93 protein-coding genes, 3 tRNA genes, 1 other RNA gene and 3 pseudogenes (2 of these 100 running past the window's edge) are annotated in these 115,343 nt (G+C 57.0%); 36 read left to right on the plus strand and 64 right to left on the minus strand.

Features of this window, described 5'->3' with window-relative positions; translation table 11 throughout:
- Positions 1-971 carry the 5' portion of a murein transglycosylase A gene (gene mltA, locus ABFX35_RS11025; RefSeq protein WP_279029009.1) on the minus strand. Its footprint begins 169 nt before the window's first position, so 971 of the gene's 1,140 nt are visible here — the first part of the coding sequence; it begins with the start codon at positions 969-971; the stop codon falls past the left edge of the window.
- Positions 972-1,182: 211 nt separating this feature from the next.
- Here mltA and ABFX35_RS11030 point away from each other — a divergent pair.
- Both ABFX35_RS11030 and ABFX35_RS11035 read left to right on the plus strand, forming a co-directional pair.
- Positions 1,183-1,259, plus strand: a tRNA-Met gene (locus ABFX35_RS11030).
- 65 nt (positions 1,260-1,324) lie between these two features.
- Positions 1,325-1,401 (plus strand) — tRNA-Met (locus ABFX35_RS11035).
- Positions 1,402-1,492: 91 nt separating this feature from the next.
- Here ABFX35_RS11035 and amiC read toward each other — a convergent pair.
- The gene (gene amiC / locus ABFX35_RS11040; RefSeq protein ID WP_279024946.1) at positions 1,493-2,749 is read right to left on the minus strand and encodes an N-acetylmuramoyl-L-alanine amidase AmiC; all 1,257 of its coding nucleotides are present in this window, start codon (positions 2,747-2,749) and stop codon (positions 1,493-1,495) included.
- Positions 2,750-2,975: 226 nt separating this feature from the next.
- Here amiC and argA point away from each other — a divergent pair, with 226 nt between their 5' ends.
- Positions 2,976-4,301 carry an amino-acid N-acetyltransferase gene (gene argA / locus ABFX35_RS11045; RefSeq protein ID WP_346081029.1) on the plus strand — a complete coding sequence of 442 codons (1,326 nt, stop codon included), beginning with the start codon at positions 2,976-2,978 and terminating at the stop codon, positions 4,299-4,301.
- A gap of 24 nt (positions 4,302-4,325) precedes the next feature.
- Here argA and recD read toward each other — a convergent pair whose 3' ends face one another.
- The 12 genes from recD to rppH form a co-directional block, all read right to left on the minus strand.
- Positions 4,326-6,182, minus strand: a complete 1,857-nt coding sequence (gene recD / locus ABFX35_RS11050) for an exodeoxyribonuclease V subunit alpha (RefSeq protein ID WP_346081031.1) — start codon at positions 6,180-6,182, stop codon at positions 4,326-4,328.
- Entirely contained in the window at positions 6,179-9,727 is a 3,549-nt protein-coding gene (recB, locus tag ABFX35_RS11055) for an exodeoxyribonuclease V subunit beta (RefSeq protein WP_279024952.1), read from the minus strand. Before recB ends, recD begins: the two co-directional genes overlap by 4 nt.
- The gene (gene ptrA, locus ABFX35_RS11060; protein WP_279024983.1) at positions 9,724-12,612 is read right to left on the minus strand and encodes a pitrilysin; all 2,889 of its coding nucleotides are present in this window, start codon (positions 12,610-12,612) and stop codon (positions 9,724-9,726) included. The genes recB and ptrA overlap by 4 nt, the downstream gene beginning before the upstream one ends.
- A gap of 201 nt (positions 12,613-12,813) precedes the next feature.
- Positions 12,814-16,194 carry an exodeoxyribonuclease V subunit gamma gene (recC, locus tag ABFX35_RS11065; RefSeq protein WP_346081034.1) on the minus strand — a complete coding sequence of 1,127 codons (3,381 nt, stop codon included), beginning with the start codon at positions 16,192-16,194 and terminating at the stop codon, positions 12,814-12,816.
- 27 nt (positions 16,195-16,221) lie between these two features.
- A complete protein-coding gene (locus ABFX35_RS11070) occupies positions 16,222-16,608 on the minus strand; it encodes a prepilin-type N-terminal cleavage/methylation domain-containing protein (protein ID WP_346081036.1) in 387 nt (128 codons plus the stop codon).
- On the minus strand, positions 16,586-17,029 hold the full coding sequence (locus ABFX35_RS11075; protein ID WP_346081038.1) for a YgdB family protein: 444 nt from the start codon (positions 17,027-17,029) through the stop codon (positions 16,586-16,588). The genes ABFX35_RS11070 and ABFX35_RS11075 overlap by 23 nt, the downstream gene beginning before the upstream one ends.
- Positions 17,026-17,604: a prepilin peptidase-dependent protein gene (locus ABFX35_RS11080; protein ID WP_279024960.1), complete on the minus strand. Its 579-nt coding sequence runs from the start codon at positions 17,602-17,604 to the stop codon at positions 17,026-17,028. The genes ABFX35_RS11075 and ABFX35_RS11080 overlap by 4 nt, the downstream gene beginning before the upstream one ends.
- A complete protein-coding gene (locus tag ABFX35_RS11085) occupies positions 17,598-18,098 on the minus strand; it encodes a prepilin peptidase-dependent protein (protein WP_346081041.1) in 501 nt (166 codons plus the stop codon). The genes ABFX35_RS11080 and ABFX35_RS11085 overlap by 7 nt, the downstream gene beginning before the upstream one ends.
- 212 nt (positions 18,099-18,310) lie before the next feature.
- The gene (gene thyA, locus ABFX35_RS11090) at positions 18,311-19,105 is read right to left on the minus strand and encodes a thymidylate synthase (RefSeq protein WP_095847416.1); all 795 of its coding nucleotides are present in this window, start codon (positions 19,103-19,105) and stop codon (positions 18,311-18,313) included.
- A 16-nt stretch (positions 19,106-19,121) separates the two neighbouring features.
- Entirely contained in the window at positions 19,122-19,985 is an 864-nt protein-coding gene (gene lgt, locus ABFX35_RS11095; protein WP_121525541.1) for a prolipoprotein diacylglyceryl transferase, read from the minus strand.
- 233 nt (positions 19,986-20,218) lie between these two features.
- Complete coding sequence (gene ptsP / locus ABFX35_RS11100; RefSeq protein ID WP_121525540.1) at positions 20,219-22,465, minus strand: phosphoenolpyruvate--protein phosphotransferase; 2,247 nt, start codon at positions 22,463-22,465, stop codon at positions 20,219-20,221.
- Positions 22,466-22,477: 12 nt separating this feature from the next.
- On the minus strand, positions 22,478-23,005 hold the full coding sequence (gene rppH / locus ABFX35_RS11105; protein WP_346081043.1) for an RNA pyrophosphohydrolase: 528 nt from the start codon (positions 23,003-23,005) through the stop codon (positions 22,478-22,480).
- A gap of 697 nt (positions 23,006-23,702) precedes the next feature.
- Between rppH and mutH the strand changes: the two genes are divergently transcribed.
- From mutH to ABFX35_RS11125, 4 genes are all read left to right on the plus strand, one after another.
- The gene (gene mutH, locus ABFX35_RS11110) at positions 23,703-24,389 is read left to right on the plus strand and encodes a DNA mismatch repair endonuclease MutH (protein WP_279024965.1); all 687 of its coding nucleotides are present in this window, start codon (positions 23,703-23,705) and stop codon (positions 24,387-24,389) included.
- 95 nt (positions 24,390-24,484) lie between these two features.
- Positions 24,485-25,201 carry a TerC family protein gene (locus ABFX35_RS11115; protein ID WP_279024967.1) on the plus strand — a complete coding sequence of 239 codons (717 nt, stop codon included), beginning with the start codon at positions 24,485-24,487 and terminating at the stop codon, positions 25,199-25,201.
- A gap of 128 nt (positions 25,202-25,329) precedes the next feature.
- Positions 25,330-25,548 (plus strand): YgdI/YgdR family lipoprotein, encoded by a 219-nt coding sequence (locus tag ABFX35_RS11120; protein WP_279024968.1) that lies wholly within the window; start codon positions 25,330-25,332, stop codon positions 25,546-25,548.
- A 187-nt stretch (positions 25,549-25,735) separates the two neighbouring features.
- Complete coding sequence (locus ABFX35_RS11125) at positions 25,736-26,776, plus strand: NADP(H)-dependent aldo-keto reductase (RefSeq protein WP_095847408.1); 1,041 nt, start codon at positions 25,736-25,738, stop codon at positions 26,774-26,776.
- Between the two features lie 24 nt (positions 26,777-26,800).
- Here ABFX35_RS11125 and lplT read toward each other — a convergent pair whose 3' ends face one another.
- Both lplT and aas read right to left on the minus strand, forming a co-directional pair.
- Positions 26,801-28,000 (minus strand): lysophospholipid transporter LplT, encoded by a 1,200-nt coding sequence (gene lplT / locus ABFX35_RS11130; protein WP_346081046.1) that lies wholly within the window; start codon positions 27,998-28,000, stop codon positions 26,801-26,803.
- The gene (aas, locus tag ABFX35_RS11135) at positions 27,997-30,153 is read right to left on the minus strand and encodes a bifunctional acyl-ACP--phospholipid O-acyltransferase/long-chain-fatty-acid--ACP ligase (protein WP_346081048.1); all 2,157 of its coding nucleotides are present in this window, start codon (positions 30,151-30,153) and stop codon (positions 27,997-27,999) included. Before aas ends, lplT begins: the two co-directional genes overlap by 4 nt.
- 588 nt (positions 30,154-30,741) lie before the next feature.
- On the opposite strand from aas, the gene galR reads away from it, so the two are divergent.
- Together galR and ABFX35_RS11145 are read left to right on the plus strand one after the other, a co-directional pair.
- The gene (galR, locus tag ABFX35_RS11140) at positions 30,742-31,755 is read left to right on the plus strand and encodes an HTH-type transcriptional regulator GalR (protein WP_095847402.1); all 1,014 of its coding nucleotides are present in this window, start codon (positions 30,742-30,744) and stop codon (positions 31,753-31,755) included.
- A 61-nt stretch (positions 31,756-31,816) separates the two neighbouring features.
- Positions 31,817-32,830, plus strand: a complete 1,014-nt coding sequence (locus ABFX35_RS11145) for a LacI family DNA-binding transcriptional regulator (protein WP_346081050.1) — start codon at positions 31,817-31,819, stop codon at positions 32,828-32,830.
- A gap of 49 nt (positions 32,831-32,879) precedes the next feature.
- On the opposite strand, the gene lysA is transcribed toward ABFX35_RS11145, so the two are convergent.
- Positions 32,880-34,136, minus strand: coding sequence for a diaminopimelate decarboxylase (gene lysA / locus ABFX35_RS11150; RefSeq protein ID WP_346081052.1), 1,257 nt, complete (start codon positions 34,134-34,136; stop codon positions 32,880-32,882).
- Between the two features lie 121 nt (positions 34,137-34,257).
- Between lysA and ABFX35_RS11155 the strand changes: the two genes are divergently transcribed.
- A complete protein-coding gene (locus tag ABFX35_RS11155) occupies positions 34,258-35,181 on the plus strand; it encodes a LysR family transcriptional regulator (protein WP_346081054.1) in 924 nt (307 codons plus the stop codon).
- Here the strand turns inward: ABFX35_RS11155 and ABFX35_RS11160 are convergent.
- Complete coding sequence (locus ABFX35_RS11160) at positions 35,178-36,341, minus strand: MFS transporter (RefSeq protein ID WP_346081056.1); 1,164 nt, start codon at positions 36,339-36,341, stop codon at positions 35,178-35,180. The genes ABFX35_RS11155 and ABFX35_RS11160 overlap by 4 nt on opposite strands.
- A 313-nt stretch (positions 36,342-36,654) precedes the next feature.
- Positions 36,655-37,563: a LysR family transcriptional regulator gene (locus tag ABFX35_RS11165; RefSeq protein WP_346081058.1), complete on the minus strand. Its 909-nt coding sequence runs from the start codon at positions 37,561-37,563 to the stop codon at positions 36,655-36,657.
- 106 nt (positions 37,564-37,669) lie between these two features.
- Between ABFX35_RS11165 and ABFX35_RS11170 the strand changes: the two genes are divergently transcribed.
- From ABFX35_RS11170 to lldD, 4 genes are all read left to right on the plus strand, one after another.
- A complete protein-coding gene (locus ABFX35_RS11170) occupies positions 37,670-38,551 on the plus strand; it encodes an MBL fold metallo-hydrolase (RefSeq protein ID WP_346081060.1) in 882 nt (293 codons plus the stop codon).
- Between the two features lie 219 nt (positions 38,552-38,770).
- Entirely contained in the window at positions 38,771-40,513 is a 1,743-nt protein-coding gene (locus ABFX35_RS11175) for an ABC transporter ATP-binding protein/permease (protein WP_279025789.1), read from the plus strand.
- Positions 40,514-40,930: 417 nt separating this feature from the next.
- The gene (locus ABFX35_RS11180) at positions 40,931-41,851 is read left to right on the plus strand and encodes a LysR family transcriptional regulator (protein WP_346081063.1); all 921 of its coding nucleotides are present in this window, start codon (positions 40,931-40,933) and stop codon (positions 41,849-41,851) included.
- A gap of 525 nt (positions 41,852-42,376) precedes the next feature.
- A complete protein-coding gene (lldD, locus tag ABFX35_RS11185) occupies positions 42,377-43,519 on the plus strand; it encodes an FMN-dependent L-lactate dehydrogenase LldD (protein WP_346081065.1) in 1,143 nt (380 codons plus the stop codon).
- 51 nt (positions 43,520-43,570) lie between these two features.
- Here the strand turns inward: lldD and actS are convergent, their stop codons facing one another.
- The 3 genes from actS to ABFX35_RS11200 form a co-directional block, all read right to left on the minus strand.
- Complete coding sequence (actS, locus tag ABFX35_RS11190) at positions 43,571-44,323, minus strand: amidase activator ActS (RefSeq protein WP_346081694.1); 753 nt, start codon at positions 44,321-44,323, stop codon at positions 43,571-43,573.
- A gap of 195 nt (positions 44,324-44,518) precedes the next feature.
- Positions 44,519-45,529 carry an ABC transporter substrate-binding protein gene (locus ABFX35_RS11195; protein WP_346081067.1) on the minus strand — a complete coding sequence of 337 codons (1,011 nt, stop codon included), beginning with the start codon at positions 45,527-45,529 and terminating at the stop codon, positions 44,519-44,521.
- 63 nt (positions 45,530-45,592) lie between these two features.
- Positions 45,593-47,674, minus strand: a complete 2,082-nt coding sequence (locus tag ABFX35_RS11200) for a TonB-dependent receptor (RefSeq protein ID WP_428832186.1) — start codon at positions 47,672-47,674, stop codon at positions 45,593-45,595.
- A 439-nt stretch (positions 47,675-48,113) separates the two neighbouring features.
- Between ABFX35_RS11200 and ABFX35_RS11205 the strand changes: the two genes are divergently transcribed.
- From ABFX35_RS11205 to ABFX35_RS11220, 4 genes are all read left to right on the plus strand, one after another.
- Positions 48,114-49,043, plus strand: a complete 930-nt coding sequence (locus ABFX35_RS11205) for a LysR family transcriptional regulator (protein ID WP_346081071.1) — start codon at positions 48,114-48,116, stop codon at positions 49,041-49,043.
- 90 nt (positions 49,044-49,133) lie between these two features.
- The gene (locus ABFX35_RS11210) at positions 49,134-49,541 is read left to right on the plus strand and encodes a DoxX family protein (protein WP_095847390.1); all 408 of its coding nucleotides are present in this window, start codon (positions 49,134-49,136) and stop codon (positions 49,539-49,541) included.
- Positions 49,542-49,611: 70 nt separating this feature from the next.
- Entirely contained in the window at positions 49,612-50,562 is a 951-nt protein-coding gene (locus tag ABFX35_RS11215) for a glutathione S-transferase family protein (protein ID WP_346081074.1), read from the plus strand.
- An 18-nt stretch (positions 50,563-50,580) separates the two neighbouring features.
- Positions 50,581-51,183 carry an alpha/beta hydrolase gene (locus ABFX35_RS11220; RefSeq protein WP_346081075.1) on the plus strand — a complete coding sequence of 201 codons (603 nt, stop codon included), beginning with the start codon at positions 50,581-50,583 and terminating at the stop codon, positions 51,181-51,183.
- Between the two features lie 40 nt (positions 51,184-51,223).
- Here ABFX35_RS11220 and lpxL read toward each other — a convergent pair whose 3' ends face one another.
- On the minus strand, positions 51,224-52,147 hold the full coding sequence (lpxL, locus tag ABFX35_RS11225) for an LpxL/LpxP family Kdo(2)-lipid IV(A) lauroyl/palmitoleoyl acyltransferase (protein WP_121525526.1): 924 nt from the start codon (positions 52,145-52,147) through the stop codon (positions 51,224-51,226).
- Between the two features lie 518 nt (positions 52,148-52,665).
- On the opposite strand from lpxL, the gene ABFX35_RS11230 reads away from it, so the two are divergent.
- The gene (locus ABFX35_RS11230; protein ID WP_346081077.1) at positions 52,666-54,219 is read left to right on the plus strand and encodes a sensor domain-containing diguanylate cyclase; all 1,554 of its coding nucleotides are present in this window, start codon (positions 52,666-52,668) and stop codon (positions 54,217-54,219) included.
- A 49-nt stretch (positions 54,220-54,268) separates the two neighbouring features.
- Here the strand turns inward: ABFX35_RS11230 and ABFX35_RS11235 are convergent, their stop codons facing one another.
- Together ABFX35_RS11235 and ABFX35_RS11240 are read right to left on the minus strand one after the other, a co-directional pair.
- Positions 54,269-56,038, minus strand: coding sequence for an EAL domain-containing protein (locus ABFX35_RS11235; protein WP_279025771.1), 1,770 nt, complete (start codon positions 56,036-56,038; stop codon positions 54,269-54,271).
- A gap of 220 nt (positions 56,039-56,258) precedes the next feature.
- Positions 56,259-57,380, minus strand: a complete 1,122-nt coding sequence (locus ABFX35_RS11240; RefSeq protein WP_279025770.1) for an aminotransferase class V-fold PLP-dependent enzyme — start codon at positions 57,378-57,380, stop codon at positions 56,259-56,261.
- A 751-nt stretch (positions 57,381-58,131) separates the two neighbouring features.
- Here ABFX35_RS11240 and ABFX35_RS11245 point away from each other — a divergent pair.
- The 4 genes from ABFX35_RS11245 to ABFX35_RS11260 all read left to right on the plus strand — a co-directional run bounded on the left by ABFX35_RS11245 (position 58,132) and on the right by ABFX35_RS11260 (position 66,134).
- Complete coding sequence (locus ABFX35_RS11245) at positions 58,132-58,959, plus strand: TonB family protein (protein ID WP_279025768.1); 828 nt, start codon at positions 58,132-58,134, stop codon at positions 58,957-58,959.
- A 44-nt stretch (positions 58,960-59,003) separates the two neighbouring features.
- Positions 59,004-61,586 (plus strand): TonB-dependent receptor plug domain-containing protein, encoded by a 2,583-nt coding sequence (locus tag ABFX35_RS11250; RefSeq protein ID WP_279025766.1) that lies wholly within the window; start codon positions 59,004-59,006, stop codon positions 61,584-61,586.
- A 97-nt stretch (positions 61,587-61,683) separates the two neighbouring features.
- Positions 61,684-64,470 carry a M16 family metallopeptidase gene (locus ABFX35_RS11255; RefSeq protein ID WP_346081080.1) on the plus strand — a complete coding sequence of 929 codons (2,787 nt, stop codon included), beginning with the start codon at positions 61,684-61,686 and terminating at the stop codon, positions 64,468-64,470.
- Positions 64,467-66,134 (plus strand): ABC transporter ATP-binding protein/permease, encoded by a 1,668-nt coding sequence (locus ABFX35_RS11260; protein WP_346081082.1) that lies wholly within the window; start codon positions 64,467-64,469, stop codon positions 66,132-66,134. Before ABFX35_RS11255 ends, ABFX35_RS11260 begins: the two co-directional genes overlap by 4 nt.
- 217 nt (positions 66,135-66,351) lie before the next feature.
- Here ABFX35_RS11260 and ABFX35_RS11265 read toward each other — a convergent pair whose 3' ends face one another.
- From ABFX35_RS11265 to ABFX35_RS11285, 5 genes are read right to left on the minus strand one after another with little or no spacing between them, the layout of a single operon-like run.
- Positions 66,352-67,296, minus strand: a complete 945-nt coding sequence (locus tag ABFX35_RS11265; protein ID WP_346081084.1) for an arginase family protein — start codon at positions 67,294-67,296, stop codon at positions 66,352-66,354.
- A gap of 13 nt (positions 67,297-67,309) precedes the next feature.
- A complete protein-coding gene (locus tag ABFX35_RS11270; RefSeq protein WP_095847379.1) occupies positions 67,310-68,059 on the minus strand; it encodes an amino acid ABC transporter ATP-binding protein in 750 nt (249 codons plus the stop codon).
- Positions 68,056-68,727 (minus strand): amino acid ABC transporter permease, encoded by a 672-nt coding sequence (locus ABFX35_RS11275; protein WP_095847378.1) that lies wholly within the window; start codon positions 68,725-68,727, stop codon positions 68,056-68,058. The genes ABFX35_RS11270 and ABFX35_RS11275 overlap by 4 nt, the downstream gene beginning before the upstream one ends.
- 15 nt (positions 68,728-68,742) lie before the next feature.
- On the minus strand, positions 68,743-69,483 hold the full coding sequence (locus ABFX35_RS11280; RefSeq protein ID WP_346081087.1) for a transporter substrate-binding domain-containing protein: 741 nt from the start codon (positions 69,481-69,483) through the stop codon (positions 68,743-68,745).
- Positions 69,484-69,501: 18 nt separating this feature from the next.
- Positions 69,502-70,467 (minus strand): agmatinase, encoded by a 966-nt coding sequence (locus ABFX35_RS11285; protein WP_346081089.1) that lies wholly within the window; start codon positions 70,465-70,467, stop codon positions 69,502-69,504.
- Between the two features lie 105 nt (positions 70,468-70,572).
- Here ABFX35_RS11285 and ABFX35_RS11290 point away from each other — a divergent pair, with 105 nt between their 5' ends.
- Entirely contained in the window at positions 70,573-71,463 is an 891-nt protein-coding gene (locus ABFX35_RS11290; protein ID WP_095847376.1) for a LysR family transcriptional regulator, read from the plus strand.
- Positions 71,464-71,635: 172 nt separating this feature from the next.
- On the opposite strand, the gene mgtU is transcribed toward ABFX35_RS11290, so the two are convergent.
- The 4 genes and pseudogenes from mgtU to ABFX35_RS11310 form a co-directional block, all read right to left on the minus strand.
- Positions 71,636-71,722: a magnesium transporter protection protein MgtU gene (gene mgtU, locus ABFX35_RS11295; protein WP_252997359.1), complete on the minus strand. Its 87-nt coding sequence runs from the start codon at positions 71,720-71,722 to the stop codon at positions 71,636-71,638.
- Positions 71,723-71,734: 12 nt separating this feature from the next.
- A complete protein-coding gene (mgtR, locus tag ABFX35_RS11300; protein ID WP_095847375.1) occupies positions 71,735-71,827 on the minus strand; it encodes a protein MgtR in 93 nt (30 codons plus the stop codon).
- 18 nt (positions 71,828-71,845) lie between these two features.
- Complete coding sequence (mgtA, locus tag ABFX35_RS11305; protein ID WP_346081092.1) at positions 71,846-74,578, minus strand: magnesium-translocating P-type ATPase; 2,733 nt, start codon at positions 74,576-74,578, stop codon at positions 71,846-71,848.
- A gap of 155 nt (positions 74,579-74,733) precedes the next feature.
- Positions 74,734-75,430, minus strand: a pseudogene (locus tag ABFX35_RS11310) (MgtC family protein).
- 692 nt (positions 75,431-76,122) lie between these two features.
- Between ABFX35_RS11310 and ABFX35_RS11315 the strand changes: the two are divergent.
- A pseudogene (locus ABFX35_RS11315) lies at positions 76,123-76,461 on the plus strand (integrase); the annotation flags it as partial.
- Positions 76,462-76,475: 14 nt separating this feature from the next.
- Here the strand turns inward: ABFX35_RS11315 and ABFX35_RS11320 are convergent.
- Together ABFX35_RS11320 and ABFX35_RS11325 are read right to left on the minus strand one after the other, a co-directional pair.
- Positions 76,476-76,796, minus strand: a complete 321-nt coding sequence (locus ABFX35_RS11320; RefSeq protein ID WP_413541350.1) for a DUF1493 family protein — start codon at positions 76,794-76,796, stop codon at positions 76,476-76,478.
- Positions 76,790-77,248 carry an STM2901 family protein gene (locus ABFX35_RS11325; protein ID WP_346081094.1) on the minus strand — a complete coding sequence of 153 codons (459 nt, stop codon included), beginning with the start codon at positions 77,246-77,248 and terminating at the stop codon, positions 76,790-76,792. Before ABFX35_RS11325 ends, ABFX35_RS11320 begins: the two co-directional genes overlap by 7 nt.
- A 454-nt stretch (positions 77,249-77,702) precedes the next feature.
- On the opposite strand from ABFX35_RS11325, the gene ABFX35_RS24185 reads away from it, so the two are divergent.
- Positions 77,703-78,026: a transposase gene (locus tag ABFX35_RS24185; protein ID WP_428832187.1), complete on the plus strand. Its 324-nt coding sequence runs from the start codon at positions 77,703-77,705 to the stop codon at positions 78,024-78,026.
- On the opposite strand, the gene ABFX35_RS11335 is transcribed toward ABFX35_RS24185, so the two are convergent.
- The 8 genes and pseudogenes from ABFX35_RS11335 to xerD all read right to left on the minus strand — a co-directional run bounded on the left by ABFX35_RS11335 (position 77,916) and on the right by xerD (position 85,556).
- A complete protein-coding gene (locus ABFX35_RS11335) occupies positions 77,916-78,248 on the minus strand; it encodes a DUF1493 family protein (RefSeq protein ID WP_279024119.1) in 333 nt (110 codons plus the stop codon). The two genes, ABFX35_RS24185 and ABFX35_RS11335, sit on opposite strands and share 111 nt — an antisense overlap.
- Positions 78,239-78,580 (minus strand): annotated as a pseudogene (locus ABFX35_RS11340) (STM2901 family protein); the annotation flags it as partial. The gene ABFX35_RS11335 and the pseudogene ABFX35_RS11340, both read right to left, overlap by 10 nt.
- Positions 78,581-78,866: 286 nt before the next feature.
- Positions 78,867-78,940 (minus strand) — tRNA-Gly (locus tag ABFX35_RS11345).
- Between the two features lie 165 nt (positions 78,941-79,105).
- Positions 79,106-80,623, minus strand: a complete 1,518-nt coding sequence (lysS, locus tag ABFX35_RS11350; protein ID WP_346081097.1) for a lysine--tRNA ligase — start codon at positions 80,621-80,623, stop codon at positions 79,106-79,108.
- Positions 80,624-80,632: 9 nt separating this feature from the next.
- Positions 80,633-81,731, minus strand: a protein-coding gene (gene prfB, locus ABFX35_RS11355; protein WP_279024113.1) for a peptide chain release factor 2 whose coding sequence is annotated in 2 segments (ribosomal slippage) — positions 80,633-81,655 and positions 81,657-81,731 — 1,098 coding nt in all. Because the reading frame shifts where the segments join, the coding sequence is not laid out codon by codon here.
- A gap of 391 nt (positions 81,732-82,122) precedes the next feature.
- Positions 82,123-83,856 (minus strand): single-stranded-DNA-specific exonuclease RecJ, encoded by a 1,734-nt coding sequence (recJ, locus tag ABFX35_RS11360; RefSeq protein ID WP_346081099.1) that lies wholly within the window; start codon positions 83,854-83,856, stop codon positions 82,123-82,125.
- Between the two features lie 6 nt (positions 83,857-83,862).
- Positions 83,863-84,579, minus strand: a complete 717-nt coding sequence (gene dsbC, locus ABFX35_RS11365; RefSeq protein ID WP_095847354.1) for a bifunctional protein-disulfide isomerase/oxidoreductase DsbC — start codon at positions 84,577-84,579, stop codon at positions 83,863-83,865.
- Between the two features lie 26 nt (positions 84,580-84,605).
- The gene (gene xerD, locus ABFX35_RS11370; RefSeq protein WP_279024109.1) at positions 84,606-85,556 is read right to left on the minus strand and encodes a site-specific tyrosine recombinase XerD; all 951 of its coding nucleotides are present in this window, start codon (positions 85,554-85,556) and stop codon (positions 84,606-84,608) included.
- Positions 85,557-85,624: 68 nt separating this feature from the next.
- On the opposite strand from xerD, the gene fldB reads away from it, so the two are divergent.
- Positions 85,625-86,143 carry a flavodoxin FldB gene (fldB, locus tag ABFX35_RS11375; RefSeq protein WP_279024107.1) on the plus strand — a complete coding sequence of 173 codons (519 nt, stop codon included), beginning with the start codon at positions 85,625-85,627 and terminating at the stop codon, positions 86,141-86,143.
- Positions 86,144-86,164: 21 nt separating this feature from the next.
- Here fldB and ABFX35_RS11380 read toward each other — a convergent pair whose 3' ends face one another.
- Complete coding sequence (locus tag ABFX35_RS11380) at positions 86,165-86,596, minus strand: protein YgfX (protein ID WP_279024105.1); 432 nt, start codon at positions 86,594-86,596, stop codon at positions 86,165-86,167.
- A complete protein-coding gene (sdhE, locus tag ABFX35_RS11385; protein WP_095849067.1) occupies positions 86,577-86,843 on the minus strand; it encodes an FAD assembly factor SdhE in 267 nt (88 codons plus the stop codon). The genes ABFX35_RS11380 and sdhE overlap by 20 nt, the downstream gene beginning before the upstream one ends.
- A gap of 288 nt (positions 86,844-87,131) precedes the next feature.
- On the opposite strand from sdhE, the gene ygfZ reads away from it, so the two are divergent.
- Positions 87,132-88,121 carry a tRNA-modifying protein YgfZ gene (ygfZ, locus tag ABFX35_RS11390; RefSeq protein ID WP_095847350.1) on the plus strand — a complete coding sequence of 330 codons (990 nt, stop codon included), beginning with the start codon at positions 87,132-87,134 and terminating at the stop codon, positions 88,119-88,121.
- Positions 88,122-88,164: 43 nt separating this feature from the next.
- On the opposite strand, the gene trhA is transcribed toward ygfZ, so the two are convergent.
- Positions 88,165-88,839, minus strand: coding sequence for a PAQR family membrane homeostasis protein TrhA (trhA, locus tag ABFX35_RS11395; RefSeq protein ID WP_346081697.1), 675 nt, complete (start codon positions 88,837-88,839; stop codon positions 88,165-88,167).
- 194 nt (positions 88,840-89,033) lie between these two features.
- Here trhA and ABFX35_RS11400 point away from each other — a divergent pair, with 194 nt between their 5' ends.
- Positions 89,034-89,642: an HD domain-containing protein gene (locus ABFX35_RS11400; RefSeq protein ID WP_346081104.1), complete on the plus strand. Its 609-nt coding sequence runs from the start codon at positions 89,034-89,036 to the stop codon at positions 89,640-89,642.
- Between the two features lie 58 nt (positions 89,643-89,700).
- On the opposite strand, the gene gcvP is transcribed toward ABFX35_RS11400, so the two are convergent.
- The 7 genes from gcvP to ABFX35_RS11435 form a co-directional block, all read right to left on the minus strand.
- Positions 89,701-92,577, minus strand: a complete 2,877-nt coding sequence (gcvP, locus tag ABFX35_RS11405) for an aminomethyl-transferring glycine dehydrogenase (RefSeq protein ID WP_346081106.1) — start codon at positions 92,575-92,577, stop codon at positions 89,701-89,703.
- Between the two features lie 95 nt (positions 92,578-92,672).
- Complete coding sequence (gcvH, locus tag ABFX35_RS11410; protein ID WP_121555189.1) at positions 92,673-93,059, minus strand: glycine cleavage system protein GcvH; 387 nt, start codon at positions 93,057-93,059, stop codon at positions 92,673-92,675.
- Between the two features lie 84 nt (positions 93,060-93,143).
- Complete coding sequence (gcvT, locus tag ABFX35_RS11415; protein ID WP_346081108.1) at positions 93,144-94,241, minus strand: glycine cleavage system aminomethyltransferase GcvT; 1,098 nt, start codon at positions 94,239-94,241, stop codon at positions 93,144-93,146.
- 519 nt (positions 94,242-94,760) lie between these two features.
- Complete coding sequence (gene ubiI, locus ABFX35_RS11420; RefSeq protein ID WP_279024097.1) at positions 94,761-95,963, minus strand: FAD-dependent 2-octaprenylphenol hydroxylase; 1,203 nt, start codon at positions 95,961-95,963, stop codon at positions 94,761-94,763.
- Positions 95,964-96,059: 96 nt separating this feature from the next.
- Positions 96,060-97,238: a 2-octaprenyl-6-methoxyphenyl hydroxylase gene (gene ubiH, locus ABFX35_RS11425; protein WP_346081111.1), complete on the minus strand. Its 1,179-nt coding sequence runs from the start codon at positions 97,236-97,238 to the stop codon at positions 96,060-96,062.
- A gap of 1 nt (position 97,239) precedes the next feature.
- The gene (gene pepP / locus ABFX35_RS11430; protein WP_346081113.1) at positions 97,240-98,562 is read right to left on the minus strand and encodes a Xaa-Pro aminopeptidase; all 1,323 of its coding nucleotides are present in this window, start codon (positions 98,560-98,562) and stop codon (positions 97,240-97,242) included.
- 95 nt (positions 98,563-98,657) lie between these two features.
- Complete coding sequence (locus tag ABFX35_RS11435) at positions 98,658-99,236, minus strand: YecA/YgfB family protein (RefSeq protein WP_346081114.1); 579 nt, start codon at positions 99,234-99,236, stop codon at positions 98,658-98,660.
- Positions 99,237-99,587: 351 nt separating this feature from the next.
- Here ABFX35_RS11435 and zapA point away from each other — a divergent pair, with 351 nt between their 5' ends.
- The 3 genes from zapA to ABFX35_RS11450 all read left to right on the plus strand — a co-directional run bounded on the left by zapA (position 99,588) and on the right by ABFX35_RS11450 (position 100,801).
- Positions 99,588-99,917, plus strand: coding sequence for a cell division protein ZapA (gene zapA / locus ABFX35_RS11440; RefSeq protein WP_095847340.1), 330 nt, complete (start codon positions 99,588-99,590; stop codon positions 99,915-99,917).
- Positions 99,918-99,958: 41 nt separating this feature from the next.
- Positions 99,959-100,140: non-coding RNA, 6S RNA (ssrS, locus tag ABFX35_RS11445), on the plus strand.
- 46 nt (positions 100,141-100,186) lie between these two features.
- Positions 100,187-100,801 (plus strand): 5-formyltetrahydrofolate cyclo-ligase, encoded by a 615-nt coding sequence (locus ABFX35_RS11450; RefSeq protein ID WP_346081116.1) that lies wholly within the window; start codon positions 100,187-100,189, stop codon positions 100,799-100,801.
- Between the two features lie 113 nt (positions 100,802-100,914).
- Here the strand turns inward: ABFX35_RS11450 and serA are convergent, their stop codons facing one another.
- Together serA and rpiA are read right to left on the minus strand one after the other, a co-directional pair.
- Positions 100,915-102,153 carry a phosphoglycerate dehydrogenase gene (serA, locus tag ABFX35_RS11455; RefSeq protein ID WP_279024087.1) on the minus strand — a complete coding sequence of 413 codons (1,239 nt, stop codon included), beginning with the start codon at positions 102,151-102,153 and terminating at the stop codon, positions 100,915-100,917.
- 340 nt (positions 102,154-102,493) lie between these two features.
- On the minus strand, positions 102,494-103,150 hold the full coding sequence (gene rpiA, locus ABFX35_RS11460; protein WP_279024085.1) for a ribose-5-phosphate isomerase RpiA: 657 nt from the start codon (positions 103,148-103,150) through the stop codon (positions 102,494-102,496).
- Positions 103,151-103,358: 208 nt separating this feature from the next.
- On the opposite strand from rpiA, the gene ABFX35_RS11465 reads away from it, so the two are divergent.
- Positions 103,359-104,252: a LysR family transcriptional regulator ArgP gene (locus ABFX35_RS11465; protein ID WP_095847336.1), complete on the plus strand. Its 894-nt coding sequence runs from the start codon at positions 103,359-103,361 to the stop codon at positions 104,250-104,252.
- A 94-nt stretch (positions 104,253-104,346) separates the two neighbouring features.
- Here ABFX35_RS11465 and ABFX35_RS11470 read toward each other — a convergent pair whose 3' ends face one another.
- The 3 genes from ABFX35_RS11470 to mscS all read right to left on the minus strand — a co-directional run bounded on the left by ABFX35_RS11470 (position 104,347) and on the right by mscS (position 106,993).
- Complete coding sequence (locus ABFX35_RS11470; protein ID WP_279024083.1) at positions 104,347-105,075, minus strand: oxidative stress defense protein; 729 nt, start codon at positions 105,073-105,075, stop codon at positions 104,347-104,349.
- A gap of 232 nt (positions 105,076-105,307) precedes the next feature.
- The gene (argO, locus tag ABFX35_RS11475) at positions 105,308-105,925 is read right to left on the minus strand and encodes an arginine exporter ArgO (RefSeq protein ID WP_279024081.1); all 618 of its coding nucleotides are present in this window, start codon (positions 105,923-105,925) and stop codon (positions 105,308-105,310) included.
- 201 nt (positions 105,926-106,126) lie between these two features.
- Positions 106,127-106,993: a small-conductance mechanosensitive channel MscS gene (gene mscS / locus ABFX35_RS11480; RefSeq protein WP_279024079.1), complete on the minus strand. Its 867-nt coding sequence runs from the start codon at positions 106,991-106,993 to the stop codon at positions 106,127-106,129.
- Between the two features lie 206 nt (positions 106,994-107,199).
- Between mscS and ABFX35_RS11485 the strand changes: the two genes are divergently transcribed.
- Positions 107,200-107,868: a DUF1345 domain-containing protein gene (locus ABFX35_RS11485; protein ID WP_279024078.1), complete on the plus strand. Its 669-nt coding sequence runs from the start codon at positions 107,200-107,202 to the stop codon at positions 107,866-107,868.
- A gap of 52 nt (positions 107,869-107,920) precedes the next feature.
- On the opposite strand, the gene fbaA is transcribed toward ABFX35_RS11485, so the two are convergent.
- The 3 genes from fbaA to epd all read right to left on the minus strand — a co-directional run bounded on the left by fbaA (position 107,921) and on the right by epd (position 111,365).
- Positions 107,921-109,000 (minus strand): class II fructose-bisphosphate aldolase, encoded by a 1,080-nt coding sequence (gene fbaA, locus ABFX35_RS11490; RefSeq protein ID WP_279024077.1) that lies wholly within the window; start codon positions 108,998-109,000, stop codon positions 107,921-107,923.
- Between the two features lie 114 nt (positions 109,001-109,114).
- On the minus strand, positions 109,115-110,278 hold the full coding sequence (pgk, locus tag ABFX35_RS11495) for a phosphoglycerate kinase (protein ID WP_279024075.1): 1,164 nt from the start codon (positions 110,276-110,278) through the stop codon (positions 109,115-109,117).
- 70 nt (positions 110,279-110,348) lie between these two features.
- The gene (gene epd / locus ABFX35_RS11500) at positions 110,349-111,365 is read right to left on the minus strand and encodes an erythrose-4-phosphate dehydrogenase (protein WP_279024073.1); all 1,017 of its coding nucleotides are present in this window, start codon (positions 111,363-111,365) and stop codon (positions 110,349-110,351) included.
- A 371-nt stretch (positions 111,366-111,736) separates the two neighbouring features.
- Here epd and ABFX35_RS11505 point away from each other — a divergent pair, with 371 nt between their 5' ends.
- Positions 111,737-112,024 carry a putative quinol monooxygenase gene (locus tag ABFX35_RS11505; protein ID WP_095847328.1) on the plus strand — a complete coding sequence of 96 codons (288 nt, stop codon included), beginning with the start codon at positions 111,737-111,739 and terminating at the stop codon, positions 112,022-112,024.
- A 39-nt stretch (positions 112,025-112,063) separates the two neighbouring features.
- Here ABFX35_RS11505 and ABFX35_RS11510 read toward each other — a convergent pair whose 3' ends face one another.
- On the minus strand, positions 112,064-113,002 hold the full coding sequence (locus ABFX35_RS11510) for a LysR substrate-binding domain-containing protein (protein WP_279024071.1): 939 nt from the start codon (positions 113,000-113,002) through the stop codon (positions 112,064-112,066).
- A 101-nt stretch (positions 113,003-113,103) separates the two neighbouring features.
- Between ABFX35_RS11510 and ABFX35_RS11515 the strand changes: the two genes are divergently transcribed.
- Positions 113,104-114,216 carry a tartrate dehydrogenase gene (locus ABFX35_RS11515; RefSeq protein WP_279024069.1) on the plus strand — a complete coding sequence of 371 codons (1,113 nt, stop codon included), beginning with the start codon at positions 113,104-113,106 and terminating at the stop codon, positions 114,214-114,216.
- Positions 114,217-114,326: 110 nt separating this feature from the next.
- On the opposite strand, the gene tkt is transcribed toward ABFX35_RS11515, so the two are convergent.
- A protein-coding gene (gene tkt, locus ABFX35_RS11520) for a transketolase (protein WP_346081123.1) crosses the window boundary here: on the minus strand, positions 114,327-115,343 show its 3' portion. The gene runs 978 nt beyond the window's last position; only the last 1,017 of its 1,995 coding nucleotides appear in the window; the start codon falls outside the window, past its right edge; the stop codon is at positions 114,327-114,329.

A 115,343-nucleotide genomic window follows, 5' to 3' on the forward strand; every position in this document is an offset into this window, starting at 1 on the left:
TTAATGGCGCCGCCGACGTCCAGCGCCACCATCAGGCGCATCTCATATTTTCCCGTGAATTTCCCCTGGTTGTCCAGCAAGGGTACTTCCGCCAGCAGCGTGGTGCCAGCGGGGATCAGGGAACGATCGGAAGCAACGGAAGCCTTGGCGATCAGCGGAACAGCGCTTGCCCCTTTCACCGGCGCAAACGCCTCTGGGCGGAAGAAGACAAAGGAAGGATTCTGCTCCAGCAGTTCACGCACTTCCGCTTCACTGTGGGTTTCCGCCCAATGGCGAATCGCCTGCATGGACATATCTGCCCTGGCGACTTCGCCGCGATCAATCAGCACTTTGCCGATGCTGCGGTAGGCGTGGCCGTTTTTGCCGGCGTAGCCGAAGAACATCAGTGGTTGGCCGTCGCCAAAGTCCACATAGCCGCTGCCCTGGACTTCCATCATAAAGTTGTCCATCAGCGAGTTGGTGTAGGCGATAACGTAGCGATCATCGAGAGCGCCTGAATAGATACCGGCGCGATCGGGCAGGCGGCTACGGCCTTTTGGCGGCATACGGTACAGCGGATAACGGAACTCACCCTGCCGGGTATAGCGCGCCTGCACCACCGGCGTGTAGTAACCGGTAAACTGCACGTTGCCATAGTTGTCCACGCCTTCCATCTGGAAAGCGCTCAGCCCAAACTGGCCCAGTTGGCGCGTATCGCCGCCGGCGGCGACCCAGCGCTGCACCGCCTCATAGGTTGGCGTATTACGGTTAAACAAAGCAGGAGACGCATACTGGATCTCCATCAATTGATTCGAATAATCTTTGGCATTTGCCGGCATGCCCTGCGCATTGGGGCTATTGACCAACTCCAACGACTGATCAAAATGGCCGTCCTTATACTGCTGCCCCCGGTCCGTCGGCTTGGACGAACAGCCCGCCAACACCGCTATTACCAATCCGCCCAGCAGATATTTGCCCCAACGTCCTTTCATTACGCTTGCTCTCATACTGAATTAACCCACCGGCGAACGATAACAAACCCCTATAGATAAAGGAATCGCTGCAAATAAAAAAACCACGCGTATAACGATGAAAAAGAACGCGAATTGGGGAGAAATTCAACAAAAAAACGGCTTACGTTCAATTAATTGCAAAAAGGAGTTGCAAGATAATCCATGCAGCGTATAGTGCGCATCCATCGGACGCGGGGTGGAGCAGCCTGGTAGCTCGTCGGGCTCATAACCCGAAGGTCGTCGGTTCAAATCCGGCCCCCGCAACCAACCGATGCTGTACCAGCAGCATCACAGTAAAAAGTTGGTTTCGATAACATAAGCATTAAGACGGACGCGGGGTGGAGCAGCCTGGTAGCTCGTCGGGCTCATAACCCGAAGGTCGTCGGTTCAAATCCGGCCCCCGCAACCATTTTAATGAATGACATCAAACACCTTAACGGGTGTTTTTTTGTATCTGCCGCCCGTGAAATGGCCCTTCCCACGGGCACATGCGCCGGTGCTTACTGTGCCCGCGCGCCGCCGTTCGCGAAGTATGCCTTGATCCCTGCCAGAATCGATTCGGCCACCTGCTGTTGAAAATGGCTGGTCTTCAATTTACGCTCTTCTTCCAGATTGCTGATAAAGGCCGTTTCCACCAGAATGGACGGAATATCCGGCGCTTTCAAGACGGCAAAACCGGCCTGTTCAACGCGGTTTTTATGCAAGCGATTGATTTTCCCCATCCGGCCCAGCACTTCCTTGCCAAACTTCAGGCTGTCGTTGATGGTGGCGGTCTGCAATAAATCCAACATGGTGTGATCCAAATAGCGATCGCCGCTTTTACTGACGCCGCCAATCAGATCCGATTCGTTCTGGGTTTGCGCCAGGAATTTTGCCGCCGAGCTGGTGGCACCTTTGGTCGACAGGGCAAACACCGAGGATCCGCGCGCCGCGCGGCTAGTAAAGGCATCGGCATGAATCGAGATAAACAGATCGGCACGCTGTTTACGCGCTTTGGCGACCCGCACCCGTAACGGAATAAACACGTCTTCGTTGCGCGTCATGTACACCCGCATGTTAGGTTCACGCTTGATCAGGCTGCTCAGGCGGCGGGCAATCTGCAGCACGATGTCTTTTTCGCGGGTTTTATATTTGCCAATCGCCCCCGGATCCTCCCCGCCATGGCCGGGATCGAGCATAATGACAATCGGCCGATCGCGCCCGGCCTTACCGGCCTGGGTGGCCTGCGCCCGCGCCGGTAGCGTGCGCTCAAGATCTCCTTTATTGTAATCTTCCAGCAACGCCAGCAGCGGATCATATTCTTCACCCTGCGCCGTCCCACCGCTGGGGTACAGATCCATCACCAGGCGGTTGCGGTATTCCGCCACCGGCGGCAAGGTAAAGATATTGGGCGCCACAGGCTGTTTCAGATCCAACACCAGCCGCACCGTATTTTTATCGAACTGCCCTACGCGAGCCTGCTGCAGGTAAGGATCGTTGGCATTCACCTGCCCGGCAATGCCCTTCAGGACGCTGTTAAGGTGCACGCCTTCAATATCAACCACAATGCGATCGGGGTTGGTGAGCGCAAACTGTTTATAGTTAAGCGCAATATTGGATTCAAGCGTGATACGGGTATAGGTGGAAGAAGGCCAGACGCGCACGGCGACGATATGCGATACAGCAGCCAAACCAACGCGACTCACACTCAGCAACCAGGTTGCAGTTACGCCCTGCAGAAAACGGCGACGACCCAGATTGTGATTAGCGTTTGGCATGCGGCTCCGACATAAAAATAGGCTAAAAAAACATCAATGGTTACAATGCCCAAAACTTTAACTAATCCGCCATACGCTGTCATCAGAAAATATATCGATGTTTTTTCAGTTTATTAATGAGTTAGCATTCATGATTCGGCAATCCAAGATAATTCCCACTTGCCATTGCGCCAAGAAAGAATAAAAATACAAAAATATCGTATAAATATGCAAAAGAGGTTTTGCCGTGAAGGAACGTAGTACAGAGCTGGTTCAAGGATTCCGTCACTCAGTTCCCTATATCAATGCACACCGTGGCAAGACGTTTGTCATCATGCTGGGCGGTGAAGCCATTGAACATGAAAACTTTTCCAATATCGTCAACGATATTGGCCTATTGCATAGTCTGGGTATCCGCCTGGTCGTGGTGTATGGCGCGCGCCCACAGATCGACAGTAACCTGGCGGAACATCACCTTGAGCCGGTTTACCACAAATATACCCGGGTAACCGATGCCCAAACGCTGGAATTGGTAAAGCAGGCCGCCGGCCTGCTGCAGTTGGACATCACCGCGCGGCTTTCCATGAGCCTGAACAATACGCCGCTGCAAGGCGCGCATATAAATGTGGTGAGCGGCAACTTTGTGATCGCTCAGCCGCTCGGCGTGGATGACGGCGTGGACTACTGCCACAGCGGCCGCATCCGCCGTATTGATGAAGACTCCATCCATCGCCAGCTCGACAGCAACGCCATCGTGTTGATTGGCCCGGTCGCGGTTTCCGTTACCGGCGAAAGCTTCAACCTGACCTCGGAAGAAGTGGCCACCCAGTTGGCGATCAAGCTGAAAGCAGAGAAAATGATCGGCTTTTGTTCTTCGCAAGGCGTGACCGATGCCGATGGCAACATCGTTTCAGAGCTTTTCCCGAACGACGCGCAAAAACGCATTGAAGAGCAGGAAGAAAGCGGCGATTACCTGTCCGGCACCGTCCGGTTCCTGCGCGGCGCGGTAAAAGCCTGCCGCAGCGGCGTGCGCCGCAGCCACCTGATCAGCTACCAGGAAGACGGTGCGCTGGTGCAGGAACTGTTCTCACGCGATGGTATCGGCACCCAGATCGTCATGGAAAGCGCCGAGCAGGTGCGGCGCGCGACCATCAACGATATCGGCGGTATTCTGGAATTGATCCGCCCGCTGGAGCAACAGGGGATCCTGGTGCGCCGCTCACGCGAACAGTTGGAAATGGAGATCGACAAGTTCACGATTATCGAGCGCGATAATCTGACCATTGCCTGTGCCGCCCTCTACCCGTTCCCGGAAGAAAAGATCGGCGAGATGGCCTGCGTGGCAGTGCACCCTGATTATCGCAGCTCGTCGCGCGGTGAGCTCCTGCTGCAGCGGGTGGCGAGCCAGGCGCGGCAAATGGGGCTAAGAAAGCTGTTCGTGCTGACCACCCGCAGCATCCACTGGTTCCAGGAGCGCGGCTTTACCCCGGCGGATGTCGATGTGCTGCCGATGCGTAAGCAGGCGCTGTACAACTATCAGCGGCGTTCAAAAATCCTGCTGGTCGATTTGTAATCCTCAAGGGGCGCCATTGCGCCCCTACCCTTCCGCCGTCAGCAGGCGCTCGGCCAATCCGCTGCGGCGCTGGGTCGGCGTATTGATGGCGCTCAGCAAAACCTTGTCCACCGCATAGAGAGAAAGCTGGCTGCGCGCGCGCGTGATAGCGGTATACACCAACTCGCGCGTTAATACCGGCAGCATATGGTTCGGCAACACCAACAAGGTGTGATCAAACTCCGAGCCTTGCGATTTATGCACCGTCATCGCGTAGGCGGTTTCATGCGCCGGCAGGCGGCTTGGCTGCACCGATTTGATACTGCCGTCCGGCAGTTGAAAGTGCACGCGCAGCTCGCCACTGCCCGGTTCTGACAACGCAATGCCGATATCACCGTTAAACAACCCCAGCGCGCTGTCGTTGCGGCCAATCATGATCGGGCGGCCCGGATACCAACGACCCAGGCTGCCGCTGGGCCGGTTAATCGCCCCCGTGCGCTGCAGCCCGGCTTCAATCCGCTCATTTAACCCCACAACGCCAAACGGCCCTTCACGCAATGCGCACAGCACTTGAAAACGGCCAAAGGCTTCCAGGGTTTGCCCGGCATCCGCCCCGGCGGCCATCTGCGCCAGATAGTCACGGTAGCCCGCCACGCAGGCGGCCAACAGCGCCTGATAATCGGCGGTTTCCGCCAGCGGATAGCCGTGAAGATCGCCAAAGCGGCCATCCAGCGCCGCCAATGCCGCTTTGCCGTCGCCGGCGTTGACGGCAAACGCCAGTTGCCCGATACCCGAACCGGCATCAAAGCGGTAGCTTTTGCGCAGCAGGCACAGGCTATCGCGCACCGCCGCGCTGCCTGCGTTATCCTGCCCAGGCACCACATAACCGGTCAACCGGGCCAGTTGGCTCGCCCGTGCCGTGCTGTAGCCCTGTTCGGTAAAGCGGCAAATATCGCCCAACACCGCCCCCGCCTCCACCGACGCCAACTGATCGCGATCGCCGAGAAAAATCACCTGCGCATGGGCGGGCAAGGCGGCGATCAGGCGCGCCATCATCGGCAAATCCACCATTGAGGCTTCATCCACCACCAGCACGTCCAGGTGCAGCGGATTGCCGCGGTGGTAACGCATCCGCTGGCTGTTCGGCTGCGCGCCCAGTAAACGGTGCAAGGTGGCGGCCTCCTGCGGGAACAGCGCCTGCTGCGCCGGCGTCAGGGCCAGCTTACGGCTGGCCCGGCCCAGCGATTCGGTTAACCGCGCCGCCGCTTTACCGGTCGGCGCAGCCAGTTGAATGCGCAAGCGCGCCTCGCCGGCCAACTGCACCAGCGCCGCCAGCAGTTTGGCGACGGTGGTGGTTTTGCCGGTGCCCGGCCCGCCGGATATCACCGCAATCCGGCGCGTGGCGGCCACCGCCGCGGCGATTTTCTGCCAATCCGGCTCCCCAGCGGCGGGGCCAAACAGACGATCGAGAATGTCACGCAGGCGTTGTTCATCCACCGCCGCCGGCACGCTTTCACTGCCGATAAACGCCGCCACCTCGCCTTCGCTCTGCCACATGCGCTGCAAATACAGGCGCTGACGTTGCAACACCAGCGGCGTAGCCTGGCTGCCGTCACTGACCGCCGCCCAGGCACCCAGGCTTTGCTGCCAGCCTGCAGCCCCCGGCTGCCCGGCTGCCGCCCACAAAGCCTGCGCCAGCGCCGGGAAACGCCCTTCAAACAACAGCGCCGGCTGCAACTGATCCAGCGCCAGGCAAACATGGCCAGCGCCAGCCTCTGCGCTCAGGCAAGCAGCGGCCAGCAGGCGATCCGGCTCATCTTCCCCCGCCACAACGCGGGCAAACTGCACGTCCAACGGGCGCAGTGCCCCCAGTTCCACCGCCTGTTCCAGCAGATCAATCATGATTCATTTTCCTCTGCGGCCGGGGCAGCGCCAAACAGGCTATCCATCCCCTCGACCAGTTCCTGCGCCGGGCAGCAGGTAAAAATGCCATTGCCGGGATGCTCAACATCCACACCGCGCAAAAACAGGTAAATAACCCCGCCAAAGTGGCGCTGGTAGCTATAGCCCGGCAGACGGTGGCGCAGATAGCGGTGCAGCGCCAGCGTATAGAGCTGGTATTGCAGATCGTAGCGGTGTTCCGCCATCGCCTGTTCCATGGCCGGCCGCGTATAGGCCGCGCTGCTTTCGCCCAGCCAGTTGGATTTGTAATCCAGCAGATAAAACTTGCCCTGCCAGCAGAACACCAGATCGATAAAGCCCTTCAGCATCCCCTGCACCTGTTGGAAATCCAACGGCGGGCAGTTGGCGGATAGCGGATCATGGCGTTTTGCCAGCGCGTCCAGATCGTGCGCCTGCAACATGCGGCTAATGGGCAGATAAAACTGCAGCTCAGCCTGTTTATGCTGCGGTGCCAGCGCCGCCAGCACAATCCCGGCGTCATTCAGCGGGGTGTTCAGCAACGCCTGCATCCATTGCGCCAGCACCGGCAGCCACTGTTCGTCGATACCGTTCTGCTGTAGTTGTTCTTGTAGCCAGCTTTCATCCAACGGCTGGCTGAAATCCAGAGTTTCAAACAGGCTGTGCAAAAACGTGCCGGGTGCCGCGCCGCGCGGGAAGGTGTGCGGGGTAAGCGCGGGCTCAGCCTGTTGCGCTTGCTCGCCGGCCGCATCGATATCCAGGCGCGGCAGCAGTTCCTGCATCAGGCCCGCGCCGTGCTGCTGCAGGCCGGTATAGCTGGTTACGCGCCAATTGTCCTGCACCCGGCGGGAAAAGCGTTTTGCCGCCAGTTCCACCGCCGCATCCTGCTGTGGCTGCCACGCCTGTTCATCCGGCGCCTCAACCAGCGAAAGCGCGATACCGTCGCCGGCCAACTGTTGCAGGCACGTTTGCAGGTAAACCGCATCCCCGGCGTCGCCCGCCTGCACCAGATAGCCCAGCGCGCTGTGGTGCAGATCGGTTTCCCCCTGCTTTTTACGGCTGCCGTGAATCAACGGCGCAATCCCGATGCTACAGTGATAAACCGAACGGGTCAGCGCCACATACAGCAGGCGCAAATCCTCCGCCAGCCGCTCCTCTTCCGCCCATTTTTTGCTGTCTTCATCGGCGTTCAGATCAAGCAACGCCTGGAAATTGCTGCGGTCGTGGTACAGAACCTGCTGCTGCAGGCGGAAATTGCCGACAAACGGCAACCACACCAGCGGGTATTCCAGCCCTTTCGATTTGTGGATGGTGATCACCTGTACCAGGTGGCGATCGCTTTCCAACCGCAGTTGCTGGTTGTCGGACTGGCGGTTCGGCTGCGCAATCTGCTGCGCCAGCCAACGCACCAGCGCATGTTCGCTGTCGAGCAGGGCCGCCGCCTCCTGCAAAAGCTCGCCCAGGTGCAGCACATCGGTCAGGCGTCGCTCGCCGCCGGGGCTTGCCAGCAGGTTTTCCGCCAAATGGCGTTGCTTCATGATCTCGCGCAGCATCGGCAGCACCCCACGCGCCAGCCAGTGCGTACGGTAGTGGTCAAATTCATTAACCAAGGTGTCCCAGGCGCGTTCATCGCGATTCAGCGCATCCAGCGCCGGCGCATCCAGCCCCAACAGTCCGGTGGCCATCGCGCTGCGCAAGGTGCGCTCCTGCTCCGGCGCCAGCACCGCCTGCAACAGCCACAGCAAATCTTTGGCCTCTGGCGTATCAAACACGCTGTCCCGGTTCGACAAATAAACCGAAGGAATAGCCAGTTGGCTTAAGGCATCGCGCACCAACGCCGCTTCGGCGCGGCTGCGCACCAGAATAGTAATATCCGATGCCTGCACGGCCCGACGCTCATCGCCATTGACCAACCAGGCGCGGCCGGCCTGCCCGGCGCTTAGCCAGTCGCGAATTTGCGCCGCGCACAATCGTGCCATGGTTTGTTGGTAATCACTTACCCCCACGCCTTCGCCTTGCTGCAGCCAAAACTGCATCGCCGGCTGCGGGCGGGCGTCAAGCTCAAACCCCAGCCCGTGATTCTTCGCCGCCGCCGCCACGTTGATAAAGGGGATCTGGCTGAAAATGAATGGGTTTTCCTGCCGGGTGAACAGCCGGTTAACGCTGCCGACCATCGCCGGGGAGGAGCGCCAGTTGGTCTCAAGCGTATAGTGGGCGCTCACCTCTGAACGGGCGCGCATATAGGTAAAAATGTCGGCGCCGCGGAAGGCATAAATCGCCTGCTTGGGATCGCCAATCAGCAGCAGGCCGCACTCCGGCCGGCCAACGTAAAGGGTTTGAAAGATGCGGTATTGCTGCGGATCGGTATCCTGAAATTCATCAATCATCGCCACCGGGTAGCGCTGGCGGATCGCCTGCGCCAGCGCCGCGCCGCCGCGCCCTTGCAGGGCGGCATCCAGGCGGCTAAGCAGATCGTCAAAGCCCAGCTCAGCCCGCTGGCGCTTTTCCTGCTGGATGGAGGTGCGGATCTCACTCAGCGCCCGCGCCATGATTAAGTCACGCAGGGTTAACGGCTCATCAAACAGCGCGTCAATCGCCGTGAACAGCGCATGTCTTGGCGCCTCGCCCTTTTTGGTTTTATCCAGCAGCACCGACTGGCGGAACTTTTCCAGCTCCTTCGGCAGTTGGTAATCCTGCGTTTCCAGGCCCGCCCATTCGCTGACCTTGCTGAGCCAGTTAGGCAAATACCGTGCGCTGTAGCTACGTTTATCAACGCCAGAGGCAACGATCAGCGCTTCGATTTCCCCGGCGGCCGTTTGCCAGTGGCTTTTCACGGCGTCAATGCGCGCGACAATCTGCGCATGGCGCATCAGCACGGTCTCATCGGCTGGCGGCGGCTGGCGCAGCGCCGGCGCTTCACCGTGCAGGAAGCCGGCCAGATCGGCCAGCAGCGCCTCGGGGCCGCTCCACTCCTGGCTCACCACCCGGGCGATAGCCAGCGGCAGCGGGTAGCAGTGGCGGCGCCAGAAGTCCGCACAGGCCTGGCGGCGCAGCGGCAACTCATCCTGCACCAGGGTTTGTTCAAACAGAATGCCGGATTCGAAGGCATTGTGGGTAAGCATTCGCTGACAAAAGCCGTGGATGGTGTAAATCGCCGCTTCATCCATTTGCCGCTCGGCCGCCAGCAGTTGGGCCGCCGCGTCGGCGTGATCGCCAATCTGCGCCAACAGCGATGCCATCAGCGGATCGTCACTGTGGCCACGCACGCAGGCGATACGCAGCGCATGAATATTACTGCGGATACGCCCACGCAGCTCTTCGGTCGCCGCTTCGGTGAAGGTCACCACCAGGATTTCTTCAACCGTCAACGGCCGGGGAAACGCCGAGGCTTGCCCCAGGCCAAGCAGCAGGCGCAAATACAGAGCGCCGATGGTAAAGGTTTTGCCCGTCCCCGCCGATGCTTCGATCAGCCGTTCGCCAAACAGCGGCAGCGCCAGCGGATCAAGCGCCTGTGGTGCCGCCGTCATGGCGTAGCCACCTTGCGCGGCAAGGTCTGTTGCAACGCAGACGCGCTGGGATAAGTTACCCAACCGTCCTGCACCGCATATTCCGCCGCTTGCTGGCCGTTACCGCTGATCTGTGAAAGCACCGCCAGGCCCTGCGGCTCAAGCACCGCCCGGTGGAAAAAGTCCGCCAGCGCCGCTGGCGACAGCGTTTTTATCTGCGCGATCAACTTTTCACGGGTATCAAAGGCGAAATTGCCGCGATCAAAATCGTTGCTAACGCGGCCGGCTTCCTCGCTCAGGGTTTGCGGCCGCTGTTTAAGTTCGTTGATCGCGGCCTGTTTATACTGTTCGAACTCCGCTGCACCAATCTCACGCAGGCGTTTTTCGGTCTTCAGGTAAAAATCCTGATAGCGCTGATAAAGATAGCCAGGCTGCTTGCTGTTGCTTTGCAGCAGGAAGCCAATCCCCCACTGACGCCCAACCGAAATCGGGAAGGCGAATACCGCATAGCCCAGTTGTTCTTCAGTGCGCAGTTGGCTGTAAAACCAAGGCTGAATAATCTGCCCCAGCAGCGAGCTGTGCGCCATGCCGGCAACCTCATCGTAGCCGGTTGGCACATAGGCCGCGGCCAACGCCGAGTCGGTGCTGCTGCCCGCACGCTGTAAATTGGCCAACTGTTTATTCACCACCTGCACGTTTTCACCGTGCCACCAGGACACACCGGTGCAGCCCAGGCGGTGTTTCAGCGTTGAGGCCAGCGTATCCACCTGCTGTTTGCTCATGTTGCCCACCACCAATAGTTCGGGGGTGGCATCGACCAGCAGGCTGTTGCGATAAGCGATCACCTCTTCCAGGGTGATGGATTTCAGCAGTTCCCGGCGCGCCTGACGCTCGGTATAAGGGACGCGGGACAGCGCCTGGATCGGCTGGATAGCCAGCTCAAACGCTTTCCCTTTCTCTGCGGCATCCAGCTTCTCCAGATACCAGGACTTGGCCTGCGCCAGTTGATCCGCCGTCGGGGTAAAGCCGGCATATCCTTCGATTAACGCCGTCAGCAGCTTCGGCAAACGCTGGGTGAAGCCGTTGGCGTTGAACAACAGGCCGTTGTCCGGCGCGGTGGAAAAACTCAACCCGCCGACGGATGCCTGATAACTCAACTCATCCAGCGCAATACCGGCCAGGTAGTCGGTCAGCGAAAACAGCACCTGGTTGCGCGCCGAATCCATGATTTTGGCGTTGCGGAACGCCACCGTGACATCGGCTTTCGGCTCGTCGGCAAAATAGCGGCTTGGCATATACAACACGCGCAACCCAGGTTGATCCACCACCAGCTCCGGTTTCGTGAACGTGCGCGAAGGTTTGGTCAGCGTAAAATCGTCTGGGATATAAGGGTTCAGCGCCGGCAGAGAAAGGCTGATGCCCTGGCCGAGCTGCTGCCACTGTGCAAAGCGCGACGCCGCGATTTTATCAACCTGGTACGGCGCGCCGACGAAATAGGCGGTTTTGTTATGTGGTTCATCCGGGCTGATAAACCAGACACGGGCATTCTGCGGCGTCATCTCATCCAGGCGAGCGGCAATCGCTTTAGGATCGAAACGGTCGGCCAGATAAGGCGCATCCAGGGTATGTGCAACCGGCACCCGCATCATGGTGTCCACCAGCCATTCAATATATCCCATATCGCGCGTAATGGACGGGTAACGGAAGTCCAGATTCAGCACGTGGGCTATCTCATCAAAATAGCTTTGTTTGATGCCTTCATGGCGCAGCATCGTCAGGTAGTTGAAAATCGCGGCCACCACTTTGTCGCGCTGCGCCAGCCCCTTATCCGTTAGCGAAACGCTGATGACAAACACCCCGCCGTTGCGATCGACCATCGGATCCGCCCCGGCGTTAATTGCATCGGCCAGCCCTTGCTGCTGCAGCCAGTCAGACAGCGTGTTCTGGCTGCGGTTACCGATCAGGTAACCAATGTAGGTATCGGTTTTGCTGCGAAATTCCGCGCTGTTGTTGTCAATGCGGAACTCCACCTTCAACTGTTTGCGTGGCTGTGCCGGCACATAATGAATAATGATGCCTTTCTGTTCCTGGGTTGCGGCAGGCACGGCGATCGCCGGCACGCTGGCGTTGCGATTGGGCACGCGGCCAAAGGTGCTGCTGGCCAGCGCCGCCAACTGCGGCAAAGACTGATTGCTGTACAACACGCCGACCATCAGGTTCGCCGAATAGTAGCGTTGGTAAAACGCCGTCAGCTCATCGTGCAGCTTACTGCCTGGCTTATCCTGCAGCGTTTCCAGGTTGCCGCCGGAAAAGCGGGCACTGGGATGCGCCGGATTGAGCGTTTCCGCCCCCACCTGCGCCATACGCATACCGTCGCGTGAACGCGCCATGGTCAATTCGGCGTTAACGGCATTACGCTCTTTGTTGGCATTTACCGGATCCAGTAACGGCGCGGCGAGCGCATCCGCCAGACGATCGACAGCAGGCTCCAGCGCATCGTTCTCGACCTCCAGATAATAGGCGGTGCGATAAGAGGCAGTGCTTGCATTATGGCTGCCGCCGTGCTTTTTCAGGAACTCGGTGAGGTTTTCCGGATCGGGATAACGCTGGGAGCCCATCAGCACCATGTGTTCCAGATAATGCGCCAACCCAAGCTGGCTATTGGGATCTTCGAGCGATCCCACGGGCAACGCCAGCGCCGCCAGGGATTTCGTCGCCTGCGTATCGGAAACCAGCAGCACCGTCATGCCGTTTGCCAGCGTGATCGCCTGGTACTGGCGCTTATCGTAGGCACTTTTATGAATGGTTTCCGTCTGCGGCTGCCATCCTTGTTCTGCCCAGGCTAACGGCGCCAAAAACATCACGAATAAGATCAACCCGGCAATGCGAGCCAACTGTTTACGCATATCCAAAATGAACCCCTATGCAAACACCGCCTGCGCCATTCCCTGACGCCAACCGTGCGATAAAAAAATCACCCAAATGCTATGCTCTTTACAACCCGCCATACGTCAAGCCGCCGCAGCGCTAGCGTTTCTGCAACGCGCATTACGTTGGCGAGAGACTTCTTTTACCACTTCCCCCTGACCGGCACCACCGGCTAAAAACTAGCCCAGATTGTGCCTGATCACCGGCAAAAGATAACGCTCTGTTTCCGCAATAATTTCCGCCAGGTGCGCAGGATCCATTTGCCGGAAGACACGCTGAATATAGGGATCTTCCCCTTCTCCCGGAATGCGCTGATCCCCTTGCCACACCTGCAGCAGTTTGACGCGCGCCTTGGCCTGCACCGCCTCATCCCAGTCAATCTGTTGGGTTTCCGGCTGGTAACATTGGCTTAGCCATGCCCAACCGCTTTTATTTAGCAGCATCAATGGCTGGCACATCCCGCGTTGGTAGCCGGCGATCAGTTCAGCCAACTGTTGCTGCGCATCTTCAACCGCTAACGGCGCAAAACGCCAGGCGGTATTTTGGCGCCCGTAGATACGGCTTTCGCCATGGCCGCCCGCGCAACAATACACCAGGTGCTCCAGCCATAACAGGATGCCATCGACGGCGGAAAGCGCGGCCGGGCGCCAGCGCAACAGGCCATCGTCCTGCACCTGGTGCAGCCAGCCGTTAATCTGTACCCCGGCAACCTCGATATCCAACTCTAGGCTGGCCCCCTCGAGGCGCTCTTCAGACACCCGCTGCGCCAGTTCAGCCATCTCTTCCTGCTGTTTTTGCCAGTAAATTTCACCAAAGGCGCCATAGGGCAGGCCGCCGCCGGCACGGACCCGTTGATACAAGCGCATGGCGTCTTCCCCATCAATCAGCGCGTTCAGCAATTGGCTATTGAACTGATAACGGCTGAGATTATCCAGCGTGAAGGGCTCTTCGTCCGGCAGTTCGGTTTCTTCCAAAATGAAGTTCACGCCAAGGCGCAACTGGAAGAACGCCCGAATCGGGTGGCGATAAAAACGCTGCAGTTGGTCCAGCGAAAGCGCCTGCGACGGCGCCCGTTCGTCCGGCGGCAGCGGTTGGTTAAACGGCGGCAGCGGCGCGCCATGCCCGCCCGCCGCAGGCAGCCATTCGGCGGCATAGCTTTGCCGATCGCTGCCCGGCAGGAAGTTTTCCGCGGCAAACGGCATGCGCGCATGCCAACACAGCAGATGTTCGGCAACCTTGCGCGCGCTGCTATCGGCATCTAGCGTTTCATCCCCGGGCAGATAATAGCTCTGCTGCAGATATTCCAGCAGCTCGGCCACCAGCACCGAAGGATAGCGCTCACTGTTGTCCTGAATGGAACGGCCGATAAAGCTGATATACAATTTTTGCTGCGCGGACAGGATCGCCTCCAGGAACAGATAGCGATCGTCATCACGGCGGCTGCGATCGCCGCGCCGAACCTGCTGCGCCATCAGATCAAACCCTAACGGCGGCAGCGTACGCGGGTAAACGCCGTCATTCATCCCCAGCAGGCAAACCACTTTGAATGGGATGGAACGCATCGGCATCAGCGTGCAGAAATTAATCTGCCCGGCGAGGAAACGCTGGCTGATGCGCTCCTGATCGAGCCGGGCCGCCAGTTCATCACGCAAGAGCGTCAGCGGCACCATATCCGGGTAGCGCGCGGCCTGCCCGTAGCCAATCACCTGCTGCCACTGCTGCTCAATCAGCGCCAGCACCACTTCGGTATCGCTGTCGGTGCTGAAGAAAGCGTTCATCAATTGGCGGCACAGCGGCAACCACTCCGCCAGCGTGCGCGCTTCGCCCAGCCGCAGGCGCCATTGGCTGAGCTGCGCCAGCAGTTCGGCCAACTGGCCCGCCAGTTCCGCCACCAGGCCGCTGGATTCATCATAAGGCAGCACGCCCTGCCAATCCCCTGCGTTGCTGTCCATCGCATAGCCCAGCAGCATCCGCGTAATGCCAAAGCGCCAGGTATGCTGGCCGGTGGCCGGCAGCGCCAGCTCACGCACATTGTCGTCGTCCAGCCCCCAACGTACGCCGGACTCCGCCACCCAGTGGCGCAGCAGGCGCAGCCCGTCTTCCTGAATGGCGAAGCGCGCCGCCAGCGCAGGCACTTCCAGCAGCGCCAGCACCTGTTCAGCGGTGAAGCGGCTTTGCGGCAGATCCAACAGCGCGATAAAAGCCTGCAGCACCGGGTGCGCCTGGCGGGCCTTACGGTCGGAAATGGCAAACGGCAGGTAGCGCTCTTGCGCCGCATTGCCGAACACCGCCTGAATGTAGGGGGTATAGCTGTCGATATCCGCCACCATCACGATAATATCGCGCGGCGTGAGCTGCGGATCGTCAGCCAGCATGGATAACAGCTGGTCGTGCAGCACTTCCACCTCGCGCTGCGGGCTGTGGCAGGCGTGCAGGCTGATGGAACGATCGTCAGGATCCAACAGGCGCTTGCCGTTGCTGGATGCCAAGGCGCTCTGGCTGATTACAATGACGGCGTGATCTTCCAGCTCCAGCATATCGTGCTGGACCGCATGCAGAAGGTTATCCGGCGCAATATCAACGAAGGCGTCCACTTCCTGCGTGGCTTGCATTTGCGCCAGCAGATACAAGTGATCGCGCCCCAGTTTGCCCCAGGAGGCCAGCAAAGGGTTGCTTAGCTGTTGCTCCCCCTCGTCATCAAACAGCTGCGCGGCCTGCTCCGGCTGCCGAAATAGCCCCTGTTCCAATGCCTGATGGTAGCGGCGGCGTTTCCGGCTTTGCAGCCGCGCCAGGAAAGCGTAATCCTGAATATCCCCCCAGTAATAGCGGCAGGGGTTGGTGAACATCAGGTGGATATCAATATGTTTGCCCAGCGCCTGTAAGGCATCCAGGTATACCGGCGGCAACGCGGAAATCCCGCAGATAAAGACCCGCGGCGGCAGGCCGGGCGGGCACGCATCCGCCTTATCCAGCGCGGAAATAAAGCGGTGATACAGGTTGGCGCGGTGCCATTCGGGCTGCTCGAGCGCCCGCGTATACTCGACCAATTTGCTCCACAGCGGCGCCTGCCACTGCTGGGCTTCGGCCAGTTCTTCAACCCGCTCCCCCCGCTCCCAGCGCTCCAGCCACTGGGGGCGATAAACCAGGTATTGGTCGAACAGATCCGCCACGCGGCCAGCCAACTGGTGAATTTTGCGTTTGTCGCCGTCGTCGGTCAGGTAATGCTGTAGCGGCGCAAACGCGGGCTCCGGCAACAGATCAGGCAGCAGCCACATCAGCTTCCAGGTCATGGCATCTTTACTGAATGCGCTTTCCTTAGGGATATCGGGCAGCACCCGGGTAAACATGTCCCAGATAAAGGATGCCGGCAACGGGAAAGCGATATTCGCGGCGATGCCAAACTGCTCGGCCAACTGCATCTGCAGCCACTGCGCCATACCGGGGCTTTGCACCAGCACCACTTCCTGCTGGAATGGATCCGCCAGCGGGTCACGGGCGATCAATGCGCAGGTTAACGTCTTGAGCAGATCCAACTGATTGGAATGGTAAACCGTAAACATGAGGCTCCTTAACAGCTTGAGGCCGGCTTAACCGGGCGAGCAAAACCAGCGGCTCAGCGCCGCTTCTTGCCGCAAGGGGGTACGTATCCTGACCACCACCCGCTGGCAGGGCGGATCAACGATAACGCGTTGAATATCAGCCTGCCAACCCGTGGGCAACGGCGCGGCGTTTTCCGTTTGCCCGCTCGCCGCAACGCTTTCCAACTGCCGGTGCGCCAATGCCCAGGCCTGGCGATACTGCCACTGGCGCTGGAACCCCTGCAATAAAACCTGCTGGTATTGTAACAGGCCCAGCAGCGAAACGGCGAACAGCAACGCCGCCAGCAAAACCTCCAGCAGGCTGAACCCGCGTTGCGTTGGCGCTCGCCCATTGGCGGGACAGACACGCCGATCAGCCGTCACAGTCAGCCGCATTCTTTTCCGGGCAAAAATCCAGCCAGCCCCCCGGTTCAGCGCTCAAGAGATCGCCAGTGCCCGGCACCGTTAGCGCATACAGCCAAAACGGTGACGCATTGCGCATTTCCCCCATACCGCGCAACACCACGACGCCTTCCCTCGAGGCAGGCCTGGCGCAGGCTTTCAGGTTATCGCTCCCCTGTTGCCGGCAATGCCAGGCGCCGGCGCGCAGCTCGGCCTGCGGCCAACGCTGCGTTAAGCCCCAGGCTAACGCAGAGGCCGCCTGATTATAGGCCCGCAGATATTGCTGCTGATCGGCCGCCATCAGCAATGCGTTATCCAACTGCCGCTGCTGCGCCGTCAATAGCATCAGGCCCATGGCTAACAGCAACAGCACCGCCGCCAGCGTGCTGCCCCTTTGTTGCGCCGGCACGTTCATCGCGCCTCCAGAGCGATCGCCCAGCGCATGCTGCGGCGAATGTCGGCGTTAAACGCCGAGCGACCGGTTAATGCCAGCGCCACCTGCGTTTTCCCGCTCATCCCTGGGGTAACCGCCACGGTAAAGGCCTCGATGATAATATCGTCCTGATCAAATACCCGCTCCCAGCCATTGCCGCGGCAGTGGGTTACGCCACGCTGCGTTTCCAGTGCTCCGCGGCGCAAACGGTAGCCAAACTGCTCCGCGTCGCTGCCGCCGGCGACTTCCCAGCGGCCATTGCGGTTCAAATCGTAAGTGACAATAACGCAGCTGCCGGTGGCTTCGCCTTCGGCATTGCCGATCAGCAATGGCTTACCCGTACATTGGCCCGCGCAAAAACCGGCGCGGCGCAGATCCTTTTCGATACCAAAAGCGATTTGGCGCAGGGTGACTTCCAGGCGATAGTGTTGCCCCAGCGCCAAAGTTTGCTGGCGTAGCAAAGGATAGGTTTTTGCCGCCGCTATCGCAATCAGGCTGCCGAAGGCCATGGCCAGCAACACCTCCGGCAGGGTGAAGCCACCTTCCCGTACTAGCATGAGGTTATTCCTCCGATCGCTACGCCTTCGCTGCATAACCGCAGCCGCCCTTTGGCGGATAGCACCACCCGCACGTTGCCCACCCCATTGCCAAGCGTAATGTGCCCAGCCTGGGCATTGTTGCGTAATCCATAGAACCCCATCTCCTTTTGGGTAACGTCCTTAAGCGCCACATCGGGGTGCTCGGGAACAAACAGCCAGGCGTTGCCCGGCCGGCATGGCTGTTCACTGCCGCCGCTGCCAATGCACCAGGGCTCGCCCTGCCGAAACCACAGCAGCGCCGTGCGGTTGCGCCAATGGGCATCGGCCTGCAACCGGGTAAGAAACGCCAGCAGTTGCTGGGCCGTTTGTTCCAGCCGCAGCGCCTGTTGCTGGCGGCGCCACTGGCTAATCCCCCAACCGGTCAATATCGCCACCAGCGCCATAACGGCCAGCAGTTCCAGCAGCGTGAACCCCCGCTGCTGCCGAAGGCTTTCCATCCGTTTGATCTTCATGGGCGTGAGGATACCTGCCCGGCAGCATCAGGGGCAGCGGGTTGTTTTCAGGTTGGGAAAGACATGGCGAAAAGATGTTGCAACCGGCAGGGAAACCGTCCGCTATGCGGCGTGCGCCACAAAAAACAAGCTATCCGGCTGGCGGCAGCAGGCAAAAAAACAGGGGCGCAACATGGTTGCGCCCCTGAGAGGAAAGCGGTGTATCGCCCGGCTTAGATAGCAACCGGTGCTTTGATCGCCGGGTGAGGATCGTAACCTTCAATGGCAAAATCATCAAAGCGGTAGTCAAACAGCGATTCAGGCTTACGTTTGATGATCAGTTTTGGCAGCGGGCGTGGCTCGCGCGTCAACTGCAGTTGGGTCTGTTCCATATGGTTGTTATACAAGTGGGTATCGCCACCGGTCCAAACAAAGTCGCCCACAGCCAGATCGCACTGTTGCGCCATCATGTGCACCAGCAGCGCATAGCTGGCGATGTTAAACGGCAGGCCGAGGAACACGTCGCAAGAACGCTGATACAGTTGGCAAGAGAGCTTGCCATCCGCCACGTAGAACTGGAAAAAGGCATGGCACGGCGCCAGGGCCATTTGATCCAGCTCGCCCACGTTCCAGGCGGAAACGATGATGCGGCGCGAGTCAGGATCCTGCTTCAGTTGCTGCAGCACGGTGCTAAGCTGGTCGATCTGCCGGCCGTCGGCCGCGCCCCAGGCACGCCACTGTTTGCCGTAAACCGGCCCCAGATCGCCGTTTTCGTCCGCCCACTCATCCCAAATGCTCACCTTATTTTCGTGCAGATAGGCAATGTTGGTGTCGCCATTCAGGAACCATAACAGTTCGTGGATAATTGAGCGCAGATGGCATTTTTTGGTGCTCACCAGCGGGAAACCTTCCTGCAGGTTGAAACGCATCTGGTGGCCGAAAATCGACAGCGTGCCAGTGCCGGTACGGTCGGCTTTAGGGGTGCCCTCAGCGAGCACTTTTTTCATTAAGTCCAGATACTGTTTCATTTTTCCTCACAAACGGTTATTGCTGCGGGCGACGACGGTACGCCCAAATCATCATAATAATACCGGCCAGCACCATCGGAATCGACAGGATCTGCCCCATGCTGATCATGTTATCAAACAGGCCGAGTTGCGCGTCAGGCTGGCGGAACGCTTCGACGATAATCCGAAACGCCCCATAGCCAATCAGGAACAACCCGGAAACGGCACCCATCGGACGGGGCTTGCGGATAAACAGGTTCAGAATGATAAACAGCACAACCCCTTCCAGCAGCAGCTCGTACAGCTGCGACGGGTGGCGCGGCAAAACGCCGTACTGATTCAACAGCGGCAGCCATTTAGGATCGGCCACGGCGATGGCCATATCCTCAGTGCGCGAGCCAGGGAACAGCATCGCCCAAGGCACATCGGTGGTGACACGGCCCCACAGTTCGCCATTGATGAAGTTGCCGAGCCGGCCGGCGCCCAGGCCAAACGGGATTAACGGGGCGATAAAATCCGACACCTGGAAGAAGTTACGCCCGGTGCGGCGGGCAAACCAAAACATCACCAGAATAACGCCGATCAGGCCACCGTGGAACGACATGCCGCCGTCCCACACTTTGAACAGATACAGAGGGTTATCCAGGAACAGCGGTAGGTTGTAAAACAGCACATAGCCAACGCGGCCGCCGACAAACACCCCGAGGAAACCGGCGTACAGCAGGTTCTCCACCTCATCCCGGGTCCAGCCGCTGCCCGGTTTATTGGCGCGGCGAATGGCTAACCACATGGCAAAAACAAACCCCACCAGGTACATCAGCCCATACCAATGCAGGGACACCGGGCCGAGCGAGAAAATCACCGGATCAAACTCAGGAAACGCCAGATAGCTATTGCTCATCTATCACCACAATAAGTCTATTGTTCTACCCATCCACAGGCGGATGGTGCCAAATACGGCGAAACACAGCTGCGATAAATCATCTTGCCACTGCCTTCAACGCAACCAGTGGAACCTGCCAACCAAAATTGAACGGTATGACGGCCAAAGACGCGCATGATAGCACAGGCACAACCCCGACCGGATTGGCCCGCTGGGAAAAGTTCTGTAAAAAAATCAGACAGCCGCTGCCTTCAGCGGCCGCCGCGGATCAGCCCGCCCATGCCGCGCCGCTCCATAAACGCCGCCACCAGGTGGCGCACTTCGCTGGTCATTTGGGCATTCAACACACGCTGGGCCAATGCTTGCGCATCCTGCAAGGCAATGTGCCGCAGCAGGTACTTAATGCGCGCCACGCTGCGCCCGTTCATGCTCAGGTTGCGGAACCCCATGCCGACCAGCAGCAGCGCCCCCATCGGATCGCCGGCCAGCTCGCCGCACAGCGCCACCCGCAGACCGGCGGCTTCCCCCTGGCTGACGATCAGTTGCAGCACGCGCAGCATGGAAGGATGCAGGCCATCGTACAACGCGGCCACCCGGGTATTGTTGCGATCGACCGCCAACAGGTACTGGGTGAGATCGTTGGTGCCGACGGAAATAAAATCCACGCGCCCGGCCAAATGCGGGATCAGGAAGATCATCGAAGGCACTTCCAGCATCACGCCGATCTGCGGTTTGGGGATGGCGTAGCCGAGCATCTCTTCCACCTCATGCCCGGCGCGATCGATCAGGCGTTTCGCCTCGTCTATCTCATCCAGGCTGCTTACCATCGGCAGCAAGATGCTCAGGTTGCCCGTGCCGGCATTGGCACGCAGCATGGCGCGCACCTGAATCAGGAATATCTCCGGCTGATCGAGCGTAATACGAATGCCGCGCCAACCGAGGCAGGGGTTCTCTTCGCTGATCGGCATATACGGCAGTTGCTTATCCGCGCCGACATCCAGGGTGCGCAGCGTTACCGGCTTTGACGGGTAAAGCTGCAGCATGCCCTGATACTGCGCGACCTGCTCCTCTTCGGAAGGAAAGCCGCTTTGCAACATGAACGGGATTTCGGTGCGGTACAGCCCCACGCCGTCGACCCGGCCGCCAAGCAGTTGTTCATGTTCTGGGCTTAGGCCGGCGTTGAGCAATATCTGCACCCGTTCGCCGCTTTGCAACTGTGCCGGCTGCTCAACGTCCCCTTCCGCCAGCTTGCTGAGCTCTTGTTCTTCGGTAATCAGCCGCTGGTATTCCTGCACCAGCACCGGCTCCGGATCCACCAGCAGCTCGCCGCGGTAACCGTCGACGATCAGCAGGCGCTGGCTAAGCAACGCGGGCTGAATATCCGCCCCCATCACCGTCGGCACGCCCATGGCGCGCACCAGGATCGCCGCGTGCGAGTTGGCGGCGCCATCGCGCACCACCACGCCGGCCAGCCGATCCTGCGGCACTTCCGCCAGCAGGGTGGCGCTCAGTTCTTCGGCCACCAAAATAAAGCGCTGCGGCCACTGGGTGGCGCCGTGGGTGGTGTCGTCAAGGTAGAACAGCAGGCGTTGGCCGAGTGCGCGTAGATCGCTGGCGCGCTCGCGCATGTAGGTATCCTTCAGCTTGGCGAACTGTTCGGCAAAGGCTTCGATCACCTGCTTCACCGCCCATTCGGCCACCGAGCCGGCGTCAATTTCGGCAAACAGTTCGCGCTTCAGGCGGGAGTCGTTCAACAGGTGGGAATAAAGATCAAAAATAGCCGCGCTTTCTTTTTGCGCGCCGGCGCTAAAACGCTTGCTGAAGCGGCGGAACTCCGCGCCGGCCTCTTCCAGCGCGTGCGTCAGGCGCTCACGCTCCCTGGCGGTATCCAGCGTAGAAGCCTTGTACACCTGTTCGAGCGTGGGCTGGCTGCTGTCCTGCCAACCTTCCGCCACCGCCACGCCCGGCGCGGCGGCCAGCGCGCGCACACGCGTTTGGCGATACTGACCGAAAATGGCATTGAGTTGCGACTGCGAGAGGATCCCGGCCATTTGTGTGGCCAGGGTGACCATAAAGGATTCTTCACTTTCATCGAACTGGCGCAGCTCACGCTGCTGCACCACTAACACGCCAAGCAGTTGGCGGCGGTGGATGATCGGCACCCCGAGGAAGGATCGAAAACGATCTTCCTTTACCTGCGGCACATACTTGAAGCTGGGGTGGCTCTGCGCATCCGCCAGGTTGATGGGCTCCGCACGGCGCCCCACCAGCCCAACCACGCCTTCATCAAATGCCAGCGCCACGGCGCGCCCGCGCGGTTTTTTCAACCCGCGCGTCGCCATCAGGTAATAACAGCGGCGATCATTGTCAGCCAGATAGATAGAGCACACTTCCGTATCCATCGCCTGACAGGTTTCGTTGACCAGAATATCCAACGACTCTGCCAAACTGGCCGCACCAGCCACCTTTTCAACAATTTCTCGCAAGCGCGTCAGCATAGTCTGCTTAACTCAACCTCTCTTTCTACGGTAGGGGGGAGCCTGCCGTTGCGGCGCCGGCTCCTGCATCGGCATGACGGTCACGGAGAATTCCTTCATCACCCGGCGATAGACATCACGCTTGAACGACACAACCTGCCGCACCGGATACCAGAAGCTCACCCAGCGCCAGCCATCAAACTCGGGCGTGCCGCTGCGCTGCATGTTGATATCCGCTTCGTTGCACATAAGCTGCAGCAGAAACCATTTTTGCTTTTGGCCGATACATACCGGCTTTGTGTCCCAACGCACCAAACGTTTTGGCAATTTATAGCGCAACCAGTTACGGGTTGAGGCCAGGATACGCACATCCTTTCTGCTCAAGCCCACTTCTTCGAACAGCTCACGGTACATCGCTTGCTCAGGCGTTTCGCCAGGGTTTATGCCGCCCTGGGGGAACTGCCAAGAGTGTTGACCGTAACGGCGGGCCCATAGGACCTGCCCCTGACGATTACAGATTACGATACCAACATTCGGGCGGTAGCCATCATCATCGATCACCGGACTACCTCGATAAGCATAAATTCGTAAAGATGACCTGATTGTTTCACACATGCCACAGGCGGTAAACCACTGCTTTGCAGCCGTGCGCGCCGGATAACATTTGGATAACTCACAGATAATGGCAAAGTTATAAACACACGTTGGCCTCGCAGGGCGCTTTTATTCACTTTTTCTGTGGATAGGTGTGTGTAGAACTCAATGAATAAACGGGTAAAACTCCAGACAGTACAAAATCACCGCCAAAAAAAAATTTATATATTTACTTTAAAAACAAACAGGTAAATCGATTACTTCAGTTATGAACAGGGGAAAAATGTGATCTATGCACGCTTAGGATCTTAGGCTGGCGAAAGATCCACCAACGCCTTTTTTATCCACAGATTATCCGCCGGAGTTACGCACAAAACGGGCAATTTCGCAATAAACCCGCCACGTCAAGGCTGTAAATCGAACCAGTGATCGGGAAAATTTTGGGTTATCCCATAAATCTGTGGATAAATAGGTGTAAGATCCTGTTCATTGTCGGTGGCTTCAGGTGCACAAGCGCGGGCCGGTTTCGGCAATCCAGCGCCGGCGAAGAAAAAAACCATGGAAAATCATGCTACTATTACACTTTTCCCTTATCGTACCCAGCCGTTTTTTGCGGTGCGTAAAGTCAGTGTTTTTTTTGACCAGCATTAACAGGCTTTGATTTATGGCTTTTTTATCCCCACTGCCCGCCCCACCGGAAAACGAACGCCAGTTGTTTGAGCGCGCCCAGACGCTGGCCGGCTTTAACTTTGGCGAGCTGGCCGCGCAGGCGCAAATCGCCATCCCCAACAACCTGAAGCGGGATAAAGGCTGGGTGGGCATGCTGCTGGAGCTTTACCTGGGCGCAATGGCCGGCAGCAAACCGGAACAAGATTTCCCGGAGCTGGGCATTGAGTTGAAGACCATTCCGGTCGACGCCGGCGGCAATCCGCTGGAAACCACCTTTGTCTGCGTTGCGCCGCTGACCGGCAACAGTGGGGTCACCTGGGAAAGCAGCCACGTGCGCCACAAGCTGGCCCGGGTGCTGTGGATCCCGGTTGAAGGCGAACGCCAAATTCCACTGGCGCAGCGCCGGGTCGGTTCGCCGCTGCTCTGGAGCCCCAATGCGCAAGAAGAAGAGATGCTGCGCCGCGACTGGGAAGAGCTGATGGATCTGATCGTGCTCGGCCACGTTGAGCGTATCACCGCACGCCATGGCGAAGTGCTGCAACTGCGGCCCAAGGCGGCCAACAGTAAAGCCCTGACCGAAGCAATCGGCGAACAGGGCCAACCCATCCTGACCTTGCCGCGCGGTTTTTATCTGAAAAAGCGTTTCACCGCGGCCCTGCTGGCCCGGCATTTCACGGTTTAAAGGCGCTAGCCGCACGCCATCGCGGGCAACGCGGTGTCGCGGCTTTCAGAAACGCGTATAATCGCTACTTTGCATTTTTTGAGGTGTTCTGGGCAATGTTTGAATGGATTATGGATCCCAATGCCTGGTTGGCATTAGGCACGCTGACCATCCTTGAGATCGTTTTGGGTATCGATAACATTATTTTTCTTTCACTGGTGGTGGCAAAACTGCCGAAGGCGCAGCAAAACAAAGCGCGCCGCATGGGGCTGGCGGCGGCGATGCTGATGCGCCTGGCGTTGCTGGCTTCCATTGCCTGGGTTGTTCGCCTGACGCACCCGCTGTTCAGCGTCGCTGGCTTTGATATTTCCACGCGCGATCTGATTCTGCTCTTCGGCGGGTTGTTCCTGATTTGGAAAGCCAGCAAAGAGATCCACGAAACCATCGAAGGCTCGGAAGAAGAACACCACACCAAAGTGCACAGCTTTTGGGGCGCCATCATTCAGATCATGCTGCTGGATATTATCTTCAGCCTGGACTCGGTGATCACTGCGGTCGGGTTGTCCGATCATCTGTTCATTATGATGGCCGCGGTGGTGATTGCCGTGGGCGTGATGATGTTCGCCGCCCGGCCGATTGGCGAATTCGTCAGCCGCCATCCTTCGGTAAAAATGCTGGCGCTCTCTTTCCTGATCCTAGTGGGCTTCACCCTGATGCTGGAAAGCTTCCAGATCCACGTGCCCAAAGGCTACATCTACTTTGCGATGTTCTTCTCGATGTCGGTCGAAGCCTTGAACCTGGTGCGCAGCAGGAAAAGCCATACCGCGGATTAAGCCGTGCGCCTGGCCCTTATCCGGGGCCAGAGCGGCACCGGCGCAGATAAAGACTTATCCGAAACTTTCACCGGCCAAAATTTGTTATTCTTGACCACGACTCTTTGACACAGATAAGGATTCGCGCAATGAAGAAATGGGTAATGGCGGTATCAGCGCTGCTGACGATCGCCATGCTGGCGGGGTGTTCCAGCAATTATGTGATGGCGACCAAAGAGGGGAACATGATCCTCACCCAGGGCAAGCCGCAGATGGATAGCGACACCGGCTTAATCAGTTATACGGACGAACAAGGCAACAACCGCCAGATTAACAGCGATCAGGTTTCACAAATCATCGAACGCTAAGTTAAGCCTAGGCAGTGCACCGCCTGCCTCATTGCGCTATCGCGCCCTCACGGCGTGATAGCTTTCTGCTCTGCCCCGCTTTAATCCTCTTCCCCCCCGTTCGCGGCTTGGTTATAGTCGGAAAAGGCGCCCTGCGTCGCATCTTTCACCAGGCTCCTGTTAAGCGCTCTATTAAGGAAGGCCGTTAATGCAATATCACCGAATTCCCCACAGTTCTTTAGAAGTGAGTGTGCTGGGACTGGGCACGATGACCTTTGGCGAACAAAATAGCGAAGCCGATGCCCATGCGCAGCTGGATTATGCCTTAGCTGCGGGTATCAACCTGATTGATACTGCGGAAATGTACCCGGTTCCCCCGCGCCCGGAAACACAGGGCCTGACCGAACAGTACATCGGCAGTTGGATCAAAGCGCGCGGCAACCGCGAAAAGATCGTGTTGGCGAGCAAAGTGGTCGGGCCGGTACGCGGCAACGACAACGGCATTCGCCCTAACCAAGCGCTGGATCGAAAAAACATCCGTGCGGCGCTGGACGCCAGCCTGCAACGCCTGAACACCGATTACCTGGATCTGTACCAGTTGCACTGGCCGCAGCGCGCCACCAACTTTTTCGGCAAGCTGAACTACCGCTATAGCGATGAAAAAGCGGCGGTCACACTGCTGGAAACGCTGGAAGCCCTGAACGAACAGGTGCGCGCCGGCAAGATCCGCTATATTGGCGTTTCCAACGAAACGCCCTACGGCGTAATGCGCTACCTGCACCTGGCGGAAAAACACGAGCTGCCGCGCATTGTGACCATCCAGAACCCCTACAGCCTGCTGAACCGCAGCTTTGAAGTCGGCCTGGCGGAAATCAGCCAGCATGAAGGGGTGGAACTGTTGGCCTATTCCTGCCTGGCCTTCGGCACCCTGACCGGCAAATACCTGAACGGCGCCAAGCCGGCCGGCGCACGCAATACGCTATTCAGCCGCTTTACCCGCTACTCCTCGCCGCACAGCGAGCAGGCGATCGCTGAATACGTGGCGTTGGCGAAAAAGCACGGGCTGGATCCCGCGCAGATGGCGTTGGCGTTCGTGCGCCAGCAACCGTTTGTCGCCAGCACTCTGCTGGGCGCCACCACGCTGGAACAGTTGAAAACCAACATCGACAGCTTCAACCTGACGTTAGGTGAAGAGGTATTGCAGGCACTGGAAGAAATCCACAGCCGCTTTACCATCCCCGCGCCTTAACCTCTGTAATCCTCGGTGCGCGGTCTAGGCCGCGCGCCGCTGCGAAAACCACAGTGCGGCAATCGCCAGCGCGAACACCACGCCGAACCCAATACCGACCCCGACCACCGGCACGCCCATTTTCACCACCAGCGAATACAGGCCCAGCATTAACAACATCGCCGCGTTCTCGCCCAGGTTCTGCACGGCGATCGCGTTGCCCGCGCCAACCGATAGCTTGCCGCGCGCCTGCAACAGCGCATTCAACGGCACCACGAAAAAGCCCCCCAACACGCCAATGGCGAACAGCAGCAGGTAGGCATTGAACATGCTGGTCTGCAGTGCGAAGATCGCCACTACCACGCCAATCAGGATCCCGGAAGGCATACAGCGCTTTACCGTTTCCAGCGTCACGAAGCGCGCCGCCGCACCGGCGCCGGCGACGATCCCCACGGCGACCATGGCATTGAGCAACGTCGGCGTGGCGTTATCGCTAATACCCAGCGCAACCGGCACCCACAGCACCAGCAGGAAACGCAGCGTCACGCCGGCGCCCCAGAACAGGCTGGTGCCAATCAGCGAGAAACGCGTCTGGCCATCGCGCCATAGCGTTTTGCAGGCGCTGAAAAACGCCCGGCCCATCGCCAGCGGCCGCCAGGAGGTGCCGGGGTGCGCCGCTGCAAGATACGGAATATAGTAGTTAGCCACTACCGCGGCGGCATACACCAGCGCGCACGCCGCCAGCGCAGCGATAATATGCCAGTCCGCCAGCACCCCGCCGGCGACGGAGCCTATCAGGATTGCTGCGATGGTCGATGCTTCCATCAGGCCGTTCGCCTTCACCAACTGATCGCCACGGGCGATTTCCCCCAGGATGCCGTATTTGGCCGGCGAATAGGCCGCCGCACCAATCCCCACCAGGGTATAGCCAAGAAATGGATCAAAGCCGAAACAAATCGCCAGTGCGCCGGCCAGCTTCAGGCCATTGGCCACCATCATCACCCGCCCCTTGGAGAAGCTGTCGGCGATCTGGCCGACAAAAGGCGCCAGAATAATGTAGGTGGCGACAAACGCCATCTGCAACACCGGCTGGCTCCAGTCCGGGTAGTGCTGCTGTTTGATCAGCGCCAGGGTGGCGAACAGCAGTGCGTTATCGCCAAACGCCGAAAAGAACTGGGCGCAGATCACCGCTATCATGCTGCGTGACAGCAACGGCGCATCCGTATTATGCGACGAGGTATTCATTGGGCATTCTCCGGCTGCTCGGCCATTTTACGCAGGGTCACAAAATCGGGTTTGCCGCTGCCCAGCACCGGCAACGTTTTCTGCACGCGAATATCGCGCGGCACCGCCAGCTCCGGGATGCCCTGCTCGCGCGCGGCGCGCAACAGCGCATCGCGGGTAACCGCGGCATCGGTGGTAAACAGCACCAGCACTTCGCCTTTGCTGCTGTCGCTTTTCACCGTCGCCGCGTGCTGGCCATCCGGCGATACGCTGAGCGCCAGCTGTTCGACGCTCTCCAGCGAAACCATCTCCCCAGCCAGCTTGGCGAAGCGCTTCACCCGGCCGCGGATAGCGCAGTAACCCTGTTCATCCAGCGTGACGATATCGCCGGTGTCGTACCAGCCTAGCTGCACGTTGCCGTGTTGGTCTTCCGCGGCCGGCGGCTCCAGTTCGCCTGGGCGTTCGACGCGCAGATAGCCTTTCATGATGTTCGGGCCTTTCAGTTGCAGGCGGCCGCCGTGCTCAATCCCCGGCATGGCGATCAGGCGCGCCTCCATCTTCGGCATGATGCGCCCGACGGTGCCCACTTTGGCCGCCATCGGCACGTTGATCGACACCACCGGCGCACACTCGGTCACGCCATAGCCCTCCAGAATGCGGATACCGAACTTGTCCTGCCAGATTTGCCGGGTGCTGTCCGCCAGTTTCTCCGCGCCAGCCACCACGTAGCGCAGGCGGGCAAAATCATACGGGTGGGCAAAGCGCGCATAGTTGTTCAGGAAGGTCGGCGTGCCGAACAGCACCGTGCAGTTTTTATCGTAAACCAGCTCCGGCACTACCCGGTAATGCAGCGGGCTTGGGTAGAGGAAGACCCGGCTGCCGGTGATCAGCGGCGTAATCAGCCCGACGGTCAGGCCGAAGGAGTGAAACAGCGGCAACGACGACATGAAACGATCGCGCGGGGTGAAATCGGCAATCGTGCGAATCTGTTCGACGTTGGCCAGCAAGCTGGCATGGGAATGAACCACGCCCTTCGGCGTGCCTTCAGAGCCGGAGGTGAACAGCACCAGTGCCGCATCGTCCGGCTGCTGCGCCAGCATGGCGCGGGCGGGCTGCAGCAGGTGGCGCAGGATCCACAGCTTATCCGCCAGGGTAACTGTGTCTTTCAGATCTTCCAGATAGACCCAGTTGGCCTGCGGCACCTGTTCGGGCAGGTGGGTGAGCTTGCCCTTTTCCAGGAACTGCCGGGAGGTGACAATGGTGTTGATGGTCGCCGCGGTCATCGCGCTTTTCAACCCGTTGGCGCCTGCGGTGTAATTCAACATCGCCGGGATGCGGTTGCGCAGCGAGGCGCCAAAAATCGCCGCCACGGTGATGGTGGCGTTCGGCAACAGCAACCCGACGTGTTCCCTTTCCGCCGTAAAACGTTGCAGGATACGGCTGACGCCCAGCGACTTTTTGATCAGCCCGCGGTAGCTGTCTTCCTGAAAATTGATATCTTCAATGCAGGGCTTGCCGTAGCCATAGCGTTGGCTGGCCGCCAGCAGCGCGCCGAACAGCGTTTGCGGCGTGCGGGTGTCCATCCGCGCCTGCATCATGATCTGGTGCAATTTTTCCCCCGCCAGCATGCGGCGCTCGCGGGCGCGCGGCGCTTGCGGCATCGGCAGTTGGCAAGGGGGTAAAATAGACAGGGTGATCGACGGGAACCAGCGGATTTTAAATACCCCGGCCATACGGCCAAACGGGCTGTATTCAGGGCCGTCAATACGCACCGGCACCACGGTGGCGCCGGATTTGGCGGCGATAAACCCGGCGCCGTCATAGACCTTCATCAGCGAACCGGTCACCGTGATGCGCCCTTCCGGGAACACCACGATAGGCCGGCCTTTTTGCACTTCGCGCACCAGGTTCTTCACCGCCATCGGCTTGGTGGGATCCAGCGAGACAAAATCGACATAGTTTTTCAGCCACCGCATAAACCAGCGATCGGAAACGCTGGAATAGACGGCAAACACCGGCTTGATCGGCAGGAACAGCGCTAACAGTGCGCCATCAAGGAAAGAGACGTGATTGGGGGTGATCAGCAATTTTTGCTGATTTACGTTGTTTAGGTCACCTTCAACGCGCACGCGAAACAACACCCGGAACAGTGTGCGTAATATGGCATACATCATGCCCCTTCTCCTTGGCTAAACGGTTGTAGGGGCAAAGAATACTATATGGCAGGGGCGGGGCAAAAAAAAACCTACGCATCCGCGTAGGTTGGTGCAATTGAAAATGGTATCAACATACCGGGTATGCTGATTTCTCACCAATCAATACCTCTGGGACTACCTACTCTAGAGAAAGGCCACGTAAGAAACTACCGCAGAAACGCAAACGTTCTGCTCTAAATGCAACCAGCTGTAAATATCCCGCACCGGCTGGAAATAACTCATGAAATCAGCAGAAATGGGCTGCGGCGACGGCTAAACGGCGGGCAAAAAAAAACCTACGCATCTGCGTAGGTTGGTGCAAGGACAATGGGTTCAACACGAATGTTGACACTCACCAATCAATACCTCTGGGTCCAAATACTGTAGCGCGTGGCCCGGCCAGGCGGCCAACGAACAATCGAAACATTAGCGCGCAAAGTGTAACGAGCGGTGTAAAGCGCCAATTATGCCGGTAACACCACAGTTGGCGCTGCCGCCGCTTGCAGCGCCGGTTTTTTTCCGCAAGACTGTGGGCGTGTAAGCGGTTACCCAGGATCATTGAAAACTATGGCCACGATAAAGGATGTTGCCAGGCTTGCGGGCGTTTCCGTAGCCACGGTATCACGCGTCATCAACAATTCGCCCAAAGCCAGCGAAGGATCGCGCAACGCCGTGCTGGCGGCGATGGAACAACTGCAGTATCACCCCAACGCCAATGCGCGCGCGCTGGCACAGCAATCCACCGAAACGCTGGGGCTGGTGGTTAGTGACGTATCCGATCCGTTCTTTGGCACGATGGTCAAGGCGGTGGAACAGGTGGCCTACGCCACGCACAACTTCCTGCTGATTGGCAACGGCTATCACGATGCCGAAAAAGAGCGCCAGGCGATTGAGCAACTGGTGCGCCACCGCTGCGGCGCGCTGGTGGTGCACGCCAAAACGCTGAGCGACAGCGAACTGGGCGTGTGGATGGAACAAATCCCAGGCATGGTGCTGATTAACCGCACGCTGCCGGGGTTTGAGCAGCGCTGCGTGGCGCTCGACGATCGCTATGGCGCCTGGCTCGCCACGCGCCATCTGATCCAACAGGGGCACCGGCGTATCGCGATCCTCTGCTCCACCCACAAGATTTCCGATGCGGCCGACCGGCTGCAGGGCTATCTGGACGCCTTACAAGAGCATGACATCGCGCTGGATGAAAAACTGATTGTCTATGGCGAGCCCGACGTGGTCGGCGGCGAACAGGCGATGATCGAGCTGCTGGGGCGCAGCAAACCATTCACCGCCGCCACCTGCTATAACGATCCGATGGCCGCCGGCGCACTTTCGGTATTAAGCGACAACGGCATTGACGTGCCGGGGAAAATTTCGCTGATTGGCTTTGACGATGTGTTGATCTCGCGTTATCTGCGCCCGCGCTTAACCACCATCCGCTACCCGGTGGTGGCGATGGCCACCCAGGCCGCCGAGCTGGCGTTAGCGCTGGCCAATAACCAGCCGCTGCCGGAAACCACCCACATGTTCAGCCCCACGCTGGTGCGCCGCCATTCAGTCGCCAGCCTGGCGGGCGCCGATCGCTGACGCCGCTATGCTAAACTCGGCAAAATTTGTCATAGCGGACGTTGAAAGAGGTTAGCCACAGATGATCACCATGTTGGATGTCGCCCTGCGCGCGGGGGTTTCTAAAGCCACGGTATCACGCGTATTAAACGGCACCGGCCAGGTGAAAAAAAGCACCCGCGACGCGGTATTCAAAGCCATGGATGAGTTGGGCTACCGGCCGAATTTTCTCGCCCAGTCGCTGGCCAATAAAAGCTCCAACAGTATTGGGTTGGTGGTTTCCAACTTCGACGGCCCCTACTTTGGCCGCCTGCTACGCCAGGCCGCCAAGCAGGTGGAAGCCAGCGGCAAGCATCTGATCGTGACCGACGGCCATGACTCGCCGGAGGATGAACGGCAGGCGGTGCAGTTGCTGGCAGACCGCCGATGCGACGCGATTATTCTTTATACCCGCTTTATGTCCGAACCCGCGCTGATGGCGCTGCTGAACACCCTGCCGGTTCCGTTGATGATCATCAACCGCGATCTGCCGCAGGCGCGCGAACGCTGCGTGTTCTTTGAGCAGCAGCGCGCCGCCTTCAACGCCGTCGACTATTTGATCCGCCAGGGGCACCGTGAGATCGCCTGCATCACCGGGCCGATCGCCACGCCAACCGCCCAGGCGCGCCTGGCCGGCTATCGCCAGGCTTTGCAGCAGCAGCGGTTGCCGTATAACGAACAGTTGATCGCCCACGGCGACAGCAGCGTACCCAGCGGCTACCACGGCTGCCGCGAGCTGCTGGCGCGCAAGGTGGCGTTCAGCGCCCTGTTTGCCAGCAATGACGATATGGCGATCGGCGCGATGAAAGCCCTGAATGAAGCGGGGAAACGCCTGCCGCAGGAGGTTTCGCTGTTCGGCTTTGACGACGAGCCCAGCGCAGCCTACCTGCACCCGGCGCTTTCCACCGTCTACCTGCCGATTGATGCGATGATCGAAGCCGCCATCACGCAAGCCTTCCGCCTGATTAACCATGAAAAAACGCCGCCGCTGACGCCGTTTACCGGCGAACTGCGGCTGCGTGATTCCGTGGTGCCGGGGCCCTACGCCGGGCAGTAGCCGTGGGCAGCGTGTGGCCCGGCGGCAATCACCAGCCCACGGGCTTCGGCTAAACCAACTCCAGCGCGATCAGCTCTTCAATGGTCTGCCTGCGGCGGATCAGGCGCGGTACGCCATGCTCAAACAGCACCTCCGGCAACAGCGGGCGGCTGTTGTAATTGGACGACATCGAAGCGCCGTAGGCGCCAGTATCGTGGAACACCAGATAGTCGTTCACCTGCACCGGCGGCAACGCGCGGGTTTCAATGCCGCCGCCGGCCTGCTGGGTAAACACATCGCCGGATTCGCATAGCGGCCCGGCAACCACGGTTTCACGCAGCGGTTGCCCGGCAAGCGCGCGGCCATCCGCCGGCAATAGCGAGATATGGTGATAGCTGCCATACATGGAGGGGCGCATCAGATCGTTAAACCCGGCGTCCACCAGCACAAAGTGGCGGCTGCCCATGTCTTTCACCGCGCGCACTTGCGCCACCAGCACGCCAGCCTCCGCCACCAGGAAACGGCCCGGTTCGATTTCCAGCTTCACCGGGTGGCCAAGATGTGCGGCAATGCGCGCCCGCGCGGCGTCCCACAGCCCGAAATAGTTTTCCGTATCGATCGCCTCATCCCCTTGCTGATAGGGAATCGACAGGCCGCCGCCGGCGGAGATGGCGTGCAAATCCTGCCCCAGCGCAATCACCTGCTGCACCATGGCATCACAAACGCGCGCCAGGTGCTGGTAATCCACGCCGGAACCGATATGCATATGTACGCCGATCAGTTGCAGGCCATGGCGCTGAATCTTTTCGATCGCCTGCGGTAAATCCTCATACCAGATGCCGTGCTTGCTGTTCTCGCCGCCGGTATTGGTTTTCTGGCTGTGGCCGTGGCCAAACCCAGGGTTAACGCGCAGCCATACCGGGTGGCCGGCGGCGCACTGCCCCAGTTGCTCCAGCATATCGATGGAGCCGGCGTTGACCGGGATTTTCAGTTCGCTGACGCGCGCCAGCGTGGCCTGATCCAGCAGATCGGCGGTAAACACGATCTCATCGCCGCCCGGCTGAAAACCGGCCTGCAGCGCACGCTCGATTTCCCCCAGCGACACCGAATCCACCTTCACGCCCTGCTCACGCATCAGGCGCAGAATGTGGATGTTGGAACAGGCCTTCTGGGCGAAGCGGATCACATCGAAGTGCCGCAGTTGGGCGATCTGTTGTTTGATAATTTCGGCGTCATAAGCCCAGACTGGGCAACCGAAACGGGCCGGCAGCGCCAGCAAGTTAGCGGCGTTCAAGGCGGTGGTGGTGTCATTCAATGCGCGTGGCATGGCAGTTATCCCAAAATAACGATTTTCATCATCATGCCGCAAGCCGTTACGGCTGAAAAATATCTATTTCGCCATAGTCTATTCATTTATGATATGGCTTTAGCCGCCAGCAGAGAGCCCCATGCACGCCATTACCCTGCGCCAGATTGAGATCTTCCAGGCGGTGATGACCACCGGCAACCTCACCGAAGCCGCGGCATTGCTGCAAACCTCCCAACCGACCGTCAGCCGCGAGCTGGCGCGCTTTGAAAAACTGATCCGGCTGCAGTTGTTCGATCGGGTGCGCGGCCGCCTATACCCGACGGTACAGGGGCTGAGGCTGTATGAAGAAGTGCAGCGCTCCTATTACGGGCTGGAGCGAATCATCAACGCCGCCGCCGGCATCCGCCAGTTCCAGCAGGCGCAACTTTCCATCGCCTGCCTGCCGGTATTTTCGCAATCGTTGCTGCCGGCGATCTGCAAACCCTTTATCGATCGTTATCCGGAGGTCAGCTTCAGCGTGATCCCACAGGAATCGCCGCTGCTGGAAGAATGGCTATCGGCGCAGCGCCACGATCTGGGCCTGACGGAAAACCCGCATACCCCCGCCGGCACGGAGCGGCTAACGCTAATGGCGCTGGATGAAGTGTGCGTATTGCCCGCCGGGCACCCGCTGGCGGCAAAAGAGATCCTGACGCCGCAGGATTTCGACGGCGAGAATTACATCAGTTTGTCCAGCACCGACAGCTACCGCCAGTTGCTTGATGCCTTGTTCCAGGAGCAGCGGGTTGATCGGCGGCTGGTGATGGAAACCCACAGCGCCGCTTCGGTATGCGCCATGGTAAAAGCGGGGGTCGGTCTTTCCATCGTCAACCCGTTGACAGCGCTGGATTACGCCGGAAACGGCGTGCACGTGCGCCCATTCAGCACGGCGGTGCCCTTTACCGTCAGCCTGATCCGGCCATTGCACCGCCCGTCTTCGGCGCTGGTCACCGCCTTTATTCAGCACCTGCAACAGCAGGTAGAACAGTTGCCCGCCCGCCTGGCAGAAGTGACAGCACGCTAAGCGCCGTGCTGCGCCCGGATACGCCGCATGCGCCCGAAGGTCAGCAGGCACAACGCCAGGCCAAACGCGGCGATCAACGCCGCCGCCAGCGGCACCGCGGTCAGCCCAAAACCGTGCGCAATCACCCGGCCGCCGGCCCAGGCGCCCAGCGCATTGCCCAGATTAAAGGCGGCAATGTTGAGGGTGGAAACCAGGTTGGGCGCTTTTTTGCCGTAGGCCACCACGTTAATCTGCAACGCCGGCACCGCGGCAAACGAGGCCGCCGCCCACAGGAACAGCGTTAACTCGGCCGGCACCAGCGAATGGCTGGTCCAGTGAAACAACGCAGAGAAAAAAGCGATCGCCAGGAAAACGCCGGTCAGCGTCACCCCCAGGCGCCAGTCCGCCAGGCGGCCGCCGAGGATATTACCCAGCGTCAGGCCAACCCCCATCAACAACAGCGTCCAACTGACCCCGGCAGGCGCCACGCCGGTCACTTCCGTCAACAGCGGCGCGATATAAGTAAACAGCGCAAACATCGATGCGGCAAACGCCACCGTCATCAACAGTGACAGCCAAATGCCGCCGCCACGCAGCGCCGCCAGTTCCTTTTTCAACTCGGCCGGCGCTTCGTCGCGCACCTCCGGCAGTTTGGTATACAGCGCCAGCAGGGAAAACACCCCAATCAGCGATACCGCCCAAAATGTGGAGCGCCAGCCCAACATCTGCCCCAGGGCCGTCCCCAACGGCACGCCGAGCACGTTCGCCAGCGTCAGCCCGGTAAACATCATCGCCACGGCAGAGGCCCGGCGGTTCGGCGCCACCAGATTGGCTGCCACCACCGCACCGATGCCAAAGAAAGCGCCGTGGCACAGTGCGGTAATCACCCGCGCCAGCATCAGGAAACCATAGCTGTAGCCCAGCGCACACATCAGGTTGCCCACGATAAAAATCGTCATCAGCAACAACAGCGTTTTTTTGCGCGGCAGGCGGGCGGTCAGCAGCGCCATGATCGGCGCGCCGATCGCCACCCCCAGCGCATAGCCGGAGATCAGCCAGCCGGCGCTGGGAATCGACACCTGCAAATCGCCGGCCACCTCCGGCAACAGCCCCATAATGACAAATTCAGTCGTGCCAATGGCAAATGCACTTAGCGCCAGTGCAAACAGTGAAACCGGCATGTATTACGCTCCCAATCAACAACGCCCCGCTGCAACGTGCGCAGAGCAGATTAAAGACGAAACGCGGTGAACGGCCGGACGGCCGCCAAGATGAAAACAAAGACGCCGCACGGCGAAACGCCCCAGCGGCTTGCAAGATAGATATAACCCAGGAAAAACAGCGTGTTCCCGTTTATAGCAATAGCATGGCAGGTAAAAAGTCCGCCAGTGGCAAAACGCCCACAGCGCAGAAAAAACCACTGGCGGCGCGCTAAGCGATTGAATGGGCTAATGATGAAAAATGTGTATAAATGTTACACCACCGTTAATAATGTTAGCGTAAGCCGGCACGCCACTGCCCATCATTGGCAAACCACGCCACCAGAAAATCCAGCATGGTGCGCACCGCCGCCGGCATCTGGTTGCGCGAGGTGTAAATACCATAAATCCCCATCGCCCGCGGCCGGTATGCCGGCAGCAGTTCCACCAGTTCGCCGCTGGCCAGCAGCGGCGCCACCGAATAGTAAGGCTGGAGCGCTATGCCGGCGCCCAGCAGGGCGCTGGTCATTAACACCATCGATTCATTGGCGCTCAGGTTGCCACTCACCGCCACCGCGGTTTCCCCATCCCGATGGTTAAAGTGCCACAGGCTTTTACCGAAATAGGAATAGGTCAGGCAGTTATGCAACGCCAGATCCTGCGGCTGGCGCGGGATGCCGTGCGCGGCCAAATAGGCCGGTGCGGCGCAGACCACTGAATCACAGGTGGATAGCGGCCGGGCGATCAGGTTGGGGTCCAGTTCGTTGGTGATGCGCAATGCCAAATCAATCCGTTCCTCCACCAGGTTCACCGTGCGGTTGCTCATCTGCATATCGACCGCCACCTGTGGGTAACGCTGCTGATATTCCACCACCGCGCGGGCCAATGCGTTTTGCCCCAACGACTGCGAACAACTGATACGCAGCAAACCGCGCAGCGCATCCCCCTGTTCGCCATTGGCCAGATCGATCTCACCGGCCAGCGCCAGCATCCGGCGGCAGCGCTCTAACGTGCGCTCGCCGGCATCCGTCAGGCTCAGGCGGCGCGTGGTGCGGTGCAACAAGCGCGCACCGGCCCATTGCTCCATCTGCGCCAGATAACGCGTCACCATGGCGCGCGACATGCCCAACGCTTCAGCCGCCGCAATCATGCTGCCGCGCTCTACAATGGCGACGAAGACCTCTGCCGCAATAATGCGATCCATAATTCGCTCGATTTACGCAATTGATAATTGCAGATTATCCGGTTTTTCGTTCGTTTTATGCAACCTATCCTATGGCGCTAACATCACCTCATCTAGGGCACCACACATGTTCAAACACCTTTTTCTGGCGCTGGCTCTCAGCGCGCCCCCCACGTTAAGCACCGCCGCCGTCACGCCGCCACTGACGCTGGAGGTTTATAACCCAGGGGAAAAAAGCATCTTCCCGGTATCATCCGAAATTATCAGCGGCCAACACGAAGTGGCACTGATTGATGCGCAGTTTCAGCGCAATGACGCTGAAGCGTTGGTGAAAAAGATCAAGGCCGGCGGCAAGAAACTGACCACCGTCTACATCAGCCATTCCGATCCGGATTTCTATTTCGGCCTGGACGTGATTCAGGCCGCCTTCCCGGCGGCGAAAATCATCGCCTCGCCGGCGACCATCAACGCGATCAACGCCAGCAAAGACGGCAAGCTGGCCTATTGGGGGCCCATCCTGAAAGAAAACGCGCCACGCAAGTTGATCGTGCCGCAGCCGTTGCAGGGCGACAGCTTTAGCGTTGACGGCCAAAAGATCGCGATCAAGGGCCTGAATGGCCCAACGCCGGACCGCACCTATGTGTGGATCCCGGCGCTGAAGGCGGTGGTCGGCGGGGTGCCGGTTTCCGGCAACAACATCCATCTGTGGATGGCGGATACGCAAACCAAAGCCTCGCGCGCTCACTGGCAGCAAACCCTTTCCGGCATCCAGGCGTTGCAACCGCTGACGGTAGTGCCGGGGCATTATCTGCCGGGCGCGGCGCAAACCCTGGAATCGGTCACCTTTACCCAACGCTACCTGAGCACGCTTGAAGCTGAATTGCCCAAAACCCGTCATGCCGCCGAACTGATCGCGGCGATGAAAAAGCACTATCCCGCCCTGCAAGACGAATCGAGCCTGGAAATGAGCGCCAAGGTGTTGAAGGGCGAGATGCAATGGCCGCAGTAAACGCGCTGCCTCCGGCGTAACCGGGTAGCCGCGCATTGCCCCATGCCCTATCAGGCAAACCCGCAGGCCTCTTCCACACGCAATAATCATGCAAACGCCTGGTAACGAAAAAACTACTTACAACACACCGTTTGTTTGTTAACGTTGCCACGCCCATGCTGAAACGCAGCGGCTCTCGCCCCCCGTGGCCTGGCAATCTGCTGATTTAATTGGAAGAGTATGAGTACTACACACGAAAATACCGCCCCTAAACATGCTGTTTGGCAGTTAATCAAACCCTTTTGGGTTTCCGAAGAAAAATGGCGCGCCTGGGCCATGCTGGTCGCCATCATCGCCCTCTCTCTGGGCCTGGTTTACATCAGCGTGCTGCTGAACCAATGGAACCAAGTGTTCTACGATGCGCTGCAGAATAAAAACTTTCCGGTGTTCAAGCAGCAGCTATGGCGCTTCACCTATCTGGCGCTGATTTTTATCGTGCTGGCGGTGTATAAGGTCTATCTGACGCAGGGCCTGCAGATGCATTGGCGCAACTGGATGACCCACAAATACATGGATAAGTGGCTGGCGCATCAGGCCTATTACCATACCGAACAGCAGCAGACGATAGATAACCCGGACCAGCGTATCGCCGAAGATTTGGACGTGCTCACCCAGTACACCCTGTCGCTGTCGCTGGGGCTGCTTTCCAGCCTGGTCACGCTGTTTTCCTTTATTACCATTTTGTGGAGCATCAGCGGCCCGCTCACCTTTGCCATCAGCGATCACAGCATTTCCATACCGGGTTACATGGTGTGGTTTGCCCTGCTGTATGCCGTGTTGGGTTCACTGTTGATTTGGTGGATCGGCAAGCCGCTGGTGCTGCTGGGCTTTAACCAGGAACGCTATGAGGCAAACTTCCGGTTTGGCCTCATTCGCATCCGCGAAAATAACGACGCCATTGCGCTTTATCACGGCGAGCCAAGCGAAGCACAGCAGTTGAGCGGCCGCTTTGCCGCGATCCGCAACAACTGGTGGGCGATCATGCGCGTTACCCGGCGGTTGAATATCGCCTCCAACTTCTATGGCCAGTTCGCCAATATTTTCCCGATCCTGGTGGCGGCGCCGCGTTATTTTTCCGGCGCCATCCAGATGGGCGGGCTGATGCAGATCGCCTCGGCCTTCGGCCAGGTGCAGGGCGCACTGTCCTGGTTTATCGATGCGTTCAACAATTTGGCCACCTGGAAAGCCTGCGTCAACCGTTTAGCCGGCTTCAACGCCGCCATCGATCAGGTACACCACCAGTCCTACGGTATTACCACCCAGTATGAAGACGATGCGCCGCTGGCGCTGCATAACCTGGGGCTGCAGTTGCCGGACGGCCAGGCGCTGTTGGCCGGCGCCAATGTGGCGCCTAAACGCGGTGAGCGGGTGCTGATCGTCGGCCCATCCGGCTGCGGCAAATCTACGCTGCTGCGCGCTATCGCCGGGATCTGGCCTTACGGCTCGGGTACTATCGGGCTGGATGACACCGCCAGCACGCTGTTCCTGCCGCAGCGCAGCTATATCCCAATCGGTACGCTGCGCGAGGCGCTGAGCTACCCGCACCTGGCGGCAGAATATAACGATGAGCAACTGCTGGCCGCGCTGGAAAAATGCCAACTGAAGCACCTGCAACGCTGGCTGGATACCGCCGCCAACTGGAGCCACCGGCTTTCGCCCGGCGAGCAGCAGCGGTTGGCGTTTGCACGGGCGATCCTCACCCGGCCGGATATTCTGTTCCTGGATGAGGCCACCAGCGCGCTGGATGATGAAACCGAACAGCTGATGTACAGCCTGCTGCTGAGCGAGCTACCGGAAGTGACGCTGATTAGCGTCGCACACCGCAACAGCGTGGCGAAATATCATCAGACCTGCTGGCGCTTCTGCCGCCAGGAAAATCAACCGGCCATCATGACCGTTAACCCGCTGCCAGGCGGGGCGTAAACGCAAGCAGCCGGGCGATGAAAGCCCGGCTGCCGGCAAAACGGTGCTGTATGTAGTTATCTGCGCTTGCCGGGGATACGCCCGAACGGCGTGCCCAATGCCCGGCTCGATAGAAAGAAACGCTTAATTCAGTTCAACCAACCGACGGTAAAATGCGTCACCAACCCGACGATAACCAGGATGGCGATCACCGCTGCGGTATAAAGGACTATGCGACGCGGGCTATAAAACGACATGCAGTCTCCTCAATGACACAGGCGTTAAGCCATCAATATACTATGTTTCGGCGCCGCGCCGCTATGGCGCATGTTCGCCGCGGGCGATTCTCTTTGCCCGGCAGGCGATGCGCGAAGTGATTGATTACTGACCGGCATGCCGTAAACTTACGCCCAACCCGCCTTGAAAACACGGAGCGTTATGTTAGCCAGCCACGAATACGCCAACGACCTGCTGCTGTTCGCGCTGATTGTCGACTGCGGATCTTTTAGCAAAGCGGCGGAAGCCGCGGGCATCACCAGTTCGGTAGTCAGCAAACGCATCGGCCGCCTGGAAAAATCCCTCGGTGCACGTCTGCTTTACCGCACCACACGCAGCCTGACCCTGACCGAAAACGGCCAGGCGCTGTATCGCCAGGCCAAAGATATCAGCCAGCAAATCCAGGGCGCCCTGTATGCCGTCAGTGAGAAAAGCGATGAACTCACCGGGGTGATCCGCATGTCAGTGCCCACCATTTCCGGCGAACTGTTGCTCAGTGAAAGCGTAGCGGAATTTTGCGCCCGCCACCCGCAGCTAAAAGTGGAAATGCGCCTGGAAAACCGCTTTGCCGATCTAGTCAACGAAGGTATCGATTTGGCCATCCGCACCGGCACCATGCCGGATTCCAGCCTGATCGCCCGGCCGATTCTCGATTCACGTTGGGTGATTGTCTGTTCACCCAGTTACCTGCAACAGCACCCGCAGCCGCAAACGGCGGACGATCTGCTTAGCCATAACTGCCTGACCTATACCTATCAGGAAAATGGCACCGCCAACTGGCTGATGAAGCGCCCCGGCAGCAGCGAAATTTATGAGCTGCGGGTCAACGGCAACTTTTCCGCCAATAATGCCCGCGCAATCCGCAAAGCCGTGCTCAGCGGCTATGGCATTGCGATGGTTCCGCGCTGCATGGTGTACGAAGATTTGATGGCAGGAAAACTGGTGGAAATACTGGCCGGGCACTGCGGCAAGGTGCTCGGCGTCTATGCCGTTTACCCGTATACCCGCAACCTGCCGTTAAAAATACGCCTGCTGATTGAACATCTTATTATCGCCTATAAAAACATTGGCCATTATTTTTGAAGCTGATCACATTATTATTTTTACCCTGCCGCAATCCGGGTGCTAATTACTGCATTTTTAGACATAATCTCGTGAAAATTACGGCGTAATCACGGCCTCCCTATTTCCCCTTCCGCAATAAAAAACCCTAATTCACTGATTTTAATATCATTAAATAAATAACCCCATAAACCAAATACCGGCGGCGCACAGGCAATACGCCTTCAGTTAATTTGTTAAAAAATTGAAGCATGGAACATTAATAATGGTTGTGATTAGAATAAGATATTGTTGCAAGCGGCACGGGTTGCCGCAGAAAAAACACGGGTAACGCAATAAACCCGCGCAACAGATTCTATTCTGCCGCTCACGGGCATAGGGATGGCTCGCGCCGCAACGGTGCAGGCCAATCATGCAAAGGGAAGTTAAAGCCGCCCCAACCGGTGCCGCGGGCTATTTGGAGCCTGGCGGCGCAACGGCCGCTTGTGCAACGCCGCAGGGTTCAACCAACTGGGGGCTTTCAGTTAACGCATAAGGATACAAACTATGATTATCTCCGCTTCAACCGATTACCGTGCCGCCGCCCAGGCAAAATTGCCGCCTTTCCTGTTTCACTATATTGATGGCGGCGCCTATGCCGAACATACGATGCGCCGTAATACTGCCGACCTGGCGGATATCGCCCTGCGCCAGCGCGTATTGCGCAATATGTCGGATCTGAGCCTGGAAACCACGCTGTTCGGTGAAAAGCTGGCGATGCCGGTGATACTGGCGCCGGTGGGATTAACCGGTATGTATGCGCGACGCGGTGAGGTACAGGCGGCGCGGGCCGCCGCCAAAAAGGGCATTCCGTTCACCCTTTCCACCGTTTCCGTCTGCCCAATCGAAGAGGTGGCGCCGGCCATCGATCGCCCGATGTGGTTCCAACTGTATGTGCTCAAAGATCGCGGCTTTATGCGCAACGTACTGGAGCGCGCCCAGGCGGCCGGGGTGAAAACGCTGGTGTTTACCGTGGATATGCCGGTACCCGGCGCCCGTTACCGCGATGCCCACTCCGGCATGAGCGGCCCGAATGCCGCGATGCGCCGTATTTTGCAAGCGATGGTGCACCCACAGTGGGCATGGGACGTCGGCATTAACGGCAAACCGCACGATCTGGGCAACATCTCTACCTATCGCGGCCAACCCACCAAACTGGAAGATTACATCGGCTGGCTCGGCGCCAACTTTGATCCGTCCATTTCCTGGAAAGATCTGGAGTGGATCCGCGAGTTCTGGCAAGGGCCGATGATCATTAAGGGCATTTTGGATCCTGAAGACGCCAAAGACGCCGTGCGCTTTGGCGCCGACGGTATTATCGTCTCCAACCACGGCGGCCGGCAGCTTGACGGTGTGCTCTCGACCGCACGCGCCCTGCCCGCCATCGCCGATGCGGTGAAAGGCGATATTACCCTTCTGACTGATTCCGGCATCCGCACCGGGCTGGACGTGGTGCGCATGATCGCGCTCGGCGCCGATAGCGTGTTGCTGGGGCGCGCCTTTGTTTACGCACTGGCGGCGGCCGGCGAAGCCGGAGTGATCAACCTGCTGGAGCTGATCGATAAAGAGATGCGCGTGGCGATGACGCTCACCGGCGCGAAGTCCATCGCCGATATTAATGCCGATTCGCTGGTTAACGGCCGCGGTTAAACCGCCGCGCTGGGAATGGTAAACGCCGCGGCAGCCCCGCGGCGTTTTGCTTTAACCGCTACAGCGCGGGGTAGTGCCCTGCGCAGGTAAATAACGCAGCGGATCGATGGCGGTGGCGCGATAGCGGATCTGGAAATGCAGCCGTACGGAATCCGTGCCGGTGCTGCCCATGGTGGCGATCTTCTGCCCGGCATTGACATCCTGCCCGTTGCGCACCAGCGTGGTGTCGTTATGCGCATAGGCGGTGATGAACTCTTCCCCGTGCTTAATCATGATCAGGTTGCCGTAACCGCGCAGCTGGTTGCCAACATACACCACCCGGCCTTTTGCCGAAGCGTACACCGGCTGGCCGCGGCGACCGGCGATATCAATCCCCTTGTTGCCGCCGTCGGTGGTGGAAAACTTGAGCACCACCTGGCCGTTGGTCGGCCAGCGCCAGCAGCGGGATGCGCCAGGCGGCGGTGCCGTGACGATCGCCGAAGCGGCAGCCTTACGGCTGCCTGATGAAGCACGCGCTGGCGCCGATGCGCTCAGCCGCAGCACCTGCCCCACTTCAAGGCTATAGGGCGGGCGGATTTTGTTGACGCGCGCCAGTTCGCCCACTTCATTCCCGGTGATCCAGGCAATGTAGTACAGCGTATCGCCGCGCTTGACGGTGTAGGTCTTGCCGCTGTAGGTGCCTTTCGGCAGCGTGTCATAATTGCGGTTATAGCTATTTTTGCTGGAACAACCTGCCAGCAGTAGCCCTGCCAACAGGCATAGGGTTATTCGTTGCAGTAAAACCCGCTTGCTTCCAGTGCTCAATATTCCATCCCCAATCAGCAGATTACACAATACGTCGGCGGCGTAGAAAGCAGCCATATTAACATCTGCGGTTTGGCAGTCAAAAACTTGAGGTGGTTATTTACCTGCACGCAGCTAAAACCCATAATTCATTGATTTAATTTAACTATTATGGGTTAAGTAACGGCTAAAAACAGCCCAGCCGCCGGCTGTTCCCTACGGGTTCAGGATGGCCTTCACCTCGGCAGGCGTTAGCGCAAGCCCAAAAAACTCATGGTAGAAACGCCAGGTTTCCTGCGCCATATCGATATCGGCGAAACGCGCGGGATACAGGGTTTTCGCCAGCCAAAGGAATTGCAACGCCTCCTCGCTGCTTTCCCGGCACCACCAGAACATTCCCCGGGGGTTGACGTAGACACGGTGATTTTTGATCGCATTGATCCCTTGCCACTGCGGGGAATGCCGCATGATCTCCGCGTCCCTCTTGTTCATCACCACAATCACATCCGGGTTGGCCTGCGCGATGGTTTCCATCGGCACCTCGCCCGAACTGTTCGGCTTGCCGCGGAACCAGTTTTCCGCCACGTTTTGCGCGCCGGCCAGATCCATCCAGTCCTGGTTCAGCGAAGGCCGGCCGGTAGTGATAAGCGCGCTTCCCATGCTGTGATAGAGCGTCACCTTTTCACTTGCCGGCAGCCCCTGCAAACGCTGGCGCACCCGCTGCACGTTGTCGGCAAAGTATTGTTGATACTTCACCGCCTTGGCCTGCGCGTCAGGCCCGAGCACCTTGCCGGTTGCCAGCACCCGTTCGACCAACGCCTGCATTGAATTGGCCTTAAACGCCAGCACCTTCACCCCGGCGGCCGCCAGCCTCTCTTTTTGCGGCAGTTGCATGTTTTCCGGCACGAACAGCAGCTCCGTGCGCAACCCGATAATCTGTTCCGGGTTGATCTCGTGGTTGCTCATACTGATAGCCGGCACATCCACAATGCCCGGCAACGCCTGCCTGAATAGCGGGATTTTCTGGGCAATAAGCGAGGTGCCGACGATATTCGGCCCATACCCCAGCATGGCGATAATGGTATTTTGCGCCGGCCACGGCGAAGCAATGCGAACCGCGCCGGCCGGCAGTTCGGCGCCCGGCTGGGCCAGGCCGCATACCGGTGCCAGTAATACACCGGCTGCCAACAGGGCGGCACGGCAACGGTGAAGAAAAGTGATAGGCATAGCTTTCAGCCACCCCTGCCCCCGCAAACGGCGGCAGGTAGTGTTCCTTATTATGGTGATTGGTTAAAAATCAAAAGTGACGGAAGCCCGAACTTCGCGGCCGTTGCCGAGGAATGCGCTGGCGGAACTGCCGCTGCCGTCGGTATCCCCAGGGAAGATAGAAGCCCAGTAGTGCTCGTTGGTGACGTTCTTCACCCCGACCCGCCAGGTAGCCGGCACGTTCGAGATTTTGTGGCTGTAGCGCACGCCGAGATCCAGCGTGGTATAGCTGTCTGCCCAGGTGGTATTGGTGTCGTTGGCCGCACGTTTGCCGGTGTAATGCACGTTAGCGGTGTAGACCAGCTCCGGCATTGAAGGCAGGCCGTATTCCACCAGCAGGTTGCCCTGAACTTTCGGCACCCCGACCACCCGTTTGTTGCTGGTGCTGGCCGATACGGTGTCTTTCAGCTTCGGATCAAGCAGCGTGATGCCGCTGTAGATATTCAGCCCCGGATAAACTTCGCCGCTGGCCGTCAGCTCCAGGCCGTTATTCACCTGCTCGCCCTGCTCCTTGTAGACCATATCGTCAGGATCGACAAAGGCGAAGGGGCGTTTCAGGCGGAACACCGCCGTGCCTAAATTCATGCCGCCGACGTTGGCCTTCAGCCCCGCTTCCAGTTGTTTGCTGCGATAGGGGTTAAGCGTCTGGCCTTCGTTTTTCACCCCCTGGTCGGTCGGCGCGGTGCCGCCCTGCTCCAGGGAATCGGCATAGCTGATATAGGCCATCACCGCCGGGGTGATTTTGTACATCAACGCCGCCGTCGGGCTCAGGCCATTTTGATTCCCCTGGCTCTTCTTGCTGCCGGAACTGTTGTAGCTGCGCGTTTCCAGCCAGCTTTGGCTAAGGTAAAACATCGCCGACCACCGAGGGGTAAAGGTGATGGTATCGCCCACGGTAATGCTCTGCTGGCTGCTCTCATTGTTTTTGTAACGCGCACCGTGCTTGCGGATTGTGCCATCGGAAGGCTCTTCCAGCGCTGACGGGGCGTAAATATTCGAGGTGCCCAGATCATGGCGCGTACTGCTTTCTTTAGCGGTGTAGTTCGACCATTTATACCCGGTGGTGGCAAAGGCCAGATCGTGCCCGATGCTGCCGGTATCAGCGTGGCCGTTTAAGGTTATGGTGTTGCTCAACACCCTAAAGCGCCCGGCCGCCGCCGAATCACTGAGCGAACGGCTGATATCGCCCTGGTTATTGGTGATGGTGCTGCCGACCGAACGCATGGCGCGGTCAGCCTGCTGGTAGCCCACGCCGGCGGTCATATACCAGTCGGGCGAGAAGTAATGGATCAGGCGCGTGCTGGCGGTGGTGGTGGTGAGATCCATCCCGGCGCTGCTTAGAGTAAACGCTTTTTGTTTGGCATCCGGCGCTTTCGGCAGATCGATCCCTTTGCCGTAGCTAAAACTCCCGACGTAGCCTTTCTGCACGAATTCGTACCGGCTGGCATTGAGCTCCAGCTTGGTGCCCGGCTGAATATTCCAGTCCAGCGCGATGGCGACCAGTTTGCGGCGCAGCGTACTGTCATCCACGTTGCCTTCGCCTTCTTCATTCAGCACATTCAGGCGATAGCCAAATTTTTTCTCCTCGTCGAAGTGGCCGCCCAGATCGGCATGGCCGGAAATGGCGCTGCGGCTTTGATAACCCAGAGTAACCCGGTTTAACGGCTGATCCGTGGGGCGTTTCTGCACAAAGTTAAATTGCCCGGCGGGGCTGGCGGGGCCGTATAGCGCACCGGTCAGGCTGTTGAGAATATCCAGCCGCTCCAGCATTTCTACGGGGAAGGCGGTGGTGGAAACAATATTCAGCCCATCCATACGGCTATTAGCAACCACGCTGCCTTGCATGCCGCGGCTTTGCGGCCGGCCGACATCCATGCCCCCACGCGCCTGCATCTGGGTGCTGGGCGCATATTTCAGCATTTCGCTCACGCTTTTCGCCTGCTGGTTATCGATCATATTCCGGGTAACGGTATTGGTAGAATATGGCGTATCTACCCAGTCTTTATCCCCTATCGGCCCTAAATTAATATCCTGCGTGACAAAGCCCGCCCCGGCGGCGGCGTCTTCCGTTGAAGGCTGTGCCGTGTCTTTGGCGGTTACCACCATCAGTTCTTCCTGGTTCGCACTGCCGGCAGCCGCTTTCTGATCGGCATTTTTTTTAGCGGTTTCAGCCAGTGCTAAAGGCGATAGCAAACTGGCCAGCGCACATAATAAAAGTGCCTTCCTTTGATTATTATTCATATTCCACCCAGCGTTGTATAAAATTTTATACTACGTTTGGCAAACGCTTATTTTAATGATCGCGATCATGCTTTTTTTATCCATAAATTATTATTCAAACCGGCAGGTAAATTAATTTATCGCTATTATCCAATGGCCGTAAAATTAAATAACCACAAAGTAGTATTTATATAATCAATATAAAGAAGACCAGTTTCATTATATATAACGCTATTTATTTACCCGAAGCCGTAATCTCTATTTCACGCGCAGATGAAAGCCTGTGTTACAGTAATCGCAGATCAATAAACGGGGTGGAATCAAGATGGAGCGCTTGAGCTGCGATCGCATGTTTGTCGCGATCTATGAACTCGGCAGTTTTGCCAAAGCCGCGGAGCGGATGAATACCAGCGCCGCCCAGGCCTCGCGGCTGGTTAGCCGCCTGGAAACCTATCTTGGCGTGCAATTATTCAAACGCACCACCCGCGCGTTGGCGCCAACCGACGTGGGCAAAGCCTATTATGAGCGCATCAAGCTGCTGCTGGAGGAATTGGATACGCTGGATATTGCGATCCGCAACGAAGCGGCGATGCCCTCTGGCCGCCTGCGCCTTTCCGCCCCCATTTCGTTCGGCTCGGCGCAATTAACCCTGGCGCTGACCGAGTTTGCCAGCCTGTACCCGGATATCCACCTGGATGTGAATTTCGCCGATCGCTTAGTGCATTTGGTCGATGAGGGTTACGATCTGGCAATACGCATCGGCAATCTGGCCGACAGCAGCATGATCGCTCGCAGGCTGTGCGATGCGCGCATCGTTTACCTGGCTTCCCCGGCCTATCTGGCCCGCTGCGGGGTGCCGCAAACCCCGCAGGCTCTGCTGGAGCACAGTTGCATTATCGATACCAACTTCCACGATCCCTTTAGCTGGAAATTCACCCTGGCGGGCAAAGAGCAAACGGTGACCATTCCCGGCCGCCTGCACTTTTCCAACGCCGAAGCCTGCCTGGTCGCAGCCAAACAGGGGCTGGGCATCACCCGTATTCCCAGCTTTATCGCCGGCCCCAGCCTGCAACGTGGTGAAGTGGCCGCCGTGTTGCAAACCATGGAATCGCCTGCGCTCGGTATTTATGCCGTTTACCCGGCGGCCCGTTCGTTGGCCGGCACGGTGCGTGCGCTGATCAACTTTCTGGTTGAACATTACCGTGGGGAGCCGGCATGGGACCAAGGCTGGCTGCCATTATTGCCAAAAACGTAATAATAAATCTCATTTTGGCGGATTAATGCGGATACAGGAAAGAGAGTATCTTGTTGCCTACAGCAATGACGTTAATTTGAGGATACCAACATGATCGATAACAAAACCGCCCCGTATGCCGCCCTGCTGCTGCGTGTAGCATTAAGCATTCTGTTTTTTGCCCACGCCGGGATGAAAATTTTTGTCTTTACGCCAAGCGGCACCGCGGCTTTCTTTGGTTCCATCGGCCTGCCGGGCTGGCTGGCTTACGTGACCATTTTGTGGGAACTGTTTACCGCCGTAACGCTGCTGCTTGGCATCTGGAGCCGCATTACCGCGCTGCTTTCGATCCCGATCCTACTGGGGGCGATTTTCAGCGTGCACATTCACGCAGGGTTCTTCTTCAATAACCCGAACGGCGGTTGGGAATTCCCGGCGCTGTGGATTGTCGGCCTGATTTCCCTGGCACTGATCGGCGACGGCCCTTATGCTCTGAAACCAAGCTGCAAACGCAAATAACCCACGCAGGCACTCTGCAATCGCCAGGGTGCCACCGCATAGCCCACAGCGGCCCAGGCAGGAGGAAACCATGTTAGTTGACGGTAAATGGATGGCGGACTGGCACCCGGTGCAGGCTTCAGATAAGCAAGGGCGCTTTCTGCGCCAGCAATCAAGCTTTCGCCACTGGGTCACGCCCGATGGCAGCGCTGGCCCAACCGGCGATGCCGGCTTCCAGGCGGAGCCGGGCCGTTATCATCTGTATGTGGCGCTGATCTGCCCCTGGGCCAGCCGCACCCTGATGGCGCGGAAACTGAAAAGGCTGGAACAGGCGATCGCCGTTTCGGTGGTGGAGCCTTATCTGGGCGATCAGGGCTGGCGCTTCGGCGACTACCCGGGCGCCACTCGCGATACCCTGAACGGCACCGATTATATTCACGAACTCTATACCCGCGCGGACGCCCACTATACCGGCCGGGCCACGGTGCCGGTGCTGTGGGATAAAAAGCGCCAAACCATCGTCAATAATGAATCGGCCGATATCTTGCGCATGTTGGACAGCGGGTTTGGCCCGCTGGCCAGCGATGACTACTCGCTTTACCCGGCAGCGTTGGCGCCGGAAATTGACGCACTGAATGCGCGCATTTACCCGCAGTTGAACAATGGCGTCTATCGCGCGGGCTTTGCGACGACCCAGGCGGCATACGAGGAAGCGGCCAACGGCGTATTCGCCATGCTGGACGAACTGGAAGCACGGCTGGCGCAGGCCGGCCCCTGGCTGTTGCGCACACAGTTTACCGAGGCGGATATTCGCCTGTTCGTCACTCTGGTGCGCTTCGACGTGGCCTATCACGGCCTGTTTAAATGCAACCTGCGCCAACTCAAAGACTACCCTGCGCTGCATCGCTATATGATGGCGATACTGGCTATCCCCGGCGTCAAAGAGACGGTCAATATTGATCACATCAAGCAGGGGTATTATTCCATCAAGGCGCTGAACCCGAATGGCATCGTGCCCATCGGGCCGATGTTGGCTGAATAACGGCAACGAGGAAAACTGATGACCCCATCATTGATAATCTTTTTGCACGGCGTTGGCAGCCGGGGCGATGATTTTACGCAACTGGCGCAGATCTGGCAGCAACGCTGGCCCAATGCCCGCTTCGCCATGCCCAATGCGCCGTGGCCGTTCAATTACGGCGGCGGCTACCAATGGTTTAGCGTCGACGGTGTGACCGAAAACAACCGCCTGGAGCGCATCGTGGCTGCCCGCGCGGCATTCGACCAGACCATTGCCCAGATCATGGCGCAGCACGGCCTGGCCGATCGCCCCCAGCAGGTGGTGTTGATGGGCTTTTCCCAGGGATCGATTATGGCGCTGGATACCGTCGCTTCCGGCCGTAGCCGCTACGGGGCCATCGTGGCCTTTTCCGGCCGGCTGGTGCCGCCTGCCGCCGCCCAGTTCGCCTTGGATACGCCGGTCGCGTTGATCCATGGCGACGCCGACAACGTGATCCCGTGGCAGGAAAGCGAACGGGCGCAGCACGCACTGCAACAGGCAGGCGTTGATAGCGAACTGCACGTGCTGCCGGGGCTTGGTCATAGCCTGTCCGCCACTGGCGTTAGCCTGGCGGAAACGTTTATTGCTCGCGTTGGCCACTGACGGCGCATTAACCCGCCAAATAGCGGGCGATGCGCGTTTTTTACGAGTAGCAAGAGGCTTCGCCGGGCGGGCGGGTTTTGAAGCGGCGATGTAGCCAAAGATATTGCTCCGGCGCTTTCATAATTTCCTGCTCGATAACGCGGTTCACATAGTTTGCCGCCGCCAGATTATCGTCATACGGGTAATGATGCAGTTCCGGTGAGATATTGAGCTGATACCCAGAGCCGTCGGGGTTACGCACCACCACGGCGCTGATCAACGCCGGTTTTGCCAGCCTGGCGATGGTGAACGTCCCATTGCTGGTGGCTGCTTGCTTAACGGCAAAAAACGGCACGAACACGCTGCCTTTCGGCCCGTTGTCATGATCGGGGGCAAACCAGACAACGCCGTCGTTGCGCAAAATATGCACCATGCCAATCAGGTTTTTACGGTCAACCAACGTATTGCCGGAACGCTCACGCCCCCATTTCTGCATGATTTCCAGCACCGCGTTATTATGCGGCCGGTACATGACTGTCATTGGCCGGCAATGCCCAAGCAGCCTGAAATGCAGCTCCAGCGTCATAAAGTGCACGCCGATGACGATCACGCCACGCTGGCAAGCGCTGGCGGCCGCCAAATTCTCTGCCCCCGTCACGCTGAACCACTTTTTGATGCGCCGATCGGACCAGAACCAGGCCATCCCGGTTTCCATCAGCGCGATACCCAGTGAAGAAAAATTATCTATCAGCAGCGTTTCCAACTCGCTGGCGGAACGATGGGGGAAGCTTAATGCCAGATTGCGTTTGGCAATGGCGACGCGGCGCTTCATAAAGCGCATGGAAAGGCGCCCCAGGCGGCAGCCTAACGCCAACAAAAATGCATAAGGTAACTGAACCAGTAAGAAGAGAACCGCCAGCCCAAACCACAGGCTCCAATAGCGGGGATGGAAATGACACAACTGCAGAGCAGGCCATCGAGCCATAATTATTTATCTCTGTGATGGATAATTCCCAATATGAACACAGGTTCCGCCCATAGCCGCTGTATTTGGCTATTCAGGCCGGTTTATAACACCAGAGCATGGCTTTATTCTGTGATTCACCGCCAGAACAAAACCGTTTTGCAGGCGAAAATTTGTGCAGTTTTACCTCGCACAGTGTGACACACTTCCCTGCATATTTATGTTACATCGCCCTTTTTCGGCAGAAATATTTATTCCTGCCGGCCGTGTTGGCTAATACCCCCCTCAGCTTATCTTTCAGCCCAATGCCGCGCACGGAAAACCCCGCCAAACGCCGCGGCGAAAGCGGGTGAAATTACACCGTTTTTCATTGACAGAAGATAGCGATCCTAAGATCATCCGAGGCATTTATCAGCCAACCCGAGACAGATGCCATTTACGGTCATCCTTACACGCCTCTCGGCCCACACCATGGCATGCGGATACGGCAGCAAACCGCCATATCGCTTCACGTTTACCCACCAGTCAGAGCGATCATTATGTTCCATAAGCTGTTGCCACGGATTGATCTCCGCTATCTCATCACCTGCCTGGTGATTGCCAGCATTCTCATCACAGCACTGAACATACTGCTGGCGGCATTTCACGTGCAGCGCGAGGTGATGTTTAACAACACGCAGGAATCAAACCGCGTGGCGGCAATAAAGCTGGCTAATACCACCGAACTGTTCTTGCAAAACGCCTTCGCACAGCTTAGCTGGAGCGCCAAGGTACTCGGCAACGACTTTAATAATGATGCGCTGCTCGAAAGCGAAGTCCGCCGGCTACACGGGCAAACCAGCAGTTTCAATTCGGTATTGGTGCTGAATAACTACAGGTTGGTTCGCACCATTGCGCCGGAAAATTTGAATGCCAAGGGAAGAGTGGCGACCAACGATGCGCTGGATAAGGCGCTCCATTTAGACGCACCGGCAGTCAGCCCGCCGTTTGTCACCGCAAACCATAACTATGTGGTGCTGATCACCGCTCCAATAAAGAATAAGAATGGGGAACGGCTTGGCTTGGTTGGCGGCTCTATTTATCTTGAAAAGAACAGTATTTTGAACCTGCTGCTCGGCCAGCAATACTACCGCGACGGCACGCGCCTGCGCGTGATGGATGCCGACGGCAACGTATTGTATGACAACGATAAAAAGGGTGGGAAATTGGAACCGTGGTCCTCTGGCCTGTTTGACCACGAAACCAGCGGTTCAGCGTTGCTTGGCAGCACGACACAGGAGCAAACGCTGGCCGGCTTTGCGTTGATCCCCTCATCCGGCTGGACGGTGCTGGTGGATAAACCCGTGTCGACCACCCTGCATCCACTCACCGTTTTACAGCAGCGCGTGATTTGGAACGCCGCGCCCTGGGGCATCCTCACTACCATTCTGGCGCTAATCATCTCGCTGTTCCTGGCAAGACCATTATGGCAGCTTGCCGTGCAGGCCAGGCAAATGAACTCGCCGAAGACGATTGAAAATATCAGTATTATTCGCTCATGGTATTTCGAATCCCGCGAGATTAAACGCGCGCTGCTTGTCGGCCTGACGCTGCTGAACAAAAATATGAATGAGTTACGCCAAGAAACGCTGACCGATCCTATGACCGGTCTGTTGAACCGGCGGGGGCTGCAGTTCAAGCTGGAGCAGTGGCAGGTCATTAAGCAAGACTTCACCGCATTGGCGATAGATATTGACCATTTCAAACGGGTTAACGATACCTGGGGCCATGAAACCGGCGACGAAACCATCAAAAAGGTGGCGCAGTTGCTAACCCGCTATTGCCGCGCAGAGGATGTGGTGTTCCGCCTGGGTGGAGAAGAATTTCTGGTGCTGATGCCAAACGCCGATCCGGCTCAGGGGCATGATATCGCTGAGCGCCTGCGTGCCGGAATCGAAGCGAATAGCCTGATCGCCGGGCACACGGTCACCATCTCGGTTGGCGTGGCATTCAGCCAGGATAACGCCAACGCCGACGATGTGCTCAACTATGCCGATCAGGCGCTGTATCGTGCCAAAGCCGGCGGGCGCAACCGCGTGACCGTCTACAGTTGATTGCCGGCCATCTAAACGCCGCGTGAGAAAATGTGATAGCGCCCGCTGACTACGGGCCTAACAGCAAGGCCTGGATTTGCTTGGGTGAAACCGGTTTGGAAAAATAATAGCCTTGCGCCTCATCACAGCCGAATTCCTTGAGCATCAGCGCCGTTTCCTCATCTTCGACCCCTTCGGCAAGCACGATATAGTCCAGCTCTTTGAGCATCACGATGACATTTCTGACAATAATACGGCTGCCGGGATCCGTAGTGATCTGGCTGATTAACGAGCTGTCGAGCTTGATAATATCCAACGGTATACGGCGCAGATAGTTGATATTGCTATACCCGGCGCCGAAATCATCCAGCAAAATCCAGAAACCTATTTGCCTTAGCAGCCCCAGTTCATGCAGGGCGACGGTGCTTTCCAGCACCTTTTCCGTTTCCAGGCACTCAATGCGCAAATCGGCGGGGATAAGGCCGGCGGCATGCACCTGTTCTTCCAGCCGGTCGGCAAAGCCGGGTTGCGATAAATCGCTGACGTTCACGTTGATCGAAATAGGGATGCGAATGCCCATGGCGCGCCATTCTTTAAGTTGCGCCAGCGCCCTGGCGATAACCCATTTGGTAATATCGGCCATCACGCTGGTTTTCTCCGCCAACGCAATGATCGTTGCCGGGGAGATATTCCCCCTTGCCGGGTGCTGCCAACGCAACAGCGCTTCCACGCCTTCCATATGGCCGTCCGCCAGCGAGACTTTCGGCTGATAGACCAGGTAAATTTGCCCTTCGGATTCTATCGCCTCACCGAGATCGTACAGCAGCCTGAACTCATCGTTTCTTCTTTTATCCAGTTCAACATCAAAGGGTTGAACTGGCCGCATTTGCCTGATGGCTTCATGCAGGGCGCTGATCGCATGGCGAAAAACCTCATGTACCGAAGCCTGAACCGGTTTAAACGAAACATAGCCAGCATGGATATCAAGCGTGATATTCACGTCGGTGGTGATGTTTGCATCCGTTGACACCAGGGATGCCGCTTTTTGAATAAGCCGTTTGGCATTGCGCGATTTAACCAAAACCGCATACCGGCCGGTGGCAAAGGCGTATAACACCGTTTTTTTCCGCAGATTAAGCCGCAGGCGCAGCAATGAACTGAAGTCTTTCAACATGCGTTCTACCGCCGCAACCCCCAGATAACGGGAAAGCTCATAGGCTCTGGGCATATCAATACAGTCAAAGAGGATCAAACTGTAAGACGTATGCACCCCTTCTTCAGCCAGTTTTTCAATGTCCAGATGCAGTTGCCGCCGGTTCGGTAACTCGGTCAAGGCATCGATACGGCCAATCGAGTAACGGGACTCAAGATAAACGCTGGCCAGCGCAGCAATGCGCAGAAAGCTGGCGATATCGTCTTGCGACGGGTGATGCGGGCAGCGATCGACCACACAGAGCGAACCCAACACATAGCCATCCCGCGTTCGCAACGGCGCCGCCGCATAGAAGACAACGGAGCCATCGCGAGCCACGCGGTGGTTTTTGAACCGCTGATCGGCACGCGTATCTGGGCAGATAACGGGGCCGCCGGCCGCCAGCGCTTGCTGATACAAGGCTTCAGCCATCGGCTGCCGGCCAACAGAAAAAGGCACATTTTTTGCGAATTTGATGTTTTGATAGGCATTATCAAAAATCGTCACGAAATAGCCTGGCACGCCCATGACCTTGCTCGCCAGCCATGCAAACTCACCCAAAGCCCGATCGCGCACGTTGTCTTCGGCTTTAAGCAGCTCAAGCGTAGCCAGTTTTTTTTCTTCGTTTTTATTCAGGCCAGTAAACACGTTGATTTTTATCCAATTGCAGACGTTATGGCCAATCTGCGCTTATGAAAAAAAGAAGTCCATTCTAGTGTAATGGTTTTATGCCACTGTGCACGCTATCTGCAAAGATAAAGCACTGAGTGTTTGGCTAAAGCGCAGGGCCGCGCTTGAGAGTACGTTCGATATTTGGCCGCGGCGCGCTGCGGATAAAAGGCGGCACTTTTGCCGTGCCGCCGGGGGATTAAGCGGCGAATTCACCACTGGCGACCAGAAAATCGATCAGAGCGGTGAGCTTTCGCAGATCGTCAAAAGCGATGTTGTGGAATAACGCAATGCGCAACTGATTGCGGCCCAGCGCCCGGTAGCCATCAATGCCGTGAGCATAGCCCTGCGCGTCCAGATAAGCGATCAGTTTGCTCGCGGAGATCCGCGCGTCCACATCAATGGTGGCGACGGTGGTTGAGCGCAAGCCCGGCTCCGCCACATAGGCGCTAAGATATTCCCGCTCCTGCGCCCACTGATACAACAGTTCGGCTTTGCGCGCGGCCCGGCGCTGCACTTCCGCAAAGCCCAGCGCATTCATACGTTTCAACTGTTCTGCAAACAGGAACAGAGTGACTACCGCCGGTGTGTTATAGGTCTGTTGTTGCTCACTGTTGCTAAGCACTAACGTCCAGTCGGCAAATGCCGGGATATAGCGCGTGCTATCGCTGGCAATCTCCGCGATGCGCGCTTTGGCTTTCGGTGACAATATCGCCACGAATAATCCGCCTTCGCTGGCGAAAACCTTCTGCGGCGAAAAGAAAAACAGATCGACGCGGGAAAGATCGCAGGGAATTTGCCCGGCGCCGCTGGTGGCATCCACCGCCAGCAGGCAATCGTCCCCCACCTGCGGCAATGCGGTATTCATCACGCCCGTGGACGTTTCGTTCAGCGTCGTCGTCACCACGTCGGCACCGGCGGTAACAAACTCACTGAAACCCTGGCCGTACTCAACCCGCTGCGCTTCAGCGCTGATCCACGGGATGCGTTTGGACGCTTTAAACCACTTATCGGAAAATTCGCCGCAAACATGATGAACAATGCGGGATTTCACCATCCCCAGGCCAACCATGTCGAACAACGCCGTGGCGCCGCCGTTGCCAAGCACAATGCTGTAGTCTTCCGGAACGGACAACAGCTCCCGCAGCCCTTGTTGAATGCTGCCGCACAGCGCACGCACGGGTGCTTTACGGTGGCTAGTGCCGAGCAGATGCGGCCCAAAATCCTTAAGGGCGGACAAATCGTCCAGGTGGATCAACGATGGGCCGCAGCCAAAGCGGGGATCGCCCGGCAGTAGTTCTGCCGGTGGGGTTAGTTTCACAGAAATCTCCTTGGTTAAAACAGATGGCGAAACGCCAGCATCAAGATACGTCGTGGCAACAGAATATCACTAACGCCGGCGTCTTCCAGCGAATGCACATCATGTTCCGGTAAATTCGCCATAGCGGCTATATTCATGAGAGAACGAAGTAGTGTTATATTGTTTATCGATAAATAAATCGTCATCGGCATTATTTTCCACATAACTGACATAAAGCCCCTCTAATGTAATAAAAATATTCCGATTAACCGTTTTTTTGAAAATACAGAATATCCCTGAGTTATTATTTTTACTTAAACACGATAAAAATACGCCACAGCACAAGTATGCGCGCGGCAGAGATAACCATGATTTCCATATGGTTATCATCATCTTAAGTAACTCCGTATCAAACAATAAGAAACTACAACCAACCACAAAACCCAACAATTTTAACATTTTGCAATTTTTTGAAATAGTTATTGCACTAATGGTTCTTATTTGTATAATCATTCTCATTAACACGAGGCGCCTACCGATAAAAGAATGTCTCCGTGTTTGATCGTAACCATCCCATTAGCCTGTTGTCTGCGGCAGTTACTGCACCGCCGTAGAGACCTTGTCGAACGCAATATCAAGGGAAAGTTGTTGGCCAATAAGAAATGATTGGCCAGGCTTCATTGCGTTGGGAAGAGGAATCTTCGGGTAAATGCTTGCTTGCGACTGGGTAACATTGTTGCGTGTTCGACTGAGAGATATTCATTAACTTCCGATGATGAAAAACCCTAAATCCCCCCCTTCCCTATGGCGACACGCTGCATTCCTGCTGTTTTCAACGTTACTCCATTTGGGGCTGATCGCGATGATTCAATACGCGGCACGCTCGAAGCAGCCTGGCAAAGAATTGATGGGCAAAGCTGGCGATAGCCTCAATTTTACCTTGGTGCAAATGCAACACACAGCACCAGAAATTGGCCAGACGCCGCCGACACCGGCTCACACGCCACCACCGATCGATAAAATAGCGCTGCCCCTGGCGGACAAGCCGCGCATCATCGTGCCACAAAAACGCCCAGCAACGCCGATGGAAAGAAAGCCGACGACAGAACCGGTGAAAAAAACGGTTACAAAAGCGCCCCCGGTACAGAAACCTTCGCCTCAATTACACAGCAGCAAGCCACCGGTAGTTGGACATCAAACCGAGTTGTTAACCGCCAACACGTCGGGCGCATCTCTGCATGCTTCATCTGCGGCGTCCTCTGGACGGACGGCCACTTCGCCTGATGGCAACAATGGTCAGGCCAAACAGGGTGCCGGCAGCGCCAATGCGCAAAAATTAACGGCCTTAACCCGCCGGGTCAATTATCCATCACGCGCCCGTTCACTCGGCGTTGAGGGGCGTGTGCGTGTGCGGTTCGACGTTACTGCCAGCGGTACCGTGACCCATATTCGTATGTTAAGCGAAGAACCGGCCGGCGTATTTGCCGCATCGGTAGTAAAAGACATGGCACGCTGGCGTTATCGGGCACAGACCGCCATGGCGGATCAACACGTATCCATTGTGTTTAAGCTGGATGGCAATATCCGGCTGGAAAATTAAGTCATAAAAAAAACGTCTTTTTCAATACCGGGGATAGTTAGATAATGAATAAAAACATGTATTTGATGATGATATTGTCAGTATTGTCATCGTCAGCTTTCGCGCAGGATAATAACGGCCAGGGCAGCGGCACGCCGGCGGCGGACGAGAAGGAAACAGAGAGTAGCGCACAGGGCGGCGATACTGCCGCCGATGAGGATACGATCCTGGTCCGTTCAACGCCAACCAGCCAATCAATGGGGACGCAGATATTAACCGCCGAGCAAATTAGAAAAATGCCGACCCGCAACGGCTCGGTAACGGAATTGCTGAAAAACAACCCTAACGTGCAGTTTGCCAATACGGCGGATAACGGCGATGCACCGGGCGAAATCGCGCCGGAGAATGTCTCTTTCCACGGCGAGAAGTTTTACCAAAACAACTACATGATCGACGGGTTGTCCAACAACAGCACCATGAACCCCGGCGCCAACGGCGGCGAATTGGGCTCTACCCCTGACGGCTATTCACCAACCGATCTACCGGCCGGCGGCGCACAGTCATTCTGGATCAATGCCGAGCTGATTGAACAACTGGAAGTCTTCGACAGCAATATCTCCGCTAAATACGGCGACTTTACCGGCGGTGTGGTGGACGCCAAACTGAAAGATCCGGATCTGAGCAAGGCTTCGGGTAAAATATCCTATCGCACCACGCGCGATAGCTGGACGCGTTATCACGTGGATGCGGGTAACCGCGAAAACTTTGAATCCGCCACCAACCTCTATAATCAACCCAAGTTTAAGAAGCAGTTTTATACCGCCAGCTTTAACCAACCGCTGAGTGATAAGGCGGGCTTTATTTTTGCCTATAACCGCCAGCAGTCGGATATTCCGTACTATCACACCTGGCAGGATCAGTGGACGGATCAGGAACGCATCGCCGAAACCTACTTGCTGAAAGGCACTTATCTGGCCGATAACGGCGATATCGTTCGCCTTACCGGCATGTATGCGCCGCATGAGTCCAAATATTATAAGCAAAATGTGAAAAACGGCTCCTATACCAACACCGGCGGCGGTTATCGCTTCAATATTGAATGGGAGCATAACGCCAACTGGGGGAAAATGACCAGTCTGGCTGGTTATCAACATGAGCGGAACAAAATCGAGCACGAATCCAACCTGTTCAGCAGTTGGGTTTATTACAGCCCGACGTTAAATTTCACCTCTGACGCCATTGACTGGCAAACCTCCGCCAACGCATCCCAGATTGGCGGATATGGCACTTACGAGACGGAAAAAAGCACCACCACGCTGAAACAGGATTACGAACTGAATCCGCTGGCAGTGTGGGGCACGCAGCACCAATTAGATTTTGGCTGGCAAACGGATTTTTATAGCGCGCAATATCGCCGCTTCAGTGATGCTTATACGAGTTTGGTGTCCGCCAACGCAAGATACGTTAACGCCGATGTGGTTTGTCAGGCGGGTGACGCCTTGTGCATTGACGGTGAACAATTTGCCGGCACTCGCACCCTGTACCCGGGGCGAAGCGTTAAAGGCAACTATATCAATTATGCCGCCTATCTTCAGGATAGCATCACGTTCGCTCGCCTGGAGGTGACGCCGGGGGTGCGGTTATCTTATGACGATTATTTAAAAAACCTGAATATTGCGCCACGTCTGGCCGCTTCTTATGATGTATTTGGCGATCGTTCCACCCGCGTATTCGGCGGGGCAAACCGCTACTATGCACAAAACATGCTGGCCTATAAGCTGCGCTCGGGCATTAATGAACGCTACACGCAAACGCGCACCAGCGCCAGCAGCGACTGGAGCGCGCCGATTAGCGCCAATGTGGCGACCTATGACGTTTCAGATTTGAATACGCCGTTTAGCGATGAGCTTAATTTGGGGATATCCCAGCGCGTGATGGATACCATCTGGACGGTAAAATGGGTGCACCGCAAAGGCCGCGATCAGTTTGGCCAGGAAAGCTATCTTGATGATAACCGCCAGCGCCATTATTACTTAAGCAACAGCGCCAGCACCGAAGGCAATTCGTTCTCCCTGACGGTTGAACCGATCAGCCCGTATAACTTCCAATGGGCCCAGGTTAATTGGGCGCTGGGCGCAAATATTTCGAAAAATAAAACCAGCACGCAAACCTATTACGATGAAAGTAGCCAGGATGACGTCAAAGTTATTTTTGACGATAAGCTGATGGATAAGGCCGATATTGATGCCCTGGATTTCAACACGCCGTGGAATATGTTCCTCACCGTGGATACCTATTTCCCCGCCGCGCGTCTCACTTGGGGCCAACGCCTGGCCTACACCTCTGGGTATAAAGGCTATATCACCTCTAGCGTTGACTGCCCGGGGGGCCATAGCGCCTGTGGCGATTATACCGGCAGGCCGACCATGTACACCGGTATGAAATACGGCGACTTCTTCTCCTACGACTGGCGCTTTAACTACTCACAGCCCGTGTATAAAGATCAGACGCTGGATATCACGCTGGATGTGCTGAACGTGTTTGATAACGTGGTGGAAACCTCACAAACATTGGCGAACTCAAGCACCAGCGTCGTCACCTACAAACCCGGCCGCCAGTTCTGGCTAGGGATCGCCTACACCTGGTAACGCCGCGTTTCCACCAGGCATGAATCGTTTTTGAACGCGCTTTCCGCCAGCGGAAAGCGCGCCGCAATATGAAAGCGCAATCGCATTAAAGGTCGTTATGAACTGGAAGAGATATTACCGGTTGGCGCTCGCCGTCGGCCTGTTGGCGTTCGGCATCGGCAGCCAGGCCGCCGATACGGCGCAAAGCCCGCTGCCGAAAATAACAGAAGGCGTATTGGCCAACGGGCTGAAATATACCCTGGTGCCGCTGGCCGGGCAGCAAAACCGCATCGATATTCGTTTGAGCGTCGACGTTGGATCGATAGATGAACAGGATAATGAATCCGGCGTGGCGCATATGGTTGAGCATATGGTATTCCATACCAGCGATGCGTTTGCGCAAGGCGTCAGCCACGCGCTCAACCAGCAGGGTTGGGTACGTGCGCAGCACTATAACGCCATGACCAACTATGAGCGTACGCTGTACATGATGAGCCCGCCGGCCGGTAAACGCGAGCTTGACCTGGCGCTGCAAACGCTGAGTCAGATGGCCGGTCACGCCCATTTTCTACCGCGTGATTGGGAAGATGAACGCCAGATTATCCTCGAAGAATGGCGCGGAAAATTGGGCGTGGCGGAGCGCATGAATCAGCAGCGCGTACAGGCTATCCGCCATGATTCGCGCTATCCCTTGCGGCCGGTGCTCGGCACTGAACGGGCGATCAATGAAACACCCGCCAGTGTGTTACGCGCGTTTTATCAGCGCTGGTACCACCCGGCGAATATGCGGCTGTTGCTGATCGGCGATATCCAGCCCGCCGAGGCCGAGCGCGTGATTAAACGCTATTTCGCCACACTGCGGGCTGGCACTGTGCCAGCCCGCAGCTATTATGAGCCGCATCTGGCGCCACAGCTTAAGGTGGTGCGTTTGCAGGATAGCCAGAGCGGCGTCAGTCAGGTGTCATGGGTGTATCGCTTCCATGATGAAGGTCTGACAAGCCAGGCGAACATGCGTTATCGCCTGCTCAATCAGATCGCTCTCAGCGCATTGAGCCGGCAGATTCGTCGGCAAAAAGCAGAACTGCCGCCGGAAGTCATCAGCCTGGTGGTGCGCAAATCGGATATCGGCAGGGCCACCGCCGCACTGGGATTTTTTGCCGATGTGATGCCGGATGGCCACCACGCCGCACTCTCCGTGCTACTGCGGGAAATCGAAAGGATCCGGCGTTATTCATTAAACGCGCAGGATATTGCGGCGGTACAGTCGGATATTCGCGAAGTCGCTCAACGGATGGCGAGCCAGCCGGAGCTAGAAGACTTCGCCGGTTGGGTGCAGAAAATCGCGGTGGAATGGCTACAGGGGCGCAGCTATAACGGCAGCCAGCAACGCGGCCGGGAAGCACTGGCGATGCTGAACACAATTACCGCCCAGGATGTTAATCAACATCTGCAGCATTGGCTGGCCGAAACGGATACGCTCGTGCAGTTCAGCGTGCCGGGCGCCGCCCCGTTTACACCGCCGGCACCCGCCGCCGTGCGGCAACGGCAAACCCAGTGGGCAACCGCGCCGCTGGCAGCGCCTATTGCTCCACGCCAGCCAGATACGGCCGCGCCGGTTACGCTGCCGCCCGTTACGCAACGCGGCCAACGAACGGCGCAGAAAAGCTTCCCTGAACAAAACGTCGAACAGTGGTCACTCAGCAATGGCGATCGCGTAGTCTGGCTGCGCACGCCGCTGGCGGGCAATACGGTTTATTTTTCCGCACAGAGCCAGGCAGGCTTTTTAGCCGAGGGGCTCAACCCATGGCAAGCGCAGTTGGCCAGGCAGTTGGTCGGGCTGAGCGGGCCCGTTGGCTGGCGCGGTGAAGATTTAAGCCGTTGGAAGCAAGCGCATTCGCTATCGATGAATACCGATCAGACGGCTGAACAGCTCCTGTTCAACGGGCAGGCCCCCAGGGAGCAACTGCCCAATCTGTTTGGGCTTTATTACGCGCTACAGCGTGCCCCCGGTATTGATCCTGACGTCATGAAAGAAAGTATGGCGCGGTTGATCCGCCAGCAGGCTAACAACCAGCAATCGGTGATGGAGAGCCGCACGCGCCAGATTACGGCGCTACGCTTTGGTCAGCCCGCTTATCAGGCGGCTCAATTGTCACAGTTAAAACAGATCACCGCCCCGGAACTGCTTACCCAGTGGCGCAAAGCCGCCTCGGCCCCGGTCACCTACTATCTGCTGGCGGATATGCCCGCAGAACAACTGTTGCCGCTGGCCGAGCGTTATCTGGCGACGATCCCCCGCAATAAGGCGCTTGGCGATATTCGGCCGCAGTTGGCGCTGGCCGGCCGGCGGGAGGCGACCTCGGCCATCAGCATTGAGCCACGTGCCGATGTGCTTGCCTGGAGCTTTACCCCTATCGACTGGACGCCGCAAGCCGCGGTGCAGGTGAGTATCGCGGCCAAACTGGCCGACAAGTACCTGAAAAGCAGCCTGCGGGATGACGCGCTCGGCATCTATCGTATGCGCTTGAATAGCCATCTGGAAAACAGCAAACGGCGTATTGAGACTGAAGTGAGCTTCACCAGCGCGCCGCACAGAGCACAGGAGCTATGGCTGCGCGCGGAGCAGGCTTTCGCTACGCTACCGCAAAAAATCACCCGCCAGGATATTGATGAACAAAAACAGCAATTCCTTCGCGCCGAACAGCAGCGGCAGCAGGATGTCGCCACTCAGCAGCGCCGCCTGATACTGAGCTATCAGCAATATAACGACCCGCGCTATCTGAGCGAACAAACCCAACTGGCAGAGGCGATCACCCTGGAAAGCGTGCGGGCCATGGCCGCCCATTTATTAAATCCAGACAATCGGGTGCTGTTCATCACCTTGCCACAGGAGGCACGGCCATGAGAAAGCTGGCGGCACAAATGTTGGCTCTCTGCCGCCCCTTCTGGGGCAAGGCAAATCACTGGCAGGCATGGCTATTCCTGCTGATTTGCATCGGCATGGGGATGTCTATCGTTTATCTCAACGTTCTGATTAATGCGTGGAGCAAGGCCTTTTACGATGCGCTGGGCGCGTTTAACCGCGGGGCATTGTATGAACTGGTGAAAGAGTATTGCGTCTACATTTTAATTTATATCGGCGTTTTCGTGTATCAGGAGTGGTTTACCAAGCTGCTGATTATTCGCTGGCGTGCCTTCCTGACCGAACGTTTTATCAACGGCTGGCTGGCGCAGCGCGCGTTCTATCGTTTGTCACTCAGCGGCCAAATGGATAACCCCGACCAGCGCATCGCGCAGGATATCGATCTGTTCGTTACGAAAAGCGTGCGCCTGACGATCTCGTTTCTCGTGACCTTCGTCCAGCTGTTTTCCTTTATTGTTATTTTATGGCAGCTTTCCGGCGTTCAGCGTTTCTCCCTGTGGGGTTATGAGATAGTCCTGCACGGCTACCTGGTCTGGGTGGTGCTGATCTATAACCTGTTGGGCAGTGTGATCACCCATACAATCGGCAAGAAACTGCACGGCATTAATTATCAGCAACAGCGCGTTGAGGCGGATTTCCGCGCCGCACTGCTGCGCAAGCATGATAATGCCGAACAGATTGCGCTGTATGGCGGCGAACAGCAGGAAAAAAATCAGCTGCGGCGCGCATTTTCCGCCATTACGGCCAACTGGCGGCGGGTGATGAACGGCGAGCGCGATCTGGGATTGTTTACCACCGGTTACACCCGGGTCAGCTTGATTGTACCGGTGTTTGCCGCGCTGCCAGCGTTTCTCAGTAAAACCGTGACGCTGGGCGGGCTGATGCAAATTCGCAGCGCGTTCGGCCAGGTGCATGGCGCGTTGAGCTGGTTTATCAACTTTTACTATTCTCTGGTCCAACTGTCCGCCAGCATGGAGCGCCTTAGTCAGTTTCAGCAGGAGATCCTGCGCCATCAGTCCGACGATGCGCCGGTTCAGCAGAGTGACAGACTCAGCGTCGAGGGGCTGTCGTTCACCACGCCACAGGGGCAACCCTTGCTGCAAGACGTGGCGTTTAACTGCGCGCCCGGCGATTGGTGCCGGCTTTCCGGCCGTAGCGGATTAGGCAAGTCGACGTTATTGCGCACGCTGAATGGGCTGTGGCCTTATTATCAGGGGCACTGGCAGGCGCTGAGCGGCAAGAGCCTGCTGTTGCCGCAGCAAAGCTATCTTGGGCAGGGAACGTTGGCCGAACTGTTGTGCTACCCCGAACCACCGATTGCGGATCGCGAACGGTTGCGGCAAGTATTGGGCGCCACGGGTTTAGCGGCGTGGTGCGGCAAACTTGACGAACAGCTCAACTGGGATCGGGTGTTCTCCGGCGGGGAGCGCCAGCGGCTGGCGTTCGCGCGCGCGCTGATCGTCCAGCCAGATACGCTGTATCTTGACGAAGCCACCAGCAATCTCGATCCAGCGGCCGCCGCCGCGATGCTGACGCTGATAAAAACGGCGCTCCCCGGCTGTACGGTCATCGCCATTACCCATCAGGACGAACTGGATGAATTTTTCCCTCGGCATTGCGATCTGAACGTATTTTATCCCGCATAAAGGAAAACGCCGGTTTTTCTTAGCAATAGCAGCAAAAGAGCGCCGCATGATGAGGGAATGCGGCGCGTTGGGTGCAGCGCCCCGCTGCCCCACTTTTATGGGGGCAACAGCCACTGGGGGAAAGGAGCCTGGGAGATTTTGCCTGGCAGCCATCACGTTGGAACACGGAGTTGCTGGCCCGCATCGTCAACCCGCTTTGTGACGGCGGGTAGCTACCTCAACGGTGAGCAAAAATATGGCCGATAAACTCCACCATCGTATGGGCCGCCAGATAGGAAGTCATGCCCGTCCCGACATCCAGCAACGGGTTAACCTCGACCAGGTCAAAACCAATAATCTCCATCCGCTCCGCCAGCGCGCACAATGTGTTGCGTAACTGTGCATAACTCATGCCGTCAGGCTCGGCGGAAACGCAGCCGGGTACCAGCGCCATATCCAGCACGTCGATATCAATGCTGACGTAGCATTTCTCACCGGCGGGTAATAATGACGCGATCTGTTGCGGGCTGCTTTTACGGAAATCATTAATGGGAACGATGCGGCTGCCTTGAGCACGAGCATCGGCGACTTCTTCAGGGCGCACGCGCAGGCTGCGGATACCGACCTGAGTCAGGCTTTTCACCTGCGGCAGAGCTGCAATATGGCGGAAAGGCTGACCATTGGTATAGTGCATCTGGTTTTGCACCGGCGCAAAATCCAGATGTGCGTCAAACTGAATCACATGTATCGGCTCTTCAATACCGCGAATCAACGGGTACGAGACGGAATGATCCCCGCCTATCGCCACCGGTATCACCCCTTTACGCCGTAGCTGGCGAGTCATCTGCGAGATATTTTCCAGGGTTTGCAGCAGATTGGTGGGCAGAATATCCACATCCCCCACATCTTGAATTTTGCCACTGGTCATTTCATTAGCGAGAAAATGTTGCTGGCGAGCGATATCGTAAAAGCCGCTGGAGGAAAACCGCATCGAATGTTCGCGGATACTGCGCGGTGCCATGCGCGATCCCGGCATAAAAGGCGAAGCTTCATCCAGCGGTACGCCAAATACCGCCATCTGCGCCTGTAGCTGCGCAAGATCATCGCAGTAATTGGCGCGCAGAAAGGTGGCGATTCCGGTAAAGGCACGGTTAACCCGATCGATCCCACGCATATTGGTCATCTTATGGCGCCCCTCAACTGATTTTTTTAAGCAATGCCTGCGTTCTGGCATGCGCCGGGCGAGCGAAAATCGCCGCGGCCGGCCCCGCTTCCACAATGCGCCCTTCCTCCATCACCACCAGCGTATCCGCCATCTCTCTGGCGAAGCTCATCTCGTGAGTCACCACCAGCATGGTCATCCCTTCTCGCGCTAACTGCTTCATGACCGCCAACACTTCATCAACCAACTCCGGATCCAGCGCGGAGGTAGGTTCATCAAACAGCATCACCTCTGGCTGCAATGCCAGCGCACGCGCGATGGCGACTCGCTGCTTCTGCCCGCCCGAAAGGCTGGCCGGCATCGCATCCGCTTTATGCCCCAAACCAACTTTATCCAACAGTTGCATCGCCAACTGCTCGGCATGCGCTTTTGGCTGCTGCAAAATTTTGCGTGGGCCGATAGCCACATTTTGTAAAATCGTCAGGTGGGGAAATAAATTAAACGACTGGAATACCATGCCGACATGCGTCCGTAACGCATTCAGCCGCATATCCTCCAGCATGATGCCCTTCTCCAGCAACCGCTCGCCGCAAATACGAATCGAGCCGCTCTCCGCCTGCTCAAGACCATTACAACAGCGCAAAAAAGTGCTTTTCCCGGAGCCACTCGGCCCGATAATCACCACCACTTCACCGCGTTTCACCTCAAGGCTGATGCCGTTAAGAATGCGGTTGGCGCCAAAGGATTTGTGCAGATCGCTAACCTGAATAATACCCTGGCTCATTGCACCATCCCCCCGGCGCGCAGCTTGCGCTCCAGTTGCCGTAACGCCAGCATCGTGGCGCTGGTCAGTATCAGATAGATAAAGGCAATCACGATATAGACCTCCAGCGAGCGGTAAGACACGCTGATAATCTTCTGCCCCTCATGCATCACATCGTGAATGGTCACCAATGACACCAGGGCCGAATTTTTGGTCAGCGCGATAAACTCGTTCGCCATCGGCGGCACCATCCGCACCAGCGCTTGCGGCATAATGACCCAACGCATCGCCTGCCCGGATGACATCCCCATCGAACGCCCCGCCTCCATCTGGCCGCGATCGATAGACAAAATGGCGCCGCGCACCAGTTCAGACACATAGGCCGCAGAGTAACAGCCCATGCCAATCACCCCGCAAACGAAGGCCGGGATCACAATGCCGAAGTAAGGCAGGCCGAAATAGAGGATAAACAGTTGCACCAGCAGCGGCGTGCCGCGGACCAACACGACATAGGTGTTACCGGCCAGCCACAAGGCTTTACGCGCGGGATTAACGCGCGCCAGGCCGATCAGCGTGCCGAGGATACAACTCAACAGCATGGCGCATAGCGTCACTTCTATAGTCACTAGTGCGCCTGCGAGCAGCTCTCGCCAGCCTGCCAGAGCGGGTGAAAAATCAAAAGTGAGCATATTCGCGATGCTCCTTTAGTTACCGGCGGCGCCAAACCACTTATCGTAAATACGCTGCCAACTACCGTCTGCGCGAATTTGTTCCAGTGCTTTATTCAGCGCCGCACGCAGCTCCGGTTCACGTTTGCTGACGGCAATGCCATAATCTTCATGCGTGACAGGTTCCGCCAACACTTTGCTGGTGCCGCGCGCTTTCGCAAACAACAGCGCAGCCGGCTTGCCGGTAACCACTGCATCTGCCCGGCCGGAAGTCAGTGAGTTGAACATCTCCTCATTCTTTTCCACCTCGATCAGCTTCGCCGTCGGGTACTCGCTGTTCAATACGCTCACCGATTTGGTGCCTACCTGAACCGCGACCCGTTTGCCGGCAAGATCGGCCGGGCCTTTAATGCTGGTGTTGTCTTTATTGACTAAAATGACCAAACCAGCGGAAAAATAAGGTTCGGTAAAGTCGACGACTTTTTTGCGGTCATCCGTAATATAAATCGCCGATAAGATAATGTCGGAACGGCCGGCCAGCACCGAAGGCACCATCGCTTTAAAATCCATATCGGTATATTCCAGCGGGCGGCCCAGTTTTTCCGCCAGCGCTTCGGCCAGATCGATATCAAAGCCGACGCGTTTCCCCTGCAGCATGTATTCCATCGGCGGGAAGGTAGGATCGATGGCGACACGTATCGGCTCTGCGGCCATACTGCTGCCGAAATGCAGTATCACTGGCATACAAAGCGTGATCAGTAATGTTTTCAGTTTCATCAGCATTTCCCCGGTTAATTAACGAGCGGTATCACAATAGCCAGCGCGGATCGCAGCCCCGATGAAATTGAGGATCAAACGGCCAGCGATCATGCAGGAGTGTTGGTGAATATCTTTTGCTGGCTGGATTTCCACGAAGTCCATTCCGACCACGCGTCCTTTCTTCACCAGCCCATGTATCAATTTCCGTGCCTGAATGAAGGTGACGCCACCGGGCGCCGGCCCGGCCACGGCCGGCATACAGGAGGGATCGAGGCCATCGGCATCGATAGTCAGGTAATAACGCCCCCCATCAGGGATCCGAGCCAGCACCGCATCCATACCGATATCATGTAATTCATAAGCGGTAATGATTTCAGCGCCCCATTGCCGCGCATAGTCTGCCTCTTCCTGGCGCGCACTGCCCGATGCTCGCATGCCGATCTGAATAATCTGTTTCACATACGGCAGCTCTGAAGCCCGGCGCATCGGGCTGGAGAGCCCGTCCTTAACGCCGTTCACTTCGTCGCGCCAGTCAAGATGCGCATCCAGGTGGACAATAGTGATGGGCCCCTGCTCGTCAAAAGCGCGCAGAATGGGGTTAGTAATACCGTGATCGCCGCCCAGCACGATAGGAATGGCACCCGCCGCCAGGATTTTGCGCGTTGCCAGCTCGGCGCGCTTAAAATGGCCACGCGGTTCGTTCAGATCGGCAGGCACATCACCACAATCGACAAAGCGCACATCCTTCCGCCCCTGTAATAGTGTGCCATCAATATCAAAATCATAACGTTCCGGGCTACGGATCACCCGATCGGATGCCTGGCGGATCGCCGTTGGCGCGTTGGTTTGATCATTGTTGTAGTCCTGCGGGGTATAAGCCGCGCCATATGGCATACCTAATACGGCAAAATGCGCCTGCAGATTATCCAGATCCAACGCTAATTCAGAAAATAACAGAGATTTATGATTTTTTTTTGGTGCAACAGTCAATATTTCTGACATGGTATATTTCCCTAGTGTGGCAAAAGTGTTATCGGCGATTGTATTAATGCTCGCCCATACGGAAAATAGACTTTTTATGCAATCATCGTTGCAGGAAAAACAACCATGAAGCCCCGAGTACTGAATGAACGTGATTTAAGAGCGCTGCGAATATTTTGCGTGGCGGCGCAGGCCGGCGGTTTTTCCGCGGCGGAAAATAAACTGAACATGACGAAAACCACCATCAGCCGGCAGATTAAATCCGTTGAGGAAACGCTGGGGGCCAAACTCTGTAGCCGCGGCCCGCAAGGATTCGAGCTCACCGAAGCGGGTAAGGCCGCGCTGGTTTACGCCCAAGAAGCGCTGGATGCACTCGATCGTATTTTCCCGGCTATAGATGCCAGCCGTGAAATTATCTCCGGTGATTTATCCATAGGTTTTTCTGATAATACTATCGGTAATCCCGGCAGTTTTTTACATCTGGCATTAAAAGAATTACACCATATGGCACCGCTGGTAAATTTATCGTTGCATACGCTAACGGCACCGCAGCTTATTCAGGCATTGCTCGACCGCAAGCTGGATATTGCGGTTAAAGGTATTATGGAGCACCAGAAGGTCATATCTTTACGTTATATTGAGTTGTACAGTGAAAGCCATCAACTTTATTTCATCGCTTCCGAATTACCGGGTGAAAAACGCCCTGTGGTTTTCCGTCGTCAGCAGGCTTTTGTTGAAGAGAGCATTGCCCGCCTGGGTTACCGGCGTGGCCCGGAAGCGAATGGGATTGAGGCCGTAGCGATGCTGATTGCCACCGGGCAATATGTCGGCATTCTGCCAACCCACTATGCTGAACGGCTGCGCCCTGAGCTACCCTTGCAGGAAGTGCCCGGCACGCCGCGTTGGGAAGTGAAGCATTACGCAGTCACCCATGGCTCGCGCCCTTTATCGCCCGCCGCCGAAACCATGCTGAAACTGCTGCTGGCCGCTCACCGCCGGCAAGGCAATAAGGCATAGCCGCTTACCGCCGCGCCAACGTGGGGGTATGCGCTTTATTACCCAGTTTGTTGACCACCAGGACGGCCACTACGGAAAAAAGGCATTTACACGGAATGCGGTACAGGCTCCCGCGGGAGGGATACCCATCACATCACGACTTGAAATCCCGGGCCACAGGCCCGGGCTCCTCTTATCTTATCCAGATAGTCAGTAGAATAATGATGGCCGCAATAATCACCACCTGAATAAAGACGTTATCCAGCGATCCTTTACGCATTGAGCCCCCTTTTCAGCACAGGATTTGCCAGATAGCCCACAGCAGCACCAGCAACCCCATCAGGAAAAATATCAGCGCGATGATGGTGTCCGGAGAACGATTCATCTCTGCGCCTCCTTATCATCAGAACCACTGGCCAAAACGTTTGATATAGAAACGCTTCATTCCCTGCGCCACCAGGCAGTAACTGAGCAGCGTCGCAACCAGCCACGGGAAGTAGCTCAGCGGCAACGGCTCCAGCCCGACCACCGCTCCCAGCGGCGAGAACGGAATGTAGATCCCTATCGCCATAATCAGCACAGTGGTGAGCAATACCGGCAGCGTCGCACAGCTCTGGATAAACGGAATTTTCTGCGTTCTCAGCATATGCACCACCAGCGTCTGCGACAGCAGCCCTTCAATAAACCACCCGGACTGGAACAGCGCCTGCGCTTCGACGTTATTCGCCGCAAACACGTACCACATCAGCGCGAAGGTGGTGATATCAAAAATGGACGACGTGGGGCCAATCCACAGCATAAAGCGGCCGATGTTTTTGGCATCCCACTTGCGCGGTTTGCGCAGAAACTCTTTGTCCATCTTATCCCACGGCAACGAGAGCTGAGAGAGATCGTACATCAGGTTCTGGATCAGCAGATGGATCGCCAGCATCGGCAGGAACGGAATAAACGCGCTGGCCACCAGCACCGAAAAGACGTTGCCGAAGTTAGAGCTGGCGGTCATGTTCAGGTACTTAATGATATTGCCGAAGGTCTCACGTCCTTTGATCACCCCCTCTTCCAGCACCATCAGATCCTTTTCCAGCAGGATGATATCGGATGCCTCTTTGGCGATATCCGCCGCGCTGTCAACCGATATCCCCACGTCCGCATCGCGCAACGCCGGGGCATCGTTGATGCCATCGCCGAGGAAGCCGACGGTATGACCATTTTTCTGCAACGTTTTCAAAATGCGTGACTTCTGTAGCGGCGTCAGCTTAGCGAACACCGAACGTGTTTCCACTTCGCGCTCCAGTTCGCGATCCGACATCGCTTCAATCTGCGCCCCGGTCAGGATGCCGTGGGCATCAATGCCCACTTCAAGGCAAATGCGCGCCGTAACCACCGGGTTATCGCCAGTCAGGACTTTCACCGCCACGCCGTTATCGCGTAGCGCAGTAATCGCTTTTCCGGCGCTCTCTTTCGGCGGATCAAGGAAGGTCAGCATCCCTTCGACCGTCAGACCCTGCTCGTCGGCGGTGCTGAGCGGGGTTATCAAGGCTGAGTCATCCAGTTTGCGGCTCGCCACCAGCAGTACGCGGAAACCCTGAGCGTTATAGTCCTCGGTTTTAGCTAACAGCTGATCGCGGCGGGTTTCATCCAGCGCGACCACGTTGTCGCCTTCGCGCAGGTGGGTCGCCACCATCAGCATCTCTTCGACCGCGCCCTTGCAGATCAGGCTCTTATCGCCGTGGCGTACATCTTCCACGGAGACCGACACCCGACGGCGCACAAAGTCGAACGGCAGTTCATCAAGCTTCACAAAACGCTCTTTCGTCGATGGTGCAATCCGCCCCTCGCCAAAACGCAGCACCGCTCTATCCATCAGGTTGCGCGCCCCACTCTGGCTGCTGCTGTTGAGCCATGCCAGCGTCAGCACCCGGTCGCTCTCGGTACCGCTCACGTCCAGATGATGCTCAAGAATGATATTGTCCTGAGTCAGCGTGCCGGTTTTATCGGTACACAACACGTCCATGGCGCCAAAGTTCTGAATCGCATTCAGGCGTTTGACGATCACTTTGCGCCGGGACATCGCGATAGCGCCTTTAGCCAAGTTTGAGCTGACGATCATCGGCAGCATCTCCGGCGTCAGGCCAACCGCTACCGCCAGGGCAAACAACGATGCCTCTACCCAGTCGCCTTTGCTGAAGCCGTTAATCAGCAGCACAATCGGTACCATCACCAGCATAAAACGAATCAACAGCCAGCTAACGCTGTTCACCCCGCGATCGAACGCCGTCTGGGTACGCGTGCCAACGATCGACTTCGCCAGCGAGCCAAACCAGGTGCGGTTTCCGGTAGCCACGACCACCGCCTGCGCCCTGCCGCTGGTCACGTTGGTTCCCATCAGGCAGATATTGCCCATCTCAAGCAGGCTACTGCTCTTGTTTGGCTCAGGAAGCCGGTCGCTGCCTTTGCCGGAAACGCTGGCCATCACGTCATACTTTTCAACCGGCAGTGACTCTCCGCTGAGTATCGACTGGCTGACAAACAGGTCCCGGGACTCCAGCAAGCGAACGTCCGCCGGAACCAGGTCGCCCGCCGCCAGGAAGATGATGTCCCCTGGCACCAGCGCTTCAATCGCAATTTCTTCCTGCACCGGGCCGACATCGCCGGGGCCGCGCCGCAGCACCGTCGCCGTGGTGCGGACCATTGATTTCAACGCATGCGCCGCTTTGTTGGTACGAAATTCCTGCCAGAAACGCAATAACCCGCTCAAGCTGACCATCGTCACAATGATGATAATCCCTGTCAGATCGGTCTCTTCACCGTTACGCAGCGGTAGCCAGTAATCGGTAACGAAGCTAACGGTAGCTAGCGCCATCAGGACATAAATAAACGGGTTATTGAATGCCTGCAAAAGTTGGATTAGCGCGGGGGGAGCCTGCTCATGCGCCACTTCATTACGGCCATATTCCTCCAGCCGTTCAAGCGCATCCTCAGTTGTTAGCCCCTGGCGACTGCTGTTTAGCCGCGCCAGCGTATGGTCTGGGCTGTTAAAAGCCTCAGTTTCAATGGCGAAGCTTTTTTTATGCTGTTTATCATTTTCTGACGCAGGCCGGTTTACTTTCCGGTGTTCTATTTTCATGTCAGTCATGATTTATCCTCAAATTAAAGACGTCGTTATTCCTGCATAAAATATTTATGCATAATTTATCTTTACGCTATTAAGCGTTTATATCTTTAATTGCCTGGGAACATCCATAATTCCCTCCTTATGTAACGCATTCCAATAGTAGAATATCAAGGAGATTAACTCCCCTCGACGCACCAGCGGACTGATGTAATATTTTCGTGACCACCAATTTTTGCCATAATAAGGTCTCGAGCCTTGCGAAAATCGGCATTGCCGACCAGCTCGATGCGGATTTCTTTATGCCCTTGTTCTTTCGCTGCAATTGAGGCCAGCCCCTGCAAGCCGAGCGCCATCTCTTTGCTGATATTTAGTAATAACTGACGAATTGCGTTTTCATGTTCGCTATTACAGATGATATTCAGGACGTAGCACTTCTCTTCTTCTGTCGCACAGGGGATCTGATTAATACGCTGTGCCGCTTCGCGCAGCAAAATATTAGCGCATAAGATTATCAGCGTCGCCGCCGCCGCTTGCCAGAACTGGCCCAACCCGCACAGCACGCCAATCGCCGCAGAGCACCACAGCGTGGCGGCAGTATTCAAGCCGCGTACGTTCATGCCTTCACGCATGATGACGCCCGCACCAAGGAAGCCAATTCCTGAGACTACCTGCGCCGCAATACGCCCCGAACTATCCGGCGATGTTGAAATTGAACTCAGAATAAAAACCGCTGCGCCGGTTGCGACCAACGCATTAGTGCGTAGACCAGCCATAACGCTGGCGCCATTGCCTTTCGGCGCCAATCAGCGCACCCAATAACATCGCTGCGAGTAAGTTTACGATATAAGGATACATCAACATACGTTCCTCCATTTTTGCTGGAAGAATTAAGTACGTGCTTTATTAAGCACACGACAAATTGTCGCCGGAGAGGCGATTAACGTCGTGTTGAAGGCGGAGGGAATAATGTATTTTTAAACATGAATATGACGATTATCCTCACAGCTATGCTGTGTTTATATTTATGGGATGCAATCGTCTGTATAAGGAGATTGCTGCCCGCCGTTTTGGCAAGCAGCGCAGGGGAAATAGCGTCAGCTTGCCTTGATGTTTAAGTAAGGGTGACTGTCCAACACATTTCTCCTTTTTGAATTTGAGCTCATTATAGCCATTCAATTATTTGAGTAAAGTTAAAATCTCGCTTCAGTGACGATTTGTTTAGAATTATCGGTCTTGACTGATTATTTGATATAGCCGCCTGTGAAACACCGGACGTCACTCAGCGTATCAAGGCAGAGCCTTATGAGCGTATTGATAAGCAAGAAGCATAATGTGACCGCCAGTACACCCCCCGTGTCAACAAGGGGTTAAAGGTGGTGTGGCTAACGATCCAGGCGGCGCCACAAAAATGGACGATGCCGCTGAAGGCGTGATGGAGGCAATAAGCCGCTTGATGATCGAGTTCGATAACCACCTGCCATCCCCCCACAATCGGCTTGACCTACGTCGAAGTACACAGGAAGTAAAAAACCGACTCAACACCCCCACCGAAGAAAAAACCACATCCCCCTACTCTTTGTCTTATTCGCGATGAGTACGCCGAAAGTTATAAAACCCGCCGTTCATACTCGACGCTGAGTAAATCAGCTCGCGCTGTCGAGGTTTTTCTGGCAACTATCCAAGAAAAAGATATCAAGATCGATTTGATTGGTCGGCGTATGGTGACGCAGTTTATCCGGTCACAGCAAGATCAAGTTGCAGGGCAAACAATTCACAACTGGCTAACTTGCTTGGGGAGTCTCTACGAGTTTGCCAGAAGATCTTATGACGCCATACCGGAAGGAAACCCTTTCCACAATCATAATCTGGAAGCACGGCGCACAATTGAGAGCGATGAACCATTTGAAGGCGGTTAAGGTTAGTCATAAAGCCAACGCCCTACCTTGGCGGATTCAATCAGCATACCTACGGTTAGCGGTGGGTGATTTTTACTGAAATCCTCGGGGAAATACTTTCCAAAATCGATATCTGACGGCTCAACGTTGAACTTTTCTACGTACCGCTCCATTAGCTCGTAAGCATCAAGCGGATCCATTCGGAAGTCTTCATTTAGATCAGTATCAAGCTTGAGCGGGTACGGTTTAAACGTGAAAAGCCGTCGCCCGTTATACTCTCCGACTAATTCCCAGACAGCCCGCTCTATCTCTGCGTGTTTGTCTACCATATCCTTGTCTACCATACCCTATCCTCCGGCTTAACAATCCGGTTATAGCGTACCATTGACTCGTAACTGATTTGTGCCACGTCTACCGCCAAAACCATCCAGCCGATAACAGGAATACTCCGCCCTACAAAGGTGCCTAGTTTAAAGGTCATAATCCGCTTAACTTTGAACGGGTTTACGGGTGACTGTATCCATGTCGGAAGCTGGAACGACAGCATGTACCGATTTAGCAGTTTTCGAGAGTATTTAGATGAATAGCTGGTTCCCGGCGTTGCCTTGGCAAATTTGCCCCGCACTGGAATCGTGTTCTGTCCACTATAAACAGCGGCCGCCGCTATAACGTCTTTTGCCCCGGTGAAATGCTCGGCGGTCACATCCACCATGATCCAAAAGAACAGCGCCCCCGCAGAAAGGTTGATCAGCCCCCCGTAAAAATACGTGCCGTTGAGTTCCTCTACTGTATCCATACCTGATCACCTCAAAGATAAACTTTGCTAATCATAGCGCTGTCACCCCAATCTCAAAATAAGAATTGTCTGCTGCTCTTCTTCCTCAAGCGGTCAGCATCTAGACAATAAAAGCCATAAAGCGCCGTGATGGGTACACCCATCGTTCAGCGCCGTTAGGCGTAGCATCAGATTTTCAGCGGTAACGATCAGTGCGTCAGGTGTGCATTATCGTATACACGAAATGGGGTAGAGCCAGCCCCTTTCCCTGACGGGTTAGGAATCCCATCATATCGCCTGTTTATCCCGCGCTAAGGTCGTCATAATCGCCGCTGTTTAGGAGGGATTTAAAGCCTTGGTAAAGGCATCTGTTGTTCATGTTGGGCTATCGCAGTATGAATGTGGAACTCCCCCTCTCTGGCAGGATAGTTGACACCCCATACTGAAAATCTAAATGGGGGCAATGGAGCCTGATATGAAACGTTATTCACAGGAACGGAAAGCCGCGGTATTGGCAAAATTATTGCCGCCCTACAACATGACCGTCTCCTTGCTGGCTCAGCAGGAGGGGATTTCTGACGCAACCCTGTATAATTGGCGTAATCAGGCCAGACTGGAGGGGAAAGCGGATTCTCTAGCGTCTGCGTCTCATCGGCTAATCCACATAGTCGCCGCACCGGTGAGATCGTCAATCATAAAGCCAGCGACCAGCCTTAGCGGATTCAATCAGCATACCGATAGTAAAATTGGGAACGGGGACGGGTTCCGTTTTCTTAAATGGGTTAAGGACAACGCTTAGCGGTGGATCCGGTGGGTAATAGGTTTTAATGGAAAAATTCCCCTTATCAACACTGAACGTTGAAAAAAACTCTTCCATGAGCGCCAGCGCCTCGTCATCCTCAAGATTGAGATCGCTGTCAAGATCGGTTTCATGGGTCAGTGTCGGCTTTTTAAACAGGTAGATACCATCATGTTTTTTCACCAACTCAAAAATGCGTTGCTCGATGTTATCTATTGCCATAGTTTATCATTTCCTCTGGCGATCGCGTTGTACTTAACCACAGTACGATAGCTAATTTCTGATACATCCGTTGCCAGAATCACCCAGCCCACAACAGGTATACCTCTGCCAACAAAAGCGCCGACATTTCTAATCATCCGTGGCCTCAAGGTTGATGGAGGATAACCACCAACAACGGAAGGCAATTTGATGCCAAAAGGGAATTTAGCCTCACCAAAAATCTTGCGTGAACCTATGGAGGCAATGGATGTACCCGTGATGGCAGTCCCCGGTTTCGTTCGTGTTGGAATTATATTTAGACCTGCCACGATCGCAACAATACCCACAAAATCTAGCCACTTTCCCGGACTGGTGAGGAATCCCATCATATCGCCTGTTTATCCCGCGCTAAGGTCGTCGGCCGCTATTTAGGAGAGGTTTTAAGCCTTGGTAAAGGCATCTGTTTTTCATGTTGGGCTATCGCAGTATGAACGATGGAACGACTGCCAGCGTGATGATATGCCCCCCCTGTACCACAGACCAATCACACAACAGGTATGGGCGTAGTACAATGGATGGCTAAAGTTGTAACTGCTTTGCAGGGCAACGTAACTAACGGGAACTTGAGGAAGATTTGTTTGGAGCGGGCGAAGGGAATCGAACCCTCGTATAGAGCTTGGGAAGCTCTCGTTCTACCATTGAACTACGCCCGCTTGGGTGTGCGCTTGGCATTATAACCGGTTATCTGCGCCGGGCAAGCGGAGATAGCGCTTAACTGCCGATAATTTAGGCGGTTAGCAAACCGTAGTGCTTGGCTGCACATAAAAAAACCGATACGGCGCGCCATATCGGTTTTTATCCAGGACGAAAGGTTGCGCTTACTTACTTGGGCGCATCGCCGGGAACAGAATCACGTCGCGGATGGTGTGGCTGTTGGTAAACAGCATCACCATACGGTCGATACCGATGCCCAACCCTGCGGTTGGCGGCAGGCCGTGCTCCAGCGCGGTAACGTAATCTTCGTCATAGAACATCGCTTCGTCATCGCCCGCATCCTTCGCCGCAACCTGATCGGCAAAGCGCTGCGCCTGATCTTCCGCATCGTTCAGCTCAGAGAAACCGTTGCCGATTTCACGGCCGCCGATGAAGAATTCAAAGCGATCGGTGATTTCCAGGTTAACGTCATTACGGCGCGCCAGCGGGGAAACTTCCGCCGGATATTCGGTAATAAAGGTCGGCTGAATCAGATGGCTTTCCGCCACTTCTTCGAAGATCTCGGTGACAACGCGGCCCAGGCCCCAGCTTTTTTCGACGTTGATGCCGATAGATTCAGCAATGGCGAGGGTTTTCGCCATGTCGTCCAGATCGGCCAGATCGGTTTCCGGGCGATACTTTTTAATCGCCTCTTTCATCGTCAGCTTTTCAAATGGCTTGCTGAAGTCGAACACCTCGTCGCCATACTGCACCTGCGGCGTACCCAATACGTCTTGCGCCAGCGTGCGGAACAGGGTTTCGGTCAGTTCGATCAGATCTTTGTAATCCGCATATGCCATATAGAGTTCCATCATGGTGAACTCTGGGTTGTGGCGTGGGGAAACGCCTTCATTGCGGAAGTTACGGTTGATTTCGAATACGCGTTCAAAGCCGCCGACCACCAGGCGCTTCAGATACAGCTCCGGCGCAATACGCAGATACATATCGATATCCAGCGCATTGTGGTGAGTGATGAACGGACGTGCAGACGCACCGCCTGGGATCACCTGCATCATCGGCGTTTCTACTTCCATAAACCCGCGACCGACCATAAAGCTACGGATGCCGGCCATGATTTGCGAACGCACTTTGAACGTGTTGCGGGATTCGTCGTTAGCGATCAGATCCAGATAGCGCTGGCGATAGCGGGTTTCCTGGTCCGCCAGGCCGTGGAATTTGTCCGGCAGCGGGCGCAGCGCTTTGGTCAACAGGCGCAGTTCCGTGCAGTGCACAGACAGCTCGCCGGTTTTGGTTTTAAACAGTTTGCCGCGGGCGCCCAGAATGTCGCCTAAGTCCCATTTTTTAAACTGCTCGTTGTAAATGCCTTCGGCCAGATCGTCGCGCGCAACGTAAAGCTGAATACGGCCGCCAACGTCCTGCAAGGTAACAAATGATGCTTTGCCCATGATACGGCGCGTCATCATGCGGCCGGCAACGGTAACTTCGATGCCCAGCGCTTCCAGCTCTTCGTTGTCTTTGCCGTCGTATTCGGCGTGCAGCTTGTCAGAAATGCTGTCGCGGCGGAAATCGTTCGGGAACGCAATGCCCTTCTCGCGCAGCAGCGCCAGTTTTTCCCGGCGAGCCAGTAGCTCGTTATTGAGTTCTGACGCGTGCTCGGCGCCCTGTGGTTGTTGCTCAGACATTTTCGTTCCTCATAACCCGGCTTTCAAACTTGCCTCAATGAATTTATCCAGGTCGCCATCAAGTACGGCCTGAGTGTTACGCGTTTCAACGTTGGTGCGCAAATCCTTGATGCGGGAGTCGTCCAGCACATAAGAGCGGATCTGGCTCCCCCAGCCGATATCGGACTTGTTGTCTTCCAGCGCCTGTTTATCAGCATTTTTCTTTTGCATCTCAAACTCATACAGCTTGGCACGCAGCTGTTTGAAGGCTTGATCCTTATTTTTATGCTGAGAACGGTCGTTCTGACACTGCACCACGATATTGGTTGGCAAGTGGGTAATACGCACCGCAGATTCGGTTTTGTTAACGTGCTGCCCACCGGCGCCGGAAGCGCGGTAAACGTCGATACGCAGATCTGCCGGGTTGATATCGATATCAATATCGTCATCCACTTCCGGGTAAACAAACACCGAACTGAATGAGGTGTGGCGGCGGCCGCCGGAATCGAACGGGCTTTTGCGCACCAGGCGGTGAACGCCGGTTTCGGTACGCAACCAGCCAAACGCGTAATCGCCCATAATCTTGATAGTGGCGGATTTCAGGCCGGCGACTTCGCCATCGGATTCTTCGATAACTTCGGTTTTAAAGCCCTTGGATTCCGCCCAGCGCAAGTACATGCGCAGCAGCATGCTGGCCCAGTCCTGGGCTTCGGTGCCGCCAGAACCGGCCTGGATATCCAGGTAGCAATCCGCGCTATCGTACTCGCCGGAAAACATGCGGCGGAACTCAAGTTTCTCAAGGTTCGCGATCAGTTGGTCCAACTCGGCCGCGGCTTCGTTGAAGGTTTCTTCATCATCAGCCTCTACCGCCAGCTCCAGCAGGCCGGTGACGTCTTCCGCCCCTTGGGTCAGGCTATCGATGGTTTCAACAATCGCTTCCAGCGCTGAGCGCTCTTTCCCCAGCGCCTGTGCGCGCTCAGGTTCGTTCCAAACGTCCGGCTGTTCCAGCTCGGCGTTTACTTCTTCAAGGCGTTCCTGCTTGGCATCGTAGTCAAAGATACCCCCTAAGAACGGCCGTGCGCTCAGACAGGTCCTGAATTCGGTTTTTTACCGGATTAATTTCAAACATGGTTTTTTACGTTCTTACGTTAGATGTCGTCGGTGGCGGGATGCCATATCCCCATCATGTTTCAAGTTGCAGGCATATTGGCTTTCTTCTTCGCCCCTACCGGGCCGCCGCCAACTGCGTTCAAAACTGCTCCCGGCAAATTTATCTTTCGTTTGCCGCCTGCCTGCAATTTGAAATATTGGGCATAGAGCCGGTAATTCTAGCGGATCTGGGCGCCAGTTTATATACCCGTCATACTGCAAGTTGCAGGTGTGTTGGCCGCAACTTGAATTATGTTGGCTATCGCAAGTGGGCGTTTTTTTCGTGGTTGATGGCAAGGGCGCCGGGCGGCGCCCTTCTTATGGCCTTGCCGCGCTGGAGATGGCGTGCGGCAACACCCCCGTAGTCACGTTCAGTATGGCCACAGGTGCTGGATCAGCAATTGCACATTGCGGTTGCCGCGGAATTCATTAACATCCAGCCGGTAAGCCAGCTCTACTTCGCGCACACTGTTGTCCGGCCACTGGCTGGTATCAACGTTAAAAGCAATGCCGTCGAGCAAAGGGCCGCCGCCCAGCGGTTCCACCATCAGCTTCAGGTGCTTCTCGCCCACCAGCCGCTGCTGCAGGATACGGAACCGGCCGTCAAACGTCGGCTCAGGGAAGGCCTGCCCCCACGGGCCGCCGCTGCGCAACAGCTCGGCCATTTCCAGCGTCAGCTCTTGCTGGCCCAGCTCGCCGTCGGACCAGACAACGCCCTCCAGCAGCGCCGGATCGAGCCACTCCCCGACCAGTTCGCCAAAACGCTGACGGAACTCGTCAAAGCGCGCCGCTTCCAGCGAAAGCCCCGCCGCCATCGCGTGGCCGCCGAACTTCATCATCAGGCCCGGGTGCAGCGTATCCAGCCGCTCCAGCGCATCACGCATGTGCAGCCCGGCAACCGAACGCCCGGAACCTTTCAGGATACCTTCCCCCGCCGGGGCAAACGCGATCACCGGCCGGTGGAAACGCTCTTTAATGCGCGAAGCCAAAATCCCCACCACGCCCTGGTGCCATTCCGGGTGATACATCGCCAGCCCGCAAGGCAGTGCCGTGCTGCTGCGTTCCAACTGATCGCACAGTTGCAGCGCTTCCAGTTGCATACCTTGCTCAATCTCGCGCCGCGTCTGGTTAAGCGCGTCCAGATCGTTGGCCAACATCCGCGCTTGCGCAATGTCGTCGCTTAACAGCAGCGCCACACCGATCGACATATCATCCAACCGCCCGGCGGCATTCAGGCGCGGCCCCAGGGCAAACCCCAAATCGCTTGCCACCAGTTGGCGCGCATCGCGGTTCGCCACTTCCAGCAGCGCCCGAATACCGGGGCGGCACTTGCCGGCGCGAATGCGGTTCAGCCCCTGATACACCAGAATACGGTTATTGGCGTCAAGCGGCACCACATCCGCCACCGTGCCCAGCGCCACCAGATCGAGCAGATCCGCCAGGTTCGGCATCGCCAAACCGCGCTGTTCAAACCAGCCGCTGTCACGCAGCCGGGTGCGCAGCGCCAGCATCAGATAAAACGCCACGCCAACGCCGGCTAACGCCTTCGAGGGGAACGCGCAGCCGCGCAGGTTCGGGTTGATGATCGCCTCCGCCGCCGGCAGCGTGTCGCCCGGCAGGTGGTGATCGGTCACCAGCACCTGCATCCCTTTGGCGTGCGCCACTTCTACCCCAGCATGGGAAGAAATGCCGTTATCGACGGTGACGATCAGTTCGGCGCCGCGCGCGTGCGCCTGTTCAACCACTTCCGGGCTTAGCCCGTAGCCGTCATCAAAACGGTTCGGCACCAGGTAGTTAACGTCGCCGCCGCCCATACTGCGCAGCGCCAACACCGTCAGCGCCGTGCTGGTGGCGCCATCGGCGTCAAAATCGCCCACCACCATAATGCGGCGGCGATCGGCCAGCGCCTGCTGCAGCAGATCGATCGCAGCGTCGATGCCGTCCAACTGCTGCCACGGCAGCATGCCTTTAACGCTGCGCTCCAGTTCCTGCTCGCCTTTCACGCCGCGCTGCGCGTACAAGCGGCGCAGCAGCGGGTGCAGGCTGGCGGGCAACGTGGTGTCATCCACCGCCTCACGGCGGCGTAATTGGGTTTTGATTATCACCGGCGATCAACCACCGGTTTTCATGGCGGCCTGATGCGCATTCAGCATGGCGGCCAGCTCTTTTGGCCCCTGGTAACCCGGGATCATCATGCCGTTTTGCAAAATGATCGCCGGTGTGCCCTGGATGCCGAACTGCACGCCGAGCGCATAGTGCTTGCTGATGTCGGTTTTACAGGTGGCCGGCGAGATAGCATCGCCCTTCATGGCGGCGTCAAAGGCTTTGGCCTTGTCGGCGGTGCACCAGATGGACTGCATGTTTTTTTCCGCCTCGGAGTTCAGCCCCTGGCGCGGGAACGCCAGATAGCGCACGGTAATCCCCTGTGCGTTATATTCTTTCATCTGCTGGTGCAGTTTGTGGCAATAGCCGCAGGTGATGTCGGTAAACACGGTGATCACCTGTTTTTCCTGCGGAGCCTTGTAAACGATCATCTGATCCTGCAACGCGTCCAGCCGGGCGCTCAGCAGTTTATTGGTCACGTTCACGGGTTCGCCGCCGCTCACGTCATACAGCGGCCCCTGCAAAATGTGTTTGCCGTCTTCAGAAACGTACAGCACGCCGCTTTCGGTCAGCACCGTTTTCAAACCGGCGACCGGCGATGGCTGCACGTCTGCCTGCTGGATGCCCAGCCCGCCAAGCGCCTTTTGGATCGCCGCGTCGTCAGCGTGGGCGCTGCCGATGAGCGAAGCCATCAGCGCAGAGAGCAGCATTAAACCTTTTTTCATCCTTTAATCCTTTTAAACCCCGTGCATCAGGCACGCGGGTGATGCTGTTGATGTAGCTGTTTCAGCCGTTCAGTCGCTACATGCGTATAAATTTGCGTGGTTGAGAGATCGCTATGCCCTAATAACATCTGTACGACACGGAGATCCGCCCCGTGGTTCAGCAGATGCGTTGCAAATGCGTGGCGCAGCACATGCGGCGACAGGCGTTCGCTGTCAATGCCGGCAAGGATCGCATAGTGTTTGATGCGATGCCAGAAGGTCTGCCGGGTCATCTGCTGGCAGCGCTGGCTCGGGAACATCACGTCCAGCGCCTGCCCGTTCACCAGCCACGGGCGGCCGTGCTCAAGATAATACTCAACCCAGTACACCGCCTCTTCCCCCAGCGGCACCAGCCGTTCCTTATTGCCCTTGCCGATCACGCGCACCACGCCCTGACGCAGGCTGACATCGCTGATAGCCAACCCCACCAGTTCGGATACGCGCAGGCCGGTGGCGTATAACACCTCCAGCATGGCTTTATCGCGCAGTTCCAGCGGCTGATCGATACAGGGCGCTTGCAACAGCGCCTCGACCTGCGCTTCGCTCAGATCTTTCGGCAGCCGCTGGGGCAGCTTCGGCGAAGCCAACTGCGCGGTTGGATCGTCAGCACGCTGCTTTTCGCGGTAAAGGTATTGGAACAGGCGCCGCATGGCGCTCAACAGGCGCGCGGAGCTGGTGGCCTTATAACCGCCCTCAATGCGATCGGCGAGGAAAGCCTGCAAATCCACCGCCTGCGCCCGTAGCAGACTGCTGTTATTCTGCGCCAGCCAACCGGCCAGCGCCTGCAAATCCAACCGGTAAGAGGCCAGCGTGTTTTCCGCCAGATTGCGCTCAAGCCACAACGCATCCAGAAATTGCTCAATCAACGCGCTTTCTTGCTGTTGCAAGCTCACCTCTCTTAGAACCCACGCCGCCCGCAGGCTTCGGTTCGTATCCATAACACCCCGGCATTATGCCTTATGGTACACTCGTTGCAATTCCACGAAGAGTACAAAACGGTTTAAAGATGAAGATTGGTTTGTTTTACGGCTCCAGCACCTGTTACACCGAAATGGCGGCGGAAAAAATTCGTGAGATTCTGGGTGAAGACCTGGTCGATCTGCACAACCTGAAAGACGAGTCCCCCAAGCTGATGGAGGATTACGCAGTACTGATCCTCGGGATCCCCACCTGGGACTTCGGCGAACTGCAAGAAGACTGGGAAGCCATCTGGCCGCAGTTGGCGTCGCTCGATCTGAAAGGCAAAATCGTGGCGTTGTACGGCATGGGGGATCAGCTTGGCTACGGCGAATGGTTCCTGGATGCGCTTGGCATGCTGCACGACCAACTGGCGCCGCGCGGCGTGCAGTTTATCGGTTTTTGGCCGACGGAAGGCTATGAGTTTACCAGCCCGAAACCGCTTAGCGCCGACGGCCAACATTTTGTCGGCCTGGCGCTGGACGAGGTCAATCAATACGAGTTAAGCGAAGAACGCCTGCAGCAGTGGTGCGAACAAATCCTGCTGGAAATGGAGCCTTTGCTGTAATCACAACGGCGCGGCAGCCGGTTAGCTGCGCCATTGATCTTCGCCATCCCCGGCCGGCGGGAAATTCAACCGCTGGCGCAGTTGGCGCCACTCCGCTTTATCCATACTGTCGGAAGCCAGCCACAAACGGCGGCGCTTTTTCCCCTGAACCTGGCGCAGCGACAGCATAACCCCATAGGGCTGCAGCCAGGGTTTCTTCACCAACAGCCACTCCTTGCCGTGCCAACTGACGTGCCGATCGGCCTGCAGGCGCAGTTCACCACGGCATTGCGCGATACGCCGCTGGCTGCGAATACATTCAAATACCACCAGCGTCAGCAACACCAGCCAGACGGGGCCATAGCCATCCGGCCAGGGCGAAACCAGAATCAGCAGGATAAGAACGCCGTGCAACAGCAGCGAAAGTAACTGGGTGCGCCAGGAGATGCGGACATCACATCGCCACTGGGCCACGGTCTTTATTTCGCGTCTGGATCAATCTCACCATCCTCTGCAGTTCAGCATCCTGCGGAGCGCCATGATTCATCAGCCAGTTAAACAGATCGGGGTCATCACTCTCGAGCAGGCGAATAAACAGCGCCTTGTCCGCATCGCTCAACGTGTCGTATTCGTATTCGAAAAACGGCATGATCGATATATCCAGCTCACGCATCCCGCGGCGGCATGCCCAATGAATACGTGCTTTATTATTAATATCCATGTTGTTATAACTCACCTCTTTCAGCGGGGCAGTGCTCAAACGACATTCTGTAAGGCAACGCTTGTGCAAGATAATTCCCTTAAACAACCATTGTCGGCCCTCGGGCCTAAAACTGCATGCGTACAGTATAGAGTAACAATTTGACATACTCGGCGGGAAGGCGCTTCTGCGGCAAAAGAAAAATAATGGCAAAAAAAGCGCTGCCGCCGAATAACTGTTTGCAAAGGCTGCGCCCTCTCTTACCATGGTGGCAATACTTTCGGCGCAACGTTAAGCAGGTACTTATTTATGGCGTTCAATATCCCCTTTCCGCCCCTTCAGCCTTCTGCATCCACCCATTTGCCCCTGACTCTGATCTCGCTGGAAGATTGGGCGCTGGTGGCGCTGAACGGGCCGGATACCGAAAAATACCTTCAGGGCCAGGTAACGGCCGATATCGATAAGCTTACCGCCCAGCACGTATTGTGCGGCCATTGCGATGCCAAAGGCAAAATGTGGAGCAACCTGCGCTTGTTCCGCCGCGATGACGGGTTCAGCTATCTGGTGCGCCGCAGCGTGTTGGAAAACCAACTGGCGGAAATCAAAAAATACGCGGTGTTTTCCAAAGTGACCATTGCGGCGGATAACGATGCCGTGCTGCTGGGGATCGCCGGCTTCCAGGCGCGGGCGGCGTTGGCCAGCGTCTTCACAACGCTGCCGGATGCCCAGAACCAAGTGGTGCAGGAAGGCGAAACCACGCTGCTGCACTTCGCATTGCCGGCCGAGCGCTTTTTGTTGGTCACCCGTGCGGCAACCGCCGAGCAGTTGGTCGCCAAACTGCATGAGCAGGCCGAACTGAATGACAGCCAGCAATGGTTAACGCTGGATATCGAAGCCGGTTACCCAATCATCGACGCGCCAAACTGCGAACAGCTCATCCCGCAGGCCACCAACCTGCAGGCGCTGGCCGGCGGCATCAGCTTCAGCAAGGGCTGCTACACAGGGCAGGAAATGGTCGCCCGCGCAAAATTCCGCGGCGCCAATAAACGCGCGTTATACTGGCTGGCCGGTCAGGCGGGCCGCACGCCGGCGGCGGCTGAAGATCTGGAATTGAAGCTGGGTGAAAACTGGCGCCGAACCGGCACCGTGCTGGCGGCCAGCAAGCTCGCCGACGGTACGCTGTGGGTGCAGGCCGTGCTAAATAACGATCTGGCGCCGGACAGCGTTTTGCGCGTGCGCGACGATGCCGGCAGCCAGTTAGCCATCAAGCCGCTGCCGTATTCACTGGTGGAAGAGTAATCATCAGGCCGGGCCGCGTGCCTGCGGCCCTGAAACGCGGTGGTTAGACGTACAAATAAATCGCCAGAAAATGGCAAAAACAGCCGCCCAGCACAAAGCCGTGCCAAATGGCGTGGCCGAAACGAATACGCTTCGACGCATAGAAAATCACACCCAGCGTATACACCACGCCGCCAACCGCCAGCAGCGTAACGCCGCCGGCTTCCAGCCGGGTTGCCAACTGGTAGATAACGATCAACGAGAGCCAGCCCATGGTCAGATAGGTGACCAGCGAAAGCACCTCAAAGCGGTGGGCAAACGCCAGTTTGAAAATCACACCGAACAGCGCAATGCTCCAGATAACCACCATCAGGCCCCGCGCCAGCGCGGAATCCAGCCCGACCAGCAGGAATGGCGTATAGGTACCGGCAATCAGCAGGTAAATGGCACAGTGATCAAACTTCTTCAGCCAGTGCTTGGCCTTCTGATGTGGGATGGCGTGATACAGCGTGGAAGCCAGGAACAGCAGGATCATACTGCCGCCATACAGGCTGTAGCTGGTAATGGCCGTGGCGCCCGCGCCGCTGTTCACCGCCTGCACCAGCAGCATCACCAGCCCCACGATACCAAAGATAAAACCAATGCCATGGCTGATGCTGTTCGCAATTTCCTCTGCCCAAGGATAGGTTGAAACCACATTCTTTTCTGCCCTGGCCTTTACGACACCTGCTTTTTCCATCATGGATACCTCTGACACACCAATAACTGTTCGAAATTGCCGCAAACAGCTTAACTGAGAATAATTCCAGTGTACACGTGTAAGCCAAAAATAAAACGGTGAAAAAATGTATCCCCGCGCAAGCGTCGAAATCCCCGCGGCAGTGGTCTACAATTCCCGGGTTCACCTTTCATCACTCCACCCTGAGGTTGCTCATGTCATCCGCTGTACCCGCGTTAGATTTTGGCTCCATGACCCAAACCGTTGCGTTTTTGATGGAAATCGACAAGCTGAAAGGCGTCCAACGCCGCACCAAAGTGCTTGATAGCCAGCGTCATGAAAACTCCGCCGAACATAGCTGGCACTTTGCCGTCGCCGCAATGAGCATGGCGCCCTACGCCGGTGAAGGCGTGGATATCCAACGCGTGATCCAGATGGCGCTGTTACACGATATCGTCGAGATCGATGCCGGCGACGTGCTGGTTTACGATTTGGCGGCGCGTGCGGCCATTCACGATCAGGAAGTCGCGGCGGCGCGCCGCTTGTTCGGCATCTTGCCGCAAGCCCAGCGTGAGTATTTCACCGCCTTATGGCAAGAATATGAAGATAACGAAACGCCCGATGCGCGCTTCGCGCTGGTGCTGGATCGCACCATGCCGATGCTGATGAACCTGCACAATGGCGGCCAAAGCTGGGCGGAAAATAACATCAGCCTGGAACAGGTGGTGGCGCGCAACGCCATGATCGGCGAAACCTACCCGGAACTGTGGCACTACCTGCTGCAACACCTGCAGGAAGCGCAGCGCAAAGGCTGGTTGAAGTAAGCGTTTACGCCATAAAAAAGCAGCGCATATGCGCTGCTTTTTTGCCGTTGCCTACTGCTTAGTATTCGCTGATTGGCGCGCAGGAACAGAACAGGTTGCGGTCGCCGTAAACGTCATCCAGGCGCTTCACGGTCGGCCAGTATTTGTTCTCACGCACCGCGGCGGACGGGAACACGGCCAGTTCGCGGCTGTAGGCATGTTGCCAGTCGCCGACCAATTCTTCCTGAACGTGCGGCGCGTTCACCAGCGGGTTGTCGGCCAACGGCCATTCGCCGCTGATAACCCGTTCGATTTCGCCACGGATCGCCAGCATGGCGTCAATAAAGCGATCCAACTCCTCTTGGCTTTCAGACTCAGTGGGCTCAACCATCAAGGTACCGGCAACCGGGAACGACATGGTCGGCGCATGGAAACCGTAATCGATCAGGCGCTTGGCGATGTCCATTTCACTGATGCCGCTCGCCTCTTTCAGCGGCCGCAGATCCAGAATGCATTCGTGCGCCACCCGATGATCGCGCCCGGTATACAGCACCGGATAAGCCGCTTTCAGGCGGGTCGCGATATAGTTGGCGTTCAGGATCGCCACCTGGCTGGCCTGCTTCAACCCTTCCGCCCCCATCATGCGGATATACATCCAGCTAATGGGCAGGATCGACGCGCTGCCGAACGGCGCGGCGGAAACGGCGCCCTGCTGGGTGAGCTGGTCTTCAATCTGCACCACGCTGTGGCCCGGCACGAATGGCGCCAGATGCGCCTTCACGCCGATAGGCCCCATGCCTGGGCCGCCGCCGCCGTGCGGAATGCAAAAGGTTTTGTGCAGGTTAAGGTGCGACACATCCGCGCCGATGTAGCCCGGCGTGGTAATGCCGACCTGCGCGTTCATGTTGGCGCCGTCCAGATAAACCTGGCCGCCATACTGATGAACGATCTGGCAGACTTCACGGATGGTTTCCTCATAAACCCCGTGCGTTGACGGGTAGGTCACCATAATGCAGGAGAGCGTATCCCCGGCCTGCTCCGCCTTGGCGCGCAGATCGTGCAGATCGATGTTGCCGTTTTTATCGCAGGCCACCACCACCACGCTCATCCCCGCCATATGGGCAGAGGCCGGGTTAGTGCCATGCGCGGAGCTTGGGATCAGGCAGACGTGGCGCCCGCCCTCATTGCGGCTTTCGTGATAGCGGCGAATCGACAGCAGGCCGGCGTATTCCCCCTGCGCGCCAGAGTTGGGCTGCATGCACACCGCATCGTAACCGGTCAATTGCACCAGCCAACGGGAAAGCTGGCCGATCATCTGTTGATACCCCACCGCCTGTTCCGGCGGACAGAACGGATGCAGCTCGGCAAACTCCGGCCAGGTGATCGGGATCATTTCCGCCGCCGCATTGAGCTTCATGGTGCAGGAACCCAGCGGGATCATCGCCTGATTCAGCGCCAGATCCTTACGTTCAAGGCGGTGCATATAGCGCATCATCTCGGTTTCGCTGTGATAGCGGTTGAACACCGGATGGGTGAGGATCGGATCCGTACGCCGCATCGCCGCCGGGATCGACGCGCTATTCTGGCTCACTTGCGCATCCAGCGCGGCGATGTCCAGCCCGTGATCGTCGCCGGCCAATACCGCAAACAGCGTTTGCACGTCTTCACGGCTGGTGGCTTCGTCCAGCGTAATGCCAACTGCGCCGTGGATATCGGTGCGCAGGTTAATGCCAAAGCCCAATGCGCGCTCCAGCACGGCGGCCTTATCTTTCACTTCTACCGTCAAGGTGTCGAACCAGGTTGTGTGGCGCAGCACCAGGCCTGCCTGCCGCAACCCGGCGGCCAGAATATCCGTCAGGCGATGAATGCGCCCGGTGATGCGCTGCAGCCCCTGCGGCCCATGGTACACCGCGTACAGGCTGGCGATGTTGGCCAACAGCACCTGTGAGGTACAGATATTGGAGTTGGCTTTCTCCCGGCGAATATGCTGTTCACGGGTTTGCATCGCCATACGCAGCGCGGTATTGCCAGCGGCATCGCGCGAAACGCCGATAATGCGGCCCGGCATGGCGCGTTTGAATTCATCGCGGCAGGCGAAAAATGCCGCGTGCGGGCCGCCGTATCCCATCGGCACGCCAAAACGTTGGGCGGAGCCGAACACCACATCCGCCCCCTGTTTGCCCGGTGCGGCCAGCAATACCAGCGCCATGATATCCGCCGCCACGCTGGTAACGATCTTGCGGTTTTTCAGCTCGGCCAACAGGGCGTTGTAGTCATGTACTTCACCGGTGCTGCCCACCTGCTGCAACAGCACGCCAAACACCCCCTGCAGATCCAGCACCTTCTCCGCCCGATCGACAATCACTTCAAAGCCGAAGGTTTGTGCACGGGTGCGCACCACATCCAGCGTTTGCGGATGCACATCGTTCGCCACGAAGAAACGGTTGGCGTCTTTCAGCTTGCTGGCACGTTTGGCCAGCGCCATCGCCTCGGCGGCAGCAGTGGCTTCATCCAGCAACGAGGCCGAGGCCAGATCCAAGCCGGTCAGATCCAGCGTCAGCGTCTGGAAATTCAGCAGCGCCTCAAGGCGGCCCTGCGACACTTCCGGCTGATACGGCGTATAGGCCGTGTACCAGCCCGGGTTTTCCAGCATGTTGCGCAGGATCACCGGTGGCGTCAGCACTGCGCTGTAGCCCATGCCGATATAGGATTTGTAACACTGATTCAGCGCCGCCATCGCCTTCAGCTCCGCCAACGCCTGATGCTCGGTGGCCGCATCGCCCACCGCCGGCGGCCCCGGCAGTTGAATATCCGCCGGTACAATCTGCTGGATCAGCGCGCCAAGCGAGCTGGCGCCCACCATTGCCAGCATCTGTTGCTGCTGTTGCGCCGAAGGGCCGATATGGCGTTCGATGAACGCGTCGCTGTTTTCAAGTTGGCTGAGTGTCTGGGTCATTGCTCCAAATTCCTGAGTGCTAACATGGGACTGGGGGACATACGTTCACCGTATCCCTCCCAGAGCAGGAGGGAATGGCGGTTTGCTGCGCAGGCTTACTCTTCGATAGAGGCCTGATACTCGTCGGCGTTCAGCAGTTTATCCAGCTCGGCGCTGTCGCTCGCTTTAATGCGAAACAGCCAGCCTTCACTGTAAGGATCGCTGTTCACCAGCTCCGGCGAACCGTCCAATGCCGCGTTCACGGCGATAATTTCACCGCTCAGCGGGGCATAGATGTCGGAAGCGGCCTTTACCGATTCCGCCACCGCGCAGTCATCGCCGGCCGCGACAACGGTGCCGACTTCCGGCAGATCGACAAATACCATATCGCCCAGCAGTTCCTGCGCATGCTCGGTAATGCCCACCAGATATTCACCGTTGCCTTCGTCACGCACCCATTCGTGGGATGCCGCATACTTCAATTCTGTTGGCACATTGCTCATGGCCTGCTTCTCCTTCGAAGAAATTATCGCTCCCGAATTTTCAGGCCGCGGCCCGAAAACCAGGGGTATCGCATCAACAAAAAATCAATTAATCAGTGACTTACCTGCGCGGACGAACCCGGGTTTGGTCACCTTCACCGGCACTTCACGATTACGGATTTGTACAATCGCCTGCTCGCCGATCCCCTGCGGCACCCGCGCCAGCGCAATACTGAAGCCCAGGGTGGGCGAGAAAGAGCCGCTGGTGATCACCCCTTGCTGCGCCTGGCCGCTGGCATCGGTAAAGCTGACCGGCAACTCATTACGTAATACGCCTTTTTCCGTCATGATCAAACCCACCAACTGTTCCGTGCCACGGCTACGCTGCTGCTCCAGCGCGTCACGGCCGATAAACTGGCGATCCTGAGGCTCCCAGGCGATGGTCCATGCCATATTGGCCGCCAGCGGTGAAACGCCTTCGTCCATCTCCTGGCCATACAGGTTCATGCCGGCCTCCAAACGCAGCGTATCGCGCGCGCCCAACCCGGCCGGTTTCACCCCGGCCGCCAACAGCCGCTGCCAGAAATCAGCCGCCTGCGCGTTTGGCAGAGCAACTTCATAGCCGGCCTCTCCGGTGTAGCCGGTGGTCGCAATGAACAGATCGCCGGCCTGCATGCCATAAAACGGCTTCATGCCTGCCACCGCCTGTTGCTGTTCGGCGGTAAACAGCGTGGCGGCGCGCGCCTGCGCCTGTGGCCCCTGGATTGCGATCAATGACAGATCGTCACGCACCCTCAGTTGAACGCTATAAGGCGCGGCGTGCTCTTCAATCCAGGCCAGGTCTTTTTCACGGGTGGCGGAGTTCACCACCAGGCGGAAGTGGTCTTCACTAAAGAAATACACGATCAGATCGTCAATCACGCCGCCCGAAGCATTCAGCATCCCGGTATACAGCGCCTTGCCGGGCTGGGTCAGTTTGGCGACGTCATTGGCTAACAGGTAACGCAGGAATTCGCGGGTACGGGCGCCTTGCAAATCCACAATGGTCATATGCGAAACATCAAACATGCCCGCATCCTGGCGCACCGCACGGTGCTCATCAAGCTGGGAACCATAATGCAGCGGCATCATCCAACCGTGGAAATCCACCATCCGCGCGCCGCATGCCACATGCTGATCGTACAACGGGGTTTGCTTTGCCATCTTTTCCCTCTTTCTTTGCCGGAGATAGCATGCGCGCCGCTCATCAATCGCCAACGATGAGGTGCGCACACCGGCTCGCCAAACAGAAATGCCGCGCAGAAAACCACCTGAAAATACGGCCCGCCGCCGCGGCGCAAACGATACCTTTCCTTCGACGTTAGCACCGAACGCCCACATTAACCATAAGTAAAAATATTCAGAACATGGCTGATAGCCAGTGAATTGCCGCATAATCTTGCCGATTTTTTCACTAAAAAAATGCGATTTAATACATAAAAACCGCAATAAAAATATCAACATTATTATTTTGTAGAGCTATCAGGGAAAAATCGGCGGAGTTTCTACTTTTGGCTCTCCTGATATGGATTAGAAAAAGTAATGGTAAAATCAGGCGAAAATTAGATTATTTCAAATGAAGGGGGATATAAGAAAAAATTATGGCTTCGCGGATAACGCAGGATAACGGAAGAGAAATGATAAACCCCAGCGGACGCGCCGGGGCGAACTATCAGAGGGGGGCTATGATAACCAATCCGGCAAATCATTCAGCCCCATCGCCTGGCGCACCAGCTTCGGCTTCACGCCGGGCAGCGTATCTGCCAGCCGCAGGCCGACGTCGCGCAGCAGCTTTTTCGCCGGGTTAACGCCGTCAAACAGCTCGCGGAAGCCCTGCATGCTGGCCAGCATAACCGCCGCACCGTGTTTACGGCGGCGCTCATAGCGGCGCAGATACAGGTGCTGGCCAATGTCCTTGCCCTGGCGCTGCAAGCGTTTAAGCTCGGCGATCAGTTCGGCGGCATCCATAAAGCCCAGGTTGACGCCCTGCCCAGCCAGTGGATGCACGGTATGCGCCGCATCGCCAACCAGTGCCAGCCGGTGGGCGGCAAAGCTGCGCGCATAGCGCCCGGTCAACGGGAAGACCTGCCGTTCGCTTTCCAACTGGCAGTGGCCAAGGCGCATATCAAACACCATGCCCAGTTCGCGGTTAAAATGCGCCGGCGCCAGGTGTATCAGCCGTTCAGCCTCCTCCGGCGCCACAGACCAGACGATCGAGCATAGATGGGGATCGTCAAACGGCAGGAATGCCAGGATACCGTCGCCATGGAATACCTGCCGGGCAGTGGCCTGGTGCGGGAGTTCCGTGCGGATGGTCGCCACTAAAGCGCTGTGGTGGTAATCCCAGAAGGTCAGTGGGATATCCGCATGCTGGCGCAGCCAGGAATTGGCGCCATCCGCACCCACCACCAGCCGAGCAGTCAACATTTGGCCGTCTTCCAACGTGATAAAGGTGTCATTTTCCCCCCAGGCCACCTGTTTGAGCGCCGCAGGCGTCAGCAGCGTGACCTCAGGGAGCATTTGCGCTTTTTTCCACAGCGCCTGCTGAATGACATCATTTTCAATAATATGGCCCAGATGGCTAAAGCCACATTCGTCCGCATGAAAAGCGATTTTGCCGAAGCTATCGCGATCCCACACTTCCATGGCGCGGTAGGCACTGGCGCGTAGTTGCACAATCTCGTCCCACACGCCGATATGCTGCAACAGGCGTTCACTGGCGGCATTGATGGCGGAAACGCGCAGCGCCGGCAGTGCCGGCAACGGCGTATTCTCCGGCTGGCGATGTTCCAGCACCGCCACGCGCAAACCGCTGCCTTGCAGACCACAGGCAACGGCCAGCCCTACCATACCGCCACCGGCGATAACCACGTCAAATGATTGCATGCTGCTTAAATTCCTTTCAATGACCCCGTTAGCGCCACAGGGCGTGCGCCGATAACCCCAAGCGCAACGCCAGGCCACGCCCGATAAAACTGCCGTTTAACGTTCAACCCAGCCCAGCGTGCGTTTGGCAAACGCATCACGCAGCGGCGGCAGTTGCTCCATCGCCATCAGGCCCAAATTGCGCCCAACCACCAAAGGCGCATAACGGTTGGCGAACAGCGAGATCAACCCATCGGTCACGCCGATCGTCGCCTGTTGATCTTTCTGCCGCCGCTGTTGGTAGCGGCTCAACAAGGGATAAGCGCCCAGATCCTCTCCCAGAGCCACCCCTTCTGCCAGCGTTTCCGCCAACGACATCACATCCCTCAGTCCCAGGTTGAAGCCCTGCCCGGCGATCGGGTGCAGCGTCTGGGCGGCATTGCCCACCAGCGCCAGCCGGTGGCTGACATGTTGCCGCGCCGTCAGCAGCCGCAGGGGATAACTGTGGCGCTTGCCGGCTTTTAGCATACGCCCCAGGCGCCAGCCGAAAGCCTGCTGCAGTTCGTTGAGAAAGCGTTCATCATCCCAGCCGGCCACCTGCTGTTGCTCGGCCTGTGCATGGCACCACACCAGGGAACTGCGCCCTTGCGACATCGGCAACAGCGCCAGCGGCCCCTGGCCGGTAAAGCGCTCAAAGGCCCGCCCCTGGGGATCTTCCGCCGTCGTGATATTGGCGATGATGGCGCACTGCGGGTAGTCTTTTTGCTGCCACTGCACATGGCAAGCCTGCGCCAGCGCGGAGTGTGAGCCATCCGCGGCCACCAGCAGCTGGCCGCTCAGGCGCTGGTGATTATCCAACAGCACCTCGGCGCGCTCAGCGGTGCGCTGCACATCGATCACTTTGGCCGGGCAATGTAACGTTACCCCCGGTGCCTTTGCCAACAGGCTGAACAGCCGCAGGCCGGCATCATGCAGCTCGATCACCTGGCCAAGCGCATCAACCCGGTAATCCTGCGCCCGGATATTAACAAAGCCAGCGTGGCCGCGATCGCTGACGTGCACATGGGTTATCGCCGTGGCGCAGTCGCGCAGCGCCGGCCAAACGCCAATGTGGCTGAGCTGTTGGCAAGTGCCCTGCGCCAATGCGATCGCCCGCGCGTCAAACCCCGGATGCGCGCGGTCGCCCGGGCGCACCGCCTCGATCACATCAACCGGCACTTTCCCGTGGGTCAACGTAGAGATGGCCAACGCCAGGGTGGCGCCGGCCATGCCGCCGCCGACAATAATGACGCTCATGCTATTTAACCGCCCTGGCCGCCGCCATCAGCGCTTCTATATCATCGGCGTCTTTCACTACGCCGGCCGTCAGGTTTTCGTTGCCGTCGGCGGTGATCAAAATATCATCTTCGATGCGGATGCCAATCCCGCGATATTCCGGCGGCACGTCGGCATTCGGCGCAATATACAACCCCGGCTCAACCGTCAGCACCATTCCCGGCTCCAGCAGACGCTCGCGGCTTGGCGTGCCGTAATGGCCGACGTCATGCACATCCAGCCCCAGCCAATGGCTCAGGCCGTGCATAAAGAACTGGCGGTGCGCCTGGTCGGCAATCAGTTGCTCAACTTCGCCGTGCATCACGCCCAGCTTAACCAGCCCGCTGACCATCACGCGCACCACCTCCTCGGTGACTTCGCGAATGCTGGTGCCAGGCCGGAACAGCGCTAACGCCTTGTACAGCGAAGCCAACACGATATCGTACACCGCGCGCTGCGCCGCGCTAAACGTACCGTTCACCGGGAAAGTGCGGGTGATATCGCCGGCATAGCCCTGGTATTCACAGCCGGCATCGATCAGCACCAGATCGCCGTCACGCATTTGGCTGGCGTTTTCGGTGTAGTGCAAAATACAGCCATTTTCGCCGCTGCCGACAATCGTGTTATAGGAGGGATAGCGCGCGCCATGGCGCGCGAATTCGTGGTGGATCTCCGCTTCCAGTTGGTACTCAAACATCCCCGGGCGGCAGGTTTCCATCGCACGGGTATGCGCCAGCGCGGTGATTTCGCCGGCACGGCGCATCACGCCGATTTCTTCCGGTGATTTAAACAGACGCATGTCATGCAGCCACGGGCGCCAATCGGTCACGGTGGCCGGCGCCTGCAGATTTTGGCGGAACCCCTTGCGCAGCTTTTCCAGCGCGCCATACAAGATGGCGTCCGCATAGGCGTATTCCCCCTGCGCGTGGTACACCACGTTCAGCCCATTGAGCAACAGGTACAGGTGTTCGTTGATTTCATCGAAGGGTAAGGCCCGGTCCACGCCCAGCCTAGCCGGCGCCGCCTCCTGTCCCAGGCGGCGGCCGAACCAGATTTCGGCCGTTAAATCGCGCACCCGGTTAAACAAGACGCTGTGATTGTGCGTCTCATCGCTTTTGACCAGGATCAGCACCGCTTCCGGCTCATTGAAACCGGTCAGGTACCAGAAATCACTGCTCTGGCGGTAAGGATATTCTGAATCTGCATTGCGGGTTGCTTCCGGCGCAGCAAAAATAACCGCCGCGCTGGCCGGAGCCATTTTCGCTAATAACGCCTGCCGGCGATTATGGAATTCCTGCTGAGTCATGACCTTCTCCTGAAATCAGTTTTCCTGTAACAGCTTTCCTGCGATGCCGCCCGGTGTCTTCAGGGCGCACGGCAATATGGCCGGCGCCAAAGCGCTTAGTGCAGCGTCGGCTTTTTCACTTCCGGCGCCGTCGGCTGCCGGCGGGCGAACTCGCCATAGCACAGGAGTGCGGCCACACGGACATACTCCACCACTTCCTCCAGCGACTGTTCAAGCTCTTCCTGGTCTTCGTCTTCGTCATAGCCCAGTTGAGCAATGTTGCGCAGATCGTCGATCGCTTCGCCTACGTCATCCTTCACCTGCGCCAGTTTCGGCTGCATCATGCCCAGGCCCAGCAGGAAATGGTTGACCCAGCCGGCCAGCGCATCGGCGCGCGCAAACACGCTAACCGTTTCGCCTTCGGGCATCATCAACTGGAACATGAATTCGTCCTCGTCCAGCGTATCCCGGGTGGCGTCATACAACTGCTGCAACGGCTGGCTCAACGCCAGGGGGAAAGCCACCCCTTCATTGGTCAGATCGTGCATCAGCGTCTGCCAACTGGCGTCACGGTTGCCGCCACACAGCATACCGCTGATCAAACCGTGCATTTCGGCGGCGGTGAGTGCGACGGCCTGCTGGTTGAGGGCCGCGGTCAAAGACTGGTAACTTGGAAATGTATTCTGTGTAGACATGCGCATTCGTCATCGTTGGCAGGATAAGTTCGTGTTATGCTACCACCAAGGTCCGTGGTTATACCAGATAAGCACGCCCCTTCAGCAACGCGTTATAATCACTGCCTGTCAGGCTAGCGCAACATCGGCCAGCCTTTAACCAACCGTTAAACAGGCGGCAAGTGCGTTTGTTAACGCATGCGCAACGAATATGGCAGGGCCCGTTTTGACGGCACGCGCCATACACAGTAGATTACAACCAAGTACTGAAAAGGGGTTGTATCTTGGTATCGAGGTATATATAGTGGCGCCCGCTTTGGCAACCCGGTATGGCAAGCTGAAGCAGTCGCGAAATTTAGGCAGGAAGGTGGCATGTCTGCACAACCGGTAGATATTCAAATTTTTGGCCGCTCGTTAAGAGTCAATTGCCCGCCAGAACAGCAAGATGCGTTGAACATGGCGGCGGACGATCTTAACCAACGGTTGCAAGATCTTAAAGTTCGCACTAGAGTCACAAATACTGAGCAGCTAGTTTTCATCGCAGCGTTGAACGTTTGTCATGAACTTGCACAAGAACGCTTGAAAACGCGTGACTATGCGGCCAATATGGAACAACGCATCCGTATGCTGCAACAGACCATTGAACAGGCATTGCTTGAACAGGGTCGCATTTCTGAACGTCAGGATGCACAATTCGAATAGCATAAGTTGCTGAAGGTTAACGTTTCAGCAATGAGTACAAAATTTCTCTGAGATGTTCGTCAGCGGGCCAGTCCCCTGAGCCGATATTTAGTACAAACAGAATGTGTTGCTCCGTGATCGGTGCGCATGCTCGCTTGTCGAGAAGCCTTAAGATTGCGACGGCACGTTCACCTTGAACCATGGGTTCAAGGGTTACAGCCTGCGACGGCATCTCGGAGATTCCCTTCCCGCGTTTATGGGCCATCCCCATCACCTACGCAGATTGCACTATGTCTTTCCAGCCCAAATTTGCCGAACAACGGCAACATATCCGCAGCCAGATACGCCAACGCCGCAAAGCACTCTCCGCGCAGCAGCAGCACGCCGATGCATTGCGTGCCAGCGAGCGTATTGCCGCGCACCCACGTATTCAGGCCGCGCAGCGCGTTGCCGCGTTCCTTTCATTTGACGGCGAGCTGAACACCGGGCCGCTGATTGAAACGCTGTGGCGGTTGGGCAAGCAGGTTTACCTGCCGGTGTTGCACCCATTCAGCCCGGGCAACCTGCTATTCCTGCACTATGCGGCCAATACCCCCCTGGTGCGTAATCGCTTTAATATTCAGGAACCCGCGCTGGACGTGCGCGCCGTCTTGCCGCGTGGTCAATTGGATGTGATGCTGACGCCGCTGGTCGCCTTTGACGATCGCGGGCAACGGCTGGGCATGGGTGGCGGGTTCTATGATCGCACGTTGCAAAACTGGCGGCATAACGGCCCCTATCCGATTGGGCTGGCGCATGATTGCCAACAGGTGGCGGCGTTACCGATCGAACAATGGGATATTCCGCTGCCGGAAATCATCACGCCGTCACAGACCTTTGCCTGGCCGATTGGCGAAGGGGAATAGGCAACGTTCAGCAGGGTAGGTCAAGAAAAAAACTGGGGGGCTGGCAATGCCAGCCCCCCGTGTTTTATGCCCTGCATATGGCCTATTGGAGCAGTGAACCCCAATAAGTGCGTTTAGTACAGCAGGCGGGCGCGGATGGTGCCCGGAATCGCCTTCATGCGCTGCAGTGCAGCGTCGGCGCTTTCGGTTTCCGCTTCGATATCAATAACCACATAGCCGATTTCCGGACTGGTCTGCAGGTACTGAGCGGCGATGTTCACCCCTTCGTCGGCAAAAATATTGTTGATTTGCGTCAGAATGCCCGGGCGGTTTTCGTGGATGTGCAGCAGGCGGCTGGCGCGCGGGCCATGCACCGGCAGTGAGGCTTCCGGGAAGTTCACCGCAGACAGCGTAGAGCCGTTGTCGGAGTATTTCACCAGTTTACCGGCAACTTCATCACCGATGTTTTCTTGCGCTTCCTGTGTGGAGCCGCCGATATGCGGCGTCAGCAGCACATTGTCGAATTCGCACAGCGGTGAATGGAACGGCTCTTTGTTGCTGGCAGGCTCTTCCGGGAATACGTCAATCGCCGCCCCGGCAAGGTGTTCGCTGGCCAGCGCTTCACACAGTGCGGGAATATCCACCACCGTGCCGCGCGAAGCGTTGATCAGCATAGCGCCCGGCTTCATCTGCGCCAGCTCTGCTTTACCAATCATATTTTGGGTGCTCGGGGTTTCCGGCACGTGCAGGCTGACAACGTCGCTGTTAGCCAACAGTTCAGACAACTGCTGGGTTTGGTGCGCGTTGCCCAGCGGCAGTTTGCTCTCAATGTCGTAGAACGACACTTTCATGCCCACGCCTTCGGCCAGGATGCCCAACTGGGTGCCAATGTGGCCGTAGCCAATGATGCCCAACTTTTTGCCGCGCGCTTCATGGGAGCCGACGGCCAGCTTGTTCCACACGCCGCGGTGCGCTTTGGCATTGGCAGCCGGGATGCCGCGCATCATCAGCAGCAGTTCGCCCAGCACCATTTCGGCTACGGATCGGGTATTGGAGAACGGTGCGTTAAACACCGGAATACCGCGTTTGGTCGCTGCCTTCAAATCAACCTGGTTGGTACCGATACAGAAACAGCCCACCGCCACCAGTTTTTCTGCGGCGGCAAAGACTTCTTCAGTCAGGTGCGTACGCGAGCGAATACCGACGAAGTGCGCATCACGGATGGACTCCTTCAGCGACTCCGTGTCCAGAGCACCCTTGTGATATTCAATATTGGTATAACCGGCAGAACGCAAATTATCGACCGCGCTCTGATGAACCCCTTCGACCAGCAGGAACTTAATCCTGTCTTTCTCCAATGATACTTTTGCCATTTACCCGACCCTAATTATTCAGACTTCAGAAGCGGCTGTTAGAAACAGCACGCCCTCCAACATAACAAAAATAACGCGCCCGGCAATACAAACGATTGCCCTGTTCCTGGCTAACGCCCTAACGCCCCCGGGCATCCACAGATAAAAACACCAGTTGGATATCAATATTCAGCACCATACTGCAACTCTTCGCAGGAATGTGACAGATGTCACCAAATTTGGCGTTTTTCAAGAAAAGATGTTTTATAACGAGAATTATGTGAGTTTGCTAGCCAATACCACATCAGCGCATGCCATGCCCTGCCTTGGCGGGCGCTGGATTGGCGCCCGCGTTAACGCATTATTTAACGACTTTCACGCCGTTCGGCGTGCCGACCAACGCGACATCGGCGCCACGGTTGGCGAACAACCCAACGGTGACAACGCCGGGGATACCGTTGATGGTATTTTCCAACGCCACCGCGTCCAGGATCTGCAGGTTGTGCACATCCAGAATAACGTTGCCGTTATCGGTCACAACATTCTGGCGATACTCCGGCTGGCCGCCGAGCTTTACCAGCTCGCGCGCCACGTAGGAACGCGCCATCGGGATCACTTCCACCGGCAGCGGGAATTTGCCCAACACGTCAACCTGCTTACTGGCATCGACAATACAGATGAACTGCCGGGCGATCGCCGCAATCACTTTTTCACGGGTCAAGGCCGCACCGCCGCCTTTAATCATCTGCATATGGCCGTTGATTTCGTCCGCGCCATCGACATAAATATCCAGCAAATCCACTTCATTGCTATCGAACACATGGATCCCCAGGCTCTGTAGCTTAACGGTGGAAGCCTCGGAGCTGGAAACCGCGCCTTCAATCTGGTTTTTCATGGTAGCCAGCGCGTCAATAAAATGTGAGGCGGTAGAGCCGGTGCCCACGCCAACAATAGTACCTGGCTTGACGTAATCCAAAGCGGCCCAACCCACCGCTTTTTTCAGTTCATCCTGCGTCATGGTATGTTCTGTGCCTATGTACGAAAACGTGTGCGTATTATAGGGTAAATTGCGTGCTGCCACGCAGACCGTATCGCACTTATTTGCCCCACATCGCACTTTCCTTGACATCAGGCCAGTATTGGCCCGCGTTTTTTTCCCCCGAAAAAAACTAAAAATGTGGCATAGTGCCAATATTATCAATTTAACGTAATGGATATCCTCTCCGATGAAACGCCCTGACTATCGGACGCTGCAAGCTCTGGATGCGGTGGTTCGGGAGCGCGGTTTTGAGCGCGCAGCACAAAAACTTTGCATCACCCAATCGGCGGTATCCCAGCGCATTAAACAGTTGGAAAACCTGTTCGGCCAGCCGTTGCTGGTTCGTACCATTCCGCCGCGCCCTACCGAGCAGGGGCAGAAACTCTTGGCGCTGCTGCACCAGGTGGAACTGCTGGAAGAGGAGTGGCTAGGAAACGATAACGGGGCAGACACGCCGCTGTTGCTTTCATTGGCGGTCAACGCCGACAGCCTGGCCACCTGGCTGCTGCCCGCGTTGAAATCCGTATTGGCAGATTCGCCTATCCGTTTGAATTTACAGGTTGAAGATGAAACCCGTACCCAGGAGCGCCTGCGCCGCGGCGAGGTGGTGGGCGCAGTCAGTATTCAACCGCAGCCGTTGCCAAGCTGCCTGGTAGACCAACTGGGCGCCCTGGACTACCTGTTTGTCGCTTCCAAACCCTTTGCCGAGCGCTATTTCCCCAACGGGGTGACTCGCGCCGCCTTGCTGAAAGCACCGGCGGTGGCTTTTGATCATCTCGACGACATGCACCAGGCGTTCCTGCAGCAGAATTTTGATCTTTCGCCGGGCAGCGTTCCCTGCCATATCGTCAACTCGTCAGAAGCCTTCGTGCAGTTGGCCCGCCAGGGCACCACCTGCTGTATGATCCCGCACCTGCAAATTGAAAGGGAATTGGAAGAGGGTGAGCTGATCAACCTGACGCCCGGGCTGCTCCAGCGCCGGATGCTGTACTGGCACCGTTTCGCCCCGGAAAGCCGCATGATGCGCAAGGTCACCGATGCGCTGCTGTCGCATGGGCGGCAGGTACTGCGCCAAATCTAACGGCGATCCTCAGAAAGGAAAGCCTGCTGCGGCAAATACAACGGTAGCGCCATTCGGCGCCACCGCCGGAGTTCAGATGCGGATATGGCAGTGATTACTGTGCGTTGCGCTCAAGCTCGAACACCACATCAACCTGATCGTCAAAGTGAATGCTCTGCTGCTCATAGGTTTGCGCAGCGTCATTTTGCGGCGCGGCCGCGGCGGCGGTATACATACGCGCTACCGGCATCGGCTGATAATTGGCAACGTGATAACGGATGCTATAAACCGGCCCCAGCTTGGCTTTAAAGCCCTGCGCCAGCGAAGTAGCCTGTTGGGTAGCGTTTTCGATCGCCTTCTGGCGCGCCCGATCGCGGTAAACATCCGGGTTTGCCACACCAAGCTCAACGGCGCGGATCTCATTCAGGCCGGATTTTAACGCACCGTCCAGCAGTTCATTCAGTTTATCCAACTGGCGCAGCGTTACCTGCACCTGGCGCACCGCCCGGTAGCCTTTCAAAACCGATTCACCGGTTTTCAGGTAATCGTATTCAGGCTGCGTACGCAAATTGGCCGCGCTGATATCTTTTTTCTCTATGCCATTTTTTTGCAGAAAATCAAAATATTGCGCCACGCGGTCGTCCACCTGCTTTTTCGCCTGGGTGGCGTCTTTGGACGATACGTTGACTTCAATCGCCAGCGTGGCGATATCCGGCACCGCGTCGACGCTTGCCGTGCCCGAGGTCACGACGTGAGGCCCCTGCGGCACTTCCGCAGCCTGCAGCGCCAGAGGTATTGTTCCTAATCCAACCATGGCGGCCATCGCCAATGCTTTAAGCTTCACTGTATCTCCTTAATGACAGTTGGTATCTGATTCATCGGTTATTCCCCGCCTGCGCATACCGGCTCAAAGCCAATTCGATCATGCTACACGTTGCAAGCGCTAAGGTTCCCGCAACGAAATTTTTCTGGCTCTATTTATTTAAACCGCAGTAAAACACAGCAGGAACCACGATAACTACCGCTAAACCGTAGCATAACCGCCAGGGTTTTAAACTCGGATTAGTGACAAATTCTCACAGGTTAGCCCCCTGCCACGCCAGCCTCAGCGCAATGCCCCACATCACCATGCCAACCAACACGTTAATCACCCGCTGCGCCCGTTGGGTTTTCAGCAGCGGCGCCAACCAGGCGGCTAACAGCGCCAGGGCAAAGAACCACAGGATGGAAGCGCTAACCGCCCCCAGCGCGAACCAGGAGCGCACATCCGCCGTCAGTTGCCCGCCCAGGCTGCCCAGCACCACGAACGTATCCAGATAAACGTGCGGATTCAGCCAGGTTACCGCCAGCATGGTCACCACGATACGCCAGCGGCTCTGCTGCATTTCTTCCGCTTGCGCCAGTTCGATATGCCGGCTAAACGCGGTGCGCAATGCGCTCCAGCCGTACCATAGCAAGAATGCGACGCCCCCCCAGGTGACCAATGCCAACAGAACGGGCGAACGCACCAGCAATTCGCTGCCGCCAAAAATGCCGCCGCAGATCAGGATGATATCGCTGAAAGCGCACAGTGCGGCGATCATCAGGTGGTATTGGCGGCGGATGCCCTGATTCATGACAAACACATTTTGCGGCCCGAGCGGCAGGATCATCGCAGCGCTCAGGGCAAAGCCCTGCAGAAAAACAGCTAACATGGTGTTCCCCTATAAAATAGCGCCGAAGATGGCGCACGCGTTACAGCAGGAGCATCATAGGGAGATAAAATTATTAGGTGAAATGGATAATTCTAATATTTAATTAGCCAAATTAATGATCGTCATCTATCCAGGCGGAAAAGCGGAAACAAAAAAGCCAGTCAGATGGCTGACTGGCTACCGGCTGGCGATTGTTTGCCGTTATTCCGCTTTGGCGGTTGGGTTATCAACGCGGTGCACATGAACATCCATCTGCGGGTATGGAATACCGATGTTGTGGGCATCCAGTTGGCGTTTGAAATTTTCCATCAGATCGAAGTACACGTTCCAGTATTCGGCATTGGTGGTCCAGGCACGGGTCACGAAGTTCAGAGAAGACGCCGCCATCTCATTCAGGCGCACGGTCACCCCTTTATCGTGCTGGATACGCTGATCGGCGGCGATCACATCGCCCAGTACCTTCTTCACCAGATCGATGTCCGCATCATAGGCAACGCCCACGACGATATCCACGCGGCGGTTTGGTTCACGGGAATAGTTGATGATATTGCCGGCAATCACTTTGCCGTTCGGCACCACGATGGTTTTATTGTCCGAGGTACGCAGCGTGGTAGAGAAAATCTGCACCTGATCAACCGTACCGGCCACGCCGCCCAGATCGACATACTCACCGGCACGCAGCGGGCGGAAAGCCACCAGCAACACACCCGCGGCAAAGTTGGACAGTGAGCCCTGCAACGCCAAACCAACGGCTAAACCTGCGGCACCCAATACGGCAATCACCGACGTGGTCTGCACGCCGACGCGCCCGAGCACGGCGATGAAGGTGAATGCCAGGATACCGTAACGCACCATCGCCGCCAGGAAATTGGTTACGGTGGCATCAATACCCCGCAGCTTCATCACGCGGTTCACCGTATTACCAACGATGCGGGCGATGATCGAACCAATGATAAAAATAACGATGGCGGCGACAATGTTCACCGCGTACTGAATCAATAAATCCTGGTTTTTCACCAACCAACTGCTGGCATTGTTAATACCATCCACTACGTTGAGATCTTTCATTCGTGCCGTCCTAACTTTTCCCTAAGGGGATAAATTCGCAAAAAATACACTGACGTCTGTGCCAGTTGGAAACCACCGCCTAAGGTTAACCAACATTCCCGCCGCATGCCAACCGTAAGCGGTAAAAATAGCCAAAACAACGGCCCCGCTTCTTCTATGCTGAACATAGCGCTATCGCCTTTTTCAGGAGAAGGAATTCACCCGCCATGCATTTTATATCGTCGATTAAACACTATTGGCAGGTTCGCCCGCGGCTGTTGCTTTCCATCGGCGCGGGCATCCTATGTTACCTGCTGCTGCCGAGTCAACTTAATGAATTGCAAAGATTGATGCTCGGCTGGAACGTGCTGGCCTGGTGCTATCTGCTGTCGCTCTGGCGGCTGATGCTGGTCAGTACGCCAAAGCACATCCGCCAGCTCGCCCGCGCGCAAGATGAGAGCGCCGGCAAGGTGCTGGCGCTGGTCAGCATCGGCTGCCTGGTCAGCATTCTCGCGATATTGTTTGAATTGAGCACCGCCAAACAGGTCAGCGACTCGCTGAAAACGCTCCATTTAGCGCTGACCGGCGCCACGCTGGTGGTGTCCTGGCTGCTGCTGCCGACGGCCTTTACCATGCACTATGCCCATCAGTTTTATCGCCAGGGCGCGCAGCAGGATCCTTTGCCGTTGCTGTTCCCTGGCGATCTAAAACAACCGACCTATTGGGATTTCGCTTATTTCTCTTTCACCATCGCGGTGGCATCGCAAACCGCCGATGTGGCGGTCGGCACGGCGGAAGTACGCAAAATCGCCCTGCTGCAATCGGTCATTTCTTTTGTCTTCAACCTGGTCATTCTGGGGCTATCGATTAACGTCGGCGCGGGCCTGCTGAGTTAGACCATAAAAAAGGCTCCCCGAAGGGAGCCTTGATAACAGCGGTTAGCCGAGATTACAGCACGTCGATAGCGTTCAGTTCTTTGAATGCTTTTTCCAGACGGGTCACCATGCTGGCCTGCGCAGCACGCAGCCATACGCGTGGATCGTAGTATTTTTTGTTCGGCTGATCGGCGCCTTTAGGGTTGCCCAGTTGGCCCTGCAGGTAGCCTTCGTTTTCTTTGTAGTATTTCAGGATACCTTCCCAGGTTGCCCATTGGGTATCGGTATCGATGTTCATTTTGATCACGCCGTAGCCGACGGATTCTTTGATTTCTGCATCGGTAGAACCAGAACCGCCGTGGAACACGAAGTTCAGGCTGTTGTGCGGCAGGTTGTATTTTTTGGAAACGTAGTCCTGAGAATCACGCAGGATAGTCGGGGTCAGTTTCACGTTACCTGGTTTGTACACGCCGTGTACGTTACCGAAGGAAGCCGCGATGGTGAAACGTGGGCTGATCGCATTCAGTTTTTCGTAAGCGTATGCCACGTCTTGCGGCTGAGTGTACAGGGCGGAAGCGTCCATGTGGCTGTTGTCCACACCGTCTTCTTCACCACCGGTACAACCCAGTTCGATTTCCAGCGTCATATTCATTTTAGCCATACGGGCCAGATATTTGCTGCTGATTTCGATGTTTTCTTCCAGGGATTCTTCAGACAGATCGATCATGTGAGAAGAGAACAGCGGTTTACCGGTTGCAGCGAAATGTTTTTCACCGGCGTCCAGCAGGCCGTCAATCCAAGGCAGCAGTTTTTTCGCACAGTGGTCGGTATGCAGGATAACCGGCACGCCGTAATGTTCAGCCATCTGGTGAACGTGGTGTGCGCCAGAGATTGCGCCCAGAATCGCAGCACCCTGAGGAACGTCAGTTTTCACGCCTTTACCTGCGATGAACGCAGCGCCGCCGTTAGAGAACTGAACGATAACCGGTGCACGAACTTTTGCTGCTGCTTCCAGAACGGCGTTGATGGAGTCGGTACCCACGCAGTTTACCGCTGGCAGAGCAAAGTTGTTTTCTTTTGCTACTGCGAATACTTTCTGAACGTCATCACCCGTGATGACACCCGGTTTTACGAAATCAAAAATTTTAGACATGTTAAGTTGTCCCGTTTCGTCGGCCGTAGATGGATGTAAATCGATTCTTACACTCCGCACCCAGCCGGGTGCGGAATAAAACAAACGGGCGGCTTTCGCCTCCCGTTGTTTGAATTACTGCTTAGCGCGCTCTTCCAGCATCACTACCGCTGGCAGTTGTTTCCCTTCAACGAATTCCAGGAACGCACCGCCGCCGGTGGAGATGTAGGAGATTTTGTCAGCAATGCCGAACAGGTCGATTGCCGCCAGCGTATCACCGCCACCTGCGATAGAGAAACCTTCGCTATCGGCGATGGCGCGCGCAACAATTTCAGTCCCCTTACGGAAGTTAGGGAACTCGAATACGCCAACCGGACCATTCCACAGAATGGTTTTGGCGCTTTTCAGGATATCAGCCAGACGCTGGGCTGAAACGTCACCGATATCCAGAATTTGCTCGTTGTCTTTGATTTCAGAGACTTGTTTCACCGTTGCCGCAGCACTTTCAGAAAACTCCGTAGCAACACGCACGTCGGTCGGAACCGGGATGTCGCAAGTTTCCAGCAGTTTTTTGGCGTTCGGGATCAGATCGGCTTCATACAGAGACTGACCAACGTTGTGGCCCTGAGCGGCCACGAAGGTGTTGGCAATACCGCCGCCCACGATCAGCTGATCGGCAATTTTGGACAGGGAATCCAGCACGGTCAGTTTGGTAGAAACTTTAGAACCGCCAACGATAGCGACCATTGGGCGAGCAGGTTCTTTCAGTGCTTTACCCAGCGCTTCAAGCTCGGCGGAAAGCAGCGGGCCTGCGCAGGCAACCGGTGCGAATTTACCCACGCCATGCGTAGAAGCCTGCGCACGGTGTGCGGTGCCGAAAGCATCCATCACATACACGTCGCACAGCGCCGCGTATTTTTTAGACAGCGCTTCGTCGTCTTTCTTTTCGCCTTTGTTGAAGCGAACGTTTTCCAGCACCACCAGTTCGCCTTCGGCAACGTCAACCCCGTCCAGATAATCTTTCGCCAGACGCACTGGGTTTTTCAGATGATCTTTCAGGTAGTTTACTACCGGCAGCAGAGAGAATTCTTCGTTGTATTCGCCTTCGGTCGGGCGGCCCAGGTGGGACGTGACCATAACACGAGCGCCTTGTTTCAGCGCAGCTTCGATAGTCGGCAGGGAAGCACGGATACGTGCATCGGAAGTCACTTTACCGCCTTTCACTGGAACGTTCAGATCAGAACGGATCAGAACACGTTTACCTGCCAGATCCAGATCGGTCATCTTAATTACAGACATGGTGAACCCTCTTAGTTGATTCTCTTTAAAAATTGCCTGAGCGGCGCATCAACAACACGATGCCGCCGAGCTAGAAACCACTTGCGGCCATTGCCCGGGTTGTATCCAACATCCTGTTGGCAAAGCCCCATTCGTTATCACACCAGACCAACGTCTTTATCAGGTGTTGCCCACTGACCCGGGTTTGCGTGCCATCCACGATGGCGCTGTGCGGGTCATGGTTAAAATCTATCGAGACTAGCGGCAGTTCCGTATAGTCAACTATACCACGAAATGCACCCTGTGCGGCCTTTTGCAGTAGCTGGTTGACCTCAGTGACTCGCACCGCCGCGTGCACGCTGACGCTTAAATCAATGGCCGTTACGTTGATGGTCGGCACACGCACGGAAATCGCTTCAAAACGATCGCAAAACTGCGGGAAGATGCGGGTAATGCCCGCAGCCAGCTTGGTGTCGACCGGAATAATCGACTGGCTCGCCGCGCGGGTACGCCGCAAATCCTGATGATAGGCATCTATCACCGGCTGATCGTTCATTGATGAGTGGATAGTGGTCACGGTACCGGATTCAATGTTGAAAGCGTCATCCAACAGCTTGATAACCGGAATAATGCAGTTGGTGGTGCAAGAAGCGTTGGAAACGATGCGGTGCTGCGCCTGCAGCGCCTGATGATTGACGCCAAACACCACGGTGGCATCCAAATCGTTACCGCCTGGGTGGGCGAACAACACCTTCTTCGCACCGGCGGCAAGATGCGCCTCACCGTCCGCCCGGCTGCCATACGCCCCGCTGCAATCCAGCACGACATCCACCGCCAGTTCACTCCAGGGTAATTGCGTTATTTCCGGCTGGTGCAGCAAACGAATATTATCGTTGCCGACAATCAGCGTGTCGCATTCCTGGCGCACATCCCAGCCAAAACGCCCGTGGCTAGAGTCAAACTTCAACAGGTGAACCATCCCATCAGCATTGGCCAGCTCGTTGATTGCAACCACGGAAATCTCTGCGCGTTTCCCTGATTCATACAATGCGCGTAACACGCTGCGGCCAATGCGGCCAAAGCCGTTTATCGCTATGCGAATGGTCATGCTGCTCCCTGAAAAAGGGCCTTCCGCGCCGGTATTGTCACCGGGCCGGCTGGCGCTGACTGGTTATCGTGCTAACCTGCATAGAATACTGAGTGCGTGGCCCGCTGTGAACCGCCAAGTGGCGTTATGGATAAAATCCTGTTGCCCACAGCAACTACTCACTGCGGCATTTCTCTTGGATATGCTCCAACTGAAACGCTTCAGCCGAGGATAAACCAAAGCTTTCTGAAAGGGAACAGCTCCGAGAGCCAAGCGGTTAACCAAGCGGTATTTTGCGAAAATAAAATGATCTAGCGCACATTTTTACAAGCGCTTAATCCCTATCTTTAACGACATCCGTCCATATGTAATAGGCCATACAAGGAGTATCAATGAGCGAAGTTAAAGTTGTAGCCTTAATCAAAGCCACCCCAGAACACCGCGCCGCAGTGGATAAAGCCGTGCGCGCCATGGTCGCTCCAAGCCGTTCCGAACCTGGCTGTATTCAATACGATCTGCACGAAGAACAGGGCACGCCGGGCGCATTCGTCTTTATCGAACGCTGGAAATCGGAGCAGGCGCTGAAGGAACACATGGCAATGCCTTACCACGATGCCTTCCTGGCCGAACTGGATGGGAAACTGGAAAGCCTGGAAGTGAAAAAACTGACGCAGTTGTAAGCTGCCAACGCAGGGCACCGCTGCGTGCCCTGCCGCCCCTCAACGCCGCGACAAATATTCCGCCAGCGGCGCAACCGCCCCCACATTGGCCTGGAAATAATCACGCAGGAACGCCAGCGTGACGCGTATCTTGGCTGACGTCGCCAAACGTGGAATATACACCGCCCATATATTGGCCGGCTGAGTATACTCCGGCAGAATTTGCACCAACCGCCCGTTAGCGATGCTGTCTTTCACATCCCAGAATGAACGCAGCGCCACCCCCTGCCCCTGTAAACACCACTGATGCACGATTTCGCCGTGGTTAGACGCCAGCGCGCCGGTCACCTTCACCGTTTCCTCCCCTGACGGACCTTGCAGCCGCCAGACGCCGAACGCAAGATCCCGCTCTTTGATCACCAGACAGTGGCGGCCGCAGAGATCGTTGAGCGCCTTTGGCGTGCCGTAACGCTGCAAATATTCGGGCGCGGCGCATAAAACGCGGTGGTTAGGCGCCAGCTTGCGGGCCACCAGATTAGGCGCAATGTCATCGCCCACGCGGATATCCAGATCGTAACCTTCGCTGGCCAAATCGACCAGGCGATCGGACACATCCAGCCGCAGCTCCAGCCCGGGATACTGCTGCGCCAGCGCGGCCACCGCCTGCGCGACAAAACGCCGGCCAAAGCCAAAGCTGGTGACGATCCGTAGCGTGCCCTGCGGCGCCTGCCGCAGATCCGCCACTTCATCCATCATCCGATCGACATCGTTCAGGATACGCTGCGCCCACTCATAGATGCGCTCGCCATCGGCGGTAATGGCGACCCGCCGCGTGGTACGGTGCAGCAGGGAAACGTTCAGCGTATTTTCCAATAACGCGATGCGCTTGCTGACATAGGCCGGCGAAACCCCCATCTCCTCTGCGGCGGCGGCAAAACCGGCCCGGCGCGCCACCAGCACAAACACCCGCAAATCGTTTAGCACAGGAAGATTATTCATGATTCGTGTTTTATGTTTCACCATTTGCGCGATTGATTAACATTCAGTCAATTATAGGATGGTAGGGAAGTCAATCCCTCTTTCCCTAAGTGAGACCTATAATGAACAAAACCTACAAAATTGCGGCCATCGCAGGTGATGGTATCGGGCAAGAAGTGTTGCCGGAGGGCCTGCGCGTGCTGCACGCAGCGGCCGAGCGCTGGTCGCTCGATCTGCAGTTTGAAACCTTTGCATGGGCCAACTGCGACTATTATCAGCAACACGGCCAAATGATGCCGGATGACTGGTTTGAGCAACTGAAAGGGTTCGATGCGATTTACTTCGGCGCCGTGGGCTGGCCGGATAAAGTGCCGGACCATATTTCGCTGTGGGGCTCCCTGCTGAAATTCCGCCGTGATTTTGATCAGTACGTCAACCTGCGGCCAGTCCGCCTGTTTCCCGGTGTGCCCTGCCCGCTGGCGAATAAAGCGCCGGGAGATATTGATTTCTTCGTGGTGCGCGAGAACACCGAAGGCGAATATTCCCCGCTCGGCGGCCGCATGTTCGAAGGCACCGATCGCGAGGTGGTGATCCAGGAATCGGTCTTTACCCGCCACGGAGTGGATCGCATCCTGAAATATGCGTTTGAGCTGGCGCAGCAGCGCCCGCGCAAGACGCTCACCGCCGCCACCAAATCCAACGGTATGGCGGTCACCATGCCGTTCTGGGATGAACGCGTCGCCGCGATGGCGCAGCGCTACCCGGACATCGTCTGGGACAAGCAGCATATTGATATCCTGTGTGCCCGCTTTGTGCTGAACCCGGAACGTTTCGATGTGGTGGTGGCCTCCAACCTGTTCGGCGATATTCTTTCCGATCTTGGCCCAGCCTGCGCCGGCACCATCGGCATCGCGCCATCCGCCAACCTGAACCCGGAGCGCCACCTGCCCTCGCTGTTCGAACCGGTGCATGGTTCAGCGCCGGATATTTTCGGCCGGAATATCGCCAACCCGATCGCCATGATCTGGTCCGGTGCGTTGATGCTCGATTTCCTCGGCAACGGCGACCAACGTTACCGTCAGGCACACGACGGCATCCTGTCGGCAATCGAGAAAACCCTTGCCGATGGGCCGCGCACGCCGGATCTGCGTGGCAGTGCTTCTACCCAGCAGGTGGGGCAAGCCATTGCGGATTTATTGTCATCGAACGTAGCCGGTTGCGGCCGGGATAACTGAGGTAAGCAAAAGAAAGGAACACGGAATATGCCGCTGAGCACGGGTGCTTGCCCAGCAGGAAGGAAAGGCCAAAAGCGGGAATGCGGCAAGCCGCATTCCCGCCGTTACTGTTATTTCAGCAACGCTTTCGCTTTGGCGACCACGTTTTCTACCGTAAAGCCGAACTCTTTGAACAGCAGATCCGCCGGCGCCGACTCACCGAAGCTGGTCATGCCCACGACCGCGCCGTTCAGGCCCACGTACTTGTACCAGTAGTCCGCGATACCCGCTTCCACTGCCACCCGCGCGCTGACCGCCGCCGGCAGCACCGCTTCGCGGTAGGCCGCATCCTGCTTGTCGAACGCATCGGTGGACGGCATGGAGACCACGCGCACCCGGCGCCCTGCCGCCGTCAGTTGTTCACAGGCGGCAACCGCCAGTTCCACTTCCGAACCGGTGGCAATCAGGATCAGCTCCGGCTGCCCGTCGCTGTCTTTCAGCACGTAGCCGCCGCGGTATACGTTGGCCAGCTGTTCCGCCGTGCGCGGCTGCTGGGCCAGGTTCTGGCGCGAGAAAATCAGCGCCGTCGGGCCGTCGTTGCGCTCAATGCCGTACTGCCAGGCCACCGCCGATTCCACCTGGTCGCACGGGCGCCAGGTGCTCATGTTCGGCGTCACCCGCAGGCTGGCCAGTTGCTCGACCGGCTGGTGGGTCGGGCCGTCTTCACCCAGGCCGATGGAATCGTGGGTGTAGACAAACACGTTGCGCAGCTTCATCAGCGCCGCCATGCGCACCGCGTTGCGGGCATATTCCACAAACATCAGGAAGGTGGCCGAATACGGCAGGAAGCCGCCGTGCAGCGCAATGCCGTTGGTGATGGCAGTCATGCCGAACTCGCGCACCCCGTAGTGGATGTAGTTGCCGGCCAGGTCTTCGTTGATGGCTTTGGAGCCGGACCACATCGTCAGGTTGCTCGGCGCCAGGTCGGCGGAGCCGCCGAGGAACTCCGGCAGCACCTTGCCGAACGCTTCCAGCGTATTCTGCGAGGCCTTGCGGCTGGCGATGCTGGCCGGGTTGGCCTGCAGTTGTTCCACAAAGGCTTTAGCGTCCGCCTGCCAGCTGGCCGGCAGTTCACCGCTCATGCGGCG

The sequence above is a fragment of the Gibbsiella dentisursi genome, from assembly GCF_039539505.1.
Lineage (GTDB): Bacteria > Pseudomonadota > Gammaproteobacteria > Enterobacterales > Enterobacteriaceae > Gibbsiella > Gibbsiella quercinecans.

Excerpts from the sequence above, each read along its gene's own strand:
- ABFX35_RS11465 (WP_095847336.1), top strand. The coding sequence starts at position 103,359 with ATGAAACGCCCTGACTATCGGACGCTGCAAGCTCTGGATGCGGTGGTT.
- mgtR (WP_095847375.1), bottom strand. The coding sequence starts at position 71,827 with ATGAATCGTTCTCCGGACACCATCATCGCGCTGATATTTTTCCTGATG.
- mutH (WP_279024965.1), top strand. The coding sequence starts at position 23,703 with ATGGCTTTTTTATCCCCACTGCCCGCCCCACCGGAAAACGAACGCCAG.
- ABFX35_RS11175 (WP_279025789.1), top strand. The coding sequence starts at position 38,771 with ATGAGTACTACACACGAAAATACCGCCCCTAAACATGCTGTTTGGCAG.
- ABFX35_RS11505 (WP_095847328.1), top strand. The coding sequence starts at position 111,737 with ATGAGCGAAGTTAAAGTTGTAGCCTTAATCAAAGCCACCCCAGAACAC.
- ABFX35_RS11125 (WP_095847408.1), top strand. The coding sequence starts at position 25,736 with ATGCAATATCACCGAATTCCCCACAGTTCTTTAGAAGTGAGTGTGCTG.
- ABFX35_RS11210 (WP_095847390.1), top strand. The coding sequence starts at position 49,134 with ATGATCGATAACAAAACCGCCCCGTATGCCGCCCTGCTGCTGCGTGTA.
- ABFX35_RS11160 (WP_346081056.1), bottom strand. The coding sequence starts at position 36,341 with ATGCCGGTTTCACTGTTTGCACTGGCGCTAAGTGCATTTGCCATTGGC.
- lpxL (WP_121525526.1), bottom strand. The coding sequence starts at position 52,147 with ATGGCTCGATGGCCTGCTCTGCAGTTGTGTCATTTCCATCCCCGCTAT.
- pgk (WP_279024075.1), bottom strand. The coding sequence starts at position 110,278 with ATGTCTGTAATTAAGATGACCGATCTGGATCTGGCAGGTAAACGTGTT.
- sdhE (WP_095849067.1), bottom strand. The coding sequence starts at position 86,843 with ATGGATATTAATAATAAAGCACGTATTCATTGGGCATGCCGCCGCGGG.
- pepP (WP_346081113.1), bottom strand. The coding sequence starts at position 98,562 with ATGACTCAGCAGGAATTCCATAATCGCCGGCAGGCGTTATTAGCGAAA.
- ABFX35_RS11275 (WP_095847378.1), bottom strand. The coding sequence starts at position 68,727 with ATGCTCACTTTTGATTTTTCACCCGCTCTGGCAGGCTGGCGAGAGCTG.
- recD (WP_346081031.1), bottom strand. The coding sequence starts at position 6,182 with ATGATTGATCTGCTGGAACAGGCGGTGGAACTGGGGGCACTGCGCCCG.
- ABFX35_RS11250 (WP_279025766.1), top strand. The coding sequence starts at position 59,004 with ATGAATAAAAACATGTATTTGATGATGATATTGTCAGTATTGTCATCG.
- ABFX35_RS11200 (WP_428832186.1), bottom strand. The coding sequence starts at position 47,674 with ATGGTGGTAACCGCCAAAGACACGGCACAGCCTTCAACGGAAGACGCC.
- ABFX35_RS11515 (WP_279024069.1), top strand. The coding sequence starts at position 113,104 with ATGAACAAAACCTACAAAATTGCGGCCATCGCAGGTGATGGTATCGGG.
- mscS (WP_279024079.1), bottom strand. The coding sequence starts at position 106,993 with ATGAAAGATCTCAACGTAGTGGATGGTATTAACAATGCCAGCAGTTGG.
- serA (WP_279024087.1), bottom strand. The coding sequence starts at position 102,153 with ATGGCAAAAGTATCATTGGAGAAAGACAGGATTAAGTTCCTGCTGGTC.
- ygfZ (WP_095847350.1), top strand. The coding sequence starts at position 87,132 with ATGGCGTTCAATATCCCCTTTCCGCCCCTTCAGCCTTCTGCATCCACC.
- ubiH (WP_346081111.1), bottom strand. The coding sequence starts at position 97,238 with ATGAGCGTCATTATTGTCGGCGGCGGCATGGCCGGCGCCACCCTGGCG.
- ABFX35_RS11485 (WP_279024078.1), top strand. The coding sequence starts at position 107,200 with ATGCATTTTATATCGTCGATTAAACACTATTGGCAGGTTCGCCCGCGG.
- thyA (WP_095847416.1), bottom strand. The coding sequence starts at position 19,105 with ATGAAACAGTATCTGGACTTAATGAAAAAAGTGCTCGCTGAGGGCACC.
- dsbC (WP_095847354.1), bottom strand. The coding sequence starts at position 84,579 with ATGAAAAAAGGTTTAATGCTGCTCTCTGCGCTGATGGCTTCGCTCATC.
- ABFX35_RS11265 (WP_346081084.1), bottom strand. The coding sequence starts at position 67,296 with ATGACCAATATGCGTGGGATCGATCGGGTTAACCGTGCCTTTACCGGA.
- ABFX35_RS11290 (WP_095847376.1), top strand. The coding sequence starts at position 70,573 with ATGAAGCCCCGAGTACTGAATGAACGTGATTTAAGAGCGCTGCGAATA.
- xerD (WP_279024109.1), bottom strand. The coding sequence starts at position 85,556 with ATGGATACGAACCGAAGCCTGCGGGCGGCGTGGGTTCTAAGAGAGGTG.
- ABFX35_RS11115 (WP_279024967.1), top strand. The coding sequence starts at position 24,485 with ATGTTTGAATGGATTATGGATCCCAATGCCTGGTTGGCATTAGGCACG.
- lysS (WP_346081097.1), bottom strand. The coding sequence starts at position 80,623 with ATGTCTGAGCAACAACCACAGGGCGCCGAGCACGCGTCAGAACTCAAT.
- gcvP (WP_346081106.1), bottom strand. The coding sequence starts at position 92,577 with ATGACCCAGACACTCAGCCAACTTGAAAACAGCGACGCGTTCATCGAA.
- ABFX35_RS11280 (WP_346081087.1), bottom strand. The coding sequence starts at position 69,483 with ATGAAACTGAAAACATTACTGATCACGCTTTGTATGCCAGTGATACTG.
- ABFX35_RS11120 (WP_279024968.1), top strand. The coding sequence starts at position 25,330 with ATGAAGAAATGGGTAATGGCGGTATCAGCGCTGCTGACGATCGCCATG.
- ABFX35_RS11325 (WP_346081094.1), bottom strand. The coding sequence starts at position 77,248 with ATGGATACAGTAGAGGAACTCAACGGCACGTATTTTTACGGGGGGCTG.
- ABFX35_RS11155 (WP_346081054.1), top strand. The coding sequence starts at position 34,258 with ATGCACGCCATTACCCTGCGCCAGATTGAGATCTTCCAGGCGGTGATG.
- ABFX35_RS11245 (WP_279025768.1), top strand. The coding sequence starts at position 58,132 with ATGATGAAAAACCCTAAATCCCCCCCTTCCCTATGGCGACACGCTGCA.
- ubiI (WP_279024097.1), bottom strand. The coding sequence starts at position 95,963 with ATGCAATCATTTGACGTGGTTATCGCCGGTGGCGGTATGGTAGGGCTG.
- epd (WP_279024073.1), bottom strand. The coding sequence starts at position 111,365 with ATGACCATTCGCATAGCGATAAACGGCTTTGGCCGCATTGGCCGCAGC.
- ABFX35_RS11320 (WP_413541350.1), bottom strand. The coding sequence starts at position 76,796 with ATGGTAGACAAGGATATGGTAGACAAACACGCAGAGATAGAGCGGGCT.
- recC (WP_346081034.1), bottom strand. The coding sequence starts at position 16,194 with ATGTTTACGGTTTACCATTCCAATCAGTTGGATCTGCTCAAGACGTTA.
- ABFX35_RS11230 (WP_346081077.1), top strand. The coding sequence starts at position 52,666 with ATGTTCCATAAGCTGTTGCCACGGATTGATCTCCGCTATCTCATCACC.
- ABFX35_RS11335 (WP_279024119.1), bottom strand. The coding sequence starts at position 78,248 with ATGGCAATAGATAACATCGAGCAACGCATTTTTGAGTTGGTGAAAAAA.
- gcvH (WP_121555189.1), bottom strand. The coding sequence starts at position 93,059 with ATGAGCAATGTGCCAACAGAATTGAAGTATGCGGCATCCCACGAATGG.
- lldD (WP_346081065.1), top strand. The coding sequence starts at position 42,377 with ATGATTATCTCCGCTTCAACCGATTACCGTGCCGCCGCCCAGGCAAAA.
- gcvT (WP_346081108.1), bottom strand. The coding sequence starts at position 94,241 with ATGGCAAAGCAAACCCCGTTGTACGATCAGCATGTGGCATGCGGCGCG.
- ABFX35_RS11400 (WP_346081104.1), top strand. The coding sequence starts at position 89,034 with ATGTCATCCGCTGTACCCGCGTTAGATTTTGGCTCCATGACCCAAACC.
- galR (WP_095847402.1), top strand. The coding sequence starts at position 30,742 with ATGGCCACGATAAAGGATGTTGCCAGGCTTGCGGGCGTTTCCGTAGCC.
- ABFX35_RS11270 (WP_095847379.1), bottom strand. The coding sequence starts at position 68,059 with ATGAGCCAGGGTATTATTCAGGTTAGCGATCTGCACAAATCCTTTGGC.
- ABFX35_RS11145 (WP_346081050.1), top strand. The coding sequence starts at position 31,817 with ATGATCACCATGTTGGATGTCGCCCTGCGCGCGGGGGTTTCTAAAGCC.
- amiC (WP_279024946.1), bottom strand. The coding sequence starts at position 2,749 with ATGCCAAACGCTAATCACAATCTGGGTCGTCGCCGTTTTCTGCAGGGC.
- fldB (WP_279024107.1), top strand. The coding sequence starts at position 85,625 with ATGAAGATTGGTTTGTTTTACGGCTCCAGCACCTGTTACACCGAAATG.
- ABFX35_RS11080 (WP_279024960.1), bottom strand. The coding sequence starts at position 17,604 with ATGCTAGTACGGGAAGGTGGCTTCACCCTGCCGGAGGTGTTGCTGGCC.
- ABFX35_RS11220 (WP_346081075.1), top strand. The coding sequence starts at position 50,581 with ATGACCCCATCATTGATAATCTTTTTGCACGGCGTTGGCAGCCGGGGC.
- fbaA (WP_279024077.1), bottom strand. The coding sequence starts at position 109,000 with ATGTCTAAAATTTTTGATTTCGTAAAACCGGGTGTCATCACGGGTGAT.
- lgt (WP_121525541.1), bottom strand. The coding sequence starts at position 19,985 with ATGAGCAATAGCTATCTGGCGTTTCCTGAGTTTGATCCGGTGATTTTC.
- ABFX35_RS11075 (WP_346081038.1), bottom strand. The coding sequence starts at position 17,029 with ATGAACGTGCCGGCGCAACAAAGGGGCAGCACGCTGGCGGCGGTGCTG.
- lysA (WP_346081052.1), bottom strand. The coding sequence starts at position 34,136 with ATGCCACGCGCATTGAATGACACCACCACCGCCTTGAACGCCGCTAAC.
- argO (WP_279024081.1), bottom strand. The coding sequence starts at position 105,925 with ATGTTAGCTGTTTTTCTGCAGGGCTTTGCCCTGAGCGCTGCGATGATC.
- ABFX35_RS24185 (WP_428832187.1), top strand. The coding sequence starts at position 77,703 with ATGAAACGTTATTCACAGGAACGGAAAGCCGCGGTATTGGCAAAATTA.
- ABFX35_RS11255 (WP_346081080.1), top strand. The coding sequence starts at position 61,684 with ATGAACTGGAAGAGATATTACCGGTTGGCGCTCGCCGTCGGCCTGTTG.
- ABFX35_RS11435 (WP_346081114.1), bottom strand. The coding sequence starts at position 99,236 with ATGTCTACACAGAATACATTTCCAAGTTACCAGTCTTTGACCGCGGCC.
- mgtU (WP_252997359.1), bottom strand. The coding sequence starts at position 71,722 with ATGCGTAAAGGATCGCTGGATAACGTCTTTATTCAGGTGGTGATTATT.
- ABFX35_RS11195 (WP_346081067.1), bottom strand. The coding sequence starts at position 45,529 with ATGCCTATCACTTTTCTTCACCGTTGCCGTGCCGCCCTGTTGGCAGCC.
- ABFX35_RS11070 (WP_346081036.1), bottom strand. The coding sequence starts at position 16,608 with ATGCGGCTGACTGTGACGGCTGATCGGCGTGTCTGTCCCGCCAATGGG.
- ABFX35_RS11085 (WP_346081041.1), bottom strand. The coding sequence starts at position 18,098 with ATGAAGATCAAACGGATGGAAAGCCTTCGGCAGCAGCGGGGGTTCACG.
- trhA (WP_346081697.1), bottom strand. The coding sequence starts at position 88,839 with ATGGAAAAAGCAGGTGTCGTAAAGGCCAGGGCAGAAAAGAATGTGGTT.
- ABFX35_RS11180 (WP_346081063.1), top strand. The coding sequence starts at position 40,931 with ATGTTAGCCAGCCACGAATACGCCAACGACCTGCTGCTGTTCGCGCTG.
- ABFX35_RS11205 (WP_346081071.1), top strand. The coding sequence starts at position 48,114 with ATGGAGCGCTTGAGCTGCGATCGCATGTTTGTCGCGATCTATGAACTC.
- aas (WP_346081048.1), bottom strand. The coding sequence starts at position 30,153 with ATGATGTATGCCATATTACGCACACTGTTCCGGGTGTTGTTTCGCGTG.
- rpiA (WP_279024085.1), bottom strand. The coding sequence starts at position 103,150 with ATGACGCAGGATGAACTGAAAAAAGCGGTGGGTTGGGCCGCTTTGGAT.
- ptrA (WP_279024983.1), bottom strand. The coding sequence starts at position 12,612 with ATGCGTAAACAGTTGGCTCGCATTGCCGGGTTGATCTTATTCGTGATG.
- recB (WP_279024952.1), bottom strand. The coding sequence starts at position 9,727 with ATGACGGCGGCACCACAGGCGCTTGATCCGCTGGCGCTGCCGCTGTTT.
- mgtA (WP_346081092.1), bottom strand. The coding sequence starts at position 74,578 with ATGACTGACATGAAAATAGAACACCGGAAAGTAAACCGGCCTGCGTCA.
- ABFX35_RS11450 (WP_346081116.1), top strand. The coding sequence starts at position 100,187 with ATGTCTTTCCAGCCCAAATTTGCCGAACAACGGCAACATATCCGCAGC.
- ABFX35_RS11260 (WP_346081082.1), top strand. The coding sequence starts at position 64,467 with ATGAGAAAGCTGGCGGCACAAATGTTGGCTCTCTGCCGCCCCTTCTGG.
- zapA (WP_095847340.1), top strand. The coding sequence starts at position 99,588 with ATGTCTGCACAACCGGTAGATATTCAAATTTTTGGCCGCTCGTTAAGA.
- ABFX35_RS11510 (WP_279024071.1), bottom strand. The coding sequence starts at position 113,002 with ATGAATAATCTTCCTGTGCTAAACGATTTGCGGGTGTTTGTGCTGGTG.
- ABFX35_RS11170 (WP_346081060.1), top strand. The coding sequence starts at position 37,670 with ATGTTCAAACACCTTTTTCTGGCGCTGGCTCTCAGCGCGCCCCCCACG.
- ABFX35_RS11285 (WP_346081089.1), bottom strand. The coding sequence starts at position 70,467 with ATGTCAGAAATATTGACTGTTGCACCAAAAAAAAATCATAAATCTCTG.
- ABFX35_RS11165 (WP_346081058.1), bottom strand. The coding sequence starts at position 37,563 with ATGGATCGCATTATTGCGGCAGAGGTCTTCGTCGCCATTGTAGAGCGC.
- lplT (WP_346081046.1), bottom strand. The coding sequence starts at position 28,000 with ATGAATACCTCGTCGCATAATACGGATGCGCCGTTGCTGTCACGCAGC.
- ABFX35_RS11215 (WP_346081074.1), top strand. The coding sequence starts at position 49,612 with ATGTTAGTTGACGGTAAATGGATGGCGGACTGGCACCCGGTGCAGGCT.
- ptsP (WP_121525540.1), bottom strand. The coding sequence starts at position 22,465 with ATGCTGACGCGCTTGCGAGAAATTGTTGAAAAGGTGGCTGGTGCGGCC.